The 88550-nt window shown below is 57.7% G+C and carries 94 protein-coding genes, 1 pseudogene and 1 riboswitch; of the genes and pseudogenes, 39 read left to right on the forward strand and 56 right to left on the reverse strand.

From position 1 onward, the window contains the following. The first annotated feature begins 196 nt into the window (after positions 1-196). Entirely contained in the window at positions 197-580 is a 384-nt protein-coding gene (locus ACR0DH_RS18505; protein WP_480852842.1) for a hypothetical protein, read from the forward strand. 218 nt (positions 581-798) lie between these two features. Here ACR0DH_RS18505 and infB read toward each other — a convergent pair whose 3' ends face one another. The 6 genes from infB to pip all read right to left on the reverse strand — a co-directional run bounded on the left by infB (position 799) and on the right by pip (position 8088). Beyond that, positions 799-3276: a translation initiation factor IF-2 gene (gene infB / locus ACR0DH_RS18510; RefSeq protein WP_480551511.1), complete on the reverse strand. Its 2478-nt coding sequence runs from the start codon at positions 3274-3276 to the stop codon at positions 799-801. 8 nt (positions 3277-3284) lie between these two features. Then, entirely contained in the window at positions 3285-3908 is a 624-nt protein-coding gene (locus tag ACR0DH_RS18515) for an RNA-binding protein (RefSeq protein WP_480551509.1), read from the reverse strand. Between the two features lie 23 nt (positions 3909-3931). After that, a complete protein-coding gene (gene nusA / locus ACR0DH_RS18520; RefSeq protein ID WP_480551507.1) occupies positions 3932-5545 on the reverse strand; it encodes a transcription termination factor NusA in 1614 nt (537 codons plus the stop codon). Next, entirely contained in the window at positions 5545-6135 is a 591-nt protein-coding gene (rimP, locus tag ACR0DH_RS18525; RefSeq protein WP_152459779.1) for a ribosome maturation factor RimP, read from the reverse strand. Before rimP ends, nusA begins: the two co-directional genes overlap by 1 nt. A 160-nt stretch (positions 6136-6295) precedes the next feature. Next, positions 6296-7114: an ABC transporter substrate-binding protein gene (locus ACR0DH_RS18530; RefSeq protein ID WP_480551505.1), complete on the reverse strand. Its 819-nt coding sequence runs from the start codon at positions 7112-7114 to the stop codon at positions 6296-6298. Next, a complete protein-coding gene (pip, locus tag ACR0DH_RS18535) occupies positions 7111-8088 on the reverse strand; it encodes a prolyl aminopeptidase (protein WP_480551503.1) in 978 nt (325 codons plus the stop codon). The genes ACR0DH_RS18530 and pip overlap by 4 nt, the downstream gene beginning before the upstream one ends. Before the next feature lie 49 nt (positions 8089-8137). Here pip and ubiG point away from each other — a divergent pair, with 49 nt between their 5' ends. Continuing rightward, on the forward strand, positions 8138-8884 hold the full coding sequence (gene ubiG / locus ACR0DH_RS18540) for a bifunctional 2-polyprenyl-6-hydroxyphenol methylase/3-demethylubiquinol 3-O-methyltransferase UbiG (protein ID WP_480551501.1): 747 nt from the start codon (positions 8138-8140) through the stop codon (positions 8882-8884). Between the two features lie 2 nt (positions 8885-8886). Here ubiG and ACR0DH_RS18545 read toward each other — a convergent pair whose 3' ends face one another. From ACR0DH_RS18545 to ACR0DH_RS18560, 4 genes are read right to left on the reverse strand one after another with little or no spacing between them, the layout of a single operon-like run. Next, entirely contained in the window at positions 8887-9327 is a 441-nt protein-coding gene (locus tag ACR0DH_RS18545; RefSeq protein ID WP_480551499.1) for a MarR family winged helix-turn-helix transcriptional regulator, read from the reverse strand. A 13-nt stretch (positions 9328-9340) separates the two neighbouring features. Beyond that, positions 9341-10171, reverse strand: a complete 831-nt coding sequence (locus ACR0DH_RS18550) for a carbon-nitrogen hydrolase family protein (RefSeq protein ID WP_480551497.1) — start codon at positions 10169-10171, stop codon at positions 9341-9343. Beyond that, positions 10171-10428, reverse strand: coding sequence for a glutaredoxin 3 (gene grxC / locus ACR0DH_RS18555; RefSeq protein WP_480551495.1), 258 nt, complete (start codon positions 10426-10428; stop codon positions 10171-10173). Before grxC ends, ACR0DH_RS18550 begins: the two co-directional genes overlap by 1 nt. Before the next feature lie 23 nt (positions 10429-10451). Beyond that, positions 10452-11231 (reverse strand): double zinc ribbon domain-containing protein, encoded by a 780-nt coding sequence (locus ACR0DH_RS18560; RefSeq protein ID WP_480551493.1) that lies wholly within the window; start codon positions 11229-11231, stop codon positions 10452-10454. On the opposite strand from ACR0DH_RS18560, the gene ACR0DH_RS18565 reads away from it, so the two are divergent. Both ACR0DH_RS18565 and hemH read left to right on the forward strand, forming a co-directional pair. Next, positions 11212-12042, forward strand: coding sequence for a class I SAM-dependent methyltransferase (locus ACR0DH_RS18565; RefSeq protein WP_480551491.1), 831 nt, complete (start codon positions 11212-11214; stop codon positions 12040-12042). The two genes, ACR0DH_RS18560 and ACR0DH_RS18565, sit on opposite strands and share 20 nt — an antisense overlap. A 56-nt stretch (positions 12043-12098) precedes the next feature. Then, positions 12099-13148: a ferrochelatase gene (hemH, locus tag ACR0DH_RS18570; RefSeq protein ID WP_480545185.1), complete on the forward strand. Its 1050-nt coding sequence runs from the start codon at positions 12099-12101 to the stop codon at positions 13146-13148. Between the two features lie 75 nt (positions 13149-13223). Here hemH and ACR0DH_RS18575 read toward each other — a convergent pair whose 3' ends face one another. Together ACR0DH_RS18575 and ACR0DH_RS18580 are read right to left on the reverse strand one after the other, a co-directional pair. Continuing rightward, on the reverse strand, positions 13224-13406 hold the full coding sequence (locus ACR0DH_RS18575) for a hypothetical protein (RefSeq protein ID WP_170455786.1): 183 nt from the start codon (positions 13404-13406) through the stop codon (positions 13224-13226). A gap of 140 nt (positions 13407-13546) precedes the next feature. Next, complete coding sequence (locus ACR0DH_RS18580; protein WP_480545186.1) at positions 13547-14146, reverse strand: L,D-transpeptidase; 600 nt, start codon at positions 14144-14146, stop codon at positions 13547-13549. Between the two features lie 168 nt (positions 14147-14314). Between ACR0DH_RS18580 and dalA the strand changes: the two genes are divergently transcribed. Next, positions 14315-14830: a divisome-associated lipoprotein DalA gene (gene dalA / locus ACR0DH_RS18585; RefSeq protein WP_353012623.1), complete on the forward strand. Its 516-nt coding sequence runs from the start codon at positions 14315-14317 to the stop codon at positions 14828-14830. 64 nt (positions 14831-14894) lie between these two features. On the opposite strand, the gene ACR0DH_RS18590 is transcribed toward dalA, so the two are convergent. The 7 genes from ACR0DH_RS18590 to ACR0DH_RS18620 form a co-directional block, all read right to left on the reverse strand. Then, positions 14895-15359 (reverse strand): PTS sugar transporter subunit IIA, encoded by a 465-nt coding sequence (locus ACR0DH_RS18590; RefSeq protein ID WP_170537146.1) that lies wholly within the window; start codon positions 15357-15359, stop codon positions 14895-14897. A gap of 58 nt (positions 15360-15417) precedes the next feature. Continuing rightward, positions 15418-15981 (reverse strand): ribosome hibernation-promoting factor, HPF/YfiA family, encoded by a 564-nt coding sequence (gene hpf / locus ACR0DH_RS18595; RefSeq protein ID WP_170537148.1) that lies wholly within the window; start codon positions 15979-15981, stop codon positions 15418-15420. Positions 15982-16233: 252 nt separating this feature from the next. Next, complete coding sequence (gene lptB / locus ACR0DH_RS18600; protein WP_170537150.1) at positions 16234-16992, reverse strand: LPS export ABC transporter ATP-binding protein; 759 nt, start codon at positions 16990-16992, stop codon at positions 16234-16236. Next, entirely contained in the window at positions 16992-17483 is a 492-nt protein-coding gene (locus tag ACR0DH_RS18605; RefSeq protein WP_480551489.1) for an LptA/OstA family protein, read from the reverse strand. The genes lptB and ACR0DH_RS18605 overlap by 1 nt, the downstream gene beginning before the upstream one ends. Positions 17484-17486: 3 nt before the next feature. Then, a complete protein-coding gene (locus tag ACR0DH_RS18610) occupies positions 17487-18086 on the reverse strand; it encodes a hypothetical protein (RefSeq protein ID WP_353012633.1) in 600 nt (199 codons plus the stop codon). A 12-nt stretch (positions 18087-18098) separates the two neighbouring features. Further along, positions 18099-19061, reverse strand: a complete 963-nt coding sequence (locus ACR0DH_RS18615) for a KpsF/GutQ family sugar-phosphate isomerase (RefSeq protein ID WP_480551487.1) — start codon at positions 19059-19061, stop codon at positions 18099-18101. Continuing rightward, positions 19058-19672 (reverse strand): ribonuclease D, encoded by a 615-nt coding sequence (locus tag ACR0DH_RS18620; protein ID WP_480551485.1) that lies wholly within the window; start codon positions 19670-19672, stop codon positions 19058-19060. Before ACR0DH_RS18620 ends, ACR0DH_RS18615 begins: the two co-directional genes overlap by 4 nt. Before the next feature lie 210 nt (positions 19673-19882). Between ACR0DH_RS18620 and ACR0DH_RS18625 the strand changes: the two genes are divergently transcribed. The 7 genes from ACR0DH_RS18625 to ACR0DH_RS18655 all read left to right on the forward strand — a co-directional run bounded on the left by ACR0DH_RS18625 (position 19883) and on the right by ACR0DH_RS18655 (position 26690). Then, the gene (locus tag ACR0DH_RS18625; RefSeq protein ID WP_480551483.1) at positions 19883-21103 is read left to right on the forward strand and encodes an MFS transporter; all 1221 of its coding nucleotides are present in this window, start codon (positions 19883-19885) and stop codon (positions 21101-21103) included. A gap of 51 nt (positions 21104-21154) precedes the next feature. Beyond that, positions 21155-21583: an Lrp/AsnC family transcriptional regulator gene (locus ACR0DH_RS18630; protein WP_480545193.1), complete on the forward strand. Its 429-nt coding sequence runs from the start codon at positions 21155-21157 to the stop codon at positions 21581-21583. Positions 21584-21656: 73 nt separating this feature from the next. Then, positions 21657-22355 carry a transglycosylase SLT domain-containing protein gene (locus ACR0DH_RS18635; RefSeq protein WP_480551481.1) on the forward strand — a complete coding sequence of 233 codons (699 nt, stop codon included), beginning with the start codon at positions 21657-21659 and terminating at the stop codon, positions 22353-22355. Between the two features lie 69 nt (positions 22356-22424). Next, positions 22425-24452, forward strand: a complete 2028-nt coding sequence (gene flhA / locus ACR0DH_RS18640) for a flagellar biosynthesis protein FlhA (protein WP_480551555.1) — start codon at positions 22425-22427, stop codon at positions 24450-24452. Then, complete coding sequence (locus tag ACR0DH_RS18645) at positions 24449-25222, forward strand: flagellar biosynthetic protein FliR (RefSeq protein ID WP_480551479.1); 774 nt, start codon at positions 24449-24451, stop codon at positions 25220-25222. Before flhA ends, ACR0DH_RS18645 begins: the two co-directional genes overlap by 4 nt. Beyond that, a complete protein-coding gene (gene flhB, locus ACR0DH_RS18650) occupies positions 25219-26307 on the forward strand; it encodes a flagellar type III secretion system protein FlhB (RefSeq protein WP_480551477.1) in 1089 nt (362 codons plus the stop codon). The genes ACR0DH_RS18645 and flhB overlap by 4 nt, the downstream gene beginning before the upstream one ends. Next, complete coding sequence (locus ACR0DH_RS18655; RefSeq protein WP_480551476.1) at positions 26304-26690, forward strand: hypothetical protein; 387 nt, start codon at positions 26304-26306, stop codon at positions 26688-26690. Before flhB ends, ACR0DH_RS18655 begins: the two co-directional genes overlap by 4 nt. A 34-nt stretch (positions 26691-26724) precedes the next feature. Here ACR0DH_RS18655 and ACR0DH_RS18660 read toward each other — a convergent pair whose 3' ends face one another. From ACR0DH_RS18660 to ACR0DH_RS18700, 9 genes are read right to left on the reverse strand one after another with little or no spacing between them, the layout of a single operon-like run. Then, positions 26725-27255 (reverse strand): flagellar basal body-associated FliL family protein, encoded by a 531-nt coding sequence (locus ACR0DH_RS18660; protein WP_480551475.1) that lies wholly within the window; start codon positions 27253-27255, stop codon positions 26725-26727. 9 nt (positions 27256-27264) lie between these two features. Continuing rightward, a complete protein-coding gene (gene flgH, locus ACR0DH_RS18665; protein WP_480545199.1) occupies positions 27265-27996 on the reverse strand; it encodes a flagellar basal body L-ring protein FlgH in 732 nt (243 codons plus the stop codon). Beyond that, positions 27996-28412, reverse strand: a complete 417-nt coding sequence (flgA, locus tag ACR0DH_RS18670) for a flagellar basal body P-ring formation chaperone FlgA (RefSeq protein ID WP_480545200.1) — start codon at positions 28410-28412, stop codon at positions 27996-27998. Before flgA ends, flgH begins: the two co-directional genes overlap by 1 nt. After that, the gene (gene flgG, locus ACR0DH_RS18675) at positions 28412-29197 is read right to left on the reverse strand and encodes a flagellar basal-body rod protein FlgG (RefSeq protein WP_480545201.1); all 786 of its coding nucleotides are present in this window, start codon (positions 29195-29197) and stop codon (positions 28412-28414) included. The genes flgA and flgG overlap by 1 nt, the downstream gene beginning before the upstream one ends. 21 nt (positions 29198-29218) lie before the next feature. Then, positions 29219-29929, reverse strand: a complete 711-nt coding sequence (locus tag ACR0DH_RS18680) for a flagellar hook-basal body complex protein (RefSeq protein ID WP_480551474.1) — start codon at positions 29927-29929, stop codon at positions 29219-29221. Further along, on the reverse strand, positions 29929-30201 hold the full coding sequence (locus tag ACR0DH_RS18685; RefSeq protein WP_480551472.1) for a flagellar biosynthetic protein FliQ: 273 nt from the start codon (positions 30199-30201) through the stop codon (positions 29929-29931). Before ACR0DH_RS18685 ends, ACR0DH_RS18680 begins: the two co-directional genes overlap by 1 nt. 3 nt (positions 30202-30204) lie before the next feature. Next, positions 30205-30495, reverse strand: coding sequence for a flagellar hook-basal body complex protein FliE (gene fliE, locus ACR0DH_RS18690; protein WP_480551471.1), 291 nt, complete (start codon positions 30493-30495; stop codon positions 30205-30207). 12 nt (positions 30496-30507) lie between these two features. Beyond that, positions 30508-30894 carry a flagellar basal body rod protein FlgC gene (gene flgC / locus ACR0DH_RS18695; RefSeq protein ID WP_170537180.1) on the reverse strand — a complete coding sequence of 129 codons (387 nt, stop codon included), beginning with the start codon at positions 30892-30894 and terminating at the stop codon, positions 30508-30510. Between the two features lie 12 nt (positions 30895-30906). Continuing rightward, on the reverse strand, positions 30907-31296 hold the full coding sequence (locus tag ACR0DH_RS18700) for a FlgB family protein (RefSeq protein ID WP_480551469.1): 390 nt from the start codon (positions 31294-31296) through the stop codon (positions 30907-30909). Between the two features lie 87 nt (positions 31297-31383). Between ACR0DH_RS18700 and ACR0DH_RS18705 the strand changes: the two genes are divergently transcribed. The 6 genes from ACR0DH_RS18705 to ACR0DH_RS18730 all read left to right on the forward strand — a co-directional run bounded on the left by ACR0DH_RS18705 (position 31384) and on the right by ACR0DH_RS18730 (position 38619). Continuing rightward, positions 31384-32721, forward strand: a complete 1338-nt coding sequence (locus ACR0DH_RS18705; RefSeq protein ID WP_480551467.1) for a FliI/YscN family ATPase — start codon at positions 31384-31386, stop codon at positions 32719-32721. Between the two features lie 88 nt (positions 32722-32809). After that, positions 32810-33643, forward strand: a complete 834-nt coding sequence (locus tag ACR0DH_RS18710) for a flagellar motor protein MotB (RefSeq protein WP_353012684.1) — start codon at positions 32810-32812, stop codon at positions 33641-33643. Between the two features lie 91 nt (positions 33644-33734). Continuing rightward, on the forward strand, positions 33735-35030 hold the full coding sequence (locus tag ACR0DH_RS18715; RefSeq protein WP_480551465.1) for a flagellar hook protein FlgE: 1296 nt from the start codon (positions 33735-33737) through the stop codon (positions 35028-35030). 33 nt (positions 35031-35063) lie between these two features. After that, positions 35064-36515 carry a flagellar hook-associated protein FlgK gene (flgK, locus tag ACR0DH_RS18720; RefSeq protein WP_480551463.1) on the forward strand — a complete coding sequence of 484 codons (1452 nt, stop codon included), beginning with the start codon at positions 35064-35066 and terminating at the stop codon, positions 36513-36515. A gap of 2 nt (positions 36516-36517) precedes the next feature. Further along, complete coding sequence (locus ACR0DH_RS18725; RefSeq protein ID WP_480551461.1) at positions 36518-37525, forward strand: flagellin; 1008 nt, start codon at positions 36518-36520, stop codon at positions 37523-37525. Further along, positions 37522-38619 (forward strand): flagellar basal body P-ring protein FlgI, encoded by a 1098-nt coding sequence (locus ACR0DH_RS18730; RefSeq protein WP_480551459.1) that lies wholly within the window; start codon positions 37522-37524, stop codon positions 38617-38619. The genes ACR0DH_RS18725 and ACR0DH_RS18730 overlap by 4 nt, the downstream gene beginning before the upstream one ends. 13 nt (positions 38620-38632) lie before the next feature. Here the strand turns inward: ACR0DH_RS18730 and ACR0DH_RS18735 are convergent, their stop codons facing one another. Genes ACR0DH_RS18735 through ACR0DH_RS18770 form a run of 8 tightly spaced genes read right to left on the reverse strand, consistent with a single transcriptional unit; the run spans position 38633 to position 46201 of the window. Then, entirely contained in the window at positions 38633-39277 is a 645-nt protein-coding gene (locus tag ACR0DH_RS18735; RefSeq protein WP_480551457.1) for a DUF1523 family protein, read from the reverse strand. A gap of 10 nt (positions 39278-39287) precedes the next feature. Next, a complete protein-coding gene (locus ACR0DH_RS18740; protein ID WP_480545212.1) occupies positions 39288-39554 on the reverse strand; it encodes a hypothetical protein in 267 nt (88 codons plus the stop codon). A gap of 1 nt (position 39555) precedes the next feature. Continuing rightward, positions 39556-40893 (reverse strand): DUF6638 family protein, encoded by a 1338-nt coding sequence (locus tag ACR0DH_RS18745; RefSeq protein WP_480551455.1) that lies wholly within the window; start codon positions 40891-40893, stop codon positions 39556-39558. Continuing rightward, complete coding sequence (locus tag ACR0DH_RS18750; protein WP_480551453.1) at positions 40890-41663, reverse strand: hypothetical protein; 774 nt, start codon at positions 41661-41663, stop codon at positions 40890-40892. Before ACR0DH_RS18750 ends, ACR0DH_RS18745 begins: the two co-directional genes overlap by 4 nt. A gap of 9 nt (positions 41664-41672) precedes the next feature. Further along, positions 41673-43604: an AAA family ATPase gene (locus tag ACR0DH_RS18755; protein WP_480551451.1), complete on the reverse strand. Its 1932-nt coding sequence runs from the start codon at positions 43602-43604 to the stop codon at positions 41673-41675. Between the two features lie 57 nt (positions 43605-43661). Further along, positions 43662-44786, reverse strand: coding sequence for a hypothetical protein (locus ACR0DH_RS18760; RefSeq protein ID WP_480551449.1), 1125 nt, complete (start codon positions 44784-44786; stop codon positions 43662-43664). After that, positions 44783-45121 (reverse strand): hypothetical protein, encoded by a 339-nt coding sequence (locus tag ACR0DH_RS18765; protein WP_480551448.1) that lies wholly within the window; start codon positions 45119-45121, stop codon positions 44783-44785. Before ACR0DH_RS18765 ends, ACR0DH_RS18760 begins: the two co-directional genes overlap by 4 nt. Beyond that, positions 45122-46201: a hypothetical protein gene (locus tag ACR0DH_RS18770; protein WP_480551446.1), complete on the reverse strand. Its 1080-nt coding sequence runs from the start codon at positions 46199-46201 to the stop codon at positions 45122-45124. Positions 46202-46448: 247 nt separating this feature from the next. On the opposite strand from ACR0DH_RS18770, the gene ACR0DH_RS18775 reads away from it, so the two are divergent. Both ACR0DH_RS18775 and ACR0DH_RS18780 read left to right on the forward strand, forming a co-directional pair. Continuing rightward, positions 46449-47924 (forward strand): NAD-dependent succinate-semialdehyde dehydrogenase, encoded by a 1476-nt coding sequence (locus ACR0DH_RS18775; protein ID WP_480551444.1) that lies wholly within the window; start codon positions 46449-46451, stop codon positions 47922-47924. Between the two features lie 128 nt (positions 47925-48052). After that, entirely contained in the window at positions 48053-50236 is a 2184-nt protein-coding gene (locus ACR0DH_RS18780; RefSeq protein ID WP_480551442.1) for an esterase-like activity of phytase family protein, read from the forward strand. A gap of 557 nt (positions 50237-50793) precedes the next feature. Here ACR0DH_RS18780 and ACR0DH_RS18785 read toward each other — a convergent pair. Then, positions 50794-51450, reverse strand: coding sequence for a hypothetical protein (locus ACR0DH_RS18785; RefSeq protein ID WP_480551440.1), 657 nt, complete (start codon positions 51448-51450; stop codon positions 50794-50796). Positions 51451-51710: 260 nt separating this feature from the next. Here ACR0DH_RS18785 and ACR0DH_RS18790 point away from each other — a divergent pair, with 260 nt between their 5' ends. Next, the gene (locus ACR0DH_RS18790) at positions 51711-52745 is read left to right on the forward strand and encodes an AraC family transcriptional regulator (protein ID WP_480551438.1); all 1035 of its coding nucleotides are present in this window, start codon (positions 51711-51713) and stop codon (positions 52743-52745) included. Positions 52746-52795: 50 nt separating this feature from the next. Here ACR0DH_RS18790 and ACR0DH_RS18795 read toward each other — a convergent pair whose 3' ends face one another. The 7 genes from ACR0DH_RS18795 to ACR0DH_RS18825 form a co-directional block, all read right to left on the reverse strand. Beyond that, a complete protein-coding gene (locus ACR0DH_RS18795; protein WP_480551436.1) occupies positions 52796-52981 on the reverse strand; it encodes a hypothetical protein in 186 nt (61 codons plus the stop codon). Positions 52982-53371: 390 nt separating this feature from the next. Continuing rightward, positions 53372-53839, reverse strand: coding sequence for an Hsp20 family protein (locus ACR0DH_RS18800; protein ID WP_480545224.1), 468 nt, complete (start codon positions 53837-53839; stop codon positions 53372-53374). A gap of 124 nt (positions 53840-53963) precedes the next feature. Beyond that, a complete protein-coding gene (locus tag ACR0DH_RS18805; protein ID WP_480551434.1) occupies positions 53964-54779 on the reverse strand; it encodes a trypsin-like serine peptidase in 816 nt (271 codons plus the stop codon). Next, positions 54776-55567: a trypsin-like serine peptidase gene (locus ACR0DH_RS18810; protein ID WP_480551432.1), complete on the reverse strand. Its 792-nt coding sequence runs from the start codon at positions 55565-55567 to the stop codon at positions 54776-54778. The genes ACR0DH_RS18805 and ACR0DH_RS18810 overlap by 4 nt, the downstream gene beginning before the upstream one ends. A gap of 109 nt (positions 55568-55676) precedes the next feature. Next, entirely contained in the window at positions 55677-56996 is a 1320-nt protein-coding gene (glcF, locus tag ACR0DH_RS18815) for a glycolate oxidase subunit GlcF (RefSeq protein WP_480551430.1), read from the reverse strand. 4 nt (positions 56997-57000) lie between these two features. Next, positions 57001-58101 (reverse strand): glycolate oxidase subunit GlcE, encoded by a 1101-nt coding sequence (gene glcE, locus ACR0DH_RS18820; protein ID WP_480551429.1) that lies wholly within the window; start codon positions 58099-58101, stop codon positions 57001-57003. A 63-nt stretch (positions 58102-58164) separates the two neighbouring features. Next, a complete protein-coding gene (locus ACR0DH_RS18825) occupies positions 58165-59613 on the reverse strand; it encodes an FAD-linked oxidase C-terminal domain-containing protein (protein ID WP_480551427.1) in 1449 nt (482 codons plus the stop codon). An 82-nt stretch (positions 59614-59695) separates the two neighbouring features. On the opposite strand from ACR0DH_RS18825, the pseudogene ACR0DH_RS18830 reads away from it, so the two are divergent. Both ACR0DH_RS18830 and ACR0DH_RS18835 read left to right on the forward strand, forming a co-directional pair. Next, positions 59696-60395 (forward strand): annotated as a pseudogene (locus ACR0DH_RS18830) (DUF599 domain-containing protein). Between the two features lie 35 nt (positions 60396-60430). Continuing rightward, positions 60431-60778 carry a hypothetical protein gene (locus ACR0DH_RS18835; RefSeq protein WP_480551425.1) on the forward strand — a complete coding sequence of 116 codons (348 nt, stop codon included), beginning with the start codon at positions 60431-60433 and terminating at the stop codon, positions 60776-60778. 3 nt (positions 60779-60781) lie between these two features. Here the strand turns inward: ACR0DH_RS18835 and ACR0DH_RS18840 are convergent, their stop codons facing one another. Genes ACR0DH_RS18840 through rsfS form a run of 3 tightly spaced genes read right to left on the reverse strand, consistent with a single transcriptional unit; the run spans position 60782 to position 62154 of the window. Beyond that, positions 60782-61267, reverse strand: a complete 486-nt coding sequence (locus ACR0DH_RS18840; protein WP_480551423.1) for a flavodoxin family protein — start codon at positions 61265-61267, stop codon at positions 60782-60784. Between the two features lie 12 nt (positions 61268-61279). Continuing rightward, complete coding sequence (gene rlmH, locus ACR0DH_RS18845; protein ID WP_480551421.1) at positions 61280-61750, reverse strand: 23S rRNA (pseudouridine(1915)-N(3))-methyltransferase RlmH; 471 nt, start codon at positions 61748-61750, stop codon at positions 61280-61282. 44 nt (positions 61751-61794) lie between these two features. After that, on the reverse strand, positions 61795-62154 hold the full coding sequence (rsfS, locus tag ACR0DH_RS18850) for a ribosome silencing factor (RefSeq protein ID WP_480551419.1): 360 nt from the start codon (positions 62152-62154) through the stop codon (positions 61795-61797). Between the two features lie 299 nt (positions 62155-62453). Between rsfS and ACR0DH_RS18855 the strand changes: the two genes are divergently transcribed. The 7 genes from ACR0DH_RS18855 to ACR0DH_RS18885 all read left to right on the forward strand — a co-directional run bounded on the left by ACR0DH_RS18855 (position 62454) and on the right by ACR0DH_RS18885 (position 68197). Further along, positions 62454-62960, forward strand: a complete 507-nt coding sequence (locus ACR0DH_RS18855) for a hypothetical protein (RefSeq protein WP_480551417.1) — start codon at positions 62454-62456, stop codon at positions 62958-62960. Continuing rightward, the gene (locus ACR0DH_RS18860; RefSeq protein WP_480551415.1) at positions 62960-63202 is read left to right on the forward strand and encodes a helix-turn-helix domain-containing protein; all 243 of its coding nucleotides are present in this window, start codon (positions 62960-62962) and stop codon (positions 63200-63202) included. Before ACR0DH_RS18855 ends, ACR0DH_RS18860 begins: the two co-directional genes overlap by 1 nt. Positions 63203-63365: 163 nt before the next feature. Further along, positions 63366-64769, forward strand: a complete 1404-nt coding sequence (gene leuC / locus ACR0DH_RS18865; RefSeq protein ID WP_480545235.1) for a 3-isopropylmalate dehydratase large subunit — start codon at positions 63366-63368, stop codon at positions 64767-64769. Between the two features lie 37 nt (positions 64770-64806). Then, positions 64807-65361 carry an HdeD family acid-resistance protein gene (locus ACR0DH_RS18870; RefSeq protein WP_480551413.1) on the forward strand — a complete coding sequence of 185 codons (555 nt, stop codon included), beginning with the start codon at positions 64807-64809 and terminating at the stop codon, positions 65359-65361. Positions 65362-65404: 43 nt separating this feature from the next. After that, positions 65405-66010 carry a 3-isopropylmalate dehydratase small subunit gene (gene leuD, locus ACR0DH_RS18875; protein WP_480551411.1) on the forward strand — a complete coding sequence of 202 codons (606 nt, stop codon included), beginning with the start codon at positions 65405-65407 and terminating at the stop codon, positions 66008-66010. 331 nt (positions 66011-66341) lie between these two features. After that, complete coding sequence (locus ACR0DH_RS18880; RefSeq protein WP_480545238.1) at positions 66342-67172, forward strand: hypothetical protein; 831 nt, start codon at positions 66342-66344, stop codon at positions 67170-67172. Next, entirely contained in the window at positions 67169-68197 is a 1029-nt protein-coding gene (locus tag ACR0DH_RS18885; RefSeq protein ID WP_480551409.1) for an endonuclease/exonuclease/phosphatase family protein, read from the forward strand. The genes ACR0DH_RS18880 and ACR0DH_RS18885 overlap by 4 nt, the downstream gene beginning before the upstream one ends. On the opposite strand, the gene ACR0DH_RS18890 is transcribed toward ACR0DH_RS18885, so the two are convergent. After that, entirely contained in the window at positions 68161-69087 is a 927-nt protein-coding gene (locus tag ACR0DH_RS18890) for a Rossmann-fold NAD(P)-binding domain-containing protein (protein WP_480551407.1), read from the reverse strand. The two genes, ACR0DH_RS18885 and ACR0DH_RS18890, sit on opposite strands and share 37 nt — an antisense overlap. 83 nt (positions 69088-69170) lie before the next feature. On the opposite strand from ACR0DH_RS18890, the gene ACR0DH_RS18895 reads away from it, so the two are divergent. Beyond that, positions 69171-70064 carry a LysR family transcriptional regulator gene (locus ACR0DH_RS18895; protein ID WP_480551405.1) on the forward strand — a complete coding sequence of 298 codons (894 nt, stop codon included), beginning with the start codon at positions 69171-69173 and terminating at the stop codon, positions 70062-70064. A 130-nt stretch (positions 70065-70194) separates the two neighbouring features. Beyond that, positions 70195-71298, forward strand: coding sequence for a 3-isopropylmalate dehydrogenase (gene leuB, locus ACR0DH_RS18900; RefSeq protein ID WP_480551403.1), 1104 nt, complete (start codon positions 70195-70197; stop codon positions 71296-71298). Positions 71299-71348: 50 nt separating this feature from the next. On the opposite strand, the gene ACR0DH_RS18905 is transcribed toward leuB, so the two are convergent. After that, a complete protein-coding gene (locus ACR0DH_RS18905; protein ID WP_480551401.1) occupies positions 71349-73532 on the reverse strand; it encodes a transglycosylase domain-containing protein in 2184 nt (727 codons plus the stop codon). Between the two features lie 259 nt (positions 73533-73791). Here ACR0DH_RS18905 and ACR0DH_RS18910 point away from each other — a divergent pair, with 259 nt between their 5' ends. The 3 genes from ACR0DH_RS18910 to ACR0DH_RS18920 all read left to right on the forward strand — a co-directional run bounded on the left by ACR0DH_RS18910 (position 73792) and on the right by ACR0DH_RS18920 (position 76300). Then, complete coding sequence (locus ACR0DH_RS18910; protein WP_480500528.1) at positions 73792-74130, forward strand: P-II family nitrogen regulator; 339 nt, start codon at positions 73792-73794, stop codon at positions 74128-74130. 33 nt (positions 74131-74163) lie between these two features. After that, entirely contained in the window at positions 74164-75474 is a 1311-nt protein-coding gene (locus tag ACR0DH_RS18915) for an ammonium transporter (protein WP_480551399.1), read from the forward strand. 136 nt (positions 75475-75610) lie between these two features. Beyond that, entirely contained in the window at positions 75611-76300 is a 690-nt protein-coding gene (locus tag ACR0DH_RS18920; protein WP_480551397.1) for an aspartate/glutamate racemase family protein, read from the forward strand. A gap of 78 nt (positions 76301-76378) precedes the next feature. Here the strand turns inward: ACR0DH_RS18920 and ACR0DH_RS18925 are convergent, their stop codons facing one another. Together ACR0DH_RS18925 and sseA are read right to left on the reverse strand one after the other, a co-directional pair. Next, positions 76379-77563 (reverse strand): amino acid aminotransferase, encoded by a 1185-nt coding sequence (locus ACR0DH_RS18925; RefSeq protein ID WP_480551395.1) that lies wholly within the window; start codon positions 77561-77563, stop codon positions 76379-76381. Beyond that, a complete protein-coding gene (sseA, locus tag ACR0DH_RS18930; protein ID WP_480551393.1) occupies positions 77563-78417 on the reverse strand; it encodes a 3-mercaptopyruvate sulfurtransferase in 855 nt (284 codons plus the stop codon). Before sseA ends, ACR0DH_RS18925 begins: the two co-directional genes overlap by 1 nt. A 142-nt stretch (positions 78418-78559) precedes the next feature. Next, a riboswitch (cobalamin riboswitch) is annotated at positions 78560-78773 on the forward strand. 55 nt (positions 78774-78828) lie between these two features. On the opposite strand from sseA, the gene ACR0DH_RS18935 reads away from it, so the two are divergent. Beyond that, a complete protein-coding gene (locus ACR0DH_RS18935) occupies positions 78829-79506 on the forward strand; it encodes an energy-coupling factor ABC transporter permease (RefSeq protein WP_480551391.1) in 678 nt (225 codons plus the stop codon). A 15-nt stretch (positions 79507-79521) separates the two neighbouring features. On the opposite strand, the gene ACR0DH_RS18940 is transcribed toward ACR0DH_RS18935, so the two are convergent. Together ACR0DH_RS18940 and ACR0DH_RS18945 are read right to left on the reverse strand one after the other, a co-directional pair. Further along, positions 79522-79791: a CBU_0592 family membrane protein gene (locus ACR0DH_RS18940; RefSeq protein WP_353012794.1), complete on the reverse strand. Its 270-nt coding sequence runs from the start codon at positions 79789-79791 to the stop codon at positions 79522-79524. Further along, on the reverse strand, positions 79791-80351 hold the full coding sequence (locus ACR0DH_RS18945) for a helix-turn-helix domain-containing protein (protein WP_480551389.1): 561 nt from the start codon (positions 80349-80351) through the stop codon (positions 79791-79793). The genes ACR0DH_RS18940 and ACR0DH_RS18945 overlap by 1 nt, the downstream gene beginning before the upstream one ends. A 106-nt stretch (positions 80352-80457) precedes the next feature. On the opposite strand from ACR0DH_RS18945, the gene ilvD reads away from it, so the two are divergent. Together ilvD and ACR0DH_RS18955 are read left to right on the forward strand one after the other, a co-directional pair. Continuing rightward, positions 80458-82290 carry a dihydroxy-acid dehydratase gene (gene ilvD, locus ACR0DH_RS18950; RefSeq protein ID WP_480551387.1) on the forward strand — a complete coding sequence of 611 codons (1833 nt, stop codon included), beginning with the start codon at positions 80458-80460 and terminating at the stop codon, positions 82288-82290. Positions 82291-82451: 161 nt separating this feature from the next. Then, complete coding sequence (locus ACR0DH_RS18955; protein ID WP_480551385.1) at positions 82452-82964, forward strand: carboxymuconolactone decarboxylase family protein; 513 nt, start codon at positions 82452-82454, stop codon at positions 82962-82964. 85 nt (positions 82965-83049) lie between these two features. Here ACR0DH_RS18955 and ACR0DH_RS18960 read toward each other — a convergent pair whose 3' ends face one another. After that, entirely contained in the window at positions 83050-83868 is an 819-nt protein-coding gene (locus tag ACR0DH_RS18960) for a sulfotransferase family protein (RefSeq protein ID WP_480551383.1), read from the reverse strand. Positions 83869-84009: 141 nt separating this feature from the next. On the opposite strand from ACR0DH_RS18960, the gene ACR0DH_RS18965 reads away from it, so the two are divergent. Next, the gene (locus tag ACR0DH_RS18965) at positions 84010-85587 is read left to right on the forward strand and encodes a DUF5928 domain-containing protein (protein ID WP_480551381.1); all 1578 of its coding nucleotides are present in this window, start codon (positions 84010-84012) and stop codon (positions 85585-85587) included. A 36-nt stretch (positions 85588-85623) separates the two neighbouring features. Here ACR0DH_RS18965 and amaB read toward each other — a convergent pair whose 3' ends face one another. Next, complete coding sequence (amaB, locus tag ACR0DH_RS18970) at positions 85624-87120, reverse strand: L-piperidine-6-carboxylate dehydrogenase (protein ID WP_480551553.1); 1497 nt, start codon at positions 87118-87120, stop codon at positions 85624-85626. Positions 87121-87138: 18 nt separating this feature from the next. After that, a complete protein-coding gene (locus ACR0DH_RS18975; RefSeq protein ID WP_480551379.1) occupies positions 87139-88245 on the reverse strand; it encodes a saccharopine dehydrogenase family protein in 1107 nt (368 codons plus the stop codon). Positions 88246-88550 lie beyond the last annotated feature (305 nt).

Consider the following 88550-nt stretch of genomic DNA (forward strand, 5'->3'; position numbering starts at 1 on the left):
AGCAACCCGCTACGACAGGTGCCCCAAGGTCTTCTTGTCCGCAATCGCACTCGCAGCACTCGTCATATACTGGCTATGAGTCCTGACCCTAATACCTCTCATCATTTTTGTGCTGGGTTGGATGTTTTGGTCTTGGATACACAGGGCGTCTGCGACGCCCGAAGAGCATCTTCAGATCACAATGTCGATATGGCCTATGCAAGGGATTCACAGCGATTGGCATCGAAATGTTTCAATCACTTACAAAGGTGAACGCATTTCCAAAGAGCTTCTAGGGGATACGGGATGGTGGCGTGGTTCTAACTTGTACCGCCATATTTCAGGGGCTTATGTCGTGCATGAGGGGCAAGGCTGGTGCTTCGGCTTCACCCTTGAACCTTTGGAGTTTGACAGAGCTCTTGAAGATGTCTGTATCAAAGGCCAAATCACAACGGGCACATTGAATGGGCGTTCGCTTTACTACCGTGACTTAATTTATTTAGGGCACTTTTACGAAACTTGGCGCGATAAAGAAGGTGTAAGAATCCGATACTCTGGAGCTGATCGGACCCCAGAAGTTGAACTACCTGACGGACCATGAACTACATGCTTCGAACCTGAGAAATTCAGATTTACTCAATGTCTGCTTTGTCCGCACATCCGCCATTGGATCAAATCGACTTGGCGGCAGGACCAAGGTTGTATGGTGAGTGATACCAACCGGAAACAGAATATCTAATACAGTGCACCGAAAGTTCGCTGCGCAAAAAAACAGCGGCCCGATTGGACCGCTGCTTTCAATCTCTATCCTGAACCAAATCAATCCAGTGTCCGCGTAACCTCTTCGCGCTCGAAGATTTCGATCACGTCGCCTGCGCGTATGTCGTCGTAGTTTTCGAACGCCATGCCGCATTCCTGACCCGACTGAACCTCGGCCACTTCGTCCTTGAAGCGTTTCAGCGTCTTCAGCGTGCCTTCGTGGATCACCACATTGTCGCGCAGCAGGCGGACGCCTGCGGACCGGCGGGCGACGCCTTCGGTGACCAGACAGCCGGCAACCTTGCCAACACCGGTGACCTTGAAGACTTCGCGGATTTCCGCATAGCCGATGAACTTCTCGCGGATTTCGGCGCTCAGCAGGCCGGATGCAGCCGCTTTCACGTCATCCACGAGGTCATAGATCACCGAGTAATAGCGGATTTCCACGCCCTTCTGGTTCGCAGTGTTCCGCGCCGAGGCGTTTGCACGCACGTTAAAGCCCAGGATCGGCGCACCGGACGCTTCGGCCAGGCCGACATCCGTTTCGGTGATCGCACCAACGCCCGAATGCAGCACGCGCACGCGGACTTCGTCGTTGCCGATTTTCTCCATCGCCTGAACGATGGCTTCGGCAGAACCCTGCACGTCCGCTTTCATCAGAATTGGCAACTCTGTGACGTTTTCGTCTTCCTTGGCCTTCTGCATCAGCTGCTCAAGGGTGGTTGCAGCACCGGCAGCGGCGCGCTTGTCCTTTGCGGCCTGTTCACGGTAGGCAGCGATTTCGCGCGCCTGCGCTTCGGTTTCGGTAACGTTCAGAACGTCACCCGCTTCGGGCGTGCCGTTCAGACCCAGAACCTCGACCGGAACCGAGGGGCCAGCCTCTTTGACGCGTTCGCCCTTGTCGTTGATCAGGGCACGGACTTTACCGTATTGCTCACCCACGACGAAGATATCACCCTGACGCAGAGTGCCGTTCTGAACCAGAACGGTAGCGACGGGTCCACGGCCCACATCCAACTGCGCTTCGATCACGGCACCCTGGGCTGCGCGGTCGGGATTGGCTTTAAGCTCCAAAATCTCGGATTGCAGCGCGATGGCTTCCAGCAGTTCGTCCAGACCCTGACCGGTGATGGCCGAGACTTCGACATCCTGAACCTCACCCGACATCTTTTCGACGATCACTTCGTGCTGTAGCAGATCGGTGCGCACCTTGTCCGGATTCGCATCTGGCTTGTCGACCTTGTTGATCGCAACGATCATCGGGACACCCGCCGCTTTTGCGTGGTTGATCGCCTCGATCGTCTGCGGCATCACCGCGTCATCCGCAGCAACAACCAAAACCACGATATCCGTGACCTGAGCGCCGCGGGACCTCATCGAGGTAAAGGCCGCGTGGCCCGGCGTATCCAGGAATGACAGTGTGGTGCCACCATCGGTTTTCACCTGATAGGCGCCGATATGCTGGGTGATGCCACCGGCTTCGCCCGCCACAACGCGCGCGTCGCGGATTGCATCCAGTAGAGAGGTTTTACCGTGGTCGACGTGACCCATGATGGTGATGACTGGCGGACGTGGCTGCAGATCGTCTTCGCTGTCTTCGGCCTCTTTGATGACGTCTTCGACATCCGAATCAGAGACGCGAGTCACCTTGTGGCCAAACTCTTCGATGATCAGTTCTGCAGTATCAGCGTCGATGGTCTGGTTCTGCGTGACCATCATGCCCATCTGCATCAGTGACTTAACCACATCGGCCACGCGCTCAGCCATGCGGTTGGCCAATTCCGAAACCATGATGGCCTCAGGTAGCTGAACGTCACGAATGACCTTTTCCCGCTCGACTGTACCGCCCATTGCTTTCTGACGCGCGCGCTCTTGCTTGCGCTTCATGGCTGCCATCGAACGCTGGCGGTTGCCTTCGCCACCGGTCGCTTGACCAAGAGTCAGCTTGCCCGAACGGCGGTTGTCATCACGCCCCTTGCCGCGGTTGCCGCGCTGCTCACGCTCGCGATCCTGCTTGCGTGGCGTCGCCGCTGGCGCAGGTTTGCTGGCCGAGCTACGTGCGGCTTTTGGCGCTTCAGGAGCCGGAGCCACAGCTGCGCGCTTGGCGGCTTCTTCAGCCTCTTTGCGCTGACGTTCTTCTTCTTCAGCCTTGGCACGGGCGCGTTCTTCAGCTTCGCGCTGCTCGCGTTCTTTGGCCTCTTGCTCGGCACGGCGGCGGGCACGTTCTTCTTCACGTGCTTTTTCCTGCGCTTCGCGCTGTGCCGCTTCTTCGGTTTCGCGGGCCTTGGCAGCCTGCAATGCCTTCATACGGCGCGCCATTTCCGCATCGGAAATTCCAGCAGGACGACGCGACGGATCACCCGAGGGCGTTGTTCCACCGCTCGGCTTGCTGGCACCCGGCTTGGGGACCACCACGCGTTTGCGTTTGGTTTCCACCACGACATTCTTGGTGCGTCCGTGGCTGAAACTCTGTTTCACATTTCCGGGGCGCGCCCCGCCACGAAGACCCAATGTCTTTTTGCCGTCATTATCGCTCATAAAGCTTCTTACCCTTCCGCGCGGCCCCTGCCGCCGTCATCCGTTTCGCGCAAGCCACGCAGGCGCTGCGCTTCCTCTACAACACGTTTGGCAAGACCGCCAGAGGCCAAGGCCGCATGAATCACCGTTTGGCGCCCAAATGCCTGTCCTAATTCATCTGCCGTCAGCCAACCGATGTACTTTCCAAAGTGTGGCGTACTGAGTTTCGACTTGCCACGCCCCGATCCATCTGCGGCCTGAATCAGCACCTGTGCTTCTTCCCGGTCCAGCCAGGTCTTGACCTTTTCGTAGCCCGCAACCGCATCACCAGACTTGCGCGCCAGGCTCAACAGCTCGATCACCCGACGAGCAACCTGCTTTTCCACGTCGTCGATCAGGTCTTTAGGCACATTTACCTGCGCCTTGAACCCACGTGCGAACAGCTTCTTGCCCACGGCCTTGTCCAAAGCGGCACGATCCGCTGCCACATAGACCCCGCGCCCCGGCAGTTTCGCCGCGACATCCGGATAGACCTGTCCATCCGGGCCGGTGACAAAGCGGATCAGCCCGTATTTGGGCTGCACCTCGCCCGTGGCGATGCACTTCCGCTCTGGCCCATCGGACCGGTCTTTATGGACGCCACCGCGACCCATGTCAGCCACCCGAGGCCCTGAGATCAGGCCTCGGCCTCCTCTTCTACAACGTCGCCGTCTTCTTCGGCCTGCTCCAGTTCAGCCGGGTCAACCCAGCCCAGCATAATGCGCGCTGTCATCACCAAATCCTGCGCCTCTTCCAGCGTGACGCCGAAGGGCTCCAGAACACCGTCATCCTTGATGCGTTCGCCATCGACCGTGGTCCAGCCACCGGCCAGTTCCCAGTCAGCGCAGGTTGCGAAGTCTTCCAGCGTCTTCACATCATCCTTGGCCAGCGCCTCTACCATCTGGGGAGTCAGGCCTTCGAATTCAATAAGGCTGTCCTCGACACCCAGCGCACGGGCCGCATCCAGCGCCGCCTTGGCCTGTGCCTCCAAGAATTCGCGCGCACGGGTCTGCAATTCCTGCGCGGTGCCTTCGTCAACACCGTCGATGACCAGCAGTTCCTCGATTTCGACATAAGCGACTTCTTCAAGGTTGGTGAAGCCTTCGGACACCAGCAGCTGAGCGAAGAATTCGTCCAGATCCAGTGTTTCCATGAACAGCTGGGTGCGGGCTTCGAATTCCTTCTGACGGCGCGCCGATTCTTCGGCCTCGGTCATGATGTCGATGTCCAGATTGGTCAGCTGGCTGGCCAGACGCACGTTCTGACCACGGCGACCAATTGCGAGAGACAGCTGTTCCTCGGGCACGACGACCTCGATCTTGCCGGCTTCTTCGTCCAGAACCACCTTGGAAACCTCGGCCGGTTGCAGCGCGTTCACCAGGAAAGTCGGTTGATCTTCGTTCCACGGGATGATGTCGATCTTTTCGCCCTGCAGCTCGTTCACAACGGCTTGCACACGGCTGCCGCGCATACCAACGCAGGCACCGACGGGATCGATGGACCCATCATAGGAAATCACGGCAATCTTGGCGCGCGAACCGGGGTCACGGGCCACGGCCTTGACCTCGATGATACCGTCATAGATTTCGGGCACTTCCATCTTGAACAGTTCGGCCATGAATTCCGGCGCGGTGCGCGACAGGAAGATCTGGTGGCCACGCACTTCGCGGCGCACCTCTTTGATGTAGGCGCGCACGCGGTCATTCGGGCGATAGCTTTCGCGGCCGATCTTGTCATTGCGGCGCAGAACGGCCTCGGCCCCGCCCAGATCGACGATGACATTGCCGAATTCCTCGCGCTTGACCGCACCGTTGATGATGGTGCCTGCGCGATCCTTGAATTCTTCGTACTGACGGTCGCGTTCCGCTTCGCGGACCTTCTGCAGAATCACCTGCTTGGCGGACTGGGCAGCGATACGGCCCATTTCAACCGGCGGCACTTCTTCGACGAAAACGTCACCAACTTCGGGCGCTTCCATGTACTGGCGTGCCTGCTCGACGGTCATCTCGGCCTGATAGTTCTCAAGCTCTTCATCCTCGACCACGGTGCGGACGCGGGTAAACGTCGCCTTGCCGGTCTTGCGGTCGATGCTGACGCGGATGTCCATCTCGGCGCCGTAACGGCTCTTGGCGGCGCGAGCGAGCGATTCCTCCATCGCTTCGACAACCAGACCGGGGTCGATCATCTTTTCGCGGGCCACGGCCTCGGCGGTCTGCAGCAGCTCCAGCTGGTTGGCTGAGGTGATTGCCATCAGTTCGTCTCCTCTTCGGACCCTTCGGTCTCAATCTCGTCGAAAGCGTTTTCGTTCAGGGCGCCGGCATCCTTGCGCTGGCGCAGCATTTCCTTGATCAGGTCATCGGTCAGGACCAGCTTGGCATCGCTCAGCCAGTCGAATTGCAGACCGATGGTGATGGTTTCATCCCCCTCGGGGATGTTGATCAGAACCTCGTCCCCTTCGATCCCGGCCAATTCGCCCTTGAAGCGCCGGCGGCCGTCAATCAGTTCGGCGGTCTCGATCTTGGCCTCATACCCTTCGAAGGTCTCGAAATCCTTCAGACGGGTCAGAGGGCGGTCGATACCGGGGCTCGACACCTCGAGCGTATAGGCGTCAAGGATCGGATCCTCGACATCCAGCGTGGCGCTGACCGCGTTGGAAATTTCGGCGCAGTCATCCACTTCAATACCACCATCGGGCTTGTCGGCCATGATCTGAAGCGTGGTCTGCTTGCCGCTCATCAGGCGGATGCGGACCAGCTCATACCCCAGATCCTCGATCACCGGGGTGATGATCTCGGCCAGTCGCCGGTCAATGGCAGCTTTTGCTATCAGGTCGTTTGTCATCTGGTACTCTACCCTGTCAGTCGGGCACAAAAAAACGGGCGCGCGGCCCGTCGAATTTTCCGGTGGAGCCTTGGGCCAGAAGTCCAACGCGCCGCTGTTGCAACTGCATATACGCAGGAGTTTCCGAGTCTGCAACCCCCGGCGAAAATCGTGATCGAATTTACACCAGCCACCACCGTTCGGCGATGCGCCCATCATCCAGCAAAGCTTTGCCGATCTGCCTGGGCATCCCGACATGCGACGCAATAGCCAACGACAAATCCTTGTCATTCGGGAAAAATCGCAGGCCGCGTTTGTCGCGCAGCTGATCGCCCGCTGGCAGGGCTGCTATATCAACATATCCATCGCGCAACGCCTCGGCCCGGACCTGCGCGTCAGGGATCACAATGACCTCAATCTTATCGGCCCACCCGGCGGTATTGCCCTTGTAGTGATCTGTTACTTTCCGCCCCAGAAAATTCCGATCATCCTCGGCTCTTTCGACGCGGTAGCAGCCCGTGCCGTTGGCCAGTTTTAAGGGCGTCACACCCGAATCGTTCCGCGCGATCACAAATCTTGTGTCTGCCAACTGGAACGGCAACCCCGAATTTGGCGTAGCAAGCTCAACGCGCATTGCAGATGCAGACAAAGCCTCTGCCCGCCCAAACTCGGCCAACACCGGTACAACATCCGATATATCCAGGCCAGACCCATCGTGGAATTGAACCTCCTCGCGTAGACTGAACGTCCAGACGCAGGCATCCGCATCGGTTTTCCAAGCGGTCGCCAGCTCGGGCCGTAGCGTCCCGTCGGGCGCGATCTCGGTCAGCGTATCGAATACAGCACCACGGGCGACCTTTTCCAGGCTGTCATCGCGTGGTACGGCCAAACGCAAAGTCCCGCCAGCCTTGGGTGTATCCGCCAAAGACGCCCCCGTCGCCGCGAGCAATGCAGCCGCAGCACCCGAAGCGAACAAAGCACGACGGTCCATCCGGGTCATGCCCACCCCTCCGCCACGCGGTCCATGATGCGCACCAGTTCAGCGCTGATACCAGGCTCGGACAAGGCATGCCCGGCCTGGCGCACCATCTTCAACTCGGCATTGGGCCATCGCTCCGCCAGGTTCCAAGCGGCTTGCGGCGGGCAAATCATATCGTATCGCCCCTGAACGATATGGCCGGGGATATGCGCGATCCGGTCCATCTGATCCAGAATCTGCCCGTCCTTTTCCAAAAAAGCGTTGTTGGTGAAATAGTGATTTTCAAGCCGCGCAAAAGCCCGCGCATATTCGCCGGGGCTTTCGCCTACCACACCGTTGGAATGGATCGAGGCCAAAGCGTTCTCCCAAGCCGACCATGCCTTGGCATACAGGATTTCGGTTGCCCGATCGCCCGAGAACAGGCGCTTGTTATAGGCTTTGATCGTATCCGACAGCTCATCTTCGGCCAGCAGCGAGGTGAACTTGGCCCAAGGTTCGGGCCAGAACTTGCCTGCACCGCCGCCATAGAACCAATCCAGCTCGGATTGGGTCGCCAGAAACACACCACGCAACACCAAACGGCTCACCCGATCCGGATGGGCCTGCGCATAGATCAGCGCCAAGGTCGCGCCCCAGCTGCCACCAAACACCGTCCATTCCTCGATATCCAGCAGCGACCGCAGGCGTTCAATATCTTCAACCAGATGCCAGGTCGTATTGTTCTCGACCGAGGCATGGGGCCGCGATTTCCCGCATCCGCGCTGATCAAACAGAATCACCCGGAACACGCGGGGATCAAAATAGCGCCGCATCGCAGGGCTGCAGCCACCACCCGGGCCGCCATGCAGAACCACCACGGGTAAGCCGTCGGGATTACCGCATTGTTCCATATAAATCTGGTGCCCATCGCCCACGCTGACCAACCGCTGATCGAACGGGTCGATCGGCGGGTACAAATATTGCACTGCGCGCTTTTGGTCCGGGTACTTGTCCATTATGGCCCTATATAGTCCTCAAGACGTAAAAGAGCATACGGAGACAGGAATGCAAGCGCATCCGAACACGGTAGACCCATCCGAGATCGCAAAATTCGAAGCGATGGCGGCGGAATGGTGGGATCCGAACGGAAAATTCAAGCCATTGCATATGCTGAACCCCTGTCGTCTGGACTATATCACACAGCAGATCGCCGGGGAATTTGACCGTGATCTGAAGGCTGCGAAACCGTTCGAAGGCCTGCGCCTGCTGGATATCGGCTGCGGTGGCGGGCTGCTAAGCGAACCGATGGCCCGCCTTGGCGCGACGGTTGTGGGCGCAGATGCCGCCGAGCGCAACCTGCCCGTCGCCCGAATCCACGCCGAACAGTCGGGGCTGAAGATCGACTATCGCCACACAACGGCCGAGGATATGGCCGCCATAGGCGAACAGTTCGACGTTGTGCTGAACATGGAAGTGGTCGAACACGTGGCCGACCCGCAATCCTACCTGACCGCCACGCAGCAACTGCTGAAACCCGGCGGGCTTCAGGTGTGCTCCACCATTAACCGCAACCCAAAATCCTATGCGATGGCCATCTTCGGGGCCGAGGTCGTCATGCGCTGGCTGCCACGCGGCACGCACGAATGGAACAAGTTCATCACTCCTGACGAGCTGTTCGACCTGCTGCGCCAGGCCGGACTGGAACCGGTGGACCGCAAGGGGTTCGTGTTCAATCCAATCCTCTGGAGCTGGTCGATCTCGGACCGGGATCTAAGCGTGAATTATGTGACGGCGAGTGTGAAGGTGGGGTGACTCTACTCCCCCTCCAACTGCAACCGCAAATCCCTCAACACCGGCAGCGTGCTGCGCACCCGTTCCAACCCCAGTTCTCCGACCACGCGGTTGATCAACGGGGCAATCGACGAAATCGCCTGATCGCGCGCGCGGCGGCCGGCGGGGCTGATCGCGACCATCTTGCGGCGGGCGTCGTCCCAGTCAGGGCGGATGTGAATGTATCCGGCCCATTCCAGCTTGGCCAAGGTGTTGGTCATCGCCCCTCGGGTCACGTGGAACGTGTTGGCCAGTTGCGCCGGACTGCGCTCATCCCCGACAAACACCAGATGATTCAGCACCGAGAAATGCGAGATTTCCATGCCCTTGGGCAGCACCCGGCTGAGCCGGTTTCGCAATAGCTGATCGGCGGTCAGGATCTCGCTGAACAGCGTGACCGCTAGGGCATTGGTGTCGTCTGTCATGGTCCGTTCTGGATCAGGGTCCGTCGAAAGGGCGGCGATGCGTCAGCGAAGGTACACGCCGGCGCGCCTCTGTCACAGAACTATCATCCAAATCGAAAAAGTGAATGCCCGGATTGGTGCCTGCGTCGATGACGACCTCTCCCCACGGGGCCACGACCATGCTGTGGCCGTGGGTATGGCGGGTCTTTCCCCGCGTGGTGGGGTGTGCACCTGTTTGCGCCGGGGCAAGCACCCAACAGCCAGTTTCAATTGCCCGCGCCCGCAACAGCGATTCCCAATGGGCCGCTCCAGTGACAGGAGAAAACGCCGCCGGAACCGTCAGGATACGCGCTCCAGCCTGCGCCAACGCGGCATGCAAATGAGGAAAACGAATGTCGTAGCAGATGGTCAGGCCGACCTTGCCGAAATCAGTCTTGGCTACAACCGCGTGTTCGCCGGGGCGGTAGTTTTTTGACTCCTGAAACGTCTCGGTTTCGGTGACCTGCACGTCGAACATGTGGATCTTGTCATACCGCGCCACGATCTGACCCAGCGGGTTGATCATGAAACTCCTGTTGGCAAAGCGACCGTCCGGGTCGTGGGTCTTGATCCCCAGCGACCCGATCAGCAACCAAACGCCCAACTCGACCGCCTGCGCCCGTAGACCGGCCAGAGTGATATCGTCTTCTTCATGCTGCAACACCTCGCGCTGCCGCGTGGTGCTGTTGGACACGCAATTCGTGACCTCGGGCGTAAGGATGAACTGCGCGCCCTGCGCGACGGCCTCGGCCACCATGTTGCGAACCATATCCAGATTCGCGGCCGGGTCGTCCGTAGAGGTGATTTGCAGCAGGGCGGTTTTCATCAGGCCGCCAAAAGACGATCCAGCTTGCCCTGGCGGTCCAGCTCATAAAGGTCATCACAGCCGCCCACGTGGTCAGGACCGATGAAAATCTGGGGCACGGTGCGCTTACCGCCAGCGCGCTGAATCATTTCGGGCTTGCGCTTGGGGTGCATCAACACGTCGATTTCTTTGAATTCAACGCCTTTTTGCTTAAGCAGACGCTTTGCGGCATGGCAAAAGCCGCAAAGCGGCGATGTATAGATTTCAACCGGTTTCATGTTTCCGTCCCTTCGGGTTTCGCTCAATCTTGGGCGAAATAGGCATCCTTGGCAACGCGTGCCAGCACCAACACGGAAATATGATTTGCCCCGGCAGCGCGGCACGCCCGCGTACACGCCGCAAGCGTCGCTCCGGATGTCATCACATCATCGACCAACAGGACATCGCGCCCCGAGATCTGTTGCCGTCGCTTGTGATGCGGCGCGATGACATCAGCCAGAACCTCAGCCCGTTGCGCAGCGGTTTTACCGTCCAGCACAGGGGTACGTTTGTGGCGCACCAGCAGGTCCGGGCAGACCTTTGACCCGGTTTCAGCAGCCAGATGTTGGGCCAGAAGCGCGGATTGGTTGTAACGCCTTTTCATCATGCGGGACCAATGCAGCGGAACCGGAGCGATCAGCATGTCAGGCCGGATAAGGTCACGCCCTGCCTGTGCCATCCAGCGTGCGGCAGGTCGGGCCAGTTCGGGCCTGTCCCCGTGCTTGAGTGCCAGGATCAGAGACTTTGCGCGCCCCTCATATAACAAGGCGGCCCGACCGTCTTGCCAGGGGCGTTGTGTCTTTCGGCAATCGTCGCAGTCGATCCGATGCCCATCGCCCTCGCCCGGGACCGCCGCACCACAACTGTCGCAAACCGTCCCGCCAATAAATGGCGTGTCGCGCCAGCACTCTCCGCAAAGGCCAAAATCCGAGTCGGTCAAGGCACCGCAGCTCAGACATCTGGGTGGGTAGACCAGTTGCAACGCGGTTTGCACGCGCTGCCAAATGCGATACTTGCGGGGTATGAAGCTGCCTGCGTCCAATGCGCCCTCGATTTTTGACCTTCCAACCCTGTTGCGCCGCCGCGCACGGGTTCAGGATAGTGCCCTGTTCCTGCATCGCGCCGCCGTGGACGAAGTACAGGATCGGCTGAGCATGGTTAACAGAACATTTACGGCGCCTGCGATTGTGACGCCGTTTGCGCATATCTGGCAGGATGTATTGCCGGGTGCCCAGATCGTCACAGATGACGACACGCTTGCCCTGAGCCAAGGCGCACATGATCTTGTCGTGCATGCGATGGCTCTGCATTGGGCCAATGATCCGGTTGGGCAACTGATCCAATGCCACCGCGCCTTGCGCCCCGATGGCTTGATGCTGAGTGTGTGTCTGGGCGGCGAAACCCTGCATCAACTACGCGCGGCGCTTGGACAGGCCGAGATTGAAGTGACAGGTGGGCTTAGCCCCCGGATCGCCCCCATGGCAGAGCTTCGAGACCTGGGCGCACTGCTTCAGCGTGCTGGATTAGCTTTGCCTGTTGCGGATGCGGTGCCTCTGACGGCCGAGTATCACGATCTGACCCATCTGATGCATGATCTGCGCGCGATGGGGGAAACGAACGTGCTGGCGGACCGGCTTAAATCACCTACGCGCAGGCAGGTATTCGCACGTGCGCAAGAGATTTATGCCAGGCATTTCAGCACCGGCACAGGCCGCTTGCCTGCGACCTTCGAAATGATTTGCCTGACCGGTTGGTCACCTGACGACAGCCAGCCCAAACCGCTGCGCCCGGGATCTGCCCAAATGCGCCTTGCTGACGCGCTGAACACTAATGAGGGCAAACTGTCCGATTGACGATTGGGTTTTTCCCTTTATCTCAGGCCAGAATGCAAAAACTCAGGAAGACCCAAATGTTCGATGCAATTCGCCCTGCGCATGCTCCAGCCGATCACCCCAAAGTCAAAATGGGGCGCGTGGGTATCTTGCTCGCCAACCTGGGTACGCCGGATGACTACAGCTACTGGCCAATGCGACGCTATCTGAACGAGTTTCTGTCGGATCAACGTGTAATCGACTATCCCAAATGGAAGTGGCAACCGATCTTGCAGGGCATCATCCTGACCAAACGCCCTTTCAGTTCGGGCGAGGCGTATAAGTCGATCTGGAACCACGACAAAGGCGAAAGCCCGTTGATGACGATCACCAAGGATCAAACCGCCAAGCTGCGCGATGCGATGCAGACACGCTATGGGGATCAGGTGATGGTCGATTTCTGCATGCGCTATGGCAACCCGTCGACCAAATCCAAGGTACGCCAGATGGTGGCAGAGGGCTGCGATCGCATCCTGTTTTTTCCGCTTTATCCGCATTATGCCGGGGCAACGACAGCCACTGCCAATGATCAGTTCTTTCGCGCGCTGATGGAGGAGGCCTGGCAACCGGCCAGCCGAACCGTTCCCGCCTATTACGACGAACCCGCCTATATCGAGGCGCTGGCGCAATCGGTCGAGCAAGCCTATGCCGCCATGGACGCCAAGCCGGATACACTTGTCTGTTCCTATCACGGGATGCCCGAGCGCTATCTGCAACAGGGCGATCCTTATCACTGCCAGTGCGTCAAGACATCCAGGCTGCTGAAAGAACGCCTTGGCTGGTCGGATGATCAGATTGTGTCCACTTTCCAGTCCCGTTTCGGGCCCGAGGAATGGTTGAAGCCCTATACAGTGGATCACGTGGCCGATCTGGCGCGTCAGGGCAAAAAGAACATCGCCGTGATCGCCCCGGCCTTTTCCGCCGATTGCATCGAAACGCTGGAAGAGATCAACGAAGAGATCAAGGAAAGCTTCGAAGAGGCGGGCGGTGAAAGCTTCACCTACATTCCCTGCCTCAATGATGACGATTCGCACATTTCAGCGCTGGGCAAGATTATCGAAGACAATCTGAGCGGTTGGCTGGACTAAGCAGCCCCACCTTTCAGGCATGAAAAAAGGCGGTGGAGCGATCCACCGCCTTTTCTCTGGATAAAGCTCGTAAGCTTAGCCAGCTGCAACAGCTGCGGCCACAACGACCAGCAGGATCAGCGGCAGCAGGATGCCCTGCGAAGAACCCTGAGTTTCTTCAACAACAACAGGTGCTTCAACAACCGGCTCTTCCAGGTTGCCCGCATATGCGGTCGAAGCAGCAGCAGTCAGAGCAGCGGCGAGAACGAGTTTTTTCATATTAACCTCCAGAATTTGCGCGATTCCAATTCTTTGGAACGCGCATCTAAGACTTACCTCGTGGTTTTTTTCTAATCAGCAAAGCGGTTGGAATGCAATTGCAACTTGAACGCTAAGCCACCAGCTGCGCGAAAATGTCGTCAAATTAGCAACACTTGCGTGCCGACCTTGGCCATCGAAAACAGTTCGGCAATGTCTTCGTTGAACAGACCGATGCAGCCGTTCGACGATTTCCGGCCAATTTTGCGCGTGTCATGCGTTCCGTGGATGCGATAGTACTTCCACCCCAGATATAAAGCATGTGTTCCCAATGGGTTATCTGGTCCGGGCGGGATATAGTCAGGCCATTCAGGATTCCGCTTCTTCATCGAAGGGGTCGGTGCCCAGCTTGGACCCTCGACCTTGCGAATGACGCTGGTACGGCCACGGCGGGTCATTTCTTCGGTCAAAGGCACCGATGACGGGTAGAGTTTGTACACAGTTTGGTCATCTGACCAATAATGCAGCGCTCGCGACACAGTATCGACCAGAATGGCCCCGTTTCTGGTGTTCGAGAAGTAAGGCTGCCAGTCCAGCGCCCGGAATCCCGAGACATTGCGGCGAACCGCGGCTTCGGGCTCGGGCGCGGGGCGCAACGGATCGCCAGGGATGTATTGCGCCAGCGCCGGGCTTGCTACCATGGCAGCCGCGCCAGACAGGAAACCCCGGCGGGTCTGAGAGGAAATGCGTTTCTTGACCATGAGTGCGGTCCTTTGCGAGGGCGAGTTCTGAAATCTTGAGCATTCTATTGCCAGAATGCTTCAGTCGCAAATCAAACCGGCAGAATCATGCGGCCTTGTGACATTGGGCGTTTGCCCCGCACCGTCTGGCGCGGTATGCCCGTTAACGACACAAACATCAGGTCGATCATGACGCGTATCGTTTCTTTACTCTTGCTTTGCTTTGTCGCGCTGGCGGCATGTACCACCCCACAGTCCACAACTCTGGGTGCCGATGGCCGCCCCTTGCCCACGGTGTATAAAATTCGCGGCAACCCCGAAAAGCTGCAATTCCGGATGCTGGATTCGGTCAACGCGCTGCGCCAGGCTCAAGGGTTACAGGCCGTTCAGCTGAACGCACAGCTGAATGCGGCTGCGGCGACCCACTCTAAGGATATGGCTCGGCAGAATCGCCCTTGGCACTTTGGGTCGGATGGCTCATCACCCATCGACCGCGCCGCTCGGGTTGGATATTTCGGGACGTTCCTGGGCGAAGCGATCTCGGAAACCTACGAAACCGAAACCGAAACCCTTGCTGCCTGGATGCAGGAATCCGGCCCACGCGCGGTGATCATGGACCCCAAAGCGACCCAAATGGGTTTTGCCTGGCATCAGGAAAATGGCGGGAAAATCTGGTGGACGCTGGAAATGGGTACCGGCGGCTGATCCGCGAATACCATAAACAAGAAAAGCCCCCGAATTTCGGGGGCTTTATATTTTCATCAGGTGTTTAAGCAGCTTGCATCGACTGTGCTTCGGTCAAAATAGCATAAAGCTTGACCGGGTCAGGGTTGGCGCGCAGCTTTGCACAGACCGAACTGTCACGCAGCGTACGCGACACAAGGGCCAACGCCTTCAGATGATCTGCGCCCGCCTCTTCGGGGGCGAACAAGGAAAAGGCAATGTCCACCGGCTGACGATCTACCGATCCAAAATCGATCGGTTTTTCCAGCATCACAAATACGCCGGATACGCCAGCTATCTCGGGCAGACGCGCATGCGGCAAAGCCACGCCATGACCAACACCTGTTGGGCCAAGGCTTTCACGCTCCAGCAGGCAATCAACGATGGACTGGGCCTCAAGACCCAGCGTTGCCGAGGCGACCTCACCGATTTCCTGAAACAGCCGCTTCTTGCTGGAAGCTGCTGACAAAACACGTACTGCTTCGGGCTTCAGAATGCTCGAAAGCTCCATGATCATGCTCCGTAGCGGGCCCGGCAAATGCGGGGCACCGCCTTTTCAATCTTGCCTGTTAAGGATCGATCCAGCCGATGTTACCGTCATCCCGACGATACACGACATTCAACCCATCCTTGTTTTCATTCCTGAACACCAGCACCGGGGCGCCAGCAAGTTCCATTTGCATAACGGCCTCACCGACGCTGAGCGATGGGATCTTTGTTTCCATCTCAGCCACAATCATGGGCTGCAGCGATTCGGGTTCATCAGCCGTGTCCGATTCGTCAGAGGCGAGGATATAAGAGGACGCTCCAAAGAGTTCAACCGGCTCGGACCGATCTTTGTGATGGTCTTTCAGACGGCGCTTATAGCGGCGCAATTGTGTTTCCATCTTGTCGCAGCACCCCTCGAACGCTGCGTAAATCTCGGTTGCATGGGCTTTGGCCTGCGCCGTCAGGCCCGTCGACAAATGGACAGTGGTTTCGCAAACATATTCATGCGCTGAACGGGAAAAGACGACGTTGGCGTCAGTTGGACGTTGGGCATATTTGCCAACGACCTCGCCCAGCTCGGTCTGCACGTGGTTTTGCAGGGCCGCTCCGATGTCGATCTGTTTTCCGCTGATTTGGTAACGCATGTGATCTCCTTCACAATTCACACCCATTCTGACGTTGCGTCACGCAACGCACTTGTTTTTATCGGGTGGGGGGTGTCGACATTCTGATCGGTTGCTGTTGACCCGACCCTTCTGGGAAGGGACATCGAGATCCAGTCTGGAACCGAATAAATGCCATGACCCAATTGAGCCAAGAGGCGGCGGAAGAGTCAATCAAAACAAGAGCGTATATACGCGATTTCCGCCATTCGCCCGGCGCAATTCCGCGCAACCCTATGAAATACGGAAATTTTCACCAAGATAGACGCGGCGCACGTTTTCGTTTTCAACCACTTCGCCCGGCGTGCCCGACATCAGAACCTGACCGTCATGCAGGATATAGGCGCGATCAACGATTTCCAGTGTTTCACGGACGTTGTGATCGGTGATCAAAACCCCAATGCCGCGTTTTTTCAGGTCGGCTACAAGATGGCGAATATCGCCCACACTGATCGGGTCCACACCTGCAAAGGGCTCGTCCAACAGCAGATATTTCGGGTCAGCCGCCAGACAGCGCGCAATCTCAACCCGGCGCCGCTCGCCGCCGGACAGAGCCAACGCGGGTGCGCGGCGCAGATGTTCGATGGAAAAATCTGACAGCAGTTCTTCCAGTCGCTCTTTGCGCCGGTGCGCATGGTTGACGGTGATATCGAGAACAGAGGCGATGTTGTCCTCGACACTCATGCCGCGGAAAATCGACATCTCTTGCGGCAGATATCCGATCCCCATCCGGGCGCGACGGTACATCGGCAAGGTGGTGACATTCTGGCCGTCTATCGTCACTGTGCCTGCTTCGGGAAAGACCAGCCCGGCCACAGAATAGAATGTCGTGGTTTTGCCTGACCCATTTGGGCCCAACAACGCGACAACTTCGGACCGGTCAAGCGTCATCGACACATCGCGGATAACGGTTTTTTTCCGGTAGGATTTACGCAGCTTTTCAATCCGAAGCCCGGAATTGCCTTCGGCGACCGACAGTTGGGGACGCGCCATCAGTTGTTCCCCTGCTGCAGGATCGTTTTGACCCGGCCGGTCATGGTTGCGGTGCCTGTGGTCAGGTTTGCATTCATCTGATCGCCGCTGATCACGCTGGGGCCCTGGGTCAGCAGCACATTGCCCCGCATTACGATCACACCGCTGTCGATGGTGTATTCGGCCCAATCGCCTTCGGCAGCGTCGGGTGGGCTGACAAGAACCACGTTCTCGGTCGCTTCCAGACGATCAATGGCGGATCGTTCCTGGTTGTAGATCACCAGAACACGCTCGGCCGTCAGCCGCATTTCACCCTGCACGACAACCACATTGCCGACAAACTCGGCCGAGCCGTCCTGTTGGTTCACATTCAGAGTTTCCGAGGTCACCTCGACGGGCAGGGTCGGGTCCGCGCGCGTGGCGCCAAAAGCCACCTGTGCCTGCTGCGCAGTTGCAGAAACAGCACCTGTTACAAGCGCAAAACTCAAAAGGGCGAAACGAAAATCAAACACAGGTTATCTTTCTGCTTTCTGAGGCTCATACACCAGCTTCACGCCGTCTGTAAAAAGAATATGGACCGGGCCGTCCTTTTTTTCTGCCCCGAAGGTCATGCGGCCCGCCGAAAAATCACCGATGGGGCCGGTTCCGTTCACGTGGCCAGGCGTATCGCCCCGGATTTCATCCAATGCGGTGTTTAGCAAATCGGTGGTGACTTCGATCCCATCTGCCGTCCTGATCACCACATCCCCCACAAAGGTCGCTGTGCCTTTGTCGGGGCGGATCATTCCTGAATTCGAATCCAGCGTGATTGCGCCGCCGCTTAACAACCCAAACCGGCCACGAAACTCTGAGGCTGTCGGCATCGATCCTTCGGTGCCTTGCGTTGCCTTTGTAGCGCCGATCTGCACGTCTTCGCCCTTGCGGGTAGTACCGCGATAATCTGGTTGCGTGACCACTTGTTCGGCCAGACGCGCATCGATGTCCTGCTGCGTAAACGGACCCGAGACATTGGTTTCGATGCTGCGCGACAGAAGGAATACGGTGGACAGCATCAAAATCGCCGCAAGCGGCAACAGAACCTTCAGGAACTGTACCATGCGGGAATAGCGGTCCACCTCAGCCTCTCCTTAACCCAGACCGACGCGCAGACAGTCGTGAATATGCAGCAGCCCCTGCGCCTGCCCATCTGCGTCAGGATCAACCACGAAAAGTGAGGTGATTTTGCGGTCATTCATGATGGCCACCGCTTCTTCAGCCAAGGCATTGGGCGCGATCGTCATCGGGTCGCGGGTCATCACCTCTCGGGTGGATTTCTCCAGCAAACCGTCCATGTTCCGACGCAAGTCACCATCCGTGACGATGCCCAACAGGCGGCCAGCCTCGTCAGTGACCCCCACAACACCAAAGCTTTTTTGGCTCATGACAAGCAGGGCATCACTCATCGGAGTATCTGAGGTCACAACCGGCATATCCGTATGCATTAGGTCCCGCACCTTGCTCAGCTGCGCGCCCAGCTTGCCGCCGGGATGAAAGTCGCGAAAGTTCTCGGGCTTGAAATCCCGGTACTTCATCAACGCAATCGCCAGCGCATCGCCCATGGCCAGGGTCAATGTCGTCGAGATCGAAGGCACCATACCGAACCCGCAGGCCTCACCCATTGACGGGATCAGCAAATGCACATCCGCCTGTTTCATCAATGAGCTCTCAGGCTTGCTGGACAGACCAATCAGTGGAATGCCAAACCGACGGGCAAAGGCCAACAGGTTGGCCAATTCCGGCGCTTCGCCAGAGTTGGAGATCGCCAGAACCACATCGCCTTTCGACACCATGCCCAGATCGCCATGGCTCGCCTCAGCTGGATGCACGAAATAGGCAGGCGTGCCCGTGCTGGCCAGAGTTGCTGCGATCTTGTGACCGATATGTCCGGATTTACCGATCCCGCTGACAATCAGACGGCCCGTGGCCTTTAGGATCATCTGGATCGCTTCGGCAAAATGCGCGTCCAGACTGTCGGCCAGCACATCCAGCGCGCGGGCCTCATCGGTGACAACCTGGCGGGCTGTCTTCAGGAATGCTTCGGTATCGGTCATGAGTGCGCAAAAATATCCGTTTCGGGCCAACCTGCGAGGTCAAGTTTCGCACGCATGGGCAGGAAATCAAAACAGGCCTGCGCCATCTTGGTCCGACCTTCGCGGGCCAGACGCCCGTCCAAAGCGTCGCGCAGTTGATGCAGATACAGAACGTCGGACGCGGCATAATCCAACTGCGCCTCGGTCAGGGTTTCCGCGCCCCAATCGCTCATCTGCTGTTGTTTCGAGATGTCTACGCCGATCAGCTCCTGACAGAGGTTCTTGAGCCCATGACGGTCGGTATAGGTGCGCACCAGACGGCTGGCGATTTTGGTGCAGTAGACCGGAGCCGCCAGCGCCCCAAACGCATGATACATCGCCGCGATATCGAACCGGCCAAAGTGGAACAGTTTCAACACATTGGGATTTTCCAGCATAGCGCACAGGTTCGGGGCCTCGGTCTGCCCCTTTTCAACTTGAATGATATGGCTGTTGCCGTCGCCTCCAGACATCTGGATCACACACAGGCGATCCCGATGTGGGTTCAACCCCATGGTTTCACAGTCGATGGCCACGACAGGCCCCAGGTCCAGCCCGTCTGGCAGGTCGTTGTTGTACAGATGGTTCGCCACGGATTTGTCCTTTGTGCGGTCTCGCACCCCGAGATAGGCGGTTTGGTCGTCAAACTCAACGCCGTCCGGCTTGTAAGGTCAAAGCGTCTTGTTATCCGCCTAAATTGTTGGATAGTGGCACATAATAGCCAATATCCCCGGTGGTCGTATCCTGTCCGAACACGATAGTGGCCATTGACGCTCGCATTCCTTACGGAGCATGTCTGACCTATGCTCAGCGTCCTGCACAACCGGACCTATCGCCATCTGCTGGCGGCGCAGGTCGTTGCCCTGACGGGAACGGGGTTGGCAACAATAGCGCTTGGCCTTCTGGCCTATGATCTGGCGGGCGAGGCCGCGGGGCTTGTGCTGGGCACGGCGCTGACCATCAAGATGATCGCTTATGTGACCATCGCCCCGCTTGCGGCAGCCTTTGCCGAACAGCTTGATCGGCGCAAACTGCTGGTGGTTCTCGACCTTGTTCGCGCAGCTGTTGCCCTCTGCCTGCCCTTTGTCACGGATATCTGGCAGGTCTTTGTCCTGATCTTTGTGCTGCAATCGGCCTCGGCAGGATTCACCCCGGCTTTTCAGGCCACAATCCCCGATGTCCTGACGGATGAGCACGACTATACCCGTGCTCTGTCTCTGTCGCGCTTGGCTTATGACCTTGAAAGCCTGCTGAGCCCGATTTTGGCAGCGCTATTGCTGCTGTTTGTCAGCTTCAACACTCTGTTTCTGGGCACAAGCCTTGGCTTTATCGCCTCGGCCCTTCTGGTGGTCTCGGTCATCCTGCCATCACCCAAACCATCGGGGCACAAAGGCATTTATGATCGGACCTCACGCGGTATCCGCCTCTATCTGGCGACACCCCGCCTGCGCGGTCTGCTGGCGCTCAGTTGGTGCGCTGCGGCGATCAGTTCGATGGTCATCGTGAATACGGTGGTCCTGGTGCGATCCGATCTGGGCCTGTCGGAAAGTGCCGTGGCCATTGCGCTAGCAGGATTCGGCGGAGGATCGATGATCGCAGCGTTTCTGTTACCGCCCTTGTTGGATCGGGTGCCGGATCGACGGGTCATGTTGACTGGCGCCACAATTGGCACGACCACGATGGTGCTTGCAGCTTTTGTATCAAGCTCCACAATCGTGACGCTGCCCATGCTGACCGGGCTTTGGGCGCTGGCCGGGTTAGGGTATTCCATGTCCATGACGCCCTCAGGCCGCTTGCTGACCCGATCGGCCAGTCCCGAGGATCGCCCCGCCACCTTCGCCGCCCAATTCACGCTATCGCACGCCTGTTGGCTGGTTCTGTACCCGCTAGCTGGTTGGCTGATGACTCGGTTTGGGGCAACAATCGCTCTGGCTGGCATGGCCAGCGCTGCCAGTCTTGGCCTGGTCATCGCCCTGTCGATCTGGCCACGCTCCGAACGTCCCCAGGCGACGCAGAAGACTTGAGCCACCGTGCCAACCTGCTTTACACCAGTGTGACCCCATGCCGGAGATCTCATGGATCAGATTGACCGCCGCATCATCGCGGCCCTTCAACACAACGCCCGTGACACAACCACGACCATCGCAGCAAAGCTGGGCTTAGCCCGCACCACAGTGCACGAGCGGATTAAACGCATGGAAGAACGCGGCGTGATTGCGGGCTATTCCGTTGTTCTGAACACTGCCGATGACGCGCCTCGGGTGCAGGTGATTGTACTGCTTGAGGTGCAGCAAAAGGAAACCACCCGTATCATCAAACGGCTGGAAACCTATCCTGAGGTCAAGCGCTGCCTATCCATCAATGGCGAGTTTGACTTGCTGCTCTCTGCCGAGGCCCCCCGGATCGAAGATCTGGATATTCTGGTTGATGATCTGGCCAAAATCCCCGGCGTATTGCGCACCAATACCAGCGTGGTGTTCGGTCGGCGCATCGACCGGAAATGAGCGCTCGATAACCGGCTGTAAACCAATGCTTGGCTAGCTTGGCCGGGACAGATCAGAATCCCGGACCGGCAGAATGCCAACGCGCTTGTTTTTGTTTTCCCTTCTATTCTCGCAGGTGCTGACCGCACAGGCGGGTTTTGCCCTGCCCGATGCGCGCACCGGCGATATCTGCGATCAGGCGGCACGCAGGGCGTCAGTGACTGAAGATGTGCCGTTGGACGTGCTGCGCGCGATCACGCGGGTTGAAACCGGTCGCAGCTTTGGCGGCCACTACACCCCTTGGCCCTGGACCATCAATGTCGAGGGGCGAGGGGTTTGGTTCGACACCGAGATCGAAGCCAAATCTTATGTGTTTAGCGTATTCAAAGCAGGCAAACGCAGCTTTGACGTCGGGTGTTTCCAGCTCAACTATCGTTGGCACGGCACCGCTTTCCGCTCCATCGACGCGATGTTCAACCCGGATGAAAACGCCCGTTATGCCGCACGGTTTCTGAAGGAGCTGTATGCCGAGCTGGGCTCCTGGTCTGCCGCTGCAGGGGCGTATCATTCGCGCACACCTGAACTGGCCCGTGCCTATAAAGGCCGGTTCCAGACCGTGTTGGCCCAGCTGGATACCGCAGCCGCATCACGAACTACAGCGATGTCACGTGATCCATTCACCGGCACTGCCGCCCCGCTGATCCCGCTTCAGCCCGCACAATCCGGGCAGAGCATGCTGGGATCACTGGTTCCCAGCGGCACATCCGCCACAGCCTTCATCGCCTTCAACTAGGAGTTCAGCTTGCCCAAGATCGACGCCCGATCCCTGTTCTCGTCCACCGTTTTGCTGGCGCTGGCGCTGATGACCATCATCGTGATGATGATCCTGCCCATGCCCGCTTGGGTGCTGGATGTGGGGCTGGCTGCGTCTTTCGCGCTGGCCATTCTGATCTTTACGTTGACCCTGTTCATTGAACGCCCACTGGATTTTTCGTCCTTCCCGACGATCCTGCTGGCCTCATTGATGCTGCGACTTTCGTTGAACGTGTCCTCAACCAAGTTGATCATCGGTCAGGGCCATACCGGACCCAACGCCGCTGGGGACGTGATCGAAGGGTTTGCCAATTTCGTCATGGGCGGCAGCATCTTCTTGGGCCTCGTGGTGTTCGGCGTCCTGTTGATCGTGAATTTCATGGTCATCACCAAAGGTGCCGCCCGGATGGCCGAGGTTGGGGCCCGCTTTGCGCTGGATGGGATGCCCGGCAAACAGCTGGCTATCGACAGCGACATGTCCGCCGGGGCCATCGACCATCAGCAAGCCAAAGAACGGCGTGAGCGCGAGCAGCAGGAAACCACCTTCTTCGGCTCGCTTGATGGGGCCTCAAAATTCGTCAAAGGGGATGCGGTTGCCGGGCTTCTGATCACGCTTCTCAACCTTGTCATGGGCCTGGTGATGGGCGTGATCGTGCATGGAATGCCCGTGACGTCGGCGTTCGAGACCTATGCCATTTTGACCGTGGGCGACGGTCTGGTCTCGCAAATCCCGGCTGTGATCATCTCAATCGCATCTGCCCTGTTGCTGGCACGCGGCGGCACCCAAGGGGCCACCGACAACGCCATTTTCTCGCAACTGGGCAAGCATCCTGCAGCGCTCGCCACCGTGGCAGTGCTGATGGTTCTGTTTGCCCTGGTGCCGGGCCTGCCGTTTTTGCCGTTTATCCTGGGCGCGGGCGTGCTGGGCTATACTGCGTATCATGTGCATCGCAGCCAGAAGGCAGCGGCACTTGTGCCAGAACCTCAATCAAACGAGGCAGACGCACCGGTATCGCAAGCCATCGGGGATATTCTGGACCTCGACGATGTCCATCTGGAATTTGCGCCCGATCTTGTCAGCATGGTGCTGAACCAAGGCACTGGGTTGGATGCACGGATCGCCAATATGCGAACCTATGTTGCCTCGACCTTTGGCTTGATCCTACCCGAAATTCGCCTGACCGACCGCGCCGAGTTGCCTAAGGGTACTTATGTGATCAAGGTGCAGGGCGTAGAACAGGCCCGTGGCGTGTTGAACCCCGATCTGGTTCTCGCGCTGGTACAGGACGGGTTTGACCTGTTGCCCGACGGCAATGACGTGACCGAGCCTGTCTACGGCGCGCCTGCGCGTTGGATTCTGCCCAAAGATCAGGAGGACGCCGCACTCAGTGGCGCCACCATCGTCTCACCGCCCGAGATTCTAGCGACCCATCTGCTGGAGATTATCAAACAGAACTTCTCGCGCCTGTTGACGCTGAAATCGCTGCGGCGCCTGCTCTCAGAAATGACCCGGCTGAGCGATCCGGTTCGGGCCGAGGCCAATAAGAAACTGCTTGACGAGCTGATCCCGGACAAAGTGCCAATAGACACGTTGCACGCGGTGCTGCGCCTGTTGCTGGACGAGCGTGTCTCGATCCGAAACATGGCCCTGATCCTGGAAAGCGTGGCCGAGGCACGGCTGACCACCACCCAACCCGAAGGGATTTGCGAGATTGTCCGCCAGCGGCTTGGCTTCCAGCTGGTCGCCGAAATGAAGCGCGAAGACGGATCGATCCCCCTGATCCAGCTTGCGCCAGAGTGGGAGGATACGTTCGCCAGCTATCAGATCGACGCACCCAATGCCGCGCTAGACGTGGCGCTACCCCCCAATCTGTTCAACAAACTGGCCGATGGCGTGGTCAGCAGCGTAGCAAAATCCGCAGATAGCGGGCTGTTTCCGGCTGTCGTAACCTCGACCCGGCGCCGCCGGTTACTGCGCACAATTATGCAGGCGCGGGGCATCGAAAACCCGGTGTTATCGTTCGAAGAGATCGGGCTGGAGGCACGCCCATCCCTGGTTGGAACCATTCCCGCATGATCGCCTTACCACCAGAGCTATTAGGGCAGATCGGCCAAAATCTATGGCATTTGTTTGCAGTCTTTCTGCGGGTTTCTGCCTTTGTATCTCTGCTGCCCGCTTTCGGAGAACGCAGCATTCCAGTGCGTGTGAAGCTGGGCATTTCGATTGCCTTCACACTGATCATCTTACCCGCCGTTCAGCCACCAGACCTTGCACCCGGCTTTCTGCCCATGGTGCGCCTTGTGGGGACGGAGGTTCTAGTCGGAATGGTCCTTGGTATCGGGCTACGCCTGTTTGTTCTGGCCCTGCAAACCGCCGGAGCCATCGCCGCGCAATCCACATCGCTGTCGCAATTGCTGGGTGGCGCGGCTGCCGACCCGCTTCCAGCGATGGGGTACTTTCTGATGCTGGCCGGGCTGACACTGGCGGTCATTCTGGGGCTGCATGTCCGCGCTGCCCAGTTCTTGATCCAAAGCTACGCCATGTTCCCGATGGGCAGCCTTCCCGCCCCTTCGGACCTGTCGCGATGGGGGGTCGCTCAGATTTCGTCCAGTTTTAAACTCGCCTTTGCATTGGCGGCCCCGTTCGTGATCGCCTCGCTGATCTACAATCTTGCTCTGGGTGTCATCAACCGCGCGATGCCGCAGCTTATGGTCGCCTTTGTCGGTGCCCCTGCGATCACATTCGCAGGCCTGTTTCTGCTCTTTGCTGGTGCGCCGCTGATCTTGTCAGTCTGGTCTGACGCCCTGAACGGTTTTCTGATCAACCCAGCCGGGGGTACACCATGAGCGCATCGGATGATGACAGCGATAAGTCATTCGAACCCACCCCGCAGAAGCTTCAGAAAGCGCGTGAAAAAGGTGAGGTGGCAAAATCCAGCGACCTCTCCGTGGTCGCAGGCTATACAGGTCTGATCATCGCACTGTTGGCCGCCGGCCAGTACACGGCCCAGCATCTGGGCACGTTGTTTATGGTGATGATTGATCAATCGGACAAATTGGCTCAGCTGTTGACGACCGGGCCAGCCACCGCTCCGGTTGCCGGATTGTTGCGAGGTGCCCTGATACCGGTATCCCTGCTTTTTGCGATCCCTGCGGCAGCTGTCCTGCTAAGCCTGATTGCCCAGCGCGCACTGATCTTTGCGCCGACCAAGCTGAAACCCAAGTTGTCGCGCATTTCAATCGTGTCGAATGCAAATAACAAGTTCGGACGCGGCGGGTTGTTCGAGTTTGCCAAAAGCTTTTCAAAGCTGCTGATCTACGGCACCTGCCTGGCTTTGTTTCTGAAAGCGAACTTGACCGAGATCGTTTCAACCAGTGCAGCGCCTGCGAAATCATCGATCCTGCTGATGATGAACCTTCTGTTTCGGTTTCTATTCATCGTGATCACCATCGCGCTGGCCATCGGCGTCATCGATTACATCTGGCAATATGCCGAGCATATGCGCAAAAACCGTATGTCCCGGAAAGAGATACAGGATGAAACCAAAGACGCGGAGGGCGATCCGCATGTAAAACAGCAGAGACGCCAGCGCGCGCAGGATATCGCAACCAACCAGATGATGTCTGACGTACCCTCGGCGGATGTCATAATCGTCAATCCAACCCATTTTGCCGTAGCCCTCAAATGGTCGCGCACGCCGGGTTCCGCACCCGTTTGCGTGGCTAAAGGCGTGGATGAGGTTGCAACTGCAATCAGATCCGCCGCCAGTGAGGCAGACGTTCCCATACATTCAGATCCACCAACAGCCCGTGCCCTGCATGCGACGGTGGTGATCGGCCAGGAAATTCCAGAGGAACACTACCGCCCCGTCGCGGCTGCGATCCGATTTGCCGAAGCAATGCGTAAACGGGCGAAAGGTCAGATCAGATGAACCTGAAAAAGCTCTCGGCCCTGCAAATGGCAACCGATGCGATGTACCAGAAGCAACATCAGGCGCTGCGCCCGGTGATCGAAGCAGAAGCACTGGTGCAAAAGCAGTTGGTGCGGTTGGATCATCAGGTGACACTGGCACGACAGGACAGCGCAGGGACCGAAGGCTACCGTGTATCGGGAACGGATATCCTTTGGAACGCCTGGGAATCTGCGACGCGTCGCCAGTTAAACATGGAGCTGGCACGCGTGCGTGCTCAGAAACTGGCCGCTATGGAACAGCTTCGAACTGCCTTTGGGCGCCAGCAGGCCATCGCATCTGTATCCAAGACCATGCGGGATGCGCAGCAAAAGGCAAAAGGCAAGAGGCGCTTGAACCTTTGAAGGCCTGACCGGGACTGGTCAGGCCGGAGCGAGTTCAGCTATCTTGCCGGTTCACGCTCATGATCAACACCTGAGAAACATCCGACCCCAAATCCTTGCGCGCAACCTCAAGCAGCGCTTTGCGCAAAACGGTCAGATTGTCAGACTCTGTGAATATCCCGTCAAAGCCACCGGTATTGGCGTGATCAAAAAGCACCTGCAAAAACCTGTCCCTCAGCTTGGGTTCGATGGCATAGAAGGTCTCTGTGATGGCCGGATCAGCCTCAATGCTGAGAGACATCGTTACCATCGCCGTGATCTGATCATCCTTGACCACAGGAACAACAAACTGTTTGGGCAGCTTTAGATACTCAAAACCACCCGGTTCACCATCCTTCGACGGTTTTTTCGACGCTTCTTTCTTATCGTTTTTGTCTGCCTTGTGGCCTTTATCTGGCTTTTCCTTAGCCTCTTTATCCTCGGAAACCGCCTCGGGTGCTTTTTCAGGCATCAAGAACACGCCGGCGCCAATTCCGGCGCCCAGACCCAGGACAAGAAACACGACTGGAAGCAAGATCTTCATCATCTGCGATCCTCAGAAGGGCAAGAGCGAGTCGAGCACTTGCTGACCCAGGCGCGGTTGTTGAACATCGGTGATCTGGCCACGCCCACCGTAAGACACGCGCGCGGACGCGATTTTGTCATAGGTGATCTCATTCTTGCGCGAGATATCTTGGGGGCGGACATAGCCGGCCACCAAAAGCTCTCGCAATTCAAAGTTGACGCGCAATTCCTGCGATCCCGATATCGACAAAACACCGTTTGGCAACACATCCAGCACGGTCGCGGCGACCCGCAAGGTCAGCTTCTCGTTTCGCCGGACCGATCCGCGGCCGGAACTGGCGGAATCGGATTCAATCCCAACCGCGTCTTCCAACGTTACCCCTTCGGGCAAGTGGTCTTCTGCGCGCTGAGGCAGGCCGAACAGGTTAGGAACCTCAAGGGATTCCGAACCCGAACGCGAGCGGCTGGTATTGTTCGAGAATTCCGCCTCTTCGTCCAGCTCAATGACGACCGTCAGAATATCACCTTTCTTGATCGCCCTTTGATCACCCAGAAGGGATTGCTGACCACCACTCCAGAGCGACGACCTATCCACCGCGCGCTGGGTTTGAGTGTGCAAAGGCAATCCAGGCCACAGCATCGCCACCTGCTCGGGTGAGTCGTCTTTGGGTGTAAAGCTGGGCGGTTTGCCCAAGTGATCAAAACGGCTACAGGCCGAAAGCGCGAAAATCGTCAGCAGAAGGGGTTTAGACAGTCCAGACATTACTTCACCTCGATTTGACCATCGGGCCGGATCAGACCAGTGACCGTTGTGCGGGACGACAGGTTCATGACCCGGATACGCTCACCCACGGCGCCGCGCCCAAGGGCCCGCCCCTCAGTGCTGATCGACAGGGGTTGCCGATTAAAGACCAAGACCACCAGATCATTCCGATCCACGATGGCCGGTGGGCCGACATCTGCTGCGCGCACCGGTCGGCCCGGATACAGGGCGACCCGTGCTTCAAACCCGATCAGCTCCGCAGGGTCGCTTACAGCGCCGGGCATGTCAGTGTGTTTCAACTCCAGATCGGCGGCCGAGATGATCTCTTTCGCGCGTATTGTGCGGGTCGGAACCACGATATCCGCAAGTGCAGTTATCGGCGCCGCGATCAGGAAGATCAGACCAAGACCCCTCATCAGCGCACCTGTGTTGTGGCGCTCATCATCTGATCGACGGCGGTGATGACCTTGGCGTTCATCTCATATCCGCGTTGCGCTTCGATCAGTTCAGTGACCTCACGCACAGCATCGACCGAGCTGTCTTCCAGATAACCCTGTCGCAAGGTCCCAAGCCCATCCTCGCCAGGCACACCCTGGATTGGTGCGCCCGAGGCTTCGGTTTCCTTGAACAGGTTGCTTCCGATTGCCTCAAGACCTTTGGCATTGGAGAAACTGGCGAGTGAAAACTCGCCCAGCAGCTGCCCTTCGGGCGTGTCGTCGAAATAGGCGTAGACTTCACCAGATACGTTGATCGAGATCGACCGTGCGTCATCAGGAATCGTGATCTCAGGCGCCACGGCAAACCCGTCCGAGGTAACAATCAACCCTTCTGCGGATCGCTTCAGGCTGCCATCGCGCGTGAAAGCGGACTGCCCATTCGGCAAAGCCACCTCCAGATAACCGCGCCCTTCGATGGCGACGTCCAGATCGCTGCCTGTGGCCGAAATCGCACCTTGTGCCAATTGCACCGTGACGGCAGCAGGTCGGACGCCCAGACCCAACTGAATGCCAGTCGGCAGAACCGTTCCGTCCGAAGCATTGACCGCGCCGGCACGCGCCATCTGCTGATAGTGCAAATCGGCAAATTCTGCGCGGCGGGCGTTGTAACCGGTGGTGTTCATGTTGGCGAGGTTGTTCGAGATCGTTTCTACCCGCATCTGCTGCGCCGTCATGCCTGTGGCTGCGATTTTCAAAGCACGCATATCAATTTCTCCTTGTTCAGGTCAGCGCATCAGCGCGTCGAGGGCCCCGCGCACGCGCGCATCCTCGGTTTCCAGAAAGCTTTGACCCAGCTCATAGGCTCGCTGAATCTCGATCATGCGCGTGACTTGTTCGATCGCATTCACGTTGGACCCTTCCAGAAAGCGATGCAGGACAACGGGCTCATCGACGGGGTCGACATCGCCCTGAGGCCGAAAACGCGTGTTGCCCTCACGAACCAAAGTCTCGGGATCAGCCACCCGATAGATACCGATCTGCCCCAGCAACTGCCCGTTCACGCTGAGTGTTCCATCTGCGCCGACATCGATGCTCGCCGCATCCGGGGGAATGAAAACTGGTGATCCATTGCTGTCCAGCACGGCCGAGCCATCCGCGGCCACCAGATCACCCTGCGCATTTGGTGTGAAACTGCCCGCCCGCGTCAGGCGATTGCCGTCGGGCGTTTCGAGCAAAAAGAACCCCTCACCCTCGATGGCGAAGTCAAACTGCCCTCCGGTCTCAGTCAACACCCCCTGTTGCAGAGAGGTATTGCGCGCCTCGGCCCGGCTCATGGACAGGGACGGCGTATTGGGCATGTCACGAATGAATTCCGAGAACACCAACCCCTGCTCACGATAGCCGGTGGTATTGGCGTTGGCGATGTTGTTCGCCACCAGCCGCATTTCGTTCATCAACCCGGATTGACGGGATAAGGTGACATAGGCGGTATCCATCAGCGACCTCCGGCGATCAGCGGCACCAGGGTGCCTGTAAAAAAGGTGACAAGCGTTTGGGTCATGAAGCCCATGGAAATCCAGAACACGATGACGATTGCGATCAGTTTGGGCACGAAGGTCAGGGTCATTTCCTGGACCGAGGTCAGCGCCTGGAACAGACCAACGACCAACCCCGACACCAACGCCACGGCGAGGATGGGAACCGAGGTGATCACCGCGATCCACAACGCCTGGCGCACGATGTCATAGAACAGACCTTCGCTCAGCATCGCTCAGACCGGCATCCGCAGGATTTCCTGATAGGCCTCGACCACCTTGTTCCGCACGATAACCGCAGTTTCGACGGCCAGTTCGGTCTGGGCCAGCGCCTGCACCAACGCGTGCGGATCCGCCTGCCCGGTCATCGCGGCCTGCGATATCTGCTCGCTCTGTTTCAGCGTCGCCGCAAAGTCTTGAAAAGACGCGCGCATCCCCTGCGCCATAGCGCTGTGGTCAGGGTCGGCCTGCGTGGCGGGGCGTGCGCCGGCATAGCTCTGCGCGGCGGTAAGGGATCGGATATCCATTCTGGCGTTCCTTTATTTCCGGAGTAATTCCATTAGCGACGACGACATTTTGCGCGTCTGGTCGAACATCTTGAGATTGGCCTCGTAACTGCGCTGCGCTTCGCGCGCGTCGGCGATCTCGATCATCAGATCAACATTTGAGCCCAGGTAGTGCCCGCTTTCATCCGCCATCGGATGGCTTGGGTCGTGCACGCGTTGCAGATCGCGACGATCCAATTGCACGCGCCCAGCCTGCACCATGGCTTTGCCGTCCTGCTGCACCGTTTCAAACGGTACCGTCTTGCGCCGGTATCCGGGCGTATCCGCGTTCGAGATATTCTCGGACACGTGACGCAGCCGGGCCGCCTGCGCTCGCAAAGCGCTGGCCGAGGCCGTGAGGGAGTGGGAAAAATCGCTCATCTCACCCTCCGCTTACCCGCGACCCAGACTGGTGCGCAGAACGTTCATCGAGGATTTATAGATGGCCAGCGCCCTGTCATGCTGCCGTTTGACGTCGACGGCTTTCAGCATCTCTTCTTCCAGTGACACACCGTTGCCATTTGGATCACCGCTGGGGTCGGCTGCAAACTCAGCCCAGCTGTGCCCGGTCATGCCGACACCATTCAGATGCCCATGCCGGGTGGCCATCATCTGCGTTTGTGGACCGGTGTTTTCGAAGGCTGATTTAAAGGCCTCAATATCGCGGGGCTGGTACCCCGGTGTATCTGCATTGGCCATGTTGCGCGCGATGACGGCCTGCCGTTGTCCAGCATGGGTTGCCATTGCGTGCGCTGTCTTAAAGACGTTCAGGTCATAGAACATCGGGGCTTCTCCCTCGATCAATTTCAATCAAGGCTTAACCCCGATTCCTTTAGAAACAGTTTTCAGAACTCAGTTGGAGAACCCACGATGTCAGACCTCGACCCGATGCTTCTGAAATGCGAATTTGATCGGATGAATACGGCACGTCATGTCGGACTGGTGTCTGGCGTTGCACAAGGCACCATAGAAATCAGTGGGTTGAACCAAAAAGCGTGCGTCGGGGATTTGCTGACTCTGCACCGCCGCTCCGGGCCCGATCTGACCGGCGAGGTGTTGCATGTGGATACAGACCATATTCACATGATGCCCGGAGGCACAGCCGATGGCGTGAGCCTGGGGGATCGGGTGATTCTAGACCCTTCGCCGGGTTTTGCACCTGGGATGCATTGGCTGGGTCGGGTGATAGACCCGTTCGGCAAACCGCTGGATGGCAAACCGCTTTTGGGTGGTACGCAGGAACGCGACATCATGCATCCTCCGCCACCCGCTGTTGATCGCAAGCCATTGGGGGCCCGGATGGCGACCGGTCTTGCCGCGCTCAACACCATGCTTCCCATCGTCCGCGGGCAGCGCATTGGTCTGTTCGCGGGCTCTGGCGTTGGGAAATCGACCCTGCTGGCCACGCTGGCGCAATCAATGCAGGCCGATGCGGTCGTTGTAGCCCTGGTGGGTGAGCGCGGGCGCGAGGTGAATGAGTTTGTCACCCATGCCCTTGGCCCTGAGGCAATGAAACGGTCGGTTGTGATCGCAGCCACGTCAGATCAATCAGCCTTGGCGCGACGGAGGTGCGCCTGGTCGGCCATGTCGGTGGCCGAATATCTGCGTGATCAGGGGTTGAGCGTTCTGTTTCTGGCCGATTCGGTCACCCGCTTTGCCGAGGCGCATCGTGAGATTGCCGTTGCGATGGGGGAAGCCCCTTCGCTGCGTGGTTTCCCTCCTTCGGTCACGCCCCTGATCTCAAAGCTCTGCGAACGCGCCGGGCCCGGCACGCCTGAACAAGGCGACATCACCGCCGTCTTCAGCGTTCTCGTCGCCGGATCAGATATGGACGAACCCGTCGCCGACATTCTGCGCGGGGTGCTGGACGGGCATATCGTGCTCAGCCGTGAGATCGCCGAACGTGGTCGCTTTCCCGCGATTGATCTCAGCCGGTCAGTGTCTCGATCCCTTCCAGCGGCAGCGACCGAGGCCGAGAATCAGATGATCACCGAAACCCGCAAGCTGATCGGCAGCTACGAACAATCCGAAGTGATGATCAAAGCAGGGCTATATACCGAAGGCGCCGACCCAATACTGGATCAGGCCGTCAAAGTGCATCAGGAGTTGGATGACTTCCTGGGGAAAGCCGATCCTGAAGGGATCGAAAACAGCTTCAATCGCCTATCTCTGATTCTGCGCCGCGCCTCAACCAGCTTGCCGATGTAAGGTAAAATCCGAACAGTTTTAAGTATTAAACGGGCCTTAAGACCTGCGCTGCTAAACCTTTATCCGGGTGATAAAAAAGGTGGTGGAGATGGGTGCGCAGACCAATGCGGCGCCAATCATCATCAAGAAGAAGCGTGTGTCGGGTGGCGATGGCCATCACGGTGGCGCGTGGAAGGTCGCGTATGCGGACTTCGTCACGGCCATGATGGCCTTCTTCATGTTGATGTGGCTGCTGAACGCAACGACCGAAACACAACGCAAGGGGCTGGCGGATTACTTCTCGCCTGCAATCCCGATCAGCCCCGATTCAGGCGGGGGTGACGGGGCGTTTGGCGGCAACAGTGTATTTTCAGAAGAAACCCTGGTCATGGATGGCAAAGGGGCCACCGCCCGGTTCCCGACCGATGCCCGCAAGGCGCGCGGGACCACTGGTTTAGACGCCGATGGCAAGGGGGCCAAACAGGATTTCTCGACGCTAGAGGCGCAGCTCTTGGGTCGCACGGGCGAAAGCGTGGTGTCGGACAAGCTGCTGAAACACATCGTCACGCGTGTGACGGATCAGGGCCTGATCGTCGAGCTGTTCGATACCGAAGATCAGCCCTTGTTCGAATCGGGTACCAACAAGCCCACACCGGTGATGCGGGCGCTGGCCTTGCTAATCGCACGCGCATCCGATCTGGTCACCAACCCCATTGCGGTAGAAGGCCACGTCAGCGCCTCTCCGGTGGTTCTGGCCCATGACCCAGCCTGGGATGTGTCGACATCGCGCGCCCAGTCCATGCGCCAAATGCTGCAGGATAAGGGCGTTTCGCCACCCCGGCTGGATCGGGTGACGGGCCATGCCGACCGCAAATTGCACAGCGATGACCCGATGGCCCCTCGTAACAACAGGATCGAGGTGATTTTTCTGCGTGACCCCTAAAGGATAGAACGCATTTTACCTGTTAGCGCGCTGTTAAGGGGCAGTGCATTAGCTGTTGCATCACTGATTGACGCAACAGAAGGGCGTGCCGATGACAATTTCCTCTTCGCTAAATGCCGGTGTCGCCGCGCTGAAGGCAAATGCCAACAGGCTGGCGACGATTTCCGACAACATCGCGAACTCGTCGACCTTCGGCTATAAACGGGTCGAGACGGATTTTCATTCCATGGTCACCTCGGGCCAGGGCGGCAGCTATTCCGCCGGCGGGGTCAGGACCACCAGCCAACGTATGATCGACCAGCGCGGTTCACTGGTAACAACGAACAACTCAACCGATTTGGCAGTACGTGGCCGTGGGATGTTGCCGGTACGCTCTAGCTCGCAAATCGTGGGCGGCTCGAATGAGATGCTGCTGACCACGACTGGCTCGTTTCGCACCAATGACCAAGGCTATCTGGTCACCGAATCCGGGCTGGTTCTGCTGGGGTGGCGCGCAAACTCCGACGGTACAATTCCCCCGGTTCCACGCGATACGCCCGCCGCGTTAGAACCCGTCCAGCTAAGCGTCAATCAACTGTCAGGCGCACCAACAACGCAAATGAACCTGAGGATGAACCTACCCGCGACGGCCACTGACGCTGGCGCACCCGGCGACACGCAGCCTCTATCGGTCGAATACTTCGATAATCTGGGCAAATCCGAGAGTATTGATATCGAACTGGTTCCAACTGTCCCGGCGACAGGCTCCAGCAACGAATGGACAATGATCTTGCGCGACTCGGCATCGGGCGGCGCCGTGATCGGGGAATATACACTCACCTTTACCGACAGTCGCACCGCCGGTGGGACATTGGCAAGTGTGACGACCGTTTCGGGTGGGGCTTACGATCCAGCCACCGGCAGTGTTGTCGTCAGTGTGGCGGGCGGCCCGATGGAGGTAAACATCGGCCTGATCGGCGACGCGGATGGCATCACGCAATTGTCCGACACTTTCGCCCCGGTTTCCATCACGCGCGATGGTGCTGCGGTCGGCACCATGACCAGCGTTCAGGTGGACGAAAACGGTTATGTATATGCACTTTATGATACCGGCGTCAGCCGCCGTATGTTCCAGATCCCGCTGGCGGATGTCCCCAATCCCAACGGCCTTACAGCACTGGACAGTCAGACCTACGCGCCCTCACGCGATAGCGGGACCTTCTTCCTGTGGAATGCAGGTGAGGGCCCAACTGGCTCGCTGATCTCATTCGCGCGCGAGGAATCAACAACCGATGTCGCGACCGAGCTGACATCGCTGATCCAAACCCAGCGCGCCTATTCCTCGAACGCGACGGTGATCCAGACCGTGGATGAGATGTTGCAGGAAACAACGAACCTCAAACGATAAACCGAGTTTCGGACATAGATAAGGAGCAGCGCCATGAACATGTCGACAGCTTTACATAACGCTTTGGGCGGTCTGACGGCGGCCAGCCGCGGCGCTGCCGTCGTGTCCGGCAACGTCGCCAATGCGCTCACGCCCGGTTACGCGCGCCGGTCACTGGAACTGACCACCAGCCCAATCTCGGGCAATGGAGTGCGCACTGTCGGCGTGATCCGTCATCAAGACCCGGTCCTGGTTGCCAATCGGCGCGCCACCGACGCGGATCTGGCGCAGCAATCTTCTTTGTCGGCGTTTCAGTCGCAATTCGCAAACCTTATCGGTCCCGCGGATGGTGCAACGTCACTGGCCGCGCGACTTGCGGCCTTTGATGGCAGCCTGATCACGGCATCCAGCCTGCCGGATTCAGCGCAACGGCTCGATCAGGCCGCCCGCGCCGGTCGGTATCTGGCCAATGAGCTGAATGCAGCATCCGAAGGGGTCCGTCAGGCGCGCTCGGATGCAGATCGGCGGATCGGGGCACAGGTGGAAAGCCTGAACCAGATGCTGAAGGATATCGAAGACCTCAACGCAAAGATCCCCGCCATTCGCAATTCAGGCGGCGATATCGGGGCCTTACAGGATCAGCGTCAGATCCTGATTGATCAGGTGAACACGCTGATCCCGGTCAATGTAATCCCGCGCGATAACGATCAGGTTTCGCTCTATTCCGATGCCGGCCTGATCCTGCTCGAAGGCAAAGCATCAGAGTTTGCCTTCACCACCACCGGCGAAACAAAACCCCATATGACAGTCGGCAATGGGCTGTTGTCGGGCCTGGAAATGAACGGAGACCCTATTCGTACCGGCGGCGATACAGCACAAATACGGGGCGGGGCGTTAGCCGCTGAATTTACCATCCGGGATGAACTGGCGGTTGAAGCCCAGCTGCAATTGGATACGGTCGCGCGGGATCTTATCGAACGCTTTGAAACGCCAGGTCTCGACCCAACAGCAGCCGCAACGGATCCGGGGCTGTTCACCGATGATGGCAGCCGGTTCGATCCTGCCATGGTCACCGGGCTGGCCGCACGCCTGTCGCTGAATACGATCGTTGACCCGGATGCCGGAGGCGACAGTTGGCGACTACGCGCTGGCCTTGGCGCAGCCACGCCGGGAGACCCAGGCGATTCAACACAGCTGCAAGCTTTTGGCGCAATCCTGAACGACGCAAGACCTGTTCCAGGTTCCCTGTTTGGCACCGGCAACCTGCGCGCAGCCGAAGTGACTGAGGCGTTGCTGTCTGACGCAGGCGCGCAGGCACACCGGGCCGAACAGCGCAAGACCTTCGCAACCGGTGCGCAGCAGCAGATGGCCCAGATCGAAGCTGAACAAGGCGTGGATACGGATCAGGAACTGCAGCGTCTGATGCAGATCGAACAGGCCTATTCCGCCAATGCGAGGGTGATGACGGTTGTCGATGAACTTATGGAAACACTGCTGAGGTTGTAAGAATGACACTGACCGCAATTGGTGATCTGGCGCGCGGCATGACGTTGCGCGCGCGCGCTTCTGAGATCAAAGCCCAGATCGAAACACTGTCTTATGAGATGTCGAGCGGTAAGGTTCAGGATGTCTCGGGGCATCTTGGCGGCGATCTTTCGCATCTTCTGGATCTCGATCGCAATCTTGCCCGACTGGACGCCTACAAGATCGCAACGTCCGAGGCCGGATTGTTCACCGATGTGATGCAGCAAAGCCTGACCACCTTTGACGAATCTTTGGGTGAGATGTCGGCCAGCTTGCTGGCCTTCGGCACCGCAAATCAGACCGTGACGCACGAACAGGCCTCGGTTCAGGCGCGGAATGAGCTGGACACGATGATCTCGGCCCTGAACACACGGGTCGGCGGGCGCAGCCTGTATTCTGGCGTGGCAACCGATGTCTCTCCGTTGGCCTCGGCCGAAACCCTTTTGACGGCGCTTGAAACCGAGCTTGCTGGCCTAACCACGATGACCGACATCCGCACGGCAGCCGAGGATTGGTTCAACGATCCGACCGGTTTTGACGCGGTGATCTACCAAGGTTCAGATACACCTTTGGCGCCGATGCAAATCTCCGAAAATGAGCGGATTTCCATCCCAATCACGGCGACCGATCCGGCCTTCAAGTCGGCACTACGCGACACGGCCTTGGCCGCGTTAGCATCGGAAGACGCGCTGGCATGGTCCCCAACGCTGCGAACAAGCCTGTTCACACAGCTGGGTGTCGATCTGGCCAACGCAAAAGATGAAATGGTCAAGCTAAGGGCCGAGGTCGGCGCGGCCGAGGCCCGAGTCGAACAAGCCGCTACCCGAAACGCGGCATCGCGCGTGGGTTTTGAATACAGCCGGAATTCTCTGATCGCAGCCGACCCGTATCAAACGGCAGCACAGCTGCAGACCGTGCAGTTTCAACTGGAGAGCCTTTATTCGGTCACGGTGCGCAATGCCAACCTGTCGCTGGTGAATTTCCTGAGATGAGAGTTCTTGCTTTCCTCTTGATCCTTCTTCTTCCCGGTCTTGCCTCAGCGGGTGCAATTCGGCTGAAAGACCTTGTGGATTTCGACGGTGTCCGCGGCAACGATCTGGTTGGATATGGTTTGGTCGTTGGCCTGAATGGTACGGGCGACGGCCTGCGCAATTCACCGTTCACCGAAGAGATCATGTCAAACATCCTTGAACGTTTGGGTGTAAACGTTACTGGCGAAGATTTCCGGCCCAAAAACGTTGCGGCCGTTCTGGTGACAGCCAGCTTGCCCCCATTCGCGCGCGTTGGCGGCCAGATTGACGTAACCGTTTCTGCGATCGGCGATTCCGGCAGCCTGCTTGGTGGGACCCTTATTATGACCCCATTAAATGCGGCGGATGGTCAGATTTACGCTGTGGCGCAAGGCACGGTTTTGGCAGGTGGGGCGGTTGCCGAAGGCGAGGCCGCCTCGGTCGTACAAGGTGTTCCAACCTCTGGCGTGATCCCCTCGGGCGCGCGGGTCGAACGAGAAATTGACTTCGACCTTTCGGCCCTTACGCAAATGCGTCTTGCCTTGCGTGAGCCGGACTTCACCACCGCCGGGCGGATCGAAACTGCGATCAATACAGAGTTCAACCGCGCGGTGGCCATAATGCGGGATTCCGGTACGGTAGAGCTGAATATTGCGGCCACGCAATCGGTATCAACCGCCCATGCGATTGGGCGGATTGAAAACATCCTTGTTGAACCGGAAGCCAAAGCACGCGTGGTGGTTGATCAAAGATCGGGTACTATCGTCATAGGGCAGGAAGTCCGTATCTCACGGGTCGCGGTTTCACAAGGAAACCTGACCCTAACCGTGGAAGAGGCGCCGATTGCCGTTCAACCCAACCCGTTTGCCCGAGGTGAGACCGTCGTGGTGCCTCGCACCGTCGCCGGGATCGAGGAAGAAGAAGGCACAGGCTTGGCTGAAATCCCCGAGGCCACGACCTTGTCCGAGGTTGTCGCCGGGCTGAACGCGCTCGGCGTGTCGCCCCGCGATATGATCGACATCCTGAAGACGATCAAAGCCGCCGGCGCGCTTCACGCAGAGTTCATTGTACGCTGATAACGGCCACGCCTTACTTAGTTTTCCAGCTGTCCAACCAGCGGCGGAATCCCTTCTGCCGCTCCTCAATCGCATCACCCGCCGCATAAAGACTATCCTCGACACCATCGAGCATCGGATCGATGCGGCGCTGCCGGAACCTGCGCCAGCGCACCCAGATCGCCCAGATAATGGCAAAGAAAACGGTCAGGAAGATGATATTGAACCATGGGATTAGGCGTACATCCGGGCCATCAACATGTTTCAGAGAAACCGCATTGGGAAAAATCGACATAAATTCGTTGCGCCAGCCATAATGAGTCACCGCAACCCAGTCAGGGTCATCCTTATCCGAAATCGCATCATTGGCCTCTGTGTAAAGGTTAGCAGTATCGAACTTAAAATAAGGCGGCCAACCCCAGCTAGTGTCTTCGTTTCTGTAAACGATCGGCTTGCCATTTGCGCGCACCGCCTGGATGAACTGAACATCGCGGTTCGACAGGCTGGTCGATTGATCATCCGGCTCGGACCAGAAGATCCGGGTCCAGTCGTTCAGATCTTGCCGCTCTTCGTAAGTGTTCACGATCCGCACGATATCGCGCTGTGGCAGGGAGTACTGCAGAACGACCGCAATCGTGCCCCAGAAGATGATGATCAATGCCCATTTCAAATAGGCCATGCCAGAACCCTCACATATAATTCACAATATAGATCAACGCGCCAATCGCCACCCACGGCACGATATAGACACCCAAGATCAGTTTGCGTCGGAACGAGTTGTCATACACGTGCAGACCGCGTTCGACAAAGGCTTGCTTGTTGCCTTGCTTGCCCTTCTCATCCCACCAGGTTTCCAGCTTGCGGCGGCGTGCGCTGCGTGAGTAGAGAGACAGTGCAAAATAGGCAACCGTCTGGATCACCAGCAAGATCAGAAACAGGCGCATCGCTCCGAACATCTTACTCTTTCCTTATCGAGCCCCAAGGCCCAACCCGCGCTATCACATCCTCGCTGACCCGATCCTCACCGGACATATCTGGTTCGTGGCCGAACAGAGCTGTGCGAGCGCCGGCTTTGTCCACCTGATACTCGTGCTCAAGGAAATCAGCAACATAGGCTTTCTTGGGTTCCGACCAGCCCGAGTAGGTTTTGTAGAACAGTTCTTTGTGACAGATGAACATCTGGCGCGGGTCCAGCGGGGCTAGCTCGGCCAGTAGCATGTTGACCAGATCGCGCTGTGACGTATCCGCCGCGCGTAATGTGTAGAAATAGGCCGGATGGTCCGAGGTGATCCGCGGCCAGGGTCCTCCATCAGTGGCCCAGCGCAACAGCTGGGCCAAACCGTGATAGGCATCGGGCAAACGGTCCGCATGGGTGCGCGCCAGACGCCGCATATCGCTGCGATCCAACCCCGTCAGATCAACATCGGCATCTGCTGCCGCTGCAACGGTCAGGAAATCCATCTTTTGTTGAAGGATCGCCGCCGCGTCCACTCCGCGCGCCTTCACGATGGGTTCGACCAGATCGTTATAGTCGAGGAATTTGGCAATCTGATTTCGTTGAGACGGGTCAAACGTGTATTTGATCGGCAGATCATCGGGCTTTTCGCCCATGCAAATCGCCGCCGGGTGATCCATGTCTGGGAACAGGTACAACCCGCCGAAATGCGCCGTCCAGAAATTGCGCTGTTCAAACACAGTGTGGCGCAGGCGGACCGGGTTGCGGGTGACGTCGCCGGTTTCTTTTGCCGTTTCGATCATCTTTGCGATCAGCACGTCGTCGAACCATGCATCCTCGGCGGTTTTGAACTGTTCAACCATGCCCGCCAGTTGCTCGGCCTTGCGCAGGGTACCGCCTGCGGTATCGGCCTCAATCTCGATCTTGCGCAGGTTCAGCAGGTCGCGCGGGGTGGTGAGCTTGAAGACCGAGTTCACCAGTTCTCCGGCCACCGCATCGGTGGCGGTCAGCGCAAACAGCTGCGCCTCGTTCATCTCGATAAACTCGCGCAGAATATCGCGCGAGGTTGAGAATTTGACGTTCAGCAAAGGCGCGCGTTTCTGCTCGGTCGTCAGCAGGATGAACTGCCGGTTGACCCCGTTGGGATTGAGGTAGAGCTCATCCTCAAGCTCAATCCCCACCTCCGGCGAATAGCCCGAGATATCGACATGGAAATCCGTCAGCGCCGTAGTCTTGCCCGCCAGATGCTGCAGCGCGCGGTTATACCGCTCGACCAGAGCCGGGCTGGAGATGTGGACGAGGTTGCCAAACATCAGGCCTTTTTTGATGAGGCGGATCATTCGGTGGCCTCACTTCTTAAAAAGATAGGGATCTTTCTTCCCTTGACCTCACCAACTAGTTCTGGATCCAACCAAAGTAACTTCTGGCGAGCTGTCCTGTCCGGTAAGCGATCCAACACTAGGGCGGTTGCTATCAGTTCATAGGCTTTGTTGGCCCATTTGGTCGCCGCCAGATTCCAGTCCAACCAGTCTTTCAAAAGCTGGTTTTTTTCTTCTCTAGACTTAAGCGAGGCTCCAGCGCGATTGAACCGACCGACGAACATTACTTCTTCTCCAAAAGGATACCAAGAATTTCCGTCTTTCTCATGTAGGTAAAACTTACAGTTGGCGTTGTCGGGGATGTGGGCAAGGTTCTTTTTTGCGGCCTTGAAAGAGTAATGGTTTGTGGCCTCATGCCTAATTGCTCGAGCAACTTCGTAACCGGGCTGCTCCTTTATGTCAGAAAAGGCTTCGAAGGATTCTTTGGCCAAACGAATTACGTTGTCGTTTTTTGTTCCTTTCGAGATCGCGAGATCAGAAATGGTCTCATAAAACTCGAACAATTTTGCCGACCAGTACCTAAGCATCACCATAATTTGGAGCGAAATCGCAGAGTCCACGATTTCATCTCCAGTCGTTTTGTGAGTGGAGAAAAGATATAATCTGCTGATCGAATTAGACTCCGAGGCGGCATAACTTGCCAAAGCGAACAATGCCTTTTCATCAACCGAAAGTGCCTCAAGGTCTTTCAGATAAATTGGGAGTTCAACGATTTTCTCAATTGCCTTCATTGAGTGAACCTATCCCTTCCCCTCCAGATACCGCCGCTTGGCCTCTTCCATCCGGCCCATCTCACGCACTGCGTTCTCGATGGCGACCTCGTCGCTCTTGTCGGCATAGCGGAACTCGCTGTCGGCGTAGCGGTTGATCTCTTGGATCACCATGTCCACCGTGATCGGCTGGCGCAGGTCCTCGATCATCGCCTTTTTGGTGTCGTAGTCGCGGAACAGGAACAGGTCGGGGTTTTCCATCCACTCGTCGGGCAGTTCGAAATCCATCGCGCGGACCTTGACTGCGTCAGTGATGTTCTTGATCGCGCGGCCGGTGAACCGCTCATCCGCCTGTTGGATCGCCTTGAGGTATGTGCCCAGCTTGGCGATCGTGTCCATCTGGCCGATCTCGCCAGAGACCCGGTCATAGACCTGCAGCAAAGCGTCCTCATGCGGGCGGGAATGGCTTTCGAAGCTGGCGGCGACGGCCTTCTTGATCTCCTGCGCAGCATAGGCGTCGTGTTCGCCCAGCGGGATGTCGTGGTTGCGGCCCATCAGCAGATGCAGGATGTCGATATAGTCCTCGCGCGTTTGCGGCCCGTCCACCAAGAACCGCGCGCCTGCCCGCTGGCGCAGGGCGTCGTCCACATTCTCGGGGTAGTTCGAAAACATGCCAAAGGTGCAGTTGCCGCGCACAACGGTGTTGGCCCCCGCAAAGCTCTCCATCAGCACCGCGGTGATTTCCAGTTGCCCGGCCGAGGACTGCCGATCGCCGCGCTTGCCCGCCAGCTGGTCGATATCGTCGATGGTGCCGAACCCGATGACCGAGGGGTCGATGATCGTGTTAATAAACGCCTTGGCGTTCTGGCCGGATTTGCCCTGATAGCTGTCGATATTGTCGGTGCTCAGGTTCTGGTAGCGGAACGGATAGCCTGCGTTCTGGCAATAATCGTTGATCAGCCCGGCCATCATCTGGATCAGTGTGGTTTTGCCGGTACCCGGTTTGCCGTCACCCATGAAGGTAAAGATGAACCCGCCGAGTTCCGCGAACGGGTTCAGACGGCGGTCAAAGTCATAGGCCATCACCATCTTGGCCAGCTTCATTGCCTGATACTTGGCGATATGGTTGCCGACCACCTCGTTCGGTTTCTTGAACGTCATGGTCAAGGTGGAGGATTTGGCCTTGGAGGCCGGCTCAAACCCCCGGATCGTGAGATCATCGGCCTCTATATGCCAGGCGGAGTTTTGGAACGAGGCAAGATGGCCAGCGGATTGCGCACGCAGGGCAACCTTGTCCATCAACTGCTCGGCATAGGCACTGATGGTGGCGATCAAATGCGCGTCGTCGGGGGCGTGTTTGGCCAGCACCTGATCCAGCTCCCACAAGGCACCGTGCAGGGCAAGCTGGCCATTGTCGGTCAGAACCTCTTCGATCTCACCAAGGTCAACCGTGTTTTCGCCCAGATGAGACGACATCAGATAAGCCAGCGCATTGCCCAGCACATGAGATGTGATCAAAGCCTCAGCCGTCAGCAATTCCGAAAACTCGGTCTTTCGCGCAACAGGCAAATCCCCCGCCAGATTGGCCCGCTTCAAATCGGCCAACGGAGTCTGTTCGGCATATGCCTCGGCCACGGCCAGTGCGATTGCAATAGCGCGCCGAATGGCTTGCTGCGCTGTGGCCTGAGGGGGCGAGACCAGCGTATCACCATGATCCGAGGCCTCGATCCGCTCAACCAGATGCACCCCATCCGCCCGTACCGTGCGCCGCGTCACCAAACCGGGCGTGGTCGATCGAAACCGCCGCCCCGTCGATACACCCGAGGACCGCTCAACTGCCACTTCAACAGCTTTGGCAATACGCGGCGCATGTTCGAACCCGTTCAACAAGGCCGTCGCCGCAGGGTAATGCTTGCGAATATCGTCTTCGCGCAATTCCATCTGATCTGACGTCAAACTCATCTCAAAAACCGCCCATTCTTCTTCTGTTCAAAAATACCTCCGCCGGAGGCAAAAATTCTAATAGCGCAACACCTGCCCGGCCTTGCTGACCACGAATTTGCGCACATCGGCAAAGCCCCGCGGGTTGCGCTCGGCCAGAACCTGAAACGGACGTTGAGGCAGAATGATCGAGCGCTGCATGCGCGTCGCTCCGGTCTCAGCCCCTTGCCCGCCAAACGGGTCCAGCGCAAACACCTCACGCTCGACGGTCGAGAACCACCCGGCGCGTTCCTCGATCACCTCTTCGCTCTCCAGCTCCTCAGTCGTCCAGGCCAGCGCCCAGTCCTGCCCCTGAGGCGCCTGCGCGTCCTCTAGCACTTGTCGCAAGGGGCCGGACTGCTCGGTAAAGGCCGATGAATACATCGGCCCCACATGAATGCGGCGTAGGTGCTTGGGGTGCAGGTCGTCGAAATCCTGATCGAAGCCCTTTGCGATGGTCACCAGTTTCAGCCCGCCCAAGGATTGCGCCATCAGATGCGCCTGCACCTCGGGCCAGCGGCGCTGGTCCTTGGGCAGAGCTGTTTTGCCGCTGTCTTCCAACTGCATCAGGTAGATAACCGGCAGGTTGATCTGGCTGTCATAGACCGCCCAGTGGATCATGAATTTGCGCCGCTCGCCTTCGTTTCCGATCCAGTGGCATTCGGGATCGTTGCGGGCCCAGAAAAGCTGTCCTTTCAGCAATTCCTCGTAATAGAGCCTTTGGGACAGCGCAAATTGCAGCTTGGTCGGGATTTCCTGATCGCCAATGATGGTGCGCACCATGTCGGTTTTCAGGTCGTCTTCCGAGGGCATATTCGCCAGATGCACCTGCGCCTGCTGCGCGTCGTTGGCCATGGTCAGCAACTCGGCCGCCACCGGAAACCCGCTGTCGCGCTTGTCCATCGCAAGGCTGCCAAAGAACCGCCCGGTATCGCGACCGACCAGCAGGTATTTCATGGATAGCGCGCGGAAGGTGTAGAGCAGCCCCGAGAGGTAGCGCGACACGATCCGCACCTCTTGCTTGCTGATCGCGCCCTCCGCCTCCATCGTCGCGGCCACACGCAGGAGGTGGACGGTGATCACCTCGAATTTGCGGAAATAGCGCCGCGAGGCGAAGGTGTCGGTCAGGCCAACATGGTCTTGGGTCGGGTTATTCCCATTCATCTATTTAAGTCTCGATCAATGCCGTTTTCATCGACGTGAAAGAACCATCGATTGAAACGTGCGCTAGACGTATCCCTGAACGCTCCTTGTGGCGTCAATCCCATCCGGTCGAGCCACGGCGCACCGGCATTGTTTAGCCAAACCACGCGCAGCACCCAACGTGCAAACACTGCCCACAACAAAAATACTCCAACATGCTGCAAATCCAAAAGTTCGCCGGTCATTTCCAGCGTGTCGGCGGGGCCGTGTCTTGGTTGAATGAAGCCCGTCCAAACAGCCGTGAACCAAACAAATGCAACCGCTAACGCGATCAGCTGCTGAGTTCTAAAACGCACTTAACCCCCATACAAATTCTTATCATGCTTCTCGACAATCGAGGCGAACCGGCGGGCAAAGCGTTCATCCGCCTTGGCCTTTTTCTCCAACACGTCGCGGGCAAAGACCATGTGGTCCTCATGCGCCTCAAGCATGTCGGCCATTTTCTGATTGGTGGCGGTGCCGATGGCGGCCATGGCGGTTTGCGCCTCCTGGTCGGTCTGCACGCCGATCTCGTTTATGCGGTGGGCGACGTCCTGCTGCTGTGCGGTTTTCAGCGATTTGGTCAGAGCGTCATACAGCACCACGCGCTGCTGCGTGTCTGTCTGCAGCTTGTTGATCAGCACCATCTGCGTCGCCGCCTGATTTTGCAGTGAATCGACCCAGGTCTTGCCCTTTTCGATATAGCGCTCCAGCGTCTGTGACTTGGCCAGCTTGACCTGCTCTTCCTGAACCTTGGCGTTGTATTGCTTGTTCAGCTCGGCCAGCTCGGTTTCCAGCTGGGTGCGCGCGGCGGCATCCTGTTCGACGCTGATCTTGTTCTCCAAGGTGATGATCGCTGGGTCCATACCCTGAATTTCAGCGCGCAGGGCCTCAAGCTCGGCCACAGTCGCCTCGCGGTCGTCCAGCGTGACGGTCAGGTTGTCCTCGACCTTGACTCGCTGGTCTTCCAAGACGGACAGTTGCCCTTCCAGAAGTTTGACGATCACGTCGGATTTGGCGATCAGGTCCTGAAGCTTATCATCGATATTGGCCGTGCGCATCCGCTCTTGCCGCATCGACTCGGATTTACCCTTCGAGAAGACACCGACAAACGACTCCCACCCGGTTTTCGAACGCATCTCGTCGAAATCCTTTGAGAACGCGCTGGTCACATCGTCCAGACCCATGATCAGCTCAGCGATATTGGCGTTCATCACCTCGGTATGGGCATGCACGTCTTCAAGCGTGGCGTTTTCGATGTCGATATCCGCCTCGGCCGTGCCGATCTTGGCGCGGGCCGCTTCGATCCGTGACGTCAGATTCTGGATCTGCGACTGGCTTTCGCGCACTTTGCTTTGCGTTTCTTCAATCAGCGCTTCAAATTGCTGGTTCGACATCTCTGCTGTCCCTTTTTTATCTAATTACCCAATAAGATAGGGAATGTTACGATCATTTACATCCCTTTGGGTCCAAATTTCCACCAGACTTTGGCAAACTCGCACCGAAAAAGATAGGTCCGAGGCCACCGGGCAGCGACAGTAATTTGATCAAATCTGGATTGATCCGATGGCTATAGTGGACATAGACAATCCTAACCTCACCTGATTGAGTGCGCGCAACACTAGAACTGCCGGAGGCTGACCCATGCTGGACGCAACAACCGATCTGAAATCCATTCTGAAAAACCCTGACCTGTTGGTGACCAAGGCCTATATCGGCGGGCAATGGATCGATGGGGACGATGGCACCTTTGCCGTCACCAACCCTGCGCGCGGCGATGTGGTCGCTGAGGTTGCAGATGTTAGCCGCGCTCAGGTTGCCGGGGCGATTGCGCAGGCGGAGGCCGCGCAAAAGGAATGGGCCAAGCTGACCGGCAAGGAACGCGCCGTGATCCTGCGACGCTGGTTCGATCTGATGATGGCAAACGCCGAGGATCTGGGCAAGATCTTGACCGCCGAACAGGGCAAGCCGCTGGCTGAGGCCGTCGGTGAGATCGCATATGGCGCGTCTTTCATCGAGTTTTTCGGCGAAGAAGCCAAGCGGGTCTATGGTGAGACCATTCCAGGCCATCAGCGCGACAAGCGGATCATGGTGCTGAAACAGCCCATTGGTGTGGCTGCGTCGATCACGCCTTGGAACTTCCCGAATGCAATGATCACCCGCAAGGCAGGCCCAGCTTTGGCTGCAGGTTGCGCATTTGTCGCGCGTCCGGCGGCGGAAACGCCCCTATCGGCGTTGGTTCTGGCATTGCTGGCCGAACAGGCCGGCATACCGGCAGGCGTGTTCAATGTCGTGCCATCCTCCAGCGCCAGCGAGGTCGGTAAGGAGTTCTGCGAAAACCCCGGCGTGCGCAAGCTGACCTTTACCGGCTCGACCGAAGTGGGGCGCATCCTGCTAAGGCAAGCGGCAGATCAGGTGATGAAATGCTCGATGGAACTGGGCGGTAATGCGCCGTTCATCGTGTTCGACGATGCCGATCTGGATGCCGCTGTCGAAGGCGCGATGATGTGCAAATTCCGTAACAATGGCCAGACCTGCGTTTGCGCCAACCGCATCTATGTGCAGGCCGGTGTTTACGACGAATTCGCAGCCAAGCTGAAAGCGGCTACCGAGGCGCTGAAAGTTGGCGACGGTCTGACCGAAGGCACCACAACCGGCCCGCTGATTAACGCCGAAGCCGTCGCCAAGGTCGAAGAGCATATCAAGGATGTCACCGACAAGGGCGGCGCAGTTTTGACCGGCGGTTTGCCCCATGATCTGGGTGGCACCTTCTTCCAGCCGACCATTGTGACCGGTGTGACTCAGGACATGATGGTGGCGCAGGACGAAACCTTTGGCCCACTGGCCCCGCTGTTCAAGTTCGAGGATGAAGACGACGTGATCGCCATGGCCAATGACACGATCTTTGGTCTGGCCTCGTATTTCTATGCCAAGGACCTGAGCCGCGTCTACAAAGTGGCAGAGGCGCTGGAGTACGGCATCGTGGGCGTGAACACCGGCATCATCTCGACCGAGCTGGGGCCGTTCGGCGGCGTCAAACAATCCGGCTTGGGCCGCGAAGGCAGCCATCACGGCATGGAAGACTATCTGGAAATGAAATACGTCTGCCTATCGGTTTGACCTGATCTGGCTCCGGCGCACCGCGCCGGGGCCGCATGGTTTGTCACAAAACTGCAAACAAACCGTCACATCCCTGCAATGACCTAAGGTCATCCCCATTTCATCCAAGTGAGAGGGGATACCTACCGATGTCATTGCGCTTTGTCTGCCTGACATCTGCCCTTGCCCTGACCGCCGGTCAGGCCATGGCAGAAATGAATTTCAACCGAATTGCATCTTTCCCGGTCGTCAAGAACATGGCCGAAGGCGCGGATACCACCCGCGAAACCTCGCCCGAGATCATTGCGGCCACCGCAGATGGGATGACGCTGGTTTATACCGACAGCCCGCTAGGCGTGATCGGTATGGTCGATATCACCGACCCGGCAAAGCCCACACCGCTGGGCGCGATGGAGATGGGTGGCGAGCCGACCTCGGTAGGGATTGTTGGTACAACGGCCTTTGTGGGCGTGAACACGTCGGAAAACTACACCGCCCCTTCGGGCAAGCTGATCTCGGTCGATATAGCGGGCAAGGTGGAAACCGGCGCCTGTGATCTGGGCGGTCAACCCGACAGTGTCGCCATTTCGCCTGATGCCAGCTTTGTCGCCGTGGCAATCGAGAATGAGCGTGACGAAGACTTGAACGACGGTGTTATCCCGCAGCTGCCCGCCGGTTCGCTGGCACTGGTGCCACTGAAAGACGGCGCGTTGGACTGTTCGGGCATGAAAATGGCCTCGCTGACCGGTCTGGCCGAGGTTGCCCCCACCGACCCAGAGCCCGAGTTTGTCGACATAAACGGCCTTGGTGAAACTGTCATCACCCTGCAGGAAAACAACCACATCGCGGTTGTCGATAAGGATGGCAATGTGATCAGCCATTTCTCGGCAGGCGCGGTTGATCTAGAGGGCATCGACGCCACCGACGAACGCGGCGCGCTGATCTTCACCGAAAGCCAGCCCGGTCGCCTGCGCGAGCCCGACGCTGTGAAATGGATCGATGACAACCACTTCGCCACCGCCAATGAAGGCGACTACGAGGGCGGTTCGCGCGGCTGGACGATCTTCCATAAGAACGGCACCGTTGTTTATGAGAACGGCACCGATTTCGAGAAAGCCATCATCCAGATCGGCCACTACCCCGACAAACGCTCGGATAGCAAAGGTGTTGAGCCAGAAAGCGTGACAGCAGCGACCTTCGGCGGTACGCCGATGATCTTTGTGGGCGCTGAGCGCGCTTCGGTCGTGGGGGTTTATGACGCTACCGATCCGGCCAACCCGGTTCTGAAACAGTTGCTGCCCTCAGGCGTTGGGCCGGAAGGTTATGTGGCAATCCCCGATCGCAATCTGCTGGTGTCGGCCAATGAAAAAGACCTGATCGAAGATGGCGGCCCGCGCGCGCATGTCTCGATCTTTGAATACCAAGACGCCCCCGCCAACTATCCGCATTTGACCTCCGCCGGTGCAGATGAGCTGATTGGTTGGGGAGCTCTGTCCGGTCTGGTGGCGGATGAAGACGGCATGATCTATGCGGTCAACGACAGCTTCTACAGCTTCCAGCCGTCGATCTTCAAGATCGACCCCAGCCAGACCCCGGCGCGCATTGTCGATGTGATCCGCATCCACCGTCAGGATGGCAACCCGGCGCAGAAACTGGACCTGGAAGGCATCACTCTGGATGGCAAGGGCGGTTTCTATGTCGCCTCCGAAGGCCGCACCGACCGCGTCATCCCGCACGCGATCTACCACGTTTCAGCCGATGGTCTGATCAAGGACCGCAAGGGTGAGATCGGTCTGCCGCCAGAATTGATGGCCGTCGAAAAGCGTTTCGGCTTCGAGGGCATCACCAAGGTGGGCGATACCCTGTGGATGGCCGTTCAGCGCGAATGGAAAGACGACCCGGAAAACCACGTTAAGCTGGTTGCCTTTAATCTGGACACCAAGGAATGGGGTGCAGTGCACTATCCAAAGGCAGATCCAGAAACAGGCTGGGTTGGTCTGTCGGAAATCGTGGCCTATGGCGATCATGTCTATGTCATCGAGCGCGACAACCAGCATGACCACCGCGCCGTGACCAAAAAGGTCTATCGCATCCCGCTGTCGGAAATGACCCCAGCCCCGCTAGGCGGTGAACTGCCTGTTGTCAGCAAGCAAGAGGTCCGCGACCTGCTGCCCGACCTGACATCAACCGGCGGTTATGTTCTGGATAAAATCGAAGGTCTGGCCATCCTGCCCTCGGGAGAAGCGTTCGTGATGACCGACAATGACGGCGTCGACGATGCCTCGGGCGAGACGATGTTCTGGTCGATCGGGTCGGTTTCGGCAGGGAATTGACTTGCTTTCAAAACATTGAAAGACCCCGCACCAAACTGTGCGGGGTCAGTTTATTCATGGCGTCGGCTTAGTGCGTAGAACAGCTGATGAACGAAACGATACTGGGGTGCCGATAGCGTAGCCTACTAAGTGGCAAGACTTACCCAGCTCGTGTTTCGCTGATTTGACTCGACGCACGCGTCGATAAATCGAAGACCATGTATTCCGTCGTCTATTCCGGGTAACGAAACGTCGAGTTTTCCTCCCCGGATAAGCTTTGCTGCATCGCCATAAATGTTTGCAAAACCTTCCAAATATCCTTCCGGATGCCCGGGCGGTGTCCGGGTCTCGTTCGCCGAACGCTGGGCAACGCCAGTGCGGCTTGATCCTGGTCGTGCGCGGCGATTTATCGCTTTTTGGGTCTCTCTCTCAAATAACCTTAGATAGCTGGGTCAACCAATGACCCAGCCACCTTGGATTTGGACATCTAATTGCGTTGGACTGCGTTGTTTAGGCGCCTTGGAGGTTCGAAAGAGATAGAGCGCTTTGTCGCTATGACCTATCCCAGTTCGAGCAGCTTAAAACGTTGCTGCATCGGCAGTATTACGACCGATTGGGGGTTTGGTGGGATTATCTTGCCATTGCTTGAATTTAAGTACGCCCCCTACGGCTTTTCCAAACGCATCAATGTACTGACCTCCAGACATGTCTTGAACCTTTTGTTCAGCGTTCTGTTCGATGGATCCATCCACAGTCCCAACACGCGCGTTGGCATCAATAGGTCCGGTATCATTAGCCGTGTGAGCAGATTGAAAATGTGCTTCACCACCCAGGTAATAGTCACCGCTGGCCTTCTGTGACACAGACGATTTCTCAACCTTGTCGAAAACTGGACCTTCCGAACTCTGCGTGGCCTCAGGCTGAGAAAGATCAGTGTTCGGAGCGACACCTTTGCCGGGAACAGCCTGGAACTCCTGCCGGGTGCCCATATCTTGCGTCGCATCTAACGGAGAGAGATTGGCAATGAGGTTCACGACTTTCCCAACGACAGTTGTAGTCGTATCCGCGCCTTGGCCTGCCGTGTCCCGGGCCGCTTCCGACTGGCTGATCTGAGCGCCATGATGAACATGACCACCAGAGTGATGACCCGGTCTCGCCATGGCAGATCCTGCGGTCAGAGCGATTATCAATGCTGGCGCGACAATGAGTTTCTTAATTGCGTTGAAGTGTTCCATTTTTTCCTCCTTACCTTGCGGTTACATCTCCAACCTAAGAACAAGACAGCTTTTGTTATTGTGAGGGGAGCTCAGTTTTTTGGTAATTTCCGTCAAATTGCCAAGCTGTTGTTCAACTGCGTGACGCGGTGCTTCAATTTTCTGTCTCTGACAGCAAGTAAACGATTGCCTGGCATGGCCTTTGCGCATCGCTTATTATTGTATTCAATAGAAAAAGGCCCGGCTTGGTCCTGCTCCTGGGTTTCAGACGGCATACCAACATGAAAGAAAACAACATGACGTCTGATAGTCAGACTTGGAGTGTTCCCGGTTTTGGCGTGCATCACATAGCCAAACTTCTAGACAATCGTGGTTCAGATATCGCTTCGCTTCTGAGATCGGCCAACCTTCCCGTAGATTCGCATGAAACTCCTCCGACTACTGTTGATGTGCGGAATGAGCTGCGTCTGCTGGAACTTGCCATCGAAGAATGCAGCGACCCCATGTTTGCAATCTCTGCGGGGATGACGTTCAACCCGCGAAAGACAACACTTCTCAGCTATGTCGTTTTGAATTCCCCGACCGTTGGTGAGGCAATCGAGAAAGCGGCCAACTACGCCCGTTTGGCGCGGAGCTTCGCCAAACTGTCATTCTATGAAGAAGAGCTTGGCATGTTCTTGCAGATAGATTCCGAAGCACAGCTTATGCATGCTGATGGGGCGCACAATGAGTTTCGAATTTCCGCCCTGTTAACCAGTCTCCAGATTGCCGCCGAGACACCGCTGCCAGTGATCGAGTTACGTTTTCCGCACGAATTGACCGCAGAAAAGAAAACTCAGATCTCCGACGCGCTCTCTGTCAATGTCAAACATAATCAAAGGGTTCCAGGTATACTGTTTGATAAGGCAGTCATAGACATTCCGATCAAGGACACAGATCCTGCGTTGCTTTTGCATCTTGAAACACATGTACAAAGCCTGATGAAGGATTTACCGCCGGCCATCGGTGAAACAAGCTCGTTGGTTCAGGGTGAAATTACGTCGCGATTGTCATTTAGCGCGCCAACACAAGATGAAATCGCCAAGACGCTTGGGATGAGTGTCAGCACACTTGGGCGCAAACTTGCCAAAGAAGGCACGACCTACAAGCAGCTTCTCAAGGACATTCGCAAAAGACTGGCCGAACAGTATCTTGATGACCCCAAGCTGAGTCTTTCTGAAATTGCATTTGCGCTCGGCTACTCTGATCAGGCTGCGTTTACCAATGCCTATAAGGCTTGGACTGGCCAGTCTCCGGGTAGCGTTCGAGCGGGCTAGAGTGCCTGTCAAGGTCCAGCCGGGCGCCCGCTGTGAGCGCTTCGGCACATCTATGACCAGGCATCAGTGCACGAGTCGCAATCATCCGCGTGCGAATACTCTGAGTTCACATAAAAGCCAGAGCCATCCAACTCAGCGGTTTGGTGGCCATTGTCACTCAATGGGCTCGCCACAGACATTCCCGCACTCAGAACAAGCGCAAACACGGTGGCAAATGTAATCAATACCTTTTTCATCTCTTGGCTCCTTTCGGTAAAGCGAATTTGATACGCTCTGCATGCATTCAATGTGGCGATCTTCTGTGAAGAGTTATTGCGCTGACACGTCAAGGTTTTGTGAGAAAACATCATGCTGCCTGGTATTTTTGACCAGCGCATCTGATCGCAGCTGGGTTGCTTTCAGCGTTGCGGTCATCGGAGCAAGCGCAGCAACGAAGCCGCCAGCTGGAGTTTTTCGACGTCGGCACATAGAACCCCCTGGCATCCTTCGATCCGCAATCACAGAGGACAACAACAACCGCTTTGCGAAAATCTCGATCCGGAAAAACAACGCCCCGCGTCTGGAGGAACGCGGGGCGTGTGTTGCGACAGTCTGGGAGGAGGCGACTGTCGCAGAACTTTCAGGTGTTAGTTGACCGCCTTGGCGTCAACCACGTCTTTTTCGATTGCCTTGGACGATGAAATCTCGATCCGCCGCGGTTTCAGCGCCTCGGGCACTTCGCGTTTCAGATCGATGTTCAGCATGCCGTTTTCATGGCTCGCGCCGGTGACGCGGACATGGTCGGCCAACGCAAAGCGACGCTCAAACGCGCGGGTGGCGATGCCGCGGTGCAGATAGCTGCGCTCTTTGTCCTCGGCGGCTTTCTTCCCTGCCACGACAAGTGAATTTTCCTTCACTTCGACAGACAGGTCATCCTCGGAAAAACCGGCGACGGCCACGGAAATCCGGTAGGTGTCGGCATCGGTTTTTTCGATGTTGTATGGGGGGTAGCTGGGCTGTGCGACGTCATTGGTCAGAACGCGGTCCATCATGTCTGCGATCTGGTCAAACCCAATAGTGGCGCGGTGCAGCGGTGCAAAATCAAAAGTACGCATGTGTCGTATCCTCATCCTTGAGCGATTTACGAATTCAGCCCTCCAATTGGACGGGCGATTAGAGATACCGAACCCCATCTGTGGCGATCCGGTACAATTCACATGGGTAGCAATTTGACTGAGTTCAACCCCCGCCAGAGCTGATGAATTTCGCGCCCGAGCTGGATTTGTCGGACCCAACCTGCAAACGACGGATCGAGGCTTTGGGTTTGGGCGCATTGCTGCGCATGATCGCCTTTAACTCAGAGACGACATTTTTTAGTTCCATCCCAAACCCTATCTTCTCGCCACCGCGCACGCTGACTGCCGATACGACCGACAGAATCTGCCAACGCGCGCCGTTCTTGGCCAGGATCGCCGAACCGGACGAACCAAAAGTGATATCGCAGTTGAAGGTGATTAGCCCCAGACGCCGTTGCAGAATGCTGCAGGACCGTTCGCGTGTGATCGCCTCGGCCCGTCCGCGGCCATAGGATGCAATGCTGATTTCACCATTCGGTACCCGCCCATCATGCAGGGCAAATGGGTCAGCAACCGAATAGGGGATCGGTTCTTCCAGCCGCATCAATGCAACGTCATCGCGAATATTCTCAACCGACAAAGCTGCGCCCGGGTCATAGCCAGGGTGGGGCACGATTTGCACCACTTCGCGTTCAGCCAGCGCGGTGCCATTGCTCAGCCCAGCGCGAAACGTGACTTCACCGGGCACATATGGCTTGCCGGTTGCCCTGTCCAAAGCACAATGCGCCGCCGTCAAAACCAGATCCTGCGTGATCAGCGTCCCTGTGCAAAACGACTGCGTGCCAACGTCGAGCCGCCCGATCGCCTCCCACCCGTACAGGTCTTCACGATCCGTCAGTTTGCGTTTGTTGGCCTGCGCCTCGGCTGTTGTTGTCAAAAGGGCGAGACTGAAAAGAGCCGTGAATATCGTCTTGATCATGGCTTGATAAACCTCGCTCCGACATTTTTGCCGCCACTGCCGTTCAAAGCAGATGAATCGATCCCACGCCCGGCCTCAAGTTCAGCCCGCAGCAACTCGAACGCCGTTTCGACAGTCGTACCGATTGCCACACTTTCCCCATTCATGCTGGCCTTTGCAGAGATAACCGAGACAACCTGCGGTTCTGGTTCAGAAAACAGAAACACCGGCGCCCCCGATGATCCGAAATTCACATCGCAGGACATCACCACAACATCCGATTGCCGGTTCACGACCGAGCACACCTGTTGCAGCGAAGGAGCCTCGGCCCGGTTTTGCGCATATGAGACCACACCTACCTTTTGGCCCCGCTTTGGCGCGGCACCGATCTCAAAAGGAGATACTGATATGTTTCTGATAGGCTGCCACAGCTCAACCAAGGCAACATCACAACCGAAGCTATTTTGGGATATCTTTGCTTGGAAACTATAATCGGGATGAATCGCCACGCGGCGCACATCGCGATAGGCCAGCGCTCTACCTAAGCGCCAGCCAGCGAGAAATTCCATATCCGCCGGATCGATAAGTTGGCCCGTGGATTTGTTGTACATGCAATGTGCGGCAGTCAGCACGAGATCTGGTGCAACCAGAGTGCCGGTGCAAAACCCAACACCTTTGATGTCCAGACGCCCGACAGCCATCCAATCCCGCCCGGAATCCGATGTATCAAGGCTTTTCAGCCCGCTATCCTGCGCGGTGGCCGCTATAGGCAGCACACAGAGCGCGATTGCTTTTATCCAGTTTCGCACGCGGTACTCCGCCCGATTCCCCCGGCCAACTGTCGTACGGGGCGGGTACGGCGAAAATAGGGCGGTCAGGGAATTTGCAGGTCGTGATGCGGCGGTGCATCACGCCGGTTCAGCGCAAGACTGGCACATCGGACGCCATATACCCAGTGCTCAACGCCCGTGGTTTCGGCCCGCCTGTGACCCAATCCAACAATTCGACGGTGTGCACAATCGGCACCTCGGTAGCCGAGCCAATCTGCATCATACACCCGATATTCCCTGCAGCGATGATATCAGGTTTTTTGGCTTCCAATGTTCTGACCTTGCGGTCTTTCAGCTTGGCAGAGATTTCGGGCTGCATCAGGTTATACGTCCCGGCACTGCCGCAGCACAGATGGCTGTCCGATGGTTCGACCACCTTGAAACCCGCGCGTTTCAACAGGTCCTTGGGGTAGGTCTTGATCTTTTGCCCATGCTGCAAAGAACACGCCGCGTGATACGCAACCGTCAGGCCTTGATCACCCTGTTCGGGCATATCCAGCTGCATCAGCAACTCGCTGATATCCATAGTCATGCCTGAGACTCGCGCTGCATCCTCTGCCAGATCCTCATTGCGGAACATATGCCCGTAATCTTTGACGGTCGTGCCGCAGCCGGAGGTGTTGATCACAATCGCATCCAGGCCATCCCCATTCATCTCCTGCGTCCAGGCGCGGATGTTTGCGGCGGCGGCGGCGTGGCTGTCGCGGCTTTTACCCATGTGGTGGGTCAGAGCGCCACAGCACCCCGCGCCTTCGGCCACGACAACCTCGCATCCCAATCGGGTCAACAGCCGGATTGTGGCATCATTGATATCGGTGTTCAGCGCCTTTTGCGCACAGCCTGTCATCAACGCGACGCGTTTCTTGCGCAGCGCTTTGGGTGCAAAGCTTTGAGGATCATCATTCCGACTGACCGGAGGAATGTACTTGGGTGCCATATCCAACATTGCCCGCAATCGCGCATCCGGCATCAGCGACCGAAAAGGCCGCCCCAGCTTGGCCCCGATCAGCGCCCAGCGAAACCGCATCGGATAGGGCAGAATCTGCGCCAGAACCCAGCGCAAGATACGATCAGAGAGGGGGCGTTTGTAGTTGTTTTCGATGTATTCCCGCGCGTGATCGACCAGATGCATATAGTGCACGCCTGACGGACAAGTCGTCATACAGGCCAGACACGACAGGCACCGATCAATATGTTTCACCGTCTTTTCATCCGGCACACGCTCATTCTCGAGCATATCCTTGATCAGATAAATCCGGCCTCGCGGGCTATCCAGCTCATCCCCCAGAACCTGATAGGTTGGGCACGTTGCTGTGCAAAACCCGCAATGAACACAGTTGCGCAGAATCTCATTCGCGCGCCGGGTTCCCGGGTCTTTCAGCTGGTCTTCGGTGAATGTCGTTTGCATCGGATTACCCCATAAGCCCCTGATTAAAAAGGCCTTTCGGATCGAACTTCCGCCGCAAGTCCCGTGTTAAGCCTGCCAGCGGTTCGGACTCGGGCTGAAACCGACCAAGTGTTTGAATTGTTTCTGGCGCTGCGCGAACAAGCGTGGCGTGGCCATCGAATTCACCCAGTCGCGCGCGAATATCTGTTCCCGCATCCACAAGCGCCCAAACAAGCCCGCCACCCCAATCCAGCAGCAGGTTTTTGGCTTCCAACCGCGCCGCAACTTCTGCCGCATCCGAGGGTTTTATGGAAATGCGCCAAACATCACCTTCTTTGTCGGCAAACCTGCCCACATCCCGGATCGCGCGCCATGTTTCCTCTGGCCCTTCGATCTGGGCAGCCTCGCCATACACGGAAAGCTCACGTTGCAACTGATCGATCCGATACGCGACCGAGTCGGCAAACCCTTCGATCCGCAACAGAGCCTGACCCAATTCGGGATCATAAGCGGCACCGCTCACCTCAAACGGGGATTTCAACGCGGCCGACAGCATCTGAACTGCGGCGGACACCTGCGTGACTGGCATGCCCAATACTGCCACAGCCTCTGGCTTTGGCAGCACTTTCAGAGACACCTCGCTCAGCACTCCCAACGTGCCCCATGACCCGGCCATCAGCTTGACCAAATCATAGCCGGTGACATTCTTCATCACTCGCCCGCCGTTTTTGATGACTTGCCCCCGCCCGTCGACATACCGCACACCCAGCAGAAAATCCCGGCACGCCCCGGCCTGTATCCGCCGCGGGCCGGAGATATTGGCAGCCACAACGCCACCAATCGTCGGCTCGCCCGCACTGCCCAGCAATATTCGATAATCCGCAGGCTCAAACGCCAGATGCTGACCTTCCGCTGCTAACGCGGCCTCAATCTCCGCCACCGGCGTCCCTGCCTGTGCCACCAGGGTCAGCGCGCCCGGCTCATAGAGCGAGATACCATTCAACCCCGCCGTACTCAAAACCGGTTCAGGCCCAAACACGCCGCGCGTTCCTCCACCTTGAATACGCACCGGCTCGTTCAACCCGGCCACGATATCGGCCAGTTCCATCTCTTTCTCAGGTCTCATGTCACTTCTTCTGTTCAAAAATACCTCGGGGGAGGCGCGCAGAGCGCGACGGGGGCAGAGCCCCTATTCCGCCGCCATCTGCGCCACGCGGCGAGCTTCGGACACATCCAGCGGAAACACCTTGGCCGGATTCAGCAGCCATTGCGGATCGAAGACGTCCTTCACCGCCATCTGCGCCTCAAGGTCTGCAGGCGTATATTGATGCGACATCAGATCCCGTTTTTCGATACCCACCCCATGTTCTCCGGTCAGGCAACCGCCGACATCGACACACAGCTTCAGGATATCCGCACCAAAGGCCTCGCATTTCTCCAGATCACCGGGTTTGTTGGCGTCAAACAGGATCAGCGGGTGCATATTGCCATCCCCTGCATGGAAGACATTTCCCACCGGCAAACCATAGTCTTCGCTCAACTCTCCAATCCGACGCAGCACTTCGGGCAGCGAAGACACCGGGATCGTGCCATCCAGACACATGTAATCGTTCAGCTGCCCCATCGCGCCAAAGGCAGACTTCCGGCCCAGCCAGATTTTGGCGCTTTCCTCGGCCGATTGGCTCTCACGCAGTTCAACCGGGTTATGGCGTTTGGCAATTTCAATGATCTTGGACAGCTGATCGTCGATCTCGGCCTCAGAACCCTCAACCTCGACAATCAGCAAGGCCGTGCAGTCGGGATAGCCCGCATGGGCGAAATTCTCACAAGCCTTGATGCAAAGGGTATCCATGAACTCGATTGCCACCGGCAGGATGCCCGATTTGATAATGTCCGAAACGCACTGACCGGCCACCTCATTGTCATCGAACCCCATCAGCACGGGCCGTGCGCCTTCGGGCTTGCGCAGGATACGCAGCGTTGCCTCGGTCACGACGCCCAGCTGCCCTTCCGACCCGCAGATGACGCCCAATAAATCCAGTCCGCCAGAATCCAGATGCGCCCCACCGATCTCGACCACGCGGCCGTCCATCATCACCATCTTGACACCCAGCAGGTTGTTCGTGGTCACGCCGTATTTCAGACAATGCGCCCCACCCGAATTCATCGCGATGTTCCCCGCAATTGCACAAGCCAACTGCGACGAAGGGTCCGGTGCATAAAAGAAATCTTCTTCCTCAACCGCTCCGGTTACGCTCAGATTGGTGCGGCCGGTCTGAACGCGGATGTAGCGGTTGTCATAATCGGTTTCCAGCACGTCGTTCATGCGCGCCACACCCAGAATCACGCAATCCGCCGTCGGCAGCGCACCACCCGCTAGCGACGTTCCCGCGCCACGCGGAACCACGGGCACGCCCTCCTCGTGGCAGATGCGCAAAACATCCGAAACCTCTTGTGTCATCGACGGAAGAACCGCCAGCATCGGCGGGCAACGATACGCGGTCAACGCGTCACATTCATAGGCGCGTGTCTCAGCCGGGTCGTGGATCACAGCGTCCTCAGGCAAAACTCGCTGCAACCGCGCCAGAACGCGGTGCTTTCGCGCAAGCACATCGGGATTTGGCTGGGGCATTTCCATGGCTGATCCTCCAATTTGGTAAAATAATATTACCAATTTCTGCATCTGGCAAGTTTCGATCTTCCGACTTAGTGTCGCAGTCATGTCTTGGATCGCTCAATCCCTTCCTTTTTCCCTGCCCGACTATGCCGCTTTGCTGCTGTTGCTGGGGTCCTGGCTTTGGATCGGTTGGCGGGTTGAAAACGCCTCCGCCCAGAAACCCTCGGTCAGTCGTATCATGGATGGCTATCGCCGGGACTGGATGAAGGAAATGGTCACCCGACAGCCGCGCATGTTCGATGCGCAAGTGGTTGGCACGATGCGGCAGGGAAGCACGTTTTTTTGCCTCGACTACTATGATCGCTATCGGCGGAGGGCTCGCCTTGTTGGGCAATCCTCAGCGTTTGGCCGGGCTGGCCGAGGATTTGGCACTGGGTACAGCACCCGCATTGGTATGGGAGGTCAAGATATTGATCATCCTTCTGTTTCTGGCCAATGCATTCCTGAAATACGTCTGGGCACATCGCCTGTTCGGCTATTGCGCGGTGCTGATGGCCGCAGTCCCGAATGAGCCTGACGACCCCACAGCTTACCCACGCGCCGCACAGGCAGCCGAGATCTGTGTCACCGCGGCGCGCAGTTTCAACCGCGCGTTACGTGCTACCTATTTTGCCTTGGCCGCGGCGGCTTGGATACTGGGACCAATACCGTTGGTTCTGGGCACAGTGATCACGATGGCCATGCTCTATCGGCGGGAATTTGCATCGCAATCGCGCACGATTTTGCTCGACACCGGATCGTGATCGTCATGGTGGGCAAGACAAGGTAAGATCACCACATGAGATACCTTGTTCTTTACGCCCTGCTGGCCACCCCTGCCTTTGCCGATGCTCCGGTGATCGAAAACGTCACCGCCCAGCGCAGCGGTGAAACCTGGCGATTCGACGTCACCATCCGGCACCCGGACACAGGCTGGGAGGATTACGCAGACGGCTGGCGTGTTTTGGACATGGACGGGACCGAATTGGGTATGCGCGTGTTGCACCACCCGCATGTTGATGAACAGCCCTTCACCCGATCCCTTGGCGGAGTTGCCATTCCAGAAGGCACCACCCAGGTCCAGATCCAAGCTCGGGACAATGTCGGGGGGTGGAGCGACGACACCACCGTGATCGACCTGAACTGAGGGTCAGAACACCCCTAGGCTTAGACCTGCTGCCATCGCTGCGCCAATTTCGCGGCATTTATCCAACTCATTTTCGGGGATGACCTTCTCGGCCAGTATCGCCTCGGGCGTCTGCGCATGGGTACACAGGATCAGCGGCGGCTGTACCTCTTTCAACCGCCAGCCGGTGGCGATGCGGGCGGTTTGGCGTGCGGCATTCTCTCCGTCGGACCCGGCGCAGATCATCTGTGCGTAGGGGCGACCCTCGATCCGGCCCAGAACTGGATAGTAGCTGCGATCGAAGAACTCTTTCATAAGGCCCGAAATAGCGGCGAGGTTTTCGGGGGCGCAGAAAATGTAGCCGTCGGCGGCCAGCAAGTCTTCGGGCCCGGCCTGATCTGCGGTTTTCAAGACGATGTCTGCCTCATCCCCACCCGCCTCGGCTGCCGCCTCAGCCATTTGCCGGGCACCGCCAGTGCGTGAATGATAGACAATCAGAAGCTGCGCCATGTCAGACTCGTTTTAGACCCTGTGATAGGGGCCGCCAGACAGAATGGTTGCGGCCCGATAGAGTTGCTCGGCCAACATCACACGGACCAGCATGTGGGGCCAGACCATGGACCCGAATGAGATGGAAAAATCCGCCTCGGACCGCAGCGAGGGGTCTATACCGTCTGCTCCTCCGATAATCAGCGCCAGATCCTGCCGCCCAGCATCACGCCAATTGCCCAGCTTTTGGGCGAAATCCGGTGAGGACATCAACCGTCCGCGCTCATCCAGCGTACAGATCACCGCCCCTTTGGGCAGCGCCTTGCGCAGCAACCCGGCCTCGGCGCCCATGCCTGCGTTTTTCTTGTCTTCAACCTCGATCACCCGCGCAGGACCAAGGCCCAAGCCACGGCCGGTCCGGTCGAAGCGGGTCAGGTAGTCGTCAAGCAGGGATTTCTCGGGTCCAGCGCGCAATCGCCCGACCGCAACTATGCTGATACGCATATCTCTCTCGGCTCCGGCCTTTCAATACAGGCCAGGATGGCGCCTCAGTTGGCTGAGGCGCTGCCGCCCGCAGGCAGCCACATCTTTTCCAGCTGGTAGAATTCACGCACTTCGGGGCGGAAGATATGGACGATCACGTCGCCCGTATCGATCAACACCCAGTCGCCGGCATCCTTGCCTTCGACCTTCGAGGTGAAACCAAACTCCTGCTTGATGCGATCCGTCAGCTTCTCCGCCATGGCCGCGACCTGGCGGGTCGACCGACCCGAAGCAATCACCATGTGATCCGCAACCGAGGACTTACCACGCAGATTGATCTGCACGACATCTTCGGCCTTGTCATCGGAAAGTGAGGAAAGGATGCGTTCAAGCAGCTTGTCGCTGATTGACTGAGAACGGGCCATCACTGCGGCCCCGTCTTCGGCAGGCAAACCCGCCTGGGTATGTAGAGACAGGACATAGTCCTCCTTTGCTATGCGCCGCCAAATCCCCGGCGCCGGGATAGTCATAACGTAACAAGCGCCCCGTGACATTTCAATGAAGGCCCGAATGCAATCATTGTCCAAACCAAATCTGGTGCATCGATGCATAATTTGTTGGCCAAAAAAACAGGGGTATAGCACCAATAAGAGCCCAAAACTTCATTCTTTCGAATCATTCTTTATTGTTGTACAATAAATTATTGTTTAAAGGAGATAAGCTCATGCGACACCGCGTTACACATATGGCGAAATGGCTTAACCGACTAACCAATGGCGCGATCTTCGTGATCCCGGCTTTGGCGGTCTACGCAGCCGTCAGCGGTGAAATTCCTTCTTTGTCCAAGGCATGGTCCGATGCGCATTTCGTTCGTTTCATCGCGTTGGCGGTGATCGCGGCGATTGGGTTGGCATTGTTGATCCGAATGCTTTGGATCCTGCGCTCAATTCTAAAAGACTGCGCACGCGGCGCTGTTCTCGTGCCTGAGACTACGGAAAACGTGCAGCGTTTGGGACGGGCGATACTGGCGTTCGCTATATTCCAATCCTTTGACAACACATTGATCAGCCTTGCTGAAAGCATCGGAAAAGCCAGCGGGGATCGTAGCCTAGTGGTGAGTTTTGGCTCATCAGACCTTCTCATGCTGCTATGCGCGGGGCTTGTCTATCTGATTGGATGGATCTTTGCCGAAGCCGTTTTGATCGATCGCGAGAATCGGGAATTCGTTTGATGCAGATAATCGTGCGGCTCGATGTCATGATGGCCAAACGCAAGATCAAGGGGCGTGACCTAGCATTGGCGATCGGCATCACAGAGCAGAATTTGAGTCTTTTGAAATCCGGCAAAGTCAAAGGTGTGCGGTTCGAAACACTTGCCAAGTTGTGCCAGGTCTTAGAATGCCAACCGGGCGACTTGCTGGAAGCCATGATAGGCGACCCGTCCATTTCCCTTGAACCAATCTCAACCGGATAGTATCTGGTGCCCATGAGACTCAATGTGGCCCAAGAACAAAATCTAGAAGATCGCGCGCGCCTGCGCGAGAGGTTCTATGGGGCTGCCCGCACGGTTCTGGCCCGCCTACCCGCGGCCTAAGCCACCTCGCCAGCTATTTCTCATTACATACGGGAGAGGACAGATGTCCCCCAAAACACTCTATGACAAGATCTGGGATGCCCATGTCGCGCATGAAGCCGATGATGGCACCTGCCTGCTTTATATCGACCGCCATCTGGTGCACGAAGTGACCAGCCCGCAAGCGTTCGAAGGCTTGCGTATGGCGGGACGTCAGGTGCGCGCGCCAGAAAAGACCATCGCCGTACCGGACCACAATGTGCCCACCACGCCGGATCGCGTGAACGGGATCGAAAACCCCGAATCGCGTATTCAGGTTGAGGCGCTGGACAAGAACGCCAAGGATTTCGGCATTCACTATTACCCGGTGAATGACGTCCGTCAGGGCATCGTCCACATCGTCGGCCCGGAACAGGGCTGGACCCTGCCCGGCATGACCGTTGTCTGCGGCGACAGCCACACCGCCACCCATGGCGCGTTTGGAGCGTTGGCCCACGGCATCGGCACCTCCGAGGTCGAGCACGTTCTGGCCACCCAGACCCTGATCCAGAAGAAGTCCAAGAACATGAAGGTGGAAATCACCGGCAAGTTGCAGCCGGGCGTGACCGCCAAGGACATCACTCTGGCCGTGATCGGCGAGACCGGGACTGCTGGCGGCACTGGATATGTCATCGAATATTGCGGCGAAGCGATCCGGGATCTGTCGATGGAAGGCCGTATGACCGTCTGCAACATGGCCATCGAAGGCGGCGCGCGCGCAGGCTTGATCGCACCGGATGAGACCACCTTTGAATATGTCAAAGGCCGCCCGCATGCCCCGAAGGGCGCACAATGGGAAGCTGCGATGGACTGGTGGAAAACGCTCTACACCGATGAAGGCGCGCATTTCGACAAGGTCATCACCCTGCGCGGCGAAGACATCGCACCTGTCGTCACATGGGGCACCAGCCCAGAGGACGTTCTGCCGATCACCGCATCGGTCCCTCACCCCGAGGATTTCGAAGGCGGCAAGGTCGACGCGGCCCGCCGGTCTATCGAGTATATGGGTTTGGAAGCCGGTCAGAAACTCAGCGATGTGGAAATCGATACCGTCTTTATCGGGTCCTGCACCAATGGCCGGATCGAAGACCTGCGCGCTGCAGCCGAGATCCTGAAAGGCAAAAAGATCAAAGACGGCATGCGGGCCATGGTCGTGCCGGGGTCGGGCCTTGTTCGCGCTCAGGCCGAAGAAGAAGGTCTGGCCGAGATATTCAAGGACGCTGGTTTCGAATGGCGTTTGGCCGGATGCTCAATGTGTTTGGCGATGAACCCTGACCAGTTGCAACCGGGCGAGCGTTGTGCCGCGACCTCGAACCGCAATTTCGAAGGTCGTCAGGGCCGCGGAGGGCGGACCCACTTGCTGAGCCCGGCCATGGCCGCCGCAGCTGCCATCACAGGACGTCTTACAGACGTTCGAGAGTTGATGTAAGCTGCCCTCATAAATCAACTTTTGAGGGAATTGAGACATGAGTGATTGGATCAAATGGCTGTTGCTGGGACTGCTGTCCATCGCGTTCGGTATCTTCGTACTGGGCGCGCCTCAGGTCGCATCGATCGCCGTGACAGTGGTGACCGGCGTACTGCTGCTGGTCTCGGGCGCGCTGCAGGTTGTCGGCGGGTTCACCGTCGAGGGCGCCGGTAACAAGATCCTGTCGCTCATCATGGGTGCGGTCATGCTATTCCTTGGCTGGTCCTTCCTGGATCACCCGCTACAAGGCACGCTGACCTTGGCGACCGTGATGCTGATCCTGTTCATGGCAGGTGGCATCGCGCGGATCATCCTGTCCTTCCAGATGCGCGGAACGCAGTTCTTCTGGCCAACGCTGATCTCGGGCATCTTGTCGATCGTGCTGGCCGGTATCATCTGGAGCTATGTGGGGCAGGAACCGCAGGCGCTGCTGAGCATTCTGGGGATCTTCCTGGGCATCGAGATGCTGTTCAACGGGTTCGGATTGGTCTTCATGGCGTTCTTCGTCAAGAACGCACCCAAGGACGAAACAACAGAAGCGAAAGAAGCTTAAACGCGGGATATGGGCGCGGCCCTCTCTCGCAGGAGTGTAGAACATGGAAAAGTTTGAAAAAGTCCACGGGGTGGCCGCCCCAATGCCGCTGATCAATATCGACACCGATATGATCATCCCTAAAGTGCACCTGAAAACCATTAAACGGTCGGGTCTTGGCGTCGTTCTGTTTGATGAGATGCGCTATCATGATCATGGCGGCGAGAACGAAGAGTTTGTTCTGAACAAACCCGCTTATCGCAACACCGAGATTCTGGTGGCTGGTGACAATTTCGGCTGTGGCTCGTCGCGGGAACATGCGCCCTGGGCGATCAAGGATTTCGGGATCAAGGTTGTGATCTCGACCAGCTTTGCCGACATCTTCTTCAACAACTGCTTCAAGAACGGCATCCTGCCCATCGTGGTTGAAGAAAAGCATCATGCAGTTCTGATGGACGATGCGCACAAGGGCGAAAATGCCCGTATGACCGTGCATCTGGAAGATCAGCAGATCACCACATCGGACGGAGTGGTGATCGAGTTTGACATTGATCCCCACCGCAAGCACTGCTTGTTGAATGGTCTGGACGACATCGGCCTGACAATGGAAAAAGACCACCACATCGACAAGTTCGAGGATCACGCGAGTCAGGCCCGCCCCTGGGTATGATTCTGTGGATGATTCTGTGGGCACTCAACCCTATGGGGTCGCAGTCGCGACCTCATTCGCATTTTAGGGGTTGAAAATCGCAAAACCACAACATCTAGGTATCAAATTGAGATACACGTCGGATTTGCGTCGAAAATGATGCAATCCCGCACCAGTTGCGCCATCTTTTTGCCCGAAATCACGTGTTATCTGCACCCTGGCTTGAGCGGAATGCCGCTTATCGTCCAAGGTGTCGGAAACGAGGCATCCGTCACTTTAACAAACGGGCGGGCACAAGTTGGAACCAAGTTGGCAAAGACCGGCTGGTCCAGTTTGAAAAAGGGTTCGGATAGTGATTGCGCGCACATCAGGGGCGGCGATACGTGGAATATTGGTCGCGCTTATGGTGCTGACCCCCGCGTTGTACCTGCCAGTAACATCGACGAACGGGACCGAAATAGTGGTCTTTCTCGCGATACTCGCGTTTATTCTGACATTTGCCGAATATAACTCTGCCTTTCCAAGCTTTATCGAATTTCGCGACGCCCCACCGGTGAATCGGTTGCGGTTTGTTGGACTGTTCTCGATGGTCACGTTCCTGACGTTGATCTGTAAGAATGGCTACGCTCCGACACAGCTGACCACATTCTCGTATTCTGTGGGTCTGGCAGTCGCAAATGTGGTCGATTTCCCGTATTCGCCGGTGCGCCTGATCGTGCTGATGCTGCCGGCTGATGCCAGCGCGCCGCTGGTAGAGCTGGTGCGCATAACCGCAAGCATCGCCTATGTTGCGGCGCTGGTAACGATTGCAAGCTTTGCCTATGCGGTGAAACTGAGGGGCTGGCCAACCGGAAATGGGGCATTCAATGTCTGGACCAACCTGCCACTGTTTGACCCCACCAAAGGCGGAGACGTGGTCAATCGCCTTCAGCGCGATGGCCGTCTGAATATCTGTATCGGCATTCTACTACCTTTCCTGATCCCTGCTGTGATCAAGCTGCTGACCAACTTCGCCAATCCGATCTCGCTGAGCAATCCGCAGACCCTGATCTGGACTATGAGCGCCTGGGCCTTCCTGCCCGCCAGCATGATCATGCGAGGCATGGCGACCATGCGCATTGCCGGGCTGATCGTCGAAAAGCGCCGCGCCTATTCAACATCCGAGACCGCTCAGGCCGCATGATCCGCGCCTTGGTCCTGCTCTTGCTGCCCGTCGTGGCGCAAGCAGACGTGGTGCGTATTGCAACCTACAATACCGAGCTCAGCCGCAAGGGCCCTGGACTTCTGCTGCGCGACATCCGGAGGGGTGACCCGCAGGTTCAGGCCGTTGTCGATGTGCTGACATCCGCGCGCCCGGATATCGTGGCGCTTCAAGGTATCGACTGGGACATGGACTCTCTTGCGCTGACCGCGCTAGCCAACGCGTTGCGCGAGGCCGGGTTGGACTATCCCTATCTCTTCACGGCTCAGCCAAATTCCGGGCTGGAAACGGACCTTGATCTGGACGGGGATGGCCGAACACACGGCCCCGGAGACGCGCAGGGTTGGGGGTTATTTACCGGGCATGGCGGGATGGCGGTGATGTCACGGTTTGACATCCTGAAGAGCGACGTGCAGACCTTCGAAACACTGCTGTGGCATCAATTACCCGGGGCAGAGTTACCCGTGTCAGGCGGCAAACCCTACCCATCGAAACTGGCGCAGGACGCGCAGCGCTTATCTTCAACCGGGCACTGGATCGTACCGGTCAAAACACCACTGGGCCGCCTGAACCTGATGACGTTCCATGCAACGCCGCCGGTGTTTGACGGCCTTGAAGATCGCAACGGATTGCGGAACCGCGATGAAATCCGGTTCTGGTCGGTGCTGATGGACGGTGGTCTTGGCCCCGTACCAAGCGCCCCTTTTGTCATCGCAGGCGACGCCAATCTTGACCCGCAACACAGCGATGGCCGGACACAGGCCATCGCCACATTGCTGTCGGATCCGCGCCTGCAAGACCCGCTGGCCAAATCCCCCTCAGGCGAGATCGCAACCGTTTATTGGAAAGCGGTTGGTGCGCTTCGGGTCGACTATGTCTTACCCTCAGCCGATCTGCAGGTGGTGGATGCGGGCATATTCTGGCCGCCGCCCGGTGACGAGATGAGGGGCAGTGCCGAGCAGGCCAGCCGTCACCGGCTGGTTTGGGTGGACGTCACAACCCCATAAGGCTTTGAGGCGACCGAAGACACCAGACTGTGTTTATGCGCGATGGCAGACCGCATCGCCTGATCCAAATCGGTATGCGGTACATCCTCGATCAGTTCTGACAGGAATGCGCCATCCAGTTGGTGTGGAAGGTCCCACAAGTATCGCATCTCAAGCAGGTGCGGGGCCATACGCCAGAACGGGCGTACCAGCTGTATGGGCCACCACTCCATCTTGGCAATCGCAACCTCCTGCTCGGTAACACGGGACAGCGATTGCGCGATCTCGGTGCCCGTCAGCGTGTAGCCCGGAAAGGGGACGTCGCAGAACCGAGGAAGCTCATGCCGCATCTCGGCCAGCATCACTGCGGTGCGGGTCAAATCAGGCAGATAGGCCCAAGCATGCGGGATATCTGGATTGCCCGGATACGTAAGTCGCCCTTTCGACAAACCTTTGATCATGATCTGATCGAACCAATTGCCCGAAGCGCAAGTGTCGATGAAATCCCCGGTGCGCAGGATGATCGTCCGGACGGATGAGCTTCGGTAAGCTTCCTCCATCTCGATCCTGATCCGGCCCAGCGGGTTTTGCGCGCGATGCGGGCTGCCTCCGTACCAGGGACCCGGGGTCTCTGCACCGAAGACATAGACATTGCCGGGTACGATCACAGTTGCCCCTGCCTGCGCCGCCACATCGATCACCTGACGATGCAAGCCAGGCACCAATCGCGCCCAATCTGTATAAGGTGGGTTCCAGGCGTTGACGATCACATCAATCCCCTGCGCGGCCTGTTCCAGCCTGTCCACTTTGCGATTGAATGTGCGAACCGACCAGCCGGCATCTTGAAACGCCAGGCTGGCATTGCGGCCAAACCGGCCACTGGCCCCCAGAATAAGCACGGACTGTTGCATGACACGCTCCTTTCCCGATCAATCTAGCCATACAAATACTTAATGGAATTGCCGAAAACCGCAGAACGTGTATTCATTTTTGAATGGACAGATCTATCACCCATTCCGACTGGTCCTTGATCCAAAGCTTTCTGGCCGTGGCCGAAACCGGATCTTTATCTGCTGCCGCCCGACGCCTGGACCGTAGCCAGCCGACGCTGGGGCGCCAGATCCACGCACTTGAGGATGAGCTGGGCGTTTCCCTGTTCGACCGCCATGCGCGCGGGCTTAAGCTAAGCGAGGTAGGTACGCAGTTGCTGCCAATGGCGCAGCAAATGCACTCAGCTATGAGCACCTTTAGCCTGACGGCAGCCGGGCAGTCGCAACAGCTGGAAGGTTCGGTCCGCATCACAGCATCGGTCTTTGCCTCACATCACTTGCTGCCTCCTATTCTGGCGCAAATCCGCGCCCAGGAACCTGCCATTCAGCTGGAACTGGTCGCCACGGATGCAACCGAAAACCTGTTGTATCGCGAGGCCGACATAGCCGTGCGCATGTACCGGCCCGAGCAGATGGATATCGTCTCGCGGTATCTCGGGGATGTTCCCTTGTGTTTCTGTGCCGCCACCTCGTATCTGGACCGTGCAGGGCGGCCGGAAAAACCCGAGGATCTGTTCGATCATGATCTGGTCGGGTTTGATGCCAATGAGCAGATCATCACCAAGATGCGCCAAAAGGGTTGGCCCGCCAGCAAAGGAAGCTTTGCCACTCGCTGTGATCTGCAAAGCGCCTATTGGGAGCTGATCCGCGCCGGATGTGGTATTGGCTTCAGCCAAGTGCAGATTGCTGAATCCGATCCGTTGGTCGAGGTTCTGCCACTGGATGTCGATATTCCGGTGCTGCCGGTTTGGCTGGCGGCACCACAGGCGATGCGCCAGACACCCCGAATCCGCCGGGTCTGGGACCTGCTGGCCGAGGGATTGAAGGCCTCTCTCTGACCAGTTCTTTGCGCGGATGACCCAGAAACTCGATTTCCCGCATAGAACCTACATTTAAGCCCGCTCGTCTCATTGACCCGATGCGGCACAGACGCTAGGGCCTTTGCTGTCAAACGCAAGGAGATCCTTCATGTCCAACCCCTCGCTCCTCATCCTGCCCGGAGACGGAATTGGCCCCGAAGTCATGGCCGAAGTGCGCAAAATCATCGACTGGTTCGGCACCAATCGCGGCCTTCACTTTGACGTGAGCGAGGATCTGGTCGGTGGCGCGGCCTATGACGCCCACGGCAAGCCCCTGTCGGACGAAACCATGGCCAAGGCGCAAGAGGTAGACGCCGTTCTGCTGGGCGCGGTCGGTGGTCCGAAATACGACGATCTGGATTTCAGCCTGAAGCCTGAACGCGGGTTGCTGCGCCTGCGCAAGGAAATGGACCTGTATTCGAACCTGCGCCCGGCCCAGTGCTTTGACGCGCTGGCCGATTTCTCGTCGCTGAAGAAAGACATCGTCGCTGGCCTCGACATCATGATCGTGCGCGAACTGACCTCGGGCGTCTATTTCGGCGAACCGCGCGGTATCTTCGAGGAAGGCAACGAACGCGTCGGCATCAACACCCAGCGCTACACTGAATCCGAGATCGAACGCGCCGCGCGTTCGGCCTTTGAACTCGCGATGCGCCGGAACAAGAAGCTGTGCTCGATGGAAAAGGCCAATGTGATGGAGTCGGGAATTCTGTGGCGCGAAGTGGTCGAGCGCGTGAGCGCCGATTACCCCGAAGTCGTACTGTCACATATGTATGCCGACAACGGCGCCATGCAGCTGGTCCGCGCGCCCAAACAGTTCGACGTGATCCTGACCGACAACCTGTTTGGCGACATCCTGTCGGATTGCGCCGCGATGCTGACCGGTAGCTTGGGCATGCTGCCCTCGGCCAGCTTGGGTGCACCGATGGCCAATGGGCGCCCCAAGGCGATGTACGAGCCGGTGCATGGTTCGGCCCCCGACATCGCCGGCGAGGGCAAAGCCAACCCGATCGCCTGTATCCTCAGCTTTGCCATGGCGCTGCGCTACAGCTTTGATCAAGGCGCCGAGGCTGGCCGCCTGGAAGCTGCGATCGAAAAGGTTCTGGCCGATGGCGTGCGCACCGGTGATCTGTTGGCGGATGAAGGTGTTCAGCCGGTTTCAACCTCGGAAATGGGCGATGCCATTCTGGCGGCACTGGACGCAAGCGTCTAAGTCCTGCCACAGCTGAAATTCAAAAGGCGGTGCCCAGCGCACCGCCTTTTTTAGTTGCCGCCAAAGATACCCTTCAGCAGGTTGTTGATGTCTTCGGCAAACCCACCCTGTCTGCGGCGAGGCTGCGGCTGCGCCACCTGAACCGGCGGTTCCGGCACAATCATCGGTAAGGGTGTTGGCGTCATCCCTTCGGTCACGCGCACCATCGTCTCTTTCCAAATCTCGGCAGGCAAGCCGCCGCCAGTGACACCGGACAAGGGCGTGTTGTCGTCATAGCCCATCCACACACCGGCCACATAGTCTGCCGTAAATCCGATGAACCACGCATCCCGCGCGGCCTGCGTAGTGCCGGTTTTACCTGCAACCTGCCAGCCCGGCAGCTTAGCCCGCCCGCCAGTGCCTTCGGACACAACACGTTCCATCATCCAGGTTAGCTGTTTCGCGGCGCTGTCATTGATCACACGCTCGCCGATGCCGGTGGTTGTCACCATAACAGGTTCGGTCTCGCCCAGCAGCTTCAACTCGGTCAGGCCATAGGGCTCAACCGATGATCCGCCGTTCAGGATGCCTGCATAGGCGCCGGTCATCTCGATCAGCGTGCTTTCAGACGCGCCCAGCGCCAGCGCTGGTCCCTGCGCCAGATCGCTGGCAATCCCGAAACCGCTGGCGACTGTACGCACATTGTCCAGCCCTGCAACCTCGGCCACTTTCACAGCCGGAATGTTCAGAGAATTCTTCAACGCATCCGCCAGCGTGACACGATCATAGAACCTATTCGTGTAGTTCTTTGGGCACCATTCACCCGATCCCGGAATGCTGACGCAATAGGGCTCGTCCATCACGGTGGCATAAGGTGAATAGCCCAGCTCCAGCGCTGTGGCATAAACAAAGGGCTTGAATGAGGACCCGGTCTGGCGCAGTGCCTGAGTGGCCCGGTTAAACGCGCCCGAGACCCGGGTTTTACGTCCGCCGACCATGGCGCGCACCGCCCCATCCGCTGACATCACGACAATCGCCGCCTGCGCCTTGGACCCTTCGCGCACCTTTTCCTGAAAGATGTATTGCAGCGCCTCTTCGGCAGATTTCTGGATACGCTGATCCAGTGTGGTGCGGATCACCACATCTTCGGTGGTGTTGCGCGTGAAAAACTCCGGCCCGCTGGCCATGACCCAATCGGCGAAATAGCCGCCCGCCCGCGCAGCGGCAGCGGCGGACAGTTCTGCCGGACGCGCACGCGCCTCGCTGGCCTGTGCGCCTGATAGATACCCCTGATCCTCCATTAGACCGACCACAAGCCGGGCGCGATCTTGTGATCGTTGCAAGCTGTTGGTGGGGGCATAGCGCGTGGGTGCGACCAGCAGTCCGGCCAGCATGGCCGCTTCGGCCGGAGAGACCTCGGCTGCTGATTTGCCAAAATACCGCTGGCTGGCAGCTTCGAACCCACGTGCACCGGCCCCCAGAAACGCACGGTTCAGATAGATCGTCAGGATTTCGTCCTTGGAGTATTTAACCTCCATCGCCAGCGCATAGATCGCTTCTTTGCCCTTGCGCCACAGCGAGCCCTGACGGCAATCCGCTTCATACGCAGCCTCGGACTCCCATTCGGTTGGGTCATAAGGCACACCCAGACACAGCAGCTTGGCTGTCTGTTGAGTGATGGTCGACCCGCCATGGCCCGACAGCGGCCCACGCCCTTCGCTCAGGTTGATACGCACCGCGCTGGCAACGCCGCGCGGGCTGACGCCGAAATGGCGATAGAACCGCTTATCCTCGGTCGCGATGACCGCGTTTTTCAGATGGGGTGAGACCGTATCTGCCGTGATCACCCCGCCAAACTGATCACCGCGCCAGGCAAAAACCTTGCCATCCCGATCCAGCAGGGTCACCGATCCGCGCGCGCGCCCGTCCAGCAGGGCATCCGCATCGGGCAACGAGGTATAGACAACGCCAACTGCCAAAGCGATCAGCATCGCGACAACAGCGCCCACGCGCCATGTGACACCCCAGATCAGTCGCCAGACCCAACGGAACAAACGGCGGAAAAACCCCCCGCCATTGCCACCCGAACGCTTGCGGGTCTTCTTTCGAGCCGTCTTGCGCGTTGCCGTCTTTCGGGCGGTGGATTTCTTACCCGCCGGTTTCGCAGCCCGCTTGGTCGTCGAAGGCTTGCGCCCCTTCGACGGGTATCGTTTATCCGCGACCAATCTTGGCTTGCGGCGCTTGGACTCAGTCATGCTCAAACTCTGCCCGGTTATTCTTTTGGCACACCATACCCCGGCGACATAGCTATGTAGAGGTCCGATTTTCCGGAATTTTCCCTCTCATATTCGCCTAATTTTTAGCCGTTCGGCAAGTTTTGTGCAAAAATTGTGCAACTTTGCGTCATTTTCGAACCGTTTAACGACGGGGAATCGTTCCTAAACGCCCCTCCTCAGGCTCTTTTTCTGCAGGTGCAAACAAGCCGGTGTGACCGGAGAAGCAGAGGGGACTGACGTGAAACTCATCATAGCGACAATCAAGCCGTTCAAGCTCGAGGAGGTGCGCGAGGCACTGACCCAGGCTGGCGTGCGCGGCATGATGGTGACCGAAATCAAGGGCTTCGGCTCACAATCCGGTCACACAGAAATCTATCGCGGCGCAGAATACGCCGTGAACTTCGTACCCAAGATCAAACTGGAAATCGTGGTCCCAGCCACGATGGCCGACCAGATTGTTGAGACCATCACCAACACCGCCAAGACCGGCAAGATCGGTGACGGCAAGATTTTCGTCCTTGATGTCGAGCAGGCCATGCGCGTGCGGACCGGGGAAACAAACGAAGAGGCGCTCTGAGCGCCGACACTCACATAAATTCGAGGACTGACAATGAACCTGATGAAATCTCTCATCCCTGCCGCCGCGCTTGTCGTGCTGCCGCAGATGGGTCTGGCACAAGAGGCTGCCACCGGCGAAGCCGCGCTGCACACCCAGTATATCTTTACCACCCTGCTGTTCCTGATGGCGGGCTTCCTGGTCTTCTTCATGGCGGCAGGCTTTGCCATGCTGGAAGGCGGTTTGGTGCGTTCCAAGAACGTCGCCATGCAGATGACCAAAAACGTGGCACTGTTTTCCATTGCCGCGATCATGTACTGGTTAATTGGCTTCAACACAATGTATCCCGGCGACTTCAATGGTTTCTTTGCCATTGGCGGCCCAACCGTGCTTGATCCAGTTGGTGTTGACCCGGCCGAGGCTGCTTTGGACTATGCCTCAATCGGTTCGGACTTCTTCTTCCAGCTGGTCTTTGTGGCTGCAACCGCCTCGATCGTGTCCGGCGCCGTGGCCGAACGGATCAAGCTGTGGCCGTTCTTGATCTTCGTGGTCGTGCTGACCGGTATCATGTACCCGATCTCTGGCTCCTGGCAGTGGGGCGGCGGCTGGCTGTCCGAAGCTGGCTTCTCGGATTTCGCTGGTTCTACAGTTGTGCACTCTGTCGGTGGCTGGGCAGCTCTGGCTGGCTGTCTGATCCTTGGCCCGCGTATCGGCAAGTATAAAGACGGCAAGGTTCACCCGATGCCCGGTTCGAATCTGGCGCTGGCCACCTTGGGTACCTTCATCCTGTGGCTGGGTTGGTTCGGCTTCAACGGCGGCTCACAGCTGGCCATGGGCACCGTGGGTGACGTAACCGACGTGTCGCGCATCTTTGCCAACACCAACATGGCTGCCGCATCTGGTGCAGTTGCTGCCCTGATCCTGACCCAGGTTCTGTATAAGAAGCCTGACCTGACCATGGTGCTGAACGGCGCGCTGGCCGGTCTGGTCTCGATCACCGCTGAACCTCTGGCTCCGACCTTGTTTGGCTCGCTATGGATCGGTGCAGTTGGCGGTATCATCGTGGTCTTCGCGGTTCCGATGCTGGACAAGTTCAAGATCGACGACGTTGTTGGTGCCATCCCTGTTCACCTGTTCGCAGGCATCTGGGGCACCATCGCCGTGATCTTCTACGGCGAGGCCAGCCTGATTACCCAGCTGACCGGTATCGTCGCATACGGTGTGTTCACTTTCGTCGGCGCTCTGATCGTGTGGTCCATCCTGAAAGCAGTAATGGGCATCCGTGTCAGCGAAGAGGACGAGATCAACGGCCTCGACATGGCAGAACTGGGTATGGAAGCTTATCCAGAATTCTCTAAAGGCTAAGACCTGAGACAGACACTGCAAAACCGGGCGTTCGCGCCCGGTTTTTTTTGTTCTGGGTACACTATGATTTCTTGACGAGATCATCCGATGGCGGCACTTCAGATAGGATCAAGCGGCGCAGGTTTCGGAGCATATCGTGAAAACAATCGGCATTCTCGGGGGCATGTCTGCGGCTTCGACGCGGATTTACTACCGTATCCTATGCGACTTGACCCGAGATCGTCTTGGGGGTCTGCACTCACCCCAGTTGCTCATCCGCTCACTGGATTTTGCGGAAATCGAAACCCTGCAGGTCCAGGGGGATTGGGACTCTGCCGGGCACATTCTGAACCAAGAGGCATTGGCTTTGGAACGCGGCGGGGCTGATTTCATCATTCTCGCGACCAACACGATGCACAAACTGGCCCAGCAAATGATGGCGGGCGTTTCGATTCCGTTGCTGCATATTGCCGATGCAACGGCACACGCCATTCAAGATGTCGGGCTCCAATCGCCCGGTTTAATGGCAACAGCTTTCACCATGCAGCAGACGTTTTACACGGATCGCCTGCGCGCGGCTGGATTGGCCCCCGTTCTGCCGACCCTTGAAGACCAACAGACAACACATCGCATAATCTATGAAGAACTATGCAAGGACATCGTCAAGGAACAAAGCCGCTCGGACTTTGTCGGAATTGCGCAGCGGTTGTACGACGCGGGTGCGGATTGCCTCATTCTCGGCTGCACTGAAGTGGGCATGTTACTGAACACTGAAAACGTGCCCTACCCGGTGTTCGACACCACACATATTCACTGCCAAGCCGCGTTGGACATGGCTTTGTCCTGACGCCCGGATCAACGGAATTTGCAATTGAAACGAAAAAGGCCGCGCGAAAGACGCGGCCTTTGCCAATAAGTGCGAGTATTAAACCCCGACGTCGACAATCGCCTGTGCCAAGATCGGAACGGTCGTCGCGTTCAGACCCGCAATATTCAACCGGCTGTCCCCCACCATATATATGCCGTGATCGTTGCGCAGTTGCTCGACCAGTTCGGGGGCCGCGCCGAGGCGTGAGAACATACCGCGGTGCTGGGCGACAAAGCCAAAGCGGTCCGATCCTGTCAGGCGTTGCAATTCGTCGGCCAGTTGCTGACGCAGCCCCAGCATCGAAAGGCGCACCTCCTCCAGCTCAGCGGCCCAGTCGGCGCGCAGGGCGTCATCGGTCAGGATCGTGGTCACGACCCGTGCGCCATGGTCCGGCGGGAAGGAGTAATTCTGGCGGTTCAGGAAGGCCAGCGTGCTCTGGTTCAGCGCGGTCTGCGCCATATCGTCACTGATCGCCATCAGCAGGCCGGTACGCTCGCGGTACACGCCGAAATTCTTGGAGCATGACGCCGCGATCAGGCAGCGCTTGACCGACGAGGCCACCAGACGGGTTGCCTGTGCGTCTTCCTCAAGACCGTCACCAAAGCCCTGATAGGCAATGTCGATCATGGCAACCAGGCCAAGCTCGTTGATCAGGTTCACCACCTCTTGCCACTGCACGAGGTTCAAGTTTGCGCCGGTCGGGTTATGGCAGCAACCATGCAGCAGAACCACGTCGCCCGCCTTGGCAGTTTTCAGGTCCTCGATCATACCGTCGAAATCGACACCGCGGGTTTCGCCGTCGAAATAGCGATACGGAACCGCCTCGATACCCAGGTAGCTCAGGATCGACAGGTGGTTCGGCCATGTCGGGTTCGATACAAACACCCGCGCCTCAGGATTGGCCATGCGGATCATCTCGAACGCCTGACGGCAGGCACCCGTCCCGCCCGGTGTAGCAACGGCGGCAATATTGGCACGCGGTACTGCGTCGCCGAGGATCAGGCCGATCATCGCATCGGCATAGGCCGGATCACCTGCCAGTCCCGTATAGGCTTTGCTCTCCTGCTCCTCCAGAATGCGCTTTTCGGCGGCTTTGACCGCTCGCATAACCGGGGTAACACCTTCGGCATTCTTGTAGACACCAACACCCAGGTCGATCTTCTGATCGCGCGGGTCTTCGCGGTACATCTGCATCAGCGCCAAGATTTTGTCGGCGGGCTGCGGTTTGAGGTTCTCGAACATCAGGTCTCTCCGGTTGCGACGGGCAGGGTTGGGAAAGCACCCCATTCAGCCCAGGAGCCGTCATAAAGCGCGTGGTCTTTTTTGCCCATGCGTTCAAGCGCAAGGCTTAGGATTGCAGCGGTCACGCCCGAACCGCACGAGGTGATCGCCGGTTTGGTCAGATCCACGCCTGCGGCCTCAAACACGGCGCGGCACGCATCGGGCGACTTCATTGTACCATCACTATTCAACAGGCTGCCAAAGGGCACGTTGCGCGACCCTGGTATGTGGCCAGATCGCAGCCCTTCGCGCGGTTCAACCTCGGTTCCGGCGAAACGGGCGGCAACACGGGCATCGATAATCTCATGATCAGCCAGTTTGGCGGCCGCAGACACTTGTGTCACGTCGCGTACCAGATGGTTCTGCACCCGAACGGTCATATGCCGATCCCGGATCACCGGGGGCAGATCTTCAACCTCTCGCCCTTCGGCCTGCCATTTCGGCAAACCCCCGTCCAGAACGGCGATGTTCTCTTGGCCCATCAGGCGGAACAGCCACCAGACCCGCGCGGCCGACATCAGCCCGGCCCCGTCATAGACGACCACCTGATGACCATCGCCGACGCCCATCGCCCGCAGGCGTGACATGAACTTCTCGACCGGCGGCGCCATATGTGGCAAGTCCGAACGTTGGTCCGAAATGTCATCAATATCGAAGAAGCGCGCGCCGGGGATGTGGCCCGCATCATATTCCGCCTTGGCATCGCGATTCTGCGCGGGCAGATACCACGACCCGTCCAGAATCCGCAGATCCGGGTCCTTGATATGCGCGGCCAGCCATTCGGTAGATACCAGGGTTTTCGGATCGTCTTGCATCAAAGCCTCCCCTAAGCGAGTCTGAGTTTCCCTATATCCGAGCGGCCAAACGTGCAAGCCATGCCAAGGCCTGCACCCCCGGCGCGCTGACAATTTTTTCCAAACATACACGTTTGCCTGCTTGACAGGCGGCACCCCGTGCCAGACACCTGCCTGACGTGGTTTCCAATGGGGAATTCCCCCTGAGGAATGAAAAGGGAATCCGGTGCGACAGTACCTGTCAATTCCGGAACTGCCCCCGCAACTGTAGGCGGAGTTTCGCCCCATCATGGCCACTGACCGAGGCAATCGGTTGGGAAGGCCGGGATCGAAGCCAATCCGCAAGTCAGGAGACCTGCCATGTGCAAACCGGGCGAAAGCCCAATTCTTAAACCTTTCTGCCGTCGGGTGTGACGGGAAGGAGACTAAACTATGCATATCGAACCGGGCGTCGTAAATGGCGCCAAACTTGTCTTGAGCTACGCCACCGCAACTGGCGCAGGGCTCTATACCGCTAAACTGGCTTGGGACAGCCTCAAAGGCAGCGGCATTGCCAGCCTTGCCATTCGCTCAGCCCTGACCACCGGGCTGGTTTTCACCTTCTTTGAGGTGTTGCCGCACTTCCCGGTCGGGGTGTCGGAGGTTCATTTTATTCTGGGATCGACCCTGTTTTTGTTGTTCGGTGCGGCCCCTGCCGCCATCGGCCTGATCGCGGGCTTGTTTATTCAGGGGTTTTTCCTGGCGCCTTTCGACCTGCCTCAGTTCGGGATGAACATGACAACGCTGCTGTTACCGTTGTTTGCCTTGCAGGCCTTGGCCAACCGCATCATTGCGCCGAATACGGCCTATATTGATCTGAAGTATTCTCAGGCGCTTGCGCTGTCGACGGCCTATCAGGGCGGCGTCGTCATCTGGGTGGCGTTCTGGGCCTTTTATGGCCAAGGATTTGGTGCAGAAAACCTCGCCGCCGTTGTCAGCTTTGGCGCTGCGTACCTCCTGGTTATCCTGATAGAACCACTGGCTGATTTGGCCGTGTTGGCCGCAACAAAATCCATGCGGGATTTGGGCCGGATTGGGCTGTTCACACCGCGCCTTCACAACACTGCATAACTCTATTGCGCCGCGTTACCCAGCGCGGCGCAACCTGAAATGCTGAATAATCCCGATCACGCTAATGATGATCCAGAAGCCTTCAATCAACATTGACGCCAGATTGAAGTTCTGAAGCAGCGAATAGACAATCAAAACAGACCCCAGCAGGTTCACCACGGGAAACGCCAGATCTTCGGAATTCATATACCGCATCTGCGTGGCGAAATAGGCGGCAACCACGATCAGAGCCCCGAAAGAACCGATGGCGTCCACAATTGTCAGGCTGTTGAAAAACTCGCTCATCAATGAACCTTGCCGTTATCTGGAACATCTGGCTGTTGCGCATAGTGATGCATGTTCAAAAACGCCGCCCCTTCAGCACCTGCGCGATAGCCATGCGGGAGATCCGCTGCAAATCGCAGCCCCTGACCCGATTGCAAGGGCACCCAAGCCTCACCTTTCAGAATGTCCAGCGTGCCACTAAGCACAAAGACCTCCTCGGTCACACCAGCGGCATGGGCGGGGGACTCATGGCTTTGGTTGGGGGCGAGCTGGACGTGAAACGTCTCTGCCCCCAAGACCGGATCAAAGGGAAAGACGATCTTGACCTCGATACTGCCGGGAAAGGTGACGGTCTGAAACACTGTCGGATCGCCATTCACGGTGTCGATCAGAGCGCTGAGCGGCAGTTGAAACCCTTTGGCAATCTTCCACAGCGTGGCGATCGTCGGGCTTGATTCGCCCCGTTCGATCTGACCCAGCATCGCTTTGCTGACGCCGGTCATCTCAGCGACTTTCGACAGGCTCAACCCCGAAGCGGCCCTCACATCCCTTAGCTTTAGTGTTATGTCGTCCGGAGCCATGCCATCGTCTTTCGAATCCTCTTGTGCGTTATAGCGCACATATGGTACGTGCGCTATAACGCACATTCCCCGCATATCGCAACCGGGGCAAAAGGGAAACAGCATCATGCCAATGTACCGATCCAGAACCTCCACCCATGGCCGTAACATGGCCGGAGCCCGTGGCCTGTGGCGCGCCACCGGTATGCAGGACGATGATTTCGGCAAGCCGATCATTGCCATCGTCAACTCATTCACCCAGTTCGTACCGGGTCACGTCCACCTGAAAGACCTGGGCCAGATGGTCGCGCGTGAGGTTGAAAAGGCTGGCGGTGTTGCCAAGGAATTCAACACCATCGCGGTGGATGACGGCATCGCCATGGGCCATGACGGGATGCTGTATTCCCTGCCCTCACGCGAAGTAATCGCGGATTCGGTCGAATATATGGTCAACGCACATTGCGCCGATGCGATGGTCTGTATCTCGAACTGCGATAAGATCACGCCCGGCATGCTAATGGCAGCGATGCGGCTGAATATTCCGGCGATCTTTGTCTCGGGCGGGCCGATGGAGGCCGGTAAGATCGACATCGCTGATCTGGACGCCAAAAAGATCGACCTTGTCGATGCGATGGTCGCCGCCGCGGATGACACATTCACCGATGAACAGGTTCAGCATATCGAAGAAAACGCCTGCCCCACTTGCGGGTCGTGCTCGGGCATGTTCACCGCGAACTCGATGAACTGTCTGGCCGAGGCACTGGGTTTGGCACTGCCAGGCAATGGCTCCACCCTCGCCACTCATGCGGACCGCAAACAGCTGTTCCTTGAAGCGGGTCGCCGGATCGTCGAGATCACCAAGCGGCACTACGATCTGGACGAAAAAGGCTTCCTGCCACGCGAGATCGCAACGTTTGATGCGTTCGAGAACGCCATGAGCCTGGATATCGCCATGGGTGGATCGACCAACACGGTCCTGCATCTGCTGGCAATCGCCCACGAAGGCGGCGTCGATTTCACCATGTCCGACATGGACCGGTTAAGCCGTAAGGTGCCGTGCCTGTGCAAAGTCGCGCCCAATACCGAGAACGTGCATATGGAGGACGTCCACCGCGCCGGCGGCATCTTCTCGATCCTCGGTGAACTCAGCCGCGCTGGTTTGTTCCACAACCACTGCAGCACGGTGCACACGCCAACCATGGGCGAAGCGATTGCCAATTGGGACATCAAAGTCGCCAACAACCCCGCCGCACAGGACCTGTTCAAAGCGGCCCCCGGTGGTGTGCGGACTACTCAAGCATTCAGCCAGTCGAACCGGTACAAAGAACTGGACACCGACCGCGAAGGCGGTGTGATCCGGTCCAAGGAACATGCGTTTTCTCAGGACGGAGGCCTTGCAGTTCTGTTCGGCAATATCGCCCGCGACGGCTGTATCGTGAAAACAGCGGGTGTGGATGCCAGCAGCCTGACCTTCACCGGCTCGGCCTATGTCTGCGAAAGCCAGGATCAGGCCGTCAGCGACATCCTGACCGGTAAGGTGAAAGAGGGCGACGTTGTTGTGATCCGCTACGAAGGTCCACGCGGCGGGCCGGGGATGCAAGAGATGCTCTACCCAACCTCTTATCTGAAATCCAAAGGTCTGGGCAAAGCCTGTGCTTTGCTGACCGATGGTCGTTTCTCGGGCGGCACGTCGGGTCTGTCGATTGGCCATGTCTCACCCGAGGCCGCCGAGGGCGGTGTGATCGGTCTCGTGCGGCAAGGCGACAAGATCGAGATCGACATCCCCAAACGCTCGATCCATCTGGCGGTGTCGGATGAGGACCTGGCGCAGCGACGCGCCGAGCAAGACGAAAAAGGCTGGGAACCGGCAGAGCCGCGCAAGCGCAAGGTCTCTACCGCGCTGAAAGCCTATGCCAAATTGACCACAAGCGCCGCTAAAGGGGCGGTGCGTCAGGTTTGAGTCGGAAACCACTCAACAAAAACGGTCTACCTATCCGGTGGGCCGTTTTTGTTCTTTTGCGCGGACAAAGCTGATATTGATAGTGTCCGGTGCTAGTGTGTTTTGATTCAATGGCGGATCGCGTTTCGCCGTGGTGAAATTTTGAGCGGGGTTATCATTACATGGCAATTTTTGATGGCTTGTCTGCAAAAAGTGGCCTCTCTGATGTGCTCAAGCTATTCCCACGGAACTCTGAGCTTCTAATCCGCTTGCTTGATGACATCATGTGTGCTGACGGCGAGCTTTCGCGAGGAGAACGGGAAGCAATTGCGGCATTCGTTTCAAAGCTAAACATGACCCAATACTGCGTGTTCTATCATACTGTATTCTCCGAAGTATTCTCAGGTCCGATAGAAAACACTAGCAGGCGCATCCAACCGCTTTTGAACTATGCTCGATGCCTGCGCGGCAGAGACAGCGATGAGATTGTATTGGCGTTTGAATTGGCCCGGCAAGCGGGATGGCGAGAAGGCGCACTTTACGAAGTTGTCGAAGTCTGTGGTATATTTGACTTCATTAACACCATCGTCCTTGCTTCTGGAATCAATACGCCTGACGAGCCGATGCGTCCGTACCCTACGGTCGATGGCCTAGAAAATTCTTATGCTACGATGGCGGATGGGATCAGAAACTGACTGTCACTCTGGGCTCAAAGCAGACGCTAATGTGCAAATTATTTTCTAAGCAGAAGAATCTCTGCACGGCGGCACCCATTGCCCCTCAATCGCCCAGTTTGGCGTGTACCTCGTCCAGATCGATCTCACCCACAGGCATTTTGTTACCAGGGTTCTCGAAATCGTATTTGAACAGCTCGAAGTCCTGTTTGTAGATTTCATAGACCAGATGCATCGACAGATCGTCGAAATAATCCTCGACCGGATGCGCGCGTTTTGGGCCATGCCCCTCGGATTCGTTGAACCGCGGAATCTCGGACAATGTCACCGGATGGGCGGTTTCGACGTGGTCCAGAACTCCCTGCATCCCGTCGTTGAACGCCTCGGTCCAGAAAATCCGATCATACTGACCGCCATTCACGATAAAGGTCGACACATGTCCCGACATGGCTGACCAGTGGATATCCGGGTCCATCGGGCGGCGCCAGCGGATCGTGTCGCGCGCAAACAGCAGGAACCGGCGGAAGCTGGCAATCTGGTCAAACTCGCCCTTGCCATCATCACCGCCCACTTCGATCCCATAGTTGTAGATCAGTGTCGGCACCAGATTACCCCGATAGCGTTTGCCGTTGCGCTGAATGCCGCAAATCTTGTCAAAGAATGAACTGAGGATGCGGGTGTAAGGATTGCGCACGCAGGTAAAAGAATAGGACCCGTGGTTGCGCACATTGGAGGCGATCATGCCCTGGCTTTGATCAAAGGCCCATTTGTGCATCCCGTCCTTCGCGTCGTGGATATCGCCGTCAAAGAATTCCCCATGATCCGAATAATACATGATCTGACCAATGGTCGAGCACGCACATTTCGGCACCACACGGTAAACCATGCTTTCGCTCTCGGTCATCCAGGTGCCGGGAAACCCCATTGGCGTGCCTCCTATGCTGGCCTGCTCTCAGTTTGATATGCCAGCTTTCGACATCAAAAAACCAAAAATATTCTGTTTATTCAATCGCTCATCCTCAGTATCACGGGTGCAGTCGGGCAAAAAAGGAAATTGCGACATCATATGGCAAAGATTGCCTATATCCTGCTGTGTCACAAAGACCCTGAGGCCATCATTGCGCAGGCCGAGCAGTTAACCGCCGTCGGCGACTGTATGGCCATCCATTTCGACGCGCGCGCCCAGGATGCTGACTACGAAGCCATCCGCAGCGCGCTGAAAGACAACCCCAATGTCACTTTCGCCGCCAAGCGTATCAAGTGCGGCTGGGGTGAGTGGTCTTTGGTGCAAGCCACCCTGAACGCCCTGAACGCCGCCGTCGATGCATTCCCGCGCGCCACGCATTTCTATATGCTGTCCGGCGACTGTATGGCGATCAAGACAGCGGAATACACGCATCGCTTTCTCGATGAAAATGATCAGGATTTCATCGAAAGCCACGATTTCTTTGCCAGCAACTGGATCAAGACCGGGATGAAAGAAGACCGTCTGATCTACCGTCACTATTTCAATGAGCGTACCCAATCCAAACGCTTTTATGCCGCGTTCGAGCTGCAAAAACGATTCAAGCTGACGCGCGACATCCCCGAAGACCTGCAGATCATGATCGGCAGCCAATGGTGGTGCCTGCGTCGCCGCACGGTTGAGATGATCCTGGAGTTCCTTAAAGAACGCCGCGATGTGATCCGCTTCTTTTCAACAACATGGATCCCGGATGAGACGTTCTTTCAGACCCTTGTTCGCCATCTTATCCCGAAGGGTGAGATTGAAAACCGCACGCCAACCTTCCTGATGTTTTCCGATTATGGGATGCCGGTGACGTTCTACAATGATCACTTCGACATGCTGTTGGGCCAAAACTATCTGTTCGCCCGCAAAATCAGCCCCGAAGCGCATGAGTTGAAAGAGCGGCTGGGCGCTCTGTATGCCAGTACAGGGGTCGACTTCCCGATCTCGGATGAAGGGCGCAATCTCTATGCCTTCCTGACCGGGCGCGGGCGCGTTGGTCGCCGGTTCGGGCAACGTTTCTGGGAAGCCGGGAATACCTTAGGCCCTGAGCGAGAGCTGTTTCTTGTGGTCTGCAAGAAATGGCACGTGGCCAAACGGCTGGTCGATCAGATCGCGTCTGAGACGGACATACCATGCATCGAGTATCTGTTCAGCGAACAAGACACCCCATTGCCCGATCTGGGTGGGATCGAAACGACGCTGAACAAACGCTCGCGTCACCGGCGCGCAGTTGTGCGAATGCTGTTGGAACATTTCGGATCGAACCAGCTGGTTCTGTGCCTGGACCCGGCCAATCTGGACGTTATTCAGGATTTCTGCAGCGATGCGGCGCAAACACATGTGCTGGAGATCGATTGCGCCTATTCCGACGACTATCTGATCGGTCACGCAAGGCGCGTGGGACTGGCGGGTCAGAACAGCCCAGACCAAACAGTTTCGCGCCTATTGCCGACGATACGGAATGATCTGGCCTACGAATCCGAACAAATCCGCCAGGCCGGGCTGGATGGGTATCTGCGCCTGCGCGAAAGCGCGGATCGAGCCGAGAACGAGGCAGCGATTGCGCAGTTCCTTGGCGTCGGGTCCGATAAGGCGCAATCCATTATGCAGCTGGACTATCTGTTCTCGGACTAAGCTCCGGCAATGCCGCTGCACCGCCGGGGCGATCAGTCAGATGTCGAATTTCACACCCTGCGCCAGAGGCAACTCTGCCGAGTAATTTACAGTATTGGTCTGGCGACGCATATAGGCTTTCCAGGCGTCTGATCCGCTTTCGCGCCCGCCGCCGGTTTCCTTTTCGCCCCCGAACGCACCGCCAATCTCGGCCCCGGATGGCCCGATATTGACGTTGGCGATGCCGCAATCCGATCCGGCTGCGGTCAGGAACTGCTCTGCCTCGCGCATGTTCAGGGTAAACACGCAGGAAGACAGGCCCTGCGGGACATCATTCTGCAACTCCAACGCCTCATCGAACGCTTCATATCCCATGACATAAAGGATTGGCGCAAAGGTCTCGGTCTTTACCGTCACCGTCTGACCCGGCATCTCGACAATGGCGGGTTCCATATAGACGCCACTTGGCACGCCTTCGGTGACACGTTGCCCGCCAAAGACCGTACCGCCCTCGGCCTCGGCCGCCTGGAGCGCGGCGGTCATCGCAGCGCCAGAAGCCTCGTCCACCAAGGGACCGACCAAAGTGCCTTCAGCCAGCGGATCACCGATGGGCAAACCCGCATAGGCCTTCTTGAGACGCGCTATCAGTTCATCTTTGATCGAGTTATGCACGATCAACCGGCGTAGCGTTGTGCATCTCTGCCCCGCGGTTCCAACCGCCGAGAACACAATCGCCCGCACCGCCATCTCCAGATCAGCCGAGGGGCCTACGATCATCGCATTATTGCCGCCAAGTTCCAGAATGCACTTGCCAAACCGCGCCGCGACGATGGGCGCAACAGCACGGCCCATACGGGTCGAACCAGTCGCTGAGATCACCGGCACATCTTCGCTGGAGACAAGCGCCTCACCCAAGTTGGCCCCACCGATCAGGGTTTGCAGCAGGTTGTCGGGCGCGTCGCCGAACTGGGCCAGCGCGCGTTCGAATATCTTCTGACAGGCCATCGCGGTCAGCGGGGATTTCTCGGACGGTTTCCAGATCACAGGATCGCCGCAAACCAGTGCAATCGCTGCATTCCACGACCAGACGGCCACCGGGAAGTTGAAGGCCGAGATCACCCCGACGGGACCAGCCGGATGCCAGGTCTCCATCATCCGGTGACCGGGACGTTCCGAGGCAATCGTCAGGCCATATAGCTGCCGCGACAGGCCAACGGCAAAGTCGCAGATATCAATCATCTCCTGCACTTCGCCCAAACCCTCGGAGGTGATCTTGCCCGCCTCCCAACTGACCAGAGCGCCCAAATCATCCTTGGCGGCGCGCAGTTCTTCGCCCAACAGGCGGATCAACTCACCCCGGCGCGGGGCTGGCACGGTGCGCCACGCTTTGAACGCGGTTTTGGCATTGGCAAAGATGGTCTCCATCTCGGAGGCCCGGGTTTCGTGCACCTCGGCCAGAACGCGCCCGTCAATCGGGGATCGCACGGTCAGCGTGCCGCCTGTCAACTCAGCAGCAGTCAGGTCGAGGTTTGCCAGAGTGGTTTCTGCAGTCATCACAACGTCTTTCATATCTCACGCCGCCTTGTTCTGTGGGGTTACATCGCCCGCCCGGTAGAGCCGGCCAAATTCGGTGTTCAGGAAATCGGACAGCTTCACCTGTTCTTGCCGGACAAATCCGGTCGAAGGCAGAACGCCAGTACGCATCAGATCGACGACGCCCAGAACACCTGCGGCCGTGGTGACCTGAATGGCGCTCCAAACCTGTCCATTAAACTCACGGGCAAAGCTTTTGTTGATCAGGGATTTCTCGCGGAACGCCCCGTCGATCAAGCCTTTGGCGGTGCAATAGACCAGTACTACATCCTGATCCGTGCGTGGCAGGGCGGATTCAAAGATTTCTTTCAGTAGATCACGGCGACGGTCCAGCCCCAGATCGTGCAACAGCAGTTTCAGAATGTCACAATGACCCGGATAGCGGATCGATCGATACGATACCGCGCGGGCCTTGCCCTCCAGCGTTTCTGGCAATGTCCCCAGACCGCCGGAGGTATTGAAGCATTCGTATTCCACGCCGTCATGACCCAGCACCTCATAGTCTTCCAGCGGCGCGGTCTTGACGCGTTCGCCATTCACGATGGCATCGCAGGGATTGCAATATTCGTTGATCAGCCCGTCCGTGGACCATGTCAGATTGTATTTCAAACCGTTGGTCGGGTAGAGCGGCAAGGCCCCGACCCGCATGTGCAAGCTATCGATTTCGTCGAATTCCGCGGCCAGCGAAGCCCCGGCAATCCCAACAAAACCCGGCGCCAACCCGCATTGCGGCATAAAAGCGGTTTTGCTGCCTTCAGCCAGCGTACGCACGGCCCGGGTGGCGGCAACATCTTCGGTCAGATCAAAATAATGCGCCCCGGCCTTTCTCGCGGCTTGGGCAATGTTCGGCGTCAGAAAAAACGGAGCGGCAGAGATCACCGCATCAAAGCCACGCAACCCACGGGTCAATTCGTCGATATTCGTTGCGTCGACTTGCATCGTCGCGACGCCCTGCCTGGCAATCTCGGCCAACGCCTTCAGATCATATTCTGCAACTTTGGCACTGTAGTTAGGTGAATCTTTCAATAGCGCAGCAATCATCTGCCCAATCTTGCCTGCCCCAACGATACATACCTTCCACGACATGGCTCGCCTCCTCTCATCGGTTTGCTTTGAGAGTGGCGTAGATTGTGGTCATATCGCAGGGGTTATCTTGACGAAATCAGCGCTTGGATCGTCATTTCGTCAAATATTTTGTCTATTTGGCAATTGATGCACTGGGCTTTGAACGTGCGGTCCGGCGCTTTGCGCGTTCGTCGGGTGATCGATCGAATGGATCGATCCCTATCCCTCCTCACCCTTCAGGTTATGAGCCTGACGAGGTGAAGACGTTAAGCGATTGATCCTGGGGATCAATTGTAGTCTGAACGGGCTGTTCTGAGGTTTTCTGA

Source organism: Ruegeria sp. I1 (genome assembly GCF_056532675.1).

Bases quoted from the DNA above. Each gene is read 5' to 3' on its own strand.
- ACR0DH_RS18505 (WP_480852842.1), top strand. From the start codon at position 197: ATGCAAGGGATTCACAGCGATTGGCATCGAAATGTTTCAATCACTTAC.
- infB (WP_480551511.1), bottom strand. From the start codon at position 3,276: ATGAGCGATAATGACGGCAAAAAGACATTGGGTCTTCGTGGCGGGGCG.
- ACR0DH_RS18515 (WP_480551509.1), bottom strand. From the start codon at position 3,908: ATGGGTCGCGGTGGCGTCCATAAAGACCGGTCCGATGGGCCAGAGCGG.
- nusA (WP_480551507.1), bottom strand. From the start codon at position 5,545: ATGGCAATCACCTCAGCCAACCAGCTGGAGCTGCTGCAGACCGCCGAG.
- rimP (WP_152459779.1), bottom strand. From the start codon at position 6,135: ATGACAAACGACCTGATAGCAAAAGCTGCCATTGACCGGCGACTGGCC.
- ACR0DH_RS18530 (WP_480551505.1), bottom strand. From the start codon at position 7,114: ATGACCCGGATGGACCGTCGTGCTTTGTTCGCTTCGGGTGCTGCGGCT.
- pip (WP_480551503.1), bottom strand. From the start codon at position 8,088: ATGGACAAGTACCCGGACCAAAAGCGCGCAGTGCAATATTTGTACCCG.
- ubiG (WP_480551501.1), top strand. From the start codon at position 8,138: ATGCAAGCGCATCCGAACACGGTAGACCCATCCGAGATCGCAAAATTC.
- ACR0DH_RS18545 (WP_480551499.1), bottom strand. From the start codon at position 9,327: ATGACAGACGACACCAATGCCCTAGCGGTCACGCTGTTCAGCGAGATC.
- ACR0DH_RS18550 (WP_480551497.1), bottom strand. From the start codon at position 10,171: ATGAAAACCGCCCTGCTGCAAATCACCTCTACGGACGACCCGGCCGCG.
- grxC (WP_480551495.1), bottom strand. From the start codon at position 10,428: ATGAAACCGGTTGAAATCTATACATCGCCGCTTTGCGGCTTTTGCCAT.
- ACR0DH_RS18565 (WP_480551491.1), top strand. From the start codon at position 11,212: ATGAAGCTGCCTGCGTCCAATGCGCCCTCGATTTTTGACCTTCCAACC.
- hemH (WP_480545185.1), top strand. From the start codon at position 12,099: ATGTTCGATGCAATTCGCCCTGCGCATGCTCCAGCCGATCACCCCAAA.
- ACR0DH_RS18575 (WP_170455786.1), bottom strand. From the start codon at position 13,406: ATGAAAAAACTCGTTCTCGCCGCTGCTCTGACTGCTGCTGCTTCGACC.
- ACR0DH_RS18580 (WP_480545186.1), bottom strand. From the start codon at position 14,146: ATGGTCAAGAAACGCATTTCCTCTCAGACCCGCCGGGGTTTCCTGTCT.
- dalA (WP_353012623.1), top strand. From the start codon at position 14,315: ATGACGCGTATCGTTTCTTTACTCTTGCTTTGCTTTGTCGCGCTGGCG.
- ACR0DH_RS18590 (WP_170537146.1), bottom strand. From the start codon at position 15,359: ATGGAGCTTTCGAGCATTCTGAAGCCCGAAGCAGTACGTGTTTTGTCA.
- hpf (WP_170537148.1), bottom strand. From the start codon at position 15,981: ATGCGTTACCAAATCAGCGGAAAACAGATCGACATCGGAGCGGCCCTG.
- lptB (WP_170537150.1), bottom strand. From the start codon at position 16,992: ATGGCGCGTCCCCAACTGTCGGTCGCCGAAGGCAATTCCGGGCTTCGG.
- ACR0DH_RS18615 (WP_480551487.1), bottom strand. From the start codon at position 19,061: ATGACCGATACCGAAGCATTCCTGAAGACAGCCCGCCAGGTTGTCACC.
- ACR0DH_RS18625 (WP_480551483.1), top strand. From the start codon at position 19,883: ATGCTCAGCGTCCTGCACAACCGGACCTATCGCCATCTGCTGGCGGCG.
- ACR0DH_RS18630 (WP_480545193.1), top strand. From the start codon at position 21,155: ATGGATCAGATTGACCGCCGCATCATCGCGGCCCTTCAACACAACGCC.
- ACR0DH_RS18635 (WP_480551481.1), top strand. From the start codon at position 21,657: ATGCCAACGCGCTTGTTTTTGTTTTCCCTTCTATTCTCGCAGGTGCTG.
- flhA (WP_480551555.1), top strand. From the start codon at position 22,425: ATGACCATCATCGTGATGATGATCCTGCCCATGCCCGCTTGGGTGCTG.
- ACR0DH_RS18645 (WP_480551479.1), top strand. From the start codon at position 24,449: ATGATCGCCTTACCACCAGAGCTATTAGGGCAGATCGGCCAAAATCTA.
- flhB (WP_480551477.1), top strand. From the start codon at position 25,219: ATGAGCGCATCGGATGATGACAGCGATAAGTCATTCGAACCCACCCCG.
- ACR0DH_RS18655 (WP_480551476.1), top strand. From the start codon at position 26,304: ATGAACCTGAAAAAGCTCTCGGCCCTGCAAATGGCAACCGATGCGATG.
- ACR0DH_RS18660 (WP_480551475.1), bottom strand. From the start codon at position 27,255: ATGATGAAGATCTTGCTTCCAGTCGTGTTTCTTGTCCTGGGTCTGGGC.
- flgH (WP_480545199.1), bottom strand. From the start codon at position 27,996: ATGTCTGGACTGTCTAAACCCCTTCTGCTGACGATTTTCGCGCTTTCG.
- flgA (WP_480545200.1), bottom strand. From the start codon at position 28,412: ATGAGGGGTCTTGGTCTGATCTTCCTGATCGCGGCGCCGATAACTGCA.
- flgG (WP_480545201.1), bottom strand. From the start codon at position 29,197: ATGCGTGCTTTGAAAATCGCAGCCACAGGCATGACGGCGCAGCAGATG.
- ACR0DH_RS18680 (WP_480551474.1), bottom strand. From the start codon at position 29,929: ATGGATACCGCCTATGTCACCTTATCCCGTCAATCCGGGTTGATGAAC.
- ACR0DH_RS18685 (WP_480551472.1), bottom strand. From the start codon at position 30,201: ATGCTGAGCGAAGGTCTGTTCTATGACATCGTGCGCCAGGCGTTGTGG.
- fliE (WP_480551471.1), bottom strand. From the start codon at position 30,495: ATGGATATCCGATCCCTTACCGCCGCGCAGAGCTATGCCGGCGCACGC.
- flgC (WP_170537180.1), bottom strand. From the start codon at position 30,894: ATGAGCGATTTTTCCCACTCCCTCACGGCCTCGGCCAGCGCTTTGCGA.
- ACR0DH_RS18700 (WP_480551469.1), bottom strand. From the start codon at position 31,296: ATGTTCTATGACCTGAACGTCTTTAAGACAGCGCACGCAATGGCAACC.
- ACR0DH_RS18705 (WP_480551467.1), top strand. From the start codon at position 31,384: ATGTCAGACCTCGACCCGATGCTTCTGAAATGCGAATTTGATCGGATG.
- ACR0DH_RS18710 (WP_353012684.1), top strand. From the start codon at position 32,810: ATGGGTGCGCAGACCAATGCGGCGCCAATCATCATCAAGAAGAAGCGT.
- ACR0DH_RS18715 (WP_480551465.1), top strand. From the start codon at position 33,735: ATGACAATTTCCTCTTCGCTAAATGCCGGTGTCGCCGCGCTGAAGGCA.
- flgK (WP_480551463.1), top strand. From the start codon at position 35,064: ATGAACATGTCGACAGCTTTACATAACGCTTTGGGCGGTCTGACGGCG.
- ACR0DH_RS18725 (WP_480551461.1), top strand. From the start codon at position 36,518: ATGACACTGACCGCAATTGGTGATCTGGCGCGCGGCATGACGTTGCGC.
- ACR0DH_RS18730 (WP_480551459.1), top strand. From the start codon at position 37,522: ATGAGAGTTCTTGCTTTCCTCTTGATCCTTCTTCTTCCCGGTCTTGCC.
- ACR0DH_RS18735 (WP_480551457.1), bottom strand. From the start codon at position 39,277: ATGGCCTATTTGAAATGGGCATTGATCATCATCTTCTGGGGCACGATT.
- ACR0DH_RS18740 (WP_480545212.1), bottom strand. From the start codon at position 39,554: ATGTTCGGAGCGATGCGCCTGTTTCTGATCTTGCTGGTGATCCAGACG.
- ACR0DH_RS18745 (WP_480551455.1), bottom strand. From the start codon at position 40,893: ATGATCCGCCTCATCAAAAAAGGCCTGATGTTTGGCAACCTCGTCCAC.
- ACR0DH_RS18750 (WP_480551453.1), bottom strand. From the start codon at position 41,663: ATGAAGGCAATTGAGAAAATCGTTGAACTCCCAATTTATCTGAAAGAC.
- ACR0DH_RS18755 (WP_480551451.1), bottom strand. From the start codon at position 43,604: ATGAGTTTGACGTCAGATCAGATGGAATTGCGCGAAGACGATATTCGC.
- ACR0DH_RS18760 (WP_480551449.1), bottom strand. From the start codon at position 44,786: ATGAATGGGAATAACCCGACCCAAGACCATGTTGGCCTGACCGACACC.
- ACR0DH_RS18770 (WP_480551446.1), bottom strand. From the start codon at position 46,201: ATGTCGAACCAGCAATTTGAAGCGCTGATTGAAGAAACGCAAAGCAAA.
- ACR0DH_RS18775 (WP_480551444.1), top strand. From the start codon at position 46,449: ATGCTGGACGCAACAACCGATCTGAAATCCATTCTGAAAAACCCTGAC.
- ACR0DH_RS18780 (WP_480551442.1), top strand. From the start codon at position 48,053: ATGTCATTGCGCTTTGTCTGCCTGACATCTGCCCTTGCCCTGACCGCC.
- ACR0DH_RS18785 (WP_480551440.1), bottom strand. From the start codon at position 51,450: ATGGAACACTTCAACGCAATTAAGAAACTCATTGTCGCGCCAGCATTG.
- ACR0DH_RS18790 (WP_480551438.1), top strand. From the start codon at position 51,711: ATGAAAGAAAACAACATGACGTCTGATAGTCAGACTTGGAGTGTTCCC.
- ACR0DH_RS18795 (WP_480551436.1), bottom strand. From the start codon at position 52,981: ATGAAAAAGGTATTGATTACATTTGCCACCGTGTTTGCGCTTGTTCTG.
- ACR0DH_RS18800 (WP_480545224.1), bottom strand. From the start codon at position 53,839: ATGCGTACTTTTGATTTTGCACCGCTGCACCGCGCCACTATTGGGTTT.
- ACR0DH_RS18805 (WP_480551434.1), bottom strand. From the start codon at position 54,779: ATGATCAAGACGATATTCACGGCTCTTTTCAGTCTCGCCCTTTTGACA.
- glcF (WP_480551430.1), bottom strand. From the start codon at position 56,996: ATGCAAACGACATTCACCGAAGACCAGCTGAAAGACCCGGGAACCCGG.
- glcE (WP_480551429.1), bottom strand. From the start codon at position 58,101: ATGAGACCTGAGAAAGAGATGGAACTGGCCGATATCGTGGCCGGGTTG.
- ACR0DH_RS18825 (WP_480551427.1), bottom strand. From the start codon at position 59,613: ATGGAAATGCCCCAGCCAAATCCCGATGTGCTTGCGCGAAAGCACCGC.
- ACR0DH_RS18835 (WP_480551425.1), top strand. From the start codon at position 60,431: ATGAGATACCTTGTTCTTTACGCCCTGCTGGCCACCCCTGCCTTTGCC.
- ACR0DH_RS18840 (WP_480551423.1), bottom strand. From the start codon at position 61,267: ATGGCGCAGCTTCTGATTGTCTATCATTCACGCACTGGCGGTGCCCGG.
- rlmH (WP_480551421.1), bottom strand. From the start codon at position 61,750: ATGCGTATCAGCATAGTTGCGGTCGGGCGATTGCGCGCTGGACCCGAG.
- rsfS (WP_480551419.1), bottom strand. From the start codon at position 62,154: ATGGCCCGTTCTCAGTCAATCAGCGACAAGCTGCTTGAACGCATCCTT.
- ACR0DH_RS18855 (WP_480551417.1), top strand. From the start codon at position 62,454: ATGCGACACCGCGTTACACATATGGCGAAATGGCTTAACCGACTAACC.
- ACR0DH_RS18860 (WP_480551415.1), top strand. From the start codon at position 62,960: ATGCAGATAATCGTGCGGCTCGATGTCATGATGGCCAAACGCAAGATC.
- leuC (WP_480545235.1), top strand. From the start codon at position 63,366: ATGTCCCCCAAAACACTCTATGACAAGATCTGGGATGCCCATGTCGCG.
- ACR0DH_RS18870 (WP_480551413.1), top strand. From the start codon at position 64,807: ATGAGTGATTGGATCAAATGGCTGTTGCTGGGACTGCTGTCCATCGCG.
- leuD (WP_480551411.1), top strand. From the start codon at position 65,405: ATGGAAAAGTTTGAAAAAGTCCACGGGGTGGCCGCCCCAATGCCGCTG.
- ACR0DH_RS18885 (WP_480551409.1), top strand. From the start codon at position 67,169: ATGATCCGCGCCTTGGTCCTGCTCTTGCTGCCCGTCGTGGCGCAAGCA.
- ACR0DH_RS18890 (WP_480551407.1), bottom strand. From the start codon at position 69,087: ATGCAACAGTCCGTGCTTATTCTGGGGGCCAGTGGCCGGTTTGGCCGC.
- ACR0DH_RS18895 (WP_480551405.1), top strand. From the start codon at position 69,171: ATGGACAGATCTATCACCCATTCCGACTGGTCCTTGATCCAAAGCTTT.
- leuB (WP_480551403.1), top strand. From the start codon at position 70,195: ATGTCCAACCCCTCGCTCCTCATCCTGCCCGGAGACGGAATTGGCCCC.
- ACR0DH_RS18905 (WP_480551401.1), bottom strand. From the start codon at position 73,532: ATGACTGAGTCCAAGCGCCGCAAGCCAAGATTGGTCGCGGATAAACGA.
- ACR0DH_RS18915 (WP_480551399.1), top strand. From the start codon at position 74,164: ATGAACCTGATGAAATCTCTCATCCCTGCCGCCGCGCTTGTCGTGCTG.
- ACR0DH_RS18925 (WP_480551395.1), bottom strand. From the start codon at position 77,563: ATGTTCGAGAACCTCAAACCGCAGCCCGCCGACAAAATCTTGGCGCTG.
- sseA (WP_480551393.1), bottom strand. From the start codon at position 78,417: ATGCAAGACGATCCGAAAACCCTGGTATCTACCGAATGGCTGGCCGCG.
- ACR0DH_RS18935 (WP_480551391.1), top strand. From the start codon at position 78,829: ATGCATATCGAACCGGGCGTCGTAAATGGCGCCAAACTTGTCTTGAGC.
- ACR0DH_RS18940 (WP_353012794.1), bottom strand. From the start codon at position 79,791: ATGAGCGAGTTTTTCAACAGCCTGACAATTGTGGACGCCATCGGTTCT.
- ACR0DH_RS18945 (WP_480551389.1), bottom strand. From the start codon at position 80,351: ATGGCTCCGGACGACATAACACTAAAGCTAAGGGATGTGAGGGCCGCT.
- ilvD (WP_480551387.1), top strand. From the start codon at position 80,458: ATGCCAATGTACCGATCCAGAACCTCCACCCATGGCCGTAACATGGCC.
- ACR0DH_RS18955 (WP_480551385.1), top strand. From the start codon at position 82,452: ATGGCAATTTTTGATGGCTTGTCTGCAAAAAGTGGCCTCTCTGATGTG.
- ACR0DH_RS18960 (WP_480551383.1), bottom strand. From the start codon at position 83,868: ATGGGGTTTCCCGGCACCTGGATGACCGAGAGCGAAAGCATGGTTTAC.
- ACR0DH_RS18965 (WP_480551381.1), top strand. From the start codon at position 84,010: ATGGCAAAGATTGCCTATATCCTGCTGTGTCACAAAGACCCTGAGGCC.
- amaB (WP_480551553.1), bottom strand. From the start codon at position 87,120: ATGACTGCAGAAACCACTCTGGCAAACCTCGACCTGACTGCTGCTGAG.
- ACR0DH_RS18975 (WP_480551379.1), bottom strand. From the start codon at position 88,245: ATGTCGTGGAAGGTATGTATCGTTGGGGCAGGCAAGATTGGGCAGATG.